The sequence below is a fragment of the Rhizobium sp. LC145 genome, assembly GCF_001005825.1.
Classification (GTDB): Bacteria; Pseudomonadota; Alphaproteobacteria; order Rhizobiales; family Rhizobiaceae; genus Neorhizobium.
This window is the reverse complement of sequence record NZ_LBHV01000005.1, coordinates 333320-445118: the sequence shown is the minus strand read 5'-3', so window position 1 is coordinate 445118 and position 111799 is coordinate 333320. Positions and strand designations below refer to the sequence as shown.

The window sequence follows — 111799 nt, the reverse complement described above, 5'->3', positions numbered from 1 at the left end:
GGTGATGCCGGGCACCATGCGCTGGAGCTCGGAGAGGCGCTTGGGTCCGGAAAAGGCGTGATAGAGGATGACCGGTTTCCAGCGGCCGGAAATCACCTTCAATGCCCGCTCGATGGGCAGTTTCGGCAGGTTCTTCAAAAGGGCTGCCATGGTCACCTCCTGGTGGGTAGGGCGCAAAAGAGTGTGTATCCCGGCGGCCCCGCGCGCTGCTAAGCCGCCCTCGTCTTTCCATAGATGAGGTTTCCGATGAAGGTCGTCCAGTTCTCCCGTTTCGGTTCTCCCGAAGTTCTCGAAGTCATCGAAGTGCCGAAGCCCGCGCCCGCACGCGGCGAAGTGCTGATCCGGGTGATGGCGGCGGGCGTGAATTTCTTCGAGGTGCTGATGCGGGCCGACCGCTATGCGGTGACGCCCTCGCTGCCCATGGTGTCAGGTGTCGAGGTCGCCGGTGTCGTCGAGGCAGCGGGCGAGGGAGCCGAACCTCTCATCGGCGCGCGCGTCGCGGTGCCGCTCTTTGCGATTGGGCGGGGCTCGGGCGGCTATGCGGAATATATCATCGCCGATGCCGGCTCGCTTGCGCGACTGCCGGAAGGGCTCTCCTTCGAGACGGCAGTTGCATTGATGGTGCAGGGACTAACGGCGCTGCATCTCGTGCGGCAGAATCCGCCCGCTGGAAAGACCGTGCTCGTCACGGCGGCGGGTGGAGGCGTCGGCTCGCTGCTTGTCCAGCTCCTGAAGCAGGCCGGAGCGGCCAAGGTCATCGCGGCAGCCGGAAGCCAGCAAAAGCGAGCGCTCGCGCTTTCGCTCGGCGTGGATCGGGCCATCGGGTATGAGATGAGCGGTATCGAAGCCGATATCGTCTTCGATCTGGCCGGTGGTGAGCTGACGCGGGACCTTATCGATGCCCTGAAGCCCGGCGGTCGGTTGGTGCTGGCTGCGATGGGGCGTTTCGGCCTGGAGCCGGCGGATATCAGCCGGATGCTGGAAGCGAACCAGTCCCTGCAAGGATTTTCCCTGCTGCCGCTGATCGGCGAGACATTATGGAGCGATCTGGCCGAGCTTTTCGATCGGGCGCATTGCGGCGAACTCAAGGTGATCTCAGGCGCGCGATTTTCTCTCGCCGAGGCGGCGCAAGCCCATGGTGCGCTCGAAAGCCGCGCCACCGTGGGAAAGATCGTTCTGGCACCATGGGGTTAGATCAGCCCCGCAGCCTTGGCGGCGATCTCGTCCAGCGAAGGATTGGAGGACGGGCCGACGATGGCGTAGGTCGCGAGCGGTGTCGACCAGGATACCACACCGATATCGTCGCGGATGCTCTCGGTGGCAGGATTGACGGTCGGCCGGGACTTGGTGAAGACGATGGCGATCACCTCGCCCTCCGCGCTTTTGTAGAACAATTGTCCGGCCGGAATTCCGGCTGCGGAGAACAGCCGCGCTCCCTGGAAGGCGAGCCCGCTTTCCCCGAGATCGGGAATGCGGAAGGCGACGCCGGTATTGGTCGTCAGCCAATCCAGGATATCGGCGGGTTTCCCGGCGGGAAGCTCGGCCAGATGGGGGCCCTGTCTGGAATAGAGCCGGTAATGGGCGGCGACATCCTCCAGCCAGTCGCGGTTTTCCGAAACGGATGCCAGCGCGTCGGGCGAGGGGGCGGCAAGCGGCGGCGCACCGAGCATGTAGCCAAAGGCGCCGCCGACCACGAAGAGGAGGAGGCCGCAGGCAAGCGCCTGTCTGCCGGTCGGCTTCATCGAAAAATTGGGGCGCGACGCCTGCGGCAGCCGCACCGCCCGGCGCGGCTGGGGAGCCGTCTTGATCGCACGCACCAGATCGAGCGGCACGGGCTCCTTCAGCATTTCATCGAAGGCGTGGCGCCCGAAATCGCGGCCTCGCTTCAACGCGTCCTGGCTGGCTCGCGCCTGCGGATCGTTGACGAGCAGCGCCTCGACCTCATGCCGCTCTTCCTCGCCGATCTCCCCGTCGATGAAGGTGGAGAGGCGGATGTCGATTTCCTTGGAAGTCTCGGTCATCAGGCTCTCCGCTCGGTGGCTTCGACGCCGATGGCTGCCAGCCGCAATCGGGCGGCACAGAGGCGGGAGGTCAGGACACGCACCGGAATGCCGAGAATATCGGCGGCTTCGGCATAGGTGAAGCCTTCCACATCCACGAGAAGGAAGCTGGCGGCGAGTCCTTCCGGCATGCCGACAAGCATGGCTGCGGGCTTGCCGAAGGCATCGTCGCCGGGTTCAGCCGCCGCGTCCCTCATACCCTTGCGCTTCTTCGCCTCATCGGTCCAAAGGCTGCGAACCATGCTGTAGAGCCAGCTCTCGAGCCGGCCTTCGCCCTTCCAGTGATGGCTTTTCTGGATGGCGCGGGCGCAGGCCTCGCGCACCAGATCATCCGCCTCTGCCGCCGCACCGGCGAGCGCCAGCGCAAACCGGCGCATCTTCGGCAGGAGGGCGACGAGATCGCGTCTGATATCATTCGGGGCGGACGGTTGATTCATAAAGTGTCCGGCGTGCTTTCGGAAGGTTGATTGTAGGCGTTGCGGATAGTCCTGTAAGCAGCCAGATATGAATCCAATGTGGCGATTCCGCAAGTTTCAACAAATATTCTTGGGTGGCTAAAGTATTTTTTCCGCTTCCACGGTGGAAAGGGGCGAGAGATTCTCGCCGTAGAACACGTGGCTGTTCTCCAGGGCGACGCCATCGCCCTGCGGCGTGAGGCCGTAACGCTCGCAGACCAGGTTCCATGCGCCGGGCCGGCCCGACAGCGAAAACAGGTTGTAGGCGGCCGGCGGCTTGTGTCCCCCAGGTCCCTGCGAGGCGGAGGCGATGCCCACGACCGGCACCGGGCCATGATGGCTGCGCAGCCAATAGACCGTATTGAGGTGGGTGTGCCCGTGCAGCACGAGCTCGGCGCCACCGGTGGAGATGGCGGCGGCGAAGCGGCGGATGCCGAGCATGCGCTTGTGGGCGGATGTCGCGCCGCGGATCGGCGGATGGTGGATCAGGACGACGCGGAACAAGCCTTCCTCGCCGGCCTTTCTCAGCAGGTTCACTGTTTCGCGCGCCTGCCTCTGCCCGAAATAGCCGGAGGCGGAAAACGGCGGGGTGGCATTGGAGGTGGAGCAGCCGATGATGGCGAGCGGCCCACGCCGGCGGAGCGTCGGGAAGACATGCTCGTCCTTCGGCCACGCGGCCGGGTCGTCGTCGCTCGCGATGAAGGGATACCAGGCCTTGACGGATTTGTCGTGGGCGCCGGGAACATAGGCGTCATGATTGCCGGGAACGACGGTGGTGTGGAGGGGATCGCCGATCGTGTTCAGCCATTCGGCCGAAAGGCGGATCTCGATATCGGTCGCGAGATTGACCAGATCGCCGGTGACGACCAGATGGTCGGGCTCGCGGGTCTTGAGGTCGCTGAGCAGCAGGTCCAGCGTGTTGACGAAAAGGTGCTTGCGCCGCTTTCGGTGCCAGTTCACAAAGCCGGTAATGCGCTTGGAACACAGCTCGCGAAGCGAGAGGCGCGGAAGAGGCCCGAGATGGATATCGGAAATATGGGCGAACTTGAACATGGCGCAGACATAACGCATCGGCGGAGAAATCGTTATCGATTTTGTGGCCTTCTCGCGGAGTTATGAATGAAGGGTGAGGGTGTCCCGGAAATCCGCGGCCTCGGCACGCGCATCGTCGTGTGGCTGCTGCATCGTTTTTTCATTCTCTCGCGCGGCATGACGCTCGGGGTCAGGGCAGCCTGCTTCGACCGCGAGGGGCGCGTCTTTCTCGTGCGCCATTCCTATGTGCCCGGCTGGTACATGCCGGGCGGCGGCGTCGAGCGCAACGAGACGGCGCTTGGCGCGCTTGCCAAGGAATTGCGCGAGGAGGGCAATCTCACGATGATCGGCGAGCCGCAGCTTTTCCACATCTATCACAATCGCAATGCAAGCAGGCGCGACCATGTGCTGTTCTACCGGGTGGAGGTGGAGCAGACCGCGCCGAAGCAGCCCGACAGGGAGATCGTGGCCAGCGGCTTCTTCGTGCTCGACGACCTGCCGGCGGATGTAACGGCAGCGACGCTGCGGCGGCTGAAGGAGTTGAGCGGGGAGGTGGACCGCTCGGATTATTGGTGAGTGGTCGATCCATCACTACGTGGACCTTCCCAATCCTTCCCGCCCATGCGGCGCATCGAGATCGAACGCCGGTCCGGCCGGTACGATGCCGGTCGGATTGATGTTCCGGTGGCTCTGGTAATAATGGTTCCTGATGTGATGCAGGTTGCAGGTCTCGGCCACGCCCGGATGCTGGTAAAGATCCCGCAGGTAACCTGACAGATTAGGATAATCCGCGATGCGGCGGATATTGCACTTGAAATGGCCGACATAGACCGGATCGAAGCGCAGCAGAGTGGTGAAGAGCCGCCAGTCCGCCTCCGTCTGCCGGTCGCCGAACAGGTAGCGGGTTTTCGAAAGGCGGCTTTCCAGCATGTCCAGGGTTTCGAAGAGGCGCGTGACGGCCTCGTCATAGGCCTCCTGCGTGGTCGCGAAGCCCGCCTTGTAGACGCCATTGTTGACCGTGTCGTAGACGACGGCATTGAGTTCGTCGATCTCGGCGCGCAGGTCGGCCGGATAGTAATCGGCGGTCGAGCCGGTCAGGCCGTCGAAGGCGCTGTTGAACATGCGGATGATCTCGGCGCTCTCGTTCGAGACGATGGTTTCCTGCCGCTTGTCCCAGAGCACCGGCACGGTAACACGGCCGGTATAGTCCGGATCGGCCTTCAGGTAGATCCGGTAGAGGAAGTCCGAGCCGTAGAGCTGGTCGCCGGTAGCACCCTCGCGCTGCCGGAATTCCCAGCCGTTCTCCAGCATGAGGTAATCCACCACGGAAAAGGAGACGAGGTCTTCGAGCTTCTTCAGCTTGCGGAAGATCAGCGTGCGGTGAGCCCAGGGGCAGGCATAGGAAACGTAGAGATGATAGCGCCCGGCTTCGGCCTTGAAGCCGCTGTTGCCCGATGGGCCAGGCGAGCCGTCCGCCGTCAGCCAGTTGCGGAACTGCGATTCGGAGCGCTTGAAATGACCCCTGGTTTCCTTGGTGTCGTACCAGACGTCCTGCCATTTTCCATTCACGAGCCTGCCCATGGCGATCTCCGTTTGCTGTAGTTCGAGATACATACGGCAACGGTGCAGGATTGGGAGCCGCGATTTGATGAACGCTGCGTTTTTGCATTGGACGCGGGCGGAATTTCCTGCTAGGTGCCTTTTCGCAAATTTGGGAACATCTCCTCCATGACCGAAGTACGGGCACTGCGACGACGCTGATCTTGCGAACACGACGCTCACGGAAGCGTCGCCGAGATCATTCGTCATGCCCGTCACTTTTCAAGGCTTCGGTCCCTCCATGCAGATGCTCAAGCACGATCTTGTCTACCTCACCGAGGACGCGTCCCATGATGCCGTCATCGAACTCATCAACGCGGAAGCTTTCGGTCCCGGCCGGTTCGCCAAGGCGGCGGCCCGCATCCGCGAGCAGGGGCCGCATGATCGTTCGCTTTCCTTCGTCTGCGCCGACGATGGCGAGACCATCGCCTCGGTGCGGATGACGCCGGTTCATGCCGGCGAGGTGAAGGGGCATCTGCTGGGGCCGCTCGCGGTCCGGCCGTCGCACAAGAACCGAGGCATCGGGCGCGAGCTGGTGCGGATCGCGGTGGAGGCAGCCAGGCGCCATGGGTCGGAAGCGGTGATCCTGGTCGGCGATCCGCCGTATTACATGCCGCTCGGCTTCGAAAAGGTCGCCTACGACGCACTGAAGTTCCCCGGACCGGTTGATCCGGGCAGGGTTCTGGTCGTGCCGATGGCGGAAGGCGTCCACCCGCGACTCAAGGGAACAATCGGCTGGCGCGGATAGGGCAATTCCACTAAGCATCCCATACATGCTACCGCGGGAGCTGAGCGCCTGCGGGCTCAGGGGAGTGGGTGGAATGACGGCAATCACGATGGACGAGGCGCTCGACCGCGCCGGAACGGGTCCCTATCAGCGGCGTCTGATGGGCATATTCGGCCTGGTTTGGGCCGCGGATGCGATGCAGGTGCTGGCGGTCGGCTTTACGGCGGCCTCGATCGCGGCGACCTTCGGGCTTACGGTGCCGCAGGCACTACAGACCGGCACGCTCTTCTTCCTCGGCATGCTCATCGGCGCGATGGGCTTCGGAAAGCTCGCCGATAAGGTGGGACGCCGCCGCGTGCTGATCGTGACGGTTGCCTGCGATGCCGTTTTCGGCCTGCTCTCGGTGTTTGCCCCGGATTTCACCAGCCTTCTCATACTGCGTTTCCTCACCGGGGCTGCCGTCGGCGGCACGCTGCCGGTCGATTATGCGATGATGGCGGAGTTCCTGCCCGCGAAGAACCGCGGCCGCTGGTTGGTGATCCTCGAAGGGTTCTGGGCGGTCGGCACGCTGATCGTGGCGCTCGCCGCCTGGGCTGCCAGCGTCTACGGGGTTGCGGACGCGTGGCGCTATATTTTCGCGGTCACCGCCGTGCCGGCGCTGATCGGGATCGGCTTGCGCTTCCTGGTGCCTGAATCGCCGCTTTACCTGATGCGATCGGGGCGGGAGCCGGAGGCCAAGGCAATCCTCGGCAGGATGCTGGCGATCAACGGCAGGGAGCCGCTTTCCGCCGAGACGAGGCTGGCCACCCAGCCGCAGCCGCGCGACACGGCCATCTTTTCCGGCGAGCTTCGCCGCCGCAGCCTGATGATCCTGGCGATCTGGTTCCTCGTTTCGGTTTCCTATTACGGCGTCTTCACCTGGATGCCGCCGCAGCTTGCGAGCGGCGGGGTCGGTTTCGTGCGCGGCCATGGCTTCCTGGTGCTCGTGGCGCTCGCGCAGCTTCCGGGCTATGCGCTGGCGGCCTATGGTGTGGAGGCGTGGGGCAGGCGGCCGACGCTGATCGGTTTCTGCCTGCTTTCGGCGCTGGGCTGCCTGCTCTTCGTCGTGGCCGGCAATGGCTTCATGGTCGGCGCGGCGCTGCTGATCATGAGCTTCGCGCTGCTCGGCACCTGGGGTGCGCTCTATGCCTATACGCCGGAACTCTACCCGACAGCCTCGCGCGCGACGGGCATGGGTGCGGCAGGCGCGATGGCGCGCCTCGGCGGCCTGCTCGCGCCCTCGCTGGTGGGGCTGGTCGTCGCGCAAGGGATCGGTATCGCGATCGGCCTTTTCGCAGGTCTGCTCGTGGTCGCGGCCATCGCGGCGACGATGATCGATGCGGAGACGAAACAGGCTTCGCTCGCCTGACACGGCCGGGCGGAATTGTCAGGCACCGTCGTGAATGACGGCGCCTGAGCGCCTCTCAGAAGGTCGCGGTATAAAGCACCGGCACCCACTGATAATTGGTTTCATCTCTGCGGACATGTCCGATGCCGGGGAAAGCGTGGTGCGCGCCGGCGACGAGATATTTCTGATCCGCGGCCTCGGCAAAGGCCATGGCGCGCGTCGCGGCCGCCTGCTTCTGATCGACATCGAACTCTATGGTGACCTCCGGCCGATCGAACTGCAGGACATCGCCATGGGCGATATCCCCCCAGAACATGATTTTCTCGCCCTTGCTTCCGACCACGATGGCGCTGTGCCCCGGAGTATGGCCCGCCCGCAGGACGGAGCCGAAGCCCGGAATGGGTGCTGCATTGTCCTCGAAGGTTTCGAACAGGCCGGCCTCGACATAGGGACCGACGCATTGCTCGGCCTGGGCGATCTGCGGCCCCAGCACGGGATCGGCCTTGGCGGCGGCATCGGCCTTCAGCCAGAACTCGGCTTCCCGTCGGTTCACGCGCACCACCGCGTTTTCGAACACGCGCTTTCCGTTCACGGTAAGCCCGCCGGAATGATCGGCATGGATATGGGTCAGGATGACGTCATCGATCTGGGCCGCCTTGTAGCCGGATGCCTCGATGCTGGCGACGAGCTTGCCGAGAACCGGACCCATCAGGGTTCCGGTGCCGGCATCGATGAGGACCAGCCTGTCGCCGGTATTGATCAGATAGGCATTCACCGAGGTTTGCGCCGGGTTTGGCTGGAAATAACCGGCAAGAATGGCTTCGGCCTCGCTCTCCTCGATGTTTTCGTAGAGCTTGGGCAAGGGCAGCGGCACCGTGCCGTCCGAAAGCGCGGTGACTTCGTAGTCGCCGAGCCTCAGCCGATAGTAGCCGGCGGCCTGCCGGCCGACGATCGGCGCCTTGGCGAGTGCGGCGGCGGGCAGGCTGGCGATGGCGCCCGCGGCGAATGCCATGCCGGCGGTATTCTTCAGAAGGGAGCGTCGGGTTTGCATGAAGGACTCCAGGTGCTGGTTGCGGTCTTGGAAACGACCTGGAGCGCACGTATGTATCGGTGTATCAGCAAACAAATCGATGCGGCTCATGACAACTATCGATCATTTCAATCTGCGTTCGTTCGATCTCAATCTTCTCGTCGCATTCGATGCGCTGATGAGCGAGGGAAGCGTTACCAAGGCGGCGCGGCGCCTCAAGATCCAGCAGCCGGCGATGAGCCATTCGCTCTCGACGCTGAGGGTTCTCCTGCAGGACGAATTGTTCATCCGCGTCGGCCAGATCATGCAGCCGACGGCGCGAGCCCACAGCCTTGCGGTTCCTGTGCGCCAGGCGCTGAGGCAGGCGCAACTGGCGCTGACGGGTGGAGAGGCCTTCGATCCCGCAACGGAGGAGCGGACGTTCCGTATCGCGATGTCGCCGGAAGTCGAACTCCTGCTGGTGCCGGACCTGACCGCCCGGCTGCAGCGGCTCGCGCCTGGCATCAAGATACTGGCGCGGGTCTTCCCCGATGACGCGGTGGAACCGTCGCTGGAGGATGGCGGCGCGGACCTGGCCGTGGGGTGTACCTATTCGAGGACGAGCAGGCGTTCATTCGAGACGCTCTACGAGGTCGAGCTTGCGTGCTGCTACAATCCGGCTCTGCTGGCATTGCAAAATCCGCTGGATATGGAAACTTTCCTATCTGTCGAGCATGCGGTGATTTCTCAGAACGAGGCCCTGCAGGGCTGCATCAAGGAGGCCTTGGAAATAGCCGGTCTCGAACTGAATGTGGTTGCCGCAGCACCAGGCTTCATGTCCGTTCTTGCCGCCGCCAAGGCCAGCCCGGTCGTCGCGACCGTCTCCAGACGCATTGCTGACCGTTACGGCCCGCTGCTCGGGCTTGAGGTCAGTCCGGTGCCGGTTTCGCTGACCTTCCCGCCGGTGAGGATGGTCTGGGCGAGCCACACGGACAACGACCCCGCGAATGTGTGGCTGCGTCAGCAGATACGCGACAGTTTTGTCGGCAGCGCTGCGGGTGAAAGTGGGGCCTCCACGCCGCAGGCAGCGGCAGTCGCGATGGCTTAGGCGAACTACCGGAAGCGTTTCGACAGCCATGTCACATGATTGCCCGCCGTGAGGGGGCCGACGTGGCCGGCGATCTCGTAGCCGTATTTCTGATAGGCTTTCACAGCATCGGGGTTCATGCTGTCGATATAAGCGCCGATGCAACCGCGAGCCTGTGCTTCATCCTCGGCCATCCTTAAGAGCCGGCCTGCAATACCCTGACCGCGCATGTTTTCCGGAATGAACAGCATCTGAACATAGAGCCAGCCACGCCCGGTATAGCCAACCAGGCCCCCGATGACTTCGTTGCTGTCATCGTATATCGGGATCGCCAGGTCTCTTCGGTCCCTCTCTCCAAAATTCGCGACATTGTATGCCCTCAGCAGATCAAGGATCGCCTGTTCGTCTTCAGGTGGCAGGCCTTCGAGAAGTCTTAGTTCTTGCGACATGCAATATCCGCTGTGTGGGTCAGGCAACGGATACCAGACTGAACACGCGGCAAAAAGAGGCGGATTTACCGTCCTTCGCGCCACCACATGGCAGCGACGGCGAAGAGCAGCGCCGAGAGACCGGCAAAGCCCGCGAACAACGGCAGGGTATTGATACCCTTGAGCACGGTCTCGTCGGTGAGGCGGATCACCATGCGGTCGGAATCGCTGATGCGAACCTCGCCGCGCACCGGCAAGATATCCGGCAGCGTCACGCCGTCTCCATCTGCCACGCGCGCGACGAGGCCGCGGGTTTTCTGGGCATAGGGCGCAAGCGTTTCGGTGGTGGAAATCATCGCCTTGAATTCGGGCGCGTTGACCGTGCCGACATGAACGAGCGTGGAGAGGTCTCCATTGGTGATTTCGAAGAGGCCGGTTTCCTCCATGCGCCGCTCCAGCCGATACTGGCCGGGAGTGGCTTCCGTCATCGGCACGGTTTCGGTGCGGCCGGAGGGATAACGGATGGTCGCGGGACCGGGATCGTCGCCGATCGTCTGGCGCGTCGCTTCCAGCGTACGGCCGACGGCGCGGGCGGTCAGCGCTTCTTCCTCGAGTTCCGGCTCCTTCATCAGCCAGTGGGCGATGCGGCGATAGAGCGAGACATGCGGTCCGCCGCCCTCGAAGCCGCGCGCCCAGAGCCAGCCCTGATCGGAAAGCAGCATGGCCACGCGGCCTTCACCCTCGCGGTTCAGTACGAGGAGCGGCCGGTCGCCATCGCCCTGCATGACTATCTGCCCCTGCGGGGTACCGACATCGATGGTGCGGAACCAGCGCCCCCATGCGGGCGGGTTCTGGTTCGAGCCGTCGAGACCGCGGGTGACAGGATGCTTCTGCCCCTCCGGTGAAAGATGCGGATAGAAGCCAGCGTTATGAATCTCGCCGGTCGGAGAGGCAGGCAGGACCTGTTCCAGCGGTGTGCTGGCGATCGAATCCTCGCCCGCATGTTCGGGCCCCGCGGCGATCAGCAGCGCGCCGCCGTTCTGCACATACTGGGCGATGTAATCGTAATAGAGGATCGGCAGCACGCCGCGATGCTTGTAGCGATCGAAGATGATGAGGTCGAAATCCTGGATCTTCTCGACGAAGAGCTCGCGGGTCGGGAAGGCGATCAGCGACAGCTCGTTGATCGGCGTGCCATCCTGTTTTTCCGGCGGACGCAGGATGGTGAAATGGACGAGGTCGACGGAGGCGTCGGACTTCAACAGGTTGCGCCAGGCGCGTTCGCCGGCATGCGGCTCGCCAGACACGAGGAGGACGCGCAGGTTCTGGCGGATGCCATCGATGACATGAATGGCGCGGTTGTTGGCGGCCGTCACTTCGCCCGGCAGTTCGGCGACGGAGAATTCCATCACATTGTTGCCGCCGCGCGGCACGGTGAAGGAAAAGGGCGTTTCCGCACCGGGCGCGGCCTGAAGCGTAGCGATCTGCTGGCCGTTCATCCGGATGTTGACTTCGGCCGTGCCGCCGCCGCCACGCCCATCATCGAAGACGCGGAAGGTCAGTTCCTGCTCTTCGCCAACAATGCCGAAACGCGGCGCGCGCACTACTTCGATGCGGCGGTCGAACTCTTCCTCATGGCCGGTGATGAGGCCATGGACAGGCGCGTTGAAGCCGAGGTTCTGATTGATGCCCGGCAGGTCGTGGATCTGGCCGTCCGTCAGGAAGACCGCGCCGCCGATGCGGGCCGGGGGCACGTCGGAAACCGCGGAGGAGAGGGCGGAGAAAAGCCGCGTCGATGGCGTATCGGAATCCGCGTCGTCGGCCACTTCGACGATGCGCGTCTCGATACGCGGGAAGCGGGAGAAGCGCTCCTGCAGGCTGGCGAGTGCCGCGTCGGTCTGGGGCCGCCGCTCCGCCGTCTCCTGGCTCTGGGAGCGGTCGACGATGATCGGCACGATGGTCGAGAGCTGCTCGCGGTCCTCCTGCGCCAGGAAGGGATTGGCGAGTGCGAGCAGCAGGAAGGCGAGCGCCAGCGCGCGCAGCGTCGCGCCGCGCACGCCACGCCAGAAGGCCAGCGCAGCGAGGATCGCGGCAAGCACGGCGAGGCCGGCGAGGATCGACCAGGAGAAGAAGGGGGCGAATTCGAGGGTCATGTCCGCTTCTCCCTCACTGGCCCAGCCGTTCAAGCAGCGCCGGCACGTGCACCTGGTCTGCCTTGTAGTTGCCGGTCAGCATGTACATCATGATGTTGACGCCGGCGCGGTAGGCGTATTCGCGCTGCATTTCGTCCGGCGGCACGGTCGGCAGCACGGCTATGCCTTGGCTATCAACGGCCCAGGCGCCGGCAAGGTCGTTGCCGGTAATGAGGAGCGGCGTCACCCCGTCCCCGGAGGAGGAAAGCTGCGAGCCGGTATTGCGGGCTTCCTGCCGGGCCTCGACCCATAGCGGGCTGCCGGTATAGCGGCCGGGGAAATTGGTGAGCAGATAGAAGGACCGCGTCAGGACATGGTCTTCCGGGGTCGGCTCCAGGGGCGGGATGTCGATATTGGCAAGGATCGCCTGCAGCCGCTCGCCGTTCGGGGTGGTTCCGCCGCCGTCGAGCGCCGAATACTGGTCCCTTGTATCGAAGAGCACGGTTCCGCCGTTGCGCATATAGGCGTCGATGCGCGAGATCGCGGCCTGCGAAGGCATGGGGGCGGAGGCCGAGATCGGCCAGTAGATGATGGGGTAAAAGGAAAGCTCGTCCTGGGCGATATCGAGGCCCACTGGAGCGCCGGGTTCCAGGGTCGTGCGATAGGTGAGGAACTGGTTCAGACCCTCCAGCCCCTGTTCGGAAATGCGGTCCACGTCCGCCTCGCCGGTGACGACATAGGCAAGATGGGTGGTATCGAGACGTTCCAGGATCTGCTCGTCGCCTGGCTTGGCATCCTGCGCGCGGAGCTCGCCGGGCTGGAAGGCGAGGAGGGCGGCAGCAAACGCGACGATCGTCGCCGTCGTACGGCCGGCGCGCGGGACGCGAGGCAACCGCGAGAAGACGCCGTTCATGAAGAGCACGACGATGCTGTCGAGGATGAGCAGAGCGAAGGCCAGCGCGAAGAGGGCAGGGCGAAGCGACAGCGCTTCTCCGCCGATCAAACCTTCGCGAACGACTGGAACGCCGCCCGCCGCCGGATCGAACGGTGAAAGGACCGTGCCCGGAGCAAGCAGGTTGACCGCCGAGAAGCCGTCCTCCGTGCCGTAGAGGCCGGGCGGATGATCGAAGCTCGCGACCGGGGTCTGACCGGCGGAGATGGCGATCGGCCGTGCCGTGCCGGTTTCGGTGGTCAGGATGCCATCCGCATTGAGCAGGCGATAGGGCGGCAAGGTCGCGGCGGCATCCGCCGTTCCGCCGGAGGTCGAAGCGCCGCCGGCGCGCGAGATCTGGACGACCCGGCGCAGCATTTCGACGAAGTTGCCGGAGAGCGGCAGGTTCGACCAGGTCGCCTCGGCGCTGGTGTGGAAGAGCACGATGCGGCCGGCCTCCACATCACGGGTGGTGACGAGCGGGGTGCCGTCGGCAAGGCTTGCCCAGGTCCGTTCCGCAAGGTCTGGCGTCGGCTCGGCAAGGACCTGCCGGGTGACGGTGATATCGGCGGCGCGCGGCATGCCGGCGAAGGGGCCGAACGACGGGAAATCCGCGAGCGGCTGCGGTTCCGACCAGGACATGGCGCCGCCGAGCGCGCGCTCGCCCTGGCGCAGGATGACGGGGACGAGCGGATCGTCCGCCGGGGCTGCGGCCAGCCGCGGGCCGGCGAAACGGATCAGCGTGCCGCCGCGCGAAATCCATTGCTGCAACGGTTCGTAGGTCTCGGCAGGCAGACGGCCGACATCGGCCATGATGATGGCTGACGGATTGCCTTCCAGGATCTGCGGGATGGAGACGGACAGATCGGCGGTATTGGGCTGGATGACATCCGCATAGGGCGAAAGCGCCCGGCTGATATAGTAGAGCGGCTGCAGGAGCGGCTGAAAGTCGCTGCCGCTCTCGCCGGCGAGCAGTGCCACGCGGCGGCGCTTGAAGCCGTCGTCCAGAAGGTGAGCGGAGCCGGCGGTCGCCAGCCCCTCGATGCCGAGGCGGGCAAAATCGTTGCGCAGCTCGAAGGGGGCGTCGATTTCTGCCGTGGCGGGTGCCGGGCCGGCCGAGAATTCGAGCGTACCGGAAGCAAGCGCCCGGCGCTGGGTATCCAGCGCGTTCACGGTAAGGCTCCGCGAGGCTGCGGTGGAGAGCCGGGTTCCCGTGACCGTCATCGCGCCGGCGTTGTTGACGGCGCCGGTAAGGGCAACCGCGCCCTGTCCATCACCCTCTATGACGCGCATTTCCGTGGGCGTCATACCTGCCAGGGCCGACATGGCCTCTTCATCTCCCGCAACGGCGACGCCGTCGGAAAGCAGGACCAGCGTGCCGGGGCGGGTACCGTTCATCGCTCCGCTTATCGCCTCCGCGGTGCGCGCCCTGTCCGGCACGAGCGGCTGCGGCCTTGCCGCGCCGAGCTTGTCGCGGGCGGCGATGGCGCTGCCGGGGGTGGCGTCATGGCTGGTATCGGCGGTGAAGGTGATCGAGACGGGCAGATCGGCGCTTTCGGCGTCGTCGATCAGCGTGCTTGCGGTTTCGACGCGGCGTTCCCAGTCCGTGGCGCTCGCCCAGCCGTTGTCGATGACCAGCACGAGCGGGCCGGAGTCGTTGAGCGAGCCGGCGCGCGGGTTCAGGACCGGATCGGCGATGGCAAGGATGACGGCGGTGGCGAGCAGCATGCGCAGCAGCGTCAGCCACCAGGGGCTCTTGGACGGCGTCTCCTCGCGCTTCAACACGCTCGCCAGGATCTTCAGCGGCGGAAAAACCTCGGTCTTGGGGCGTGGCGGGGTGAGCCGCAGCAGCCACCAGATGAGCGGCAGGGACAGAAGGCCCAGCAGGATGGCCGGATAGGCAAAGGCGAGAGCGCCCATCATCGTCCTCCGATCGGCTTTTGCGCCGGCAAGCCGGAGAGATAGCTATGCACGGCAACCAGGGCTTCGGATGCAAGGTGATCCGTCCGATGGAACACGAAACTCCAACCAAGGTTGCGAAGCGACAGGCCCAAATTTTCACGCCGGGCGAGATAGGCACGCCGATATTCATCCCGGATCGTCTCGGCGCGGCCGGACACAAGCTTCTCGCCGGTCTCCGGGTCGGTGAATTCCGTGCGGCCGTTATACGGGAAAATCTCCTCCGCCGGATCGGCTATCTCGACCAGATGGCCGCGCAGCCCACGGCGGCCGAGCGGTGCGATCCGTTCCATCACCCGGTCTGCATCATCCAGGAAATCGCCGATCAGGACGATATCGCTGTGGCCGCGGATCATGCCGGTTTCGGGAAGCCCGGTCGTCAGCGGCGCGTGGATGATGGCGGTCGCCAGGCGTTCGGCGGCGTTGCGCGCCGAGATCGGCTCCATGATGCCGGGGCAGCCGATCCGCTCGCCGGAGCGGGCGAGGATTTCCGCGAGCGCCAGCATCAGCACCAGCGCCCGGCTTTCCTTGGAGACCGTGCCGAAGGTGGACTTGTACATCATGGAGGGCGACATGTCGGCCCAGAGCCAGATCGTGTGGGCGGCTTCCCATTCTCGGTCGCGGACATAGGTATGGTCGTCGCGGGCGGAGCGACGCCAGTCGATGCGCGACAGGCTCTCGCCCTCGGCATACGGCCGGAACTGCCAGAAATTCTCGCCGATGCCGCGTTTGCGGCGGCCGTGCCAGCCGGCGATCACCGTATTGGCGATGCGCTTGGCCTCCACCATGCAATCGGGCACGAGCACCGCCCGCGCCTGGGCACGGGAAAGGACTTCGCTGCTCGGTGTCTGCTCGACGATCTGGCCGATAGATGCCACGCGCTGTCCTTTCTAAGCCCGCATGAGGGACGTCAGCCCCGGGCTTCCCTGACCAGATTGGCGATGACGTCGCGCACCGACATGCCTTCGGCGCGCGCCGCGAAATTAAGCGCCATCCGGTGTTCGAGCACGGGTTCGGCAAGCGCATAGACATCGTCGAGCGAAGGGGCGAGCCGGCCTTCGTAGAGCGCGCGAGCGCGGGCCGTCAGCATCAGCGACTGGCCGGCGCGGGGGCCCGGGCCCCAGGCGACGTGCTTGTCCGTCGCGGCATTGCCGTGGCCGGGGCGGGCGGAGCGGACGAGATTGAGGATCGCATCGACCACCTTGTCGCTCACCGGCATCTGGCGGATCAGGGTCTGAATTTCCTGGAGCCGCGCCGCGTCGATGATGCCGCGAGGCTTGGTTTCCGAAAGTCCGGTGGTTTCCAAGAGGATCTGCCGTTCGGCGTCAAGTTCCGGATAGAGCACGTCCACCTGCAGCAGGAAGCGGTCGAGCTGGGCTTCCGGAAGCGGGTAGGTGCCTTCCTGCTCCAGCGGGTTCTGGGTGGCGAGCACATGGAAGGGGGCGGGCAGGTCATATCGCTGGCCGGCGACGGTGATGTGATATTCCTGCATGGACTGCAGGAGCGCGGACTGGGTGCGCGGCGAGGCGCGGTTGATCTCGTCGGCCATCAGAAGCTGGGCGAAGACCGGACCCTTGACGAAACGGAAGGAGCGCCGGCCGCTCTCGTCCTGATCCATGACTTCCGATCCCAGGATATCCGAGGGCATCAGGTCAGGCGTGAACTGGATGCGGTTGGCGTCGAGGCCGAGAACGGCACCGAGGGTGGTAACGAGCTTGGTCTTGGCCAGACCCGGAACGCCGACGAGAAGCGCATGGCCGCCGGAAAGCACGGCCAGCAAGGTGTTTTCCACCACGTTCTCCTGGCCGAAGATGACCTTGGCCACCTCGGCGCGGATCGCGGCGATATCCGAAAGGGCGTTTTCCGCAGCGGCGATAATGGCCTTCTCGTCGAGAACGGTTTCGGTGGAATTCATCATGCCCATGTCGTTCTCCTCAGGCCTTTCCCCGCTGCCTTATGCGCGGGTTCGACGAATCGCTGCGGTGCAGCACACGCTTCATCCAAACAAACTTATTACCCGAAATGTGGCTGACAAGCGCGTTTCGAATGACTATCTCGTGAGGAACAATTGCTTACGCGGGAACCGAGACTGAAAGATGGCGAGGGAAACGATCAGTTCCGCATCGGATGCCGCCGGCCTTGCGGCGATGATCTCGCGCGCCGCGGAGCAGGTTGGGGGGCAGGCCGGAAAGGAAAAGCGCGGGCTCCCTCCCGTCGAAAAGTGGAACCCGCCCTTCTGCGGCGATCTCGACATGGAAATCCGCGCGGACGGCACCTGGTTCTACATGGGCACGCCGATCGGGCGGGCTCCGCTGGTGCGGCTCTTCTCCACCGTGCTGCGCAGGGACGAGGACGGGAAGACGTATCTGGTGACGCCCGTCGAAAAGGTGGGCATCCGCGTCGTGGACGCGCCCTTCCTGGCAGTCGAGATGAACGTTACCGAACGTGAGGGCAGGCAGGTGCTCACCTTCCGCACCAATGTGGGCGACGTGGTGGAGGCGGGCGAGGAGCACCCGCTGCGTTTCGTCGTGCATGGCGAGAACCGGGAGCTAAAACCCTATCTTCTGGTGCGCGGGCGGCTGGAGGCGCTGGTTTCCAGGGCCGTGATGTACGACCTGGTCGAGCTCGGCGAGGCGGTCGAGATCGACGGTGTTCCCATGTTCGCCATACGCTCTGGAAACCAGGTCTTTCCGGTGATGCCGGAAGCCGAACTCGACGCCCTTTCCAGATGAGTGAATTCCCCCTTTATTCAGCCGATGAATTCCGCCATCGCGCCCTTCACCAGAACGGCGGCCCGATCGATCATGCATGGCGGGACCATGGCGATCATCTGCTCAATCCGGATATCGTGACGCAGGTGGAAGGCCTGAAACTGCGTGATGCGGCGGTGCTCGTGCCGGTGATAGACGATGGCGAGGAGGCGAAGGTCATCCTCACGCAACGGACGGCGAGCCTCAGAAAGCATTCGGGGCAGATCGCCTTCCCGGGAGGCGCGATCGATCCCACCGACATTTCACCCGAACAGGCGGCGCTGAGGGAAACGGAAGAGGAGATCGGTCTCGACCGCTCCTTCGTGGAACCGCTGGCGCGGCTGCCCACCTATTTCGCCGCGACGGGCTTCCGCATCACGCCCGTGCTTTCGGTCGTGCGGCGAGGCTTCGAGTTGAGGCCGAATCCGAAGGAAGTGGACGAAATATTTGAAGTTCCGCTATCTTTTCTGATGACTGAGGCGAACCATCAGCGCGGCAGCCGCGTATGGAACGGGGTCGAGCGGCATTTCTACCTGATGCCCTATGGCGAGCGGAAAATCTGGGGTATCACGGCCGGAATCCTGCGCACGCTCTATGAAAGGCTCTATGCATGACGAGCATTGCCGACGAAGACTGGTTCCGCGATCCGGCCTTGCAGAGGATTCTTTCCCTGCTCAATGCCGATGGCGGGGAAGCGCGCGTGGTCGGCGGCGCGGTGCGCAACACGCTGATGAGGCTGCCGGTCGGCGACATCGACATCGCGACCACGCTGCTCCCGGAAATTGTGGTTGAACGGGCCAGGGCGGAAGGCGTCAAGGCCGTGCCGACGGGAATCGACCACGGCACGGTGACGCTGGTTGCGGATGGCCATGGCTACGAGGTGACGACGTTGCGCCGCGATGTCGCAACCGATGGCCGCCATGCGCAGGTCGCTTTCGGCACCGACTGGCAGGCGGATGCGGAGCGCCGTGACCTGACGATCAACGCGCTTTATGCGGATGGCAAGGGTGAGGTGGTGGACCTTGTCGGCGGACTTGCGGATATCGAAAGCCGCACCGTCCGCTTCATCGGCGATGCGGCGACGCGGATTGCCGAGGATCATCTGCGCATCCTGCGCTTCTTCCGGTTCTTCGCCCATTACGGTTCGGGGCGGCCCGATGCCGATGGCCTGCGGGCCTGTGCGCGCGCCAAGGACAGGCTCTCGATGCTCTCGGCCGAACGGGTATGGGCCGAGACGAAGAAGCTGCTTTCGGCCCATGATCCCTCGCGTGCGCTTCTCTGGATGCGCCAGACGGGCGTGCTGACGGAAATTCTGCCGGAAACCGAGAAATGGGGCATAGACGGCATTCACGGACTTGTCGCTTGCGAGCAGGGTCTCGGCTGGGCGCCCGATCCGCTACTGCGGCTCGCCGCCATCGTACCGCCCGACGCGGAGCGTATCGAGGTTCTTTCGAAGCGGCTGAGAATGTCGAATGCGGAGGCTGCGAAACTTGCCGCCTGGGCGGCCGCGCCAAACCTGCCGGACGAGGTGACGGATATCGGCTTCGACCGTTTGCTCTACCGGCACGGCAAGGAAGGCATCCTCATGTGCCTCAAGCTGGCGCTTGCGGCCGCGCGTTACGGCGCGGAAGGCGATCCGGTGGCGATGCGGAAATCCGCACGGTTTTCCGTGCTGCTCGACAGGGCAGGGAATTATAGCAAGCCCGTCTTCCCGTTAAGCGGTGCGGACGTGCTGGCGGCAGGCGTGCCGGCGGGAAAAAGGGTGGGCGAGATCCTCGCCGCGCTGGAGAAATTCTGGATGGAGCGCAATTTCGTGCCCGACCGGGCGGCGCTTGCCGCCCGACTTGAGGAAATGCTGCGTGACCAGCCGTAATCGGCGGTTCAGGCCGCGTCCGGTTTAGCTTCGTCGCGTATGCGGGCCTTGATATTCTCGACCATGTTCTCGCGGATGATGTCCTCGCCGTGATCGGTGCGCAGATGCTCCACGGCCCGGCGCACGACTTCGGCATCTTGATCGGCTCGGGTGTGCCATTGGCAGCCGGGCACGAGCGTGCCGCATTCGAACAGTCTCATCCCTTTTCCTCCTGTTATCAAACGAATACCTGCCGCGGCGCGTCTCCTTCCGCGCCACGGTGTCCGGGATAACTCGTCAATTACGAACCCGTTCCAGGCCCGCCTTCATTCGGACAGTGCCCAGGCGCGGAAGACCGCGGCTGCCCTGTCTTCATCCGCGACCACCGGCGGCCTTGAATCATTGGCCGCCGTGGCGCCGGCCATCCTGAGGGAAAGCTGGCGTTTCACCTGTTCGACGCAGAAGGAATAGGGCAATTCGCTGCCGCTGCGGGCCCGCATTTCCGTCGCGAGACGATCGATCGTCTCGGGATTGGCGAGAGCGGGGATGCCGGTCCGGCTCTCGGAGAGATTAGGCACTGGCTTGTTCGCTGTCATGGCGATCCTCCTCCGGTGCTACCAGCGCGAAGGTTAACACCGACAGGCGGTTCTGGGTATCAAATTCGTTAACGAAAATGTGTCGATTTGCCTCCGCCGGCCCCATGGTGCTCGCTATGCGAAGCGCTCAAGGCCAGCGCACCACCGGAGGCAGCGAAGACAGGATGGATTCGACATTCCCGCCCGTCTTCAGACCGAAAATGGTGCCGCGGTCGTAGAGGAGATTGAACTCCACATAACGGCCGCGACGGATGAGTTGCTCGTCGCGGTCATCTTCCGTCCAGGGCTGGTTGAAGTTGGAGCGGACGATCTTGGGATAGACGAGGCTGAAGGCCCGACCTACATCCTGCACGAAGGCGAAATCGGCGTCCCAGCCGCCCTTTTCTTCTTCCGAATGCAGCCAGTCGAAAAAGATGCCGCCGATGCCGCGCGGCTCGTTGCGGTGCTTCAGGAAGAAATATTCGTCGCACCATTGCTTGTAGCGGCCGTAATCCGCGACGGTGGCGTGGCGGCCGCAGGTGATTTCCATGGCGCGATGGAAAAGCAGGCTGTCGGGATCGGTCTGCTCGCGGCGACGGTCCAGAACCGGCGTCAGGTCGGCGCCACCGCCGAACCATTGGCTGGTCGTCACCACCATGCGGGTGTTCATGTGAACGGCCGGCACATTGGGATTGATCGGATGGGCGATCAGCGAAATGCCGGAGGCCCAGAAACGCGGGTCTTCCTCGGCGCCGGGGATCTGGCTGCGGAAATCGGCAGAAAATTCACCGTAAACGGTGGAGGTGTGGACGCCGACCTTCTCGAAGACGCGGCCTTCCATCATCGACATCCTGCCGCCGCCGCCCGCGCCGTCGTCACGTAGCCAGTCCTTGGCTACGAAGCGGCCGGGCTGCTGGTCGGAGAGGGGGCCGGCCAGCTCGTCCTCCAGGGTTTCGAAGGATGCGCAGATGGTATCGCGCAAGCTCTCGAACCAGGCCTTGGCGGTGGCCTTCTTCTCCTCGATATCCGCGTGCAGCCCCTTCGGCAGTACCGGCCGTTCCATCGTCTCACCCCATGGTGCGATTCGTCTTTCTGAAAGCGTCATTAGCAGCAATGGCTTTCCCGAGCCATTCGCCAGACTGACGCGCCGTCATACGCCTGAAAAATCGGACTCGCAAAGAATCTGACGGCGCATTATCTTGCCTCCATAGAGGTGAAGTGCATGGCGAAACAGACACCGCCGCCACTTGACGGCCTGAAGCGCAGGATCGACCGGCATCGGCAGGAGAAGGCCGGCAAGCCGTCGGGCATGTTCGTTCGCGAAACCTTCCTGCTTTCACGCGAGGAAGCGCGCGAGAAGGCGCGCGAATGGTTCGACGCCTTTCCGAAAGCCGCATACTGGACCGAGGTGGAAAGCTGGCGCCAACTCGAGGGCGACCGGATCGAATTCACCATGCGGCGGCTGCCTTCGGCCGATTAGGCCGGGTTTCCATATCTCACGAACGCGGTTCGGCCTGTCTCAGACGGCTTTCAACGAGCACGCCGCTATCGTCCAGGATCGGATGGGCGACGGAGACAATATGCGCATTGATACGCTTCAGGTCGCGCAGCAGGTCGAGGTGCAGCGAGCTTGTCTGCAGGCTTTCCAGCTTGCCGTCGCGCAGGCGTTCCAGATGCCGCTCGGCTGACTGTTTCTCCATGTGGCGCACATTGACCTTGATCTCCATAAGCTGGCGGGCGAGATCGAAATCGCCGGTGACGAAGATGGTCTGGGCGACGCGCAGGTTATCGACCGTGAGATTGAACAGGTTTTCCAGCTCCCGATAGCCGTCGTCGGAGAATTTCAGGCCGTTGTCGATCTTCTTCCTGACCTCGCCGCAGAGGCCCTTCTCGACGATGTCGCCGATATGCTCCAGATTGATGACATAATCGATGATGGCGATCGAGCGCCTCGCATTCTCGTCATCCAATCCCCCGCGCCCAAGCTTCGAAAGATAAAGTTTCACCTCCTGCTGGATCAGGTCGACGCGCTTTTCGAGCGTTTCGATCTCCTGCAATGGAGCCAGATCATTGTGCTTGAAAGCGTTTTCGGTGCGGATCAGCATCCGCTCGATGAGATCGCCGACGCCGAGCACCTCCCGCGTGGCATTGGCAAGCGCCACGACCGGCGTTTCGAGCGCATCGGGATCGAGGAAGCGCGGACCGGTTTCCGCGCTTTCCTCCGTGGGGACGAGCCGGGTCATCAGGTCCGAGATCAAGCCGGAGAAGGGCCAGGCGAGTGCGGCAAGCAGGACGTTGAAGATCAGATGGGCGTCGACCGGCAGCTTCTGCGGCGAAAGCGGCAGCGTCTGCAGGAACTCGGCGCCGTAGCCGGCGAGCGGCAGCGCGATAAGGCAGCCGATGGCGCGAACGGTCAGATTGCCGAGCGTGATGCGGCGGGCGGCCGCGGGGCCGGAAAGGGTGGCGATGACGGGCGGCACGGCTCCGCCCAGATTGGCGCCGAGGATCAGCACGATGACCAGCCCGGCCGAAAGGATGCCGGTCGAGGCAAGCGACAGGATCAGCACCACCATCGCAAGGCTGGAAGAGGACACGAAGGCGAGACCGGCGGAGAGAAGCAGCGCCACGGGCCAGGCATTGTCGAGAAGGCCGATGAAGGCGGCAAGCGCCGGCGAACTCCGCATCGGTTCGGTTGCGGCCGACAGAAGATGCAGCGAAAGCAGCATCAGACCTACGCCGATCAGCGCGGCGCCGCCGCCCTGGCGGGCGCTCGATCCGCTGCGATGGAGGATGAGGCCGGCCAGGATGACGAGCGGCGAGAGCCATTCGATGCCGGTCGCCACGATCCAGGCCGTGACGGCCGTTCCCACATTGGCGCCGAGCAGCACGATCTGCGCCATGCGCGGCCGGATGAGATCGCGCTCCACGAAGGAGGCGACGGTGAGGGCGGTGGCGGTGGAGCTTTGCAGCGCGACCGTTGCCACGAAGCCGGAGAGGAAGGAACGCGGACCATTGCGGGTTCCGGTCGCGAGGCCGGTGCGGAGTTTCGGGCCGAAGGCGCGCGAGACCCCATCCTTCACCTGCGCGAGGCCGAACAGCAGAAGGGCGACGGCGCCCAGCAGGTTCACGATGACGATGGTGGATTCCATGCGGCTCCCCAGATGGCCGAACCGGAAATGCCGGAATCCGGTTTGCCGGCTAAGGATGATAACGCCGGCCGGCCAATCCTTACAATGCTTTCGGCGAGGGTTTCCGAAAAGAATTCGACAGACACGACGTCGGACATTTCCGGGTAGAATGCGCTAGCCGGCGGAAGGTTCTGTAAAATCCTCCAAGGGTAGAAGTCGTGGGCCTGCGCCTTGTTCCGAAAGAACGTCATCAGGATTGCGCAGCGGGCATTCGTGCATCGAGAGACAGCCGCAGCCGATGCAGTCGGTCAAATGGTTCCGGAGCGCGGTGAGGCTCTCGATGCGCGCGTCGAGCTGCCGTTTCCACGTTTCGGAAAGCCGCTGCCAGTCCTTGGCGGTCAATGGCCGATCGTGCGGCAGGACGGACAGCGCCTCGGCGATATCGGCGAGCGGGATGCCTGTTCGCTGCGCCACCTTGATGACGGCGACCCGACGTAACACGACGCGGGGGTAACGCCGCTGGTTGCCGCGGTTGCGCCAGCTTTTTATCAATCCCTTGGTTTCGTAAAAATGCAGCGTCGAGACCGCGACGCCGCTGCGCTCAGCCACTTCGCCCACGGTCAGTTCAAGGGGGATGCGCCGGTCCGGAGTTTTCTTCATCGCTGCTATTGACCTCAATATTACTTGAGGTTTTATAGCAGGTGCTCCCATGAACCGAAAGCCCGGGAGCAATCTCCGATGAAAACAAAAATCACCGTGGCGCTGATCTATGGCAGCGCGAGGCCTGGCCGTTTCTGCGATGTCGTCGCCGATTGGGTGCTGACGCACCTGCCCGAGATGATGGCGGCGGATATCGTGATCGTCGATCCCGCTGACCTGGCCGCCGAGACGCGCAATGCGAAGGCGGACATGCAGGCCAGGATTGCGCGCGATCTTGCCCGTGCCGATGCCTTCCTGGTCGTCACGCCGGAGTACAATCACGGCTATACGGCGGCGCTCAAGGAGCTCATCGACATGTTCTATGAGCCCTGGTGGGGCAAGCCTGTCGGCTTCGTCTCCTATGGCGGCGTATCGGGAGGCCTTCGCGCGGTGGAGCAGTTGCGCCAGGTCTTTGCCGAGCTCGGCACAGTGGCGATCCGCGAAAGCGTCAGCTTCGCCCATGCCCATGAGAAATTCGACGACGCCGGAAACCTGTATGAGCCGCAGCGGGCTGCCCGGCAGCTCGAAAAACTGGCGAGGCAGCTCACATGGTGGGCTTCGACGCTGAAGGCCGGCCGCGAGGCGCTCGTCGTCGAGGAGGCTGTCTGATGCTGAACAGACCCGCCACTTTGCAAACATCGCCTGTAAGGCTGGTGCCGGAAAGCTACCGCAATGCCACGCTGCTTTCGTTAAGCACGCTGACGATCATGTCCGGAGCGACCATCTCGGCCTCGCTTCCCGGCATCGAGACGCGGTTCGCGGACGTGCCGAACGTGGCGCTGTTGAGCCGTCTCGTGCTGACGCTGCCGGCGATCTTCATCGCTGCCTTCTCGCCTATCGCCGGCCTGGTGATCGACCGTTTCGGGCGCAAGCCGCTGCTGGTCGCAGCACTTTCGCTCTTTGCGATAGCCGGCTGCTCCGGTCTCTTCGCCCAGACGCTCACCGGATTGCTGATCGGCCGCGCCGTGCTCGGGCTTGCCGTCGGCGGCATCATGACCGTCAGCACCGCGCTGGTCGGTGATTTCTTCACCGGGCCGGCGCGCGACCGCTATATGGGCCTGCAGCAGGCTTTCGTCGGCGTCGGCGGAACGATCTTCCTGACGGGCGGCGGCTTCCTTGCGGAAATGCATTGGCGCGCGCCCTTCCTCATCTATGCGCTTGCCTTTTTGGTGCTGCCTGCCGTGCTGTTGTTCATATCCGAGCCGGTGCGGGTGGCGACCGCCACCGTGAAGGGACAGGCGGGCCGGCTCGGGGCAAGGGGCATCATCCTCCTGGCGATGCTGTTTGCCGCCGCAGTCTTCAACATGATCATCTTCTACATGATCCCCACACAGCTTCCCTTCTTCCTGAAGGATATCGGGGTTGCGGCACCCAGCCTTGCGGGCGTGGCGATCGGCGTCGGCCAGGCGATCGGAGTCGTCAGCGCCCTGGTCTTTGCCCGCTTCCGGCGCGTGCTTGGCATCATGGGGGTCTTCGCGCTCGCCTTCGGCTCGATCGGCTCGGCCTTCCTGATGTTCTCCATCTCGGAGCACTATGCGGGCGTTCTCGTCGGCATGGCGATCTCGGGGATCGGCATGGGAACGATCATGCCGAACTTCGCGGCAGCCGCCATGATGCTCGCGCCGCCGCAATCGCGCGGACGGATTTCCGGTTTGCTGGTATCGAGCATCTTCCTCGGCCAGTTCCTCTCGCCACTGGTCTCTCAGCCGGTGATCGCGGCAAGCGGCTATGCAGCTGCTTATGGACTGGCGGGATTGGCAGCGGTGACCGTCGCCTTCGGTGCGCTGGCGGCGCGGCTGACGGCCGGGACGATGACTACGGCGAGGGAAGGGGGAGGGTGATGCCTACTGCTGCCTCAGCCGAAACCCGTTTGCCGGAGCGCTTCTCCGGCAATCATCGCCGCCGACATCGCGACGTTGATGGAACGCTGACCCGCGACCATGGGGATGAGGACCCGCTCCTCCGCCTTCTCGTGCACATGGTCGGGGACGCCGGCGCTTTCCCGGCCGAAAAGCAGAATGTCGTCGGGGCGATAGGTGAGCTGGGTATAGGGCAAGGCCGCCTTGGTGGAGGCAAGCACGAGACGGCGGCCGCTTGCCGCCCGCCAATCCTCGAAGGCCTGCCAGTTCACATGCCGCGTCAGGGTAACGTTTGCGAGATAATCCATGCCGGCCCGCTTCAGGTTGCGATCGGAAAGATCGAATCCGGCGGGTTCGATCACGTCGACGCCAAGGCCGAGGCAGGCGGCAAGCCGCAGGATCGTGCCGGTATTGCCGGGAATATCGGGCTGGTAGAGAGCGATGCGCAACTGGGTCATGAAAGCCGCATAATGGAAATCACGGCCGCTGCTCAAGAGAATTCCGCTACACGGTCTAGCTGTGACGTCCACGCAACAGACAAGACTTTGTCACCTATAATTGCCGATTTGCTCTTCCCATTTGACGGTCGAACGGGTAAAAGCGCATCGTTCTCAACGCCAACTCAAGGAGGCCCACATGGATATGACCGTGCTCTCGCGCCTCCGTCCCCAGATCGTTGCGATCCTGGTTTTGGCGTAGGTCGTTCGCGGTTTCCCGCAAACCTTCTCTTCCCTAATTCGTTACGTGGCCGTTGTACGGCCTCGATATTCTGATTTCCGCCGTTCGTCCCGCGGCCGTGTTTTGCGGTCCAGCAACGGCGATTCGATTGATGGAGCAGTCAATGTTCTCCTGGTTTGAACGGCGTTTGAACCCTTATCCGGTCGATGCGCCGACCTTGCCGCCCAAAGGGCTCATGGCCTTCTGCTGGCATTATACGAAGCCGGCGGCGCCCTGGCTGGTGCTGATGTCCATCCTCACGACGCTGATTGCCGTGGGGGAAGTGGCGCTTTTCCAGTTCCTCGGCGATATCGTCGACTGGCTATCCCATGCCGATCGCGAGACATTCCTTCAAACGGAATGGCCGCGGCTGGCGTTGATGGCGTTTGTCGTGCTGATCGGCCTGCCGGTCGTCGCAGGGCTTAATGCGCTCATCATGCACCAGATCCTGATGGGCAATTTCCCGATGATCGCCCGCTGGCAGATGCACCGCTTCCTGCTCCGGCACTCGATGACCTTCTTCGCCAACGAGTTCGCCGGCCGGGTTTCGACGAAGGTGATGCAGACTTCGCTCGCGATCCGCGAGACGGTGATGAAGGTGCTCGACGTCTTCGTCTACGTCGCGGTCTATTTCATCTCGATGATCGCGGTCGTTGCGGCTGCGGATTGGCGGCTGGTCATTCCGCTGGTCGTCTGGATGATCCTCTATGCGGCGATCGTCACCTATTACGTGCCGCGGCTGAAGAAGATCTCGGCCGATCAGGCGGATGCGCGCTCGATGATGACCGGCCGCGTGGTCGACAGCTATACCAACATCGCCACGGTGAAGCTGTTCTCCCATGCCGGCCGTGAAGAGGCTTACGCCCAGGATGCGATGAACGCTTTCCTGGAAACCGTGCACCGGCAGATGCGCAAGGTGACCAATTTCCAGGTTCTGGTCTACCTCATCAACTGCGTGGTGCTCTTCGTCGTCGCCACCATGTCCATCTGGTTCTGGCTGGAAAGCGCGATCTCGATCGGCGCGATCGCCATCGCCATCGGTCTTGCCATGCGCATCAACGGCATGTCGCAGTGGATCATGTGGGAAGTCTCGGCGCTGTTCGAGAATATCGGCACGGTCTATGACGGCATGGAAATGATGACCAAGCCGCATGACGTGGTGGACAAGCCGGCTGCGACCGCGCTCGCCGCAAAGAAGGGGCATATCCGCTACGAGAATGTCCGCTTCCACTACGGCAAGTCGAAAGGCATCATCGAGGGCCTCAACCTGGACATCGAGGCTGGTGAGAAGGTGGGCCTGGTCGGACGTTCGGGCGCCGGCAAGACGACCCTGATGAACCTGCTCCTGAGGTTCTACGACCTCGAAGGCGGTCGCATCACCATCGACGGGCAGGATATCTCGACGGTCTCGCAGGATAGCCTACGGTCGCTGATCGGCGTCGTCACGCAGGACACCTCGCTCCTGCACCGGTCCATCCGCGACAACATCGCCTATGGCCGGCCGGACGCGACCGATGAGGAGATCATCCAGGCGGCCAAGCGCGCCAATGCCTGGGATTTCGTCGAAGGGCTTTCCGACATGCAGGGCCGAAAGGGTCTCGACGCGCATGTCGGCGAGCGCGGCGTGAAGCTCTCCGGCGGCCAGCGCCAGCGTATCGCGATCGCCCGTGTCTTCCTCAAGGACGCGCCGATCCTGGTGCTGGACGAGGCGACCTCGGCGCTCGACAGCGAAGTCGAGGCGGCGATCCAGGAAAACCTCTTTGCCCTCATGCAGGGCAAGACGGTGATCGCGATCGCCCACCGCCTCTCGACGCTGACCGAGATGGACCGGCTGATCGTGCTCGACAAGGGCCGTATGATCGAGACCGGCACCCATCAGGAACTGGTGGCTTCCGGCGGCATCTATGCCGACCTGTGGACCCGCCAGTCCGGCGGCTTCCTCGCCGACCACGAAGCCGAAGAGGTTGCGGCGGAATGAAAAAGGGTGCTCCCCGTTCGCGGGGAGCGCCTCCCGTTCGTTGAGCGGATTTCTTATTGATTACGATTTTCCCGGGTATGCCAGATACGCAGCAGGAAGATTATGTCCTGCTGGATCTCATATCGAAGCTCGTAATCCGCAATCAGAAGACGCCTGACCTCGCGGGGAGAGAACTCCTCCAGCTTTTCGCCGAGCCGCGGATGCCCGATCAGTCTTTTCGGAGCGGATACCAGTGCATTCAACACCCGCGCGGCCGCGGGCGGATTGACCGCCGCCAGAAACTCATGAAGGCGGTCGAGATCGGAAACCGCCTTCGCGGTCCATTGGATGCGCATTAGAGTGGGCGAGGCAGAGGTTTGTCGCCGTCGAGGCTAGCGATCCATTTCTCCACTTCGTCGTGATCGACGACATTGCCGGCATCGACATCGGCCATGGCATCCAACGTCAGCTGCTGACGCTCCTCTTCGAGCGCGATCCAATTCGTCAAAGCCTGTTTGACGATCCAGCCTCGGGACCGCTCCAATCGGCTCGCCATTTCATCGACCTTCTCGGCGAGATCATGCGGTACATGTGCCGTGAGAACGCGGTTATTCATTGGAGCGTTTCCCGTTAATCGTATTGATTAAGAACGATTGGCTTATACCAGATTTCAAAAGACCCGCCAACGGCCAGCCGAAAGCGTTCCGACAGCCGGCATTTAAGAAATGTAAGCCTGGCTTCGATGGCTTTTCCTTTGCCGCCCGCGGGAATCCGCCTATATCGGGCGGCATGGCCAATTTCTTGTTCCGCACTTTCGAAAACTGGATCAAACCTTTCGCAAGGCGGGACGACCTGAAGCCGCCGGAAGGACTGCTCGGCTTCGTCTGGTTCTATGTGCGGCAGGCGAAGTTTCCCTTCATCGCCATGCTGGTGCTTGGCGGACTTGCCGCCGGGGTCGAGGCGGCGATGTTCTGGTATGTCGGCAGGCTGGTCGATATCCTGGAGACCGCGCAACCTTCGGCGGGCTGGTCCGGCCTTCTTGCCGATCATGGCGCCGAACTCGTTACCATGGCGCTTGTCGTCGGGGTAGGGCGCTTCCTGATCGGCCTCTTCACGGCACTGGTCGACCAGCAGATCATCACGCCCGGCTTTTACAATCTGGTGCGCTGGCAATCCTATATCCATGTCTCGCGCCAGTCGCTGAGCTTCTTCCAGAACGATTTTTCCGGCCGCATCGTCACCAAGGTCTGGTCGGCCGGCCAGGCGACGGGCGACGTGCTGACGGCTTTCATGGAAAGCATCTGGTTCGTTGCGATCTATTCCGTCTCCACGGTGGCGCTGGTGGCGCAGCTCGACTGGCGGCTGGCAGCGGTGGTGCTCGCCTGGCTCGCCATCTTCGCGGTTCTTGCCCGATATTATGTTCCCCGCATTCGCGAGCATTCCAAGCAATCGGCCGAGGCAGGGTCGATGATCAGCGGCCGCATGGTGGATGCCTATTCGAACATCCAGACGCTGCGCCTGTTCGGCCGGGACGAGGCGAACGACAGCTATATGCGCCAGGGATTCGAGAGGTTCCAGGCCACCATTCTGGGCTTTACCCGCCTGCTCACCGGCGTCCGGGCATCGATGGCTTTTCTCTCGGGCGTCATGATCGTGACGATGGCGGCGCTCAGCGTGCATCTATGGCTCGGCGGAAGGATCAGCTCGGGCGCGGTCGCCTTCACGCTTGCGCTGATGCTGAGGCTCAATTTCCTGCTTGGAAGGCTGATGACGCAATTGAACGGCATCATGCGCAATATCGGCACGATCCAGAACTCCGCCGAGTTGATCTCCCAGCCGATCGGGCTGGTGGATGCGCCGGATGCAACCGAGCTCGTGGTCCGCAAGCCGGAAATCCGCTTCGAGAACGTGAGCTTCCGTTACGGCGGCGAGAAGGGGGTGATCAACGCGCTCTCGCTCACCGTCCAGGCGGGCGAAAGGATCGGCATCGTCGGAAGGTCTGGCGCGGGCAAGTCGACGCTGGTGAACCTGCTCCTGCGCTTCTACGATCTGGAAGGCGGCCGGATACTGATCGACGGGCAGGACATAGCCAGGGTAACCCAAGAATCGCTGCGGGCGCAGATCGGCATGGTCACGCAGGACACGTCGCTGCTGCATCGCTCGATCCGCGACAATGTTCTCTTCGGACGTCCGGACGCGACCGACGAACAGCTTCTGGCCTCGGCGCGGCGGGCGGAGGCCGACCGGTTCATCGCCACGCTCGAAGACCAGCGAGGCCGCAAGGGTTTCAACGCCCATGTGGGCGAGCGAGGCGTGAAACTATCGGGCGGTCAGCGCCAGCGTATCGCGATCGCCCGCGTAATGCTCAAGGATGCGCCGATCCTGGTCCTGGATGAGGCGACCTCTGCCCTGGATTCGGAAGTGGAGGCCGCAATCCAGTCGAACCTCGAACGGCTGATGCAGGGCAAGACCGTTCTGGCGATCGCTCATCGGCTTTCCACGATCGCGGCGCTCGACCGCCTGATCGTCATGGACAAGGGCCGGATCATCGAGGAGGGGACGCACTCACAGTTGATTGCCGGTGGTGGGCTCTATTCGGAACTCTGGGCACGTCAATCGGGCGGCTTTCTGGCCGCCGATGCCGCGCAATAATCAGTTGCCAATGATGGCGATCTCGGCGACCAGGCCGAAATGGTTCGATCCCAGAGGGTCCGGCAGTCGCGTGAGCGATCTGATCTTCAAGGGCGAGCGGACATAGACGTGATCGATCGGAAGCCCAAGCAAGCCGAGCCGCACCGGCCAGGTCGCGGGTTCGTATTCCGCCGTCGTCAATCCCGTCCAGCGCAGAAACATGCGCATGTCCGGGGCGATGCTCGCGGCATTGAAGTCTCCGGAGAGCACAAGCGGACCTTCCGTATCGGTGATGGCAAGCGCTGCCCGCACAAGCTCCATCGTGTGGAATTCGTCGAAATAGGGCTTGGTGGTGTGAATGGCGCCGACATGGACATTCCTGCCGGCAAGCGTGACTTCCGCCATCATGAAGCGTTCCGCGAACAGATCGCTGAGGCTGCGGATCACCGGTGAGCGCAAGGGTTGCCTGGAGAGTATCATCAGGTCGCAACCATCCGTTTCCGCGCCGCAGCCGAGCCGATACGGATAGACCTTCGAAAGTTCCGCGAGATGGCCGCGAAGCGGCTGGGCCTCCATGACGTTTACGATCTCGGCCCCGGAGTTCAGGATGAGCTGGGTGACCGCCTCGCCATTGGCATAATTCTCCCGAAGAATATTGAAGGACAGCAGCCGAAAGCCGGGCGCTTGCTTCTCCGCTTCGCTGGGGACGGCCGCGAACTGTCGGCTCATGACGACCGCATGGCCGCCGAGCAGCAGTGAGAGGCAAAGAAGGACCATAGCGGCAAGGCTGCGTTTCAGTAGAAGCGCGAAGAGGAGGGCGGCGGCACAGGCAATCGAGAGATGCAGCTGCAGGTTATGAAACGCCGCGAAAACCCAGATTTCGGTGACGTAGCGCGTGGCAATCGCAAAAAGGATGAGCGACACGATGACGCAGATGGCAACCGATAGTGTCTCTCTCATCTGGATTCGCCCGAGCGGCCGCCTTGGATGCGCCGGTTCGGGTAACATGGGAGTTCGAATGTTGCAATGCGAGAGCCCGAAAGGCGGTTAACGATGCCCTCGGCGGAAATTGAAGTTCAGCCTGTAGAACGCTGAATTGATTAGCAAAATCTAACCGTCTTTTGATGGCCGGAGCCCCCGGCCCAGCGGCCCGTAAAAGGGTTGGGGACGGGCGTGACATTATGGCGACATTCTGGCGGATCGGCACTTGCCAAGACTGGACATATTTTGCGATCAAGCATAGAACGCGCCAAATTGCCGGGGAATCTATGCACCAGTTGTGCCTGTTAGAGATTGTCCGGTATTGGGGGAAATGGGATTTTTCGCGAGAATTTGCGTGAGAAGGATGGTTGAGCCGTGAGCGAACACGAGACCCATAGCGGAACAGCGGGCGAGCCCACTCGCCGTGATTTCCTTTATCTGACCACCGGCATGGCCGGTGCCGTCGGCGCCGCCGCTGTGGCCTGGCCGTTTATCGACCAGATGCGGCCGGACGCCTCGACGCTCGCCCTTGCCTCGATCGAGGTGGATGTTTCGGCGCTCGAGCCGGGCATGTCGCTGACCGTGAAATGGCGCGGCAAGCCGGTCTTCATCCGCAACCGCACCCCGCAGGAGCTCGAAGAGGCCAATGCCGTTGCGCTCGGCGACCTCAAGGATCCGGTCGCCCGCAACGCCAACCTGCCGGCGGATGCGCAGGCAACGGATATCGACCGCTCGGCGGGCGAGGGCAAGGAGAACTGGATCGTCATGATCGGTTCGTGCACCCATCTCGGCTGCGTGCCGCTCGGCCAGGCCGGCGATTTCAATGGGTGGTTCTGTCCCTGCCATGGCTCGCACTACGATACGGCGGGCCGAATTCGCAAAGGTCCGGCGCCGCAGAACCTCGCCATTCCGACGTTCTCATTCGCAAGCGATACAGTGATCAGGATCGGGTAAGGGGCACATAATGAGCGGCCATTCCACATACCAGCCATCGACCGGCATCGAGAAATGGATCGATTCACGGCTTCCTCTGCCACGGATGATCTATGACAGCTTCGTCGCCTATCCCGTTCCCCGCAATCTGAATTACGCCTACACGTTCGGCGCCATGCTGGCGGTGATGCTGATCGTTCAGATCCTGACCGGCGTCGTGCTGGCCATGCATTACGCGGCTTCCACCGGCGTCGCCTTCGACTCGGTCGAGAAGATCATGCGCGACGTCAACCACGGCTGGCTCCTGCGCTACATGCATGCCAACGGTGCGTCCTTCTTCTTCATCGCGGTCTATCTGCACATCGCCCGCGGCCTCTATTACGGCTCCTACAAGGCGCCGCGCGAAATCCTCTGGATTCTCGGCGTGGTCATCTACCTCCTGATGATGGCGACCGGCTTCATGGGCTACGTGCTTCCCTGGGGTCAGATGTCCTTCTGGGGCGCGACCGTCATCACCGGCTTCTTTTCGGCTTTCCCGCTCGTCGGCGAGTGGATCCAGCAGTTCCTGCTCGGCGGCTTCGCCGTCGACCAGCCGACGCTGAACCGCTTCTTCTCGCTGCACTACCTGCTGCCGTTCATGATCGCGGGTGTTGTTATCCTGCACATCTGGGCGCTGCACGTGACCGGCCAGACGAACCCGACCGGTGTGGAAGTGAAGACCAAGACGGATACCGTCGCCTTCACCCCCTATGCGACGCTCAAGGACGCGCTCGGCGTATCGGTCTTCCTGATCGCCTATGCCTGGTTCGTCTTCTACATGCCGAACTATCTCGGCCATCCGGACAACTATATCCCGGCCGACCCGCTGAAGACCCCGGCGCACATCGTTCCCGAATGGTACTACCTGCCGTTCTACGCCATGCTGCGCGCGATCACCTTCAACATCGGCCCGATCGACTCCAAGCTGGGCGGCGTGCTCGTGATGTTCGGCTCGATCATCATCCTGTTCTTCCTGCCCTGGCTCGATACCTCGAAGGTCCGTTCGGCGGTCTACCGTCCGTGGTACAAGCTGTTCTTCTGGCTGTTCGTGGCCAACGCGATCATGCTCGGATGGCTCGGCGCCATGCCGGCGGAAGGCATCTACGTCATCCTGTCGCAGCTCGGCACGCTCTACTATTTCGGCTTCTTCCTGGTGATCATGCCGCTGCTCGGCCTGTTCGAAACGCCGCGGCGCATTCCGAACTCGATCACGGAAGCGGTTCTCGAAAAGAAGAACAAGTCCGACATGGAAAAGCTCAAGCCTGGCGAAGCCAGCGCCTGATCGCCTGCGACCGAGAGGGAATAAGACTATGAAAAAGCTTGTTGCAAGCATCCTGTCGCTGGCCTTCGTGGCAGGCATCGGCGTCGCTTCCGCGGTAGCGCAGGACGATCACGGTGCGGCCGCCGGCGGAGAGGCCCATGCGGAAGGCGGCACGCCGCACTATCCGATGCAGCATCCGAAGCATGTGGACTGGAGCTTTGCCGGTCCCTTCGGCCACTATGACAAGGGACAGCTCCAGCGCGGCCTGAAGGTCTACACGGAAGTCTGTTCGGCCTGTCACTCCATGCGGCTCGTCTCGTTCCGCACGCTGGAGGGCCTCGGCTATTCCGAAGCGCAGGTGAAGGCCTTTGCGGCGAACTACGAGGTGCAGGACGGCCCGAACGACGACGGCGAGATGTTCAACCGTGCCGCCGTTCCGTCGGATTACTTTCCGTCGCCCTATCCGAACACGCAGGCCGCCGCCGCATCCAATAACGGCGCGGCTCCGCCGGACATGTCGCTGCTTGCCAAGGCGCGCGGCGTCACCCGCGGCTTCCCGCAGTTCATCTTCGATATCTTCACCCAGTATCAGGAAGGCGGCCCGGACTACATCTACTCGCTGCTCACCGGTTATCAGGATGCGCCGGCCGGCGTCGAGGTTCCGACGGGCACGCATTACAACCCGTATTTCGTAGCAGCAGCATCGCTCGCCATGGCTCCGCCGATCAGCAACGATCAGGTGACCTACGACGACGGCGCGCCGCAGACGGTGGATCAGTATGCCAAGGACGTTTCTGCCTTCCTTATGTGGGCTGCAGAGCCGCATCTCGAAGACCGCAAGCGCACCGGCTTCATGGTCATGGTGTTCCTGGTGATCTTCACCGGCCTTCTCTACCTCACGAAGAAGTCGGTCTACGCCAGCAAGGAACACTGAGGCGAAATGCCCGAACAATAAAAAAGGCGGCCCGGTGCCGCCTTTTTTATTGGGAGGAAGGGTTCCGCCTTGGTAGAAGTTCCTGTCATCATTCTCTGACCAGCCCGGGAAATCATGTCCACGATCGATCTCGCTTCCACCGTCCGTTCCATTCAGGACTATCCGAAACCCGGCATCATCTTCCGCGACATCACCACGCTGCTCGGCGATGCGGTTGCTTTCCGCCAGGCTGTCGATGAGCTCGTGCGGCCTTATACGGGGCTTGGCGTCCATAAGATCGCGGGCATCGAGGCGCGGGGCTTCATTTTAGGCGGTGCGCTGGCGCACCAGCTTTCCGCCGGCTTCGTGCCGATCCGCAAGAAGGGCAAGCTGCCGCATGAGACGGTGCGCATCGCCTACAGCCTGGAATACGGCGTGGACGAGATGGAGATGCACAAGGACGCGGTAAAGCCGGGCGAGAAGGTCATCCTTACGGACGATCTGATCGCGACGGGAGGAACGGCGGAAGGCGCGGTGAAGCTGCTCAGGCAGCTCGGGGCCGAGATCGTGTCTGCCTGCTTCGTCATCGATCTGCCGGATATCGGCGGACGCCGGAAGCTTGAGGCGCTCGGCGTCGAAGTGCGGACGCTTATGGAGTTTTCCGGTCACTGAGCCGGGTAGAGCCTCACTCGAATTCGAGCACGGTGCCTTCGTACCGCATCACGGCCTCGCCGTGCTGATTGACGCCGTCATTGAGGGTGGTGTTGATCCAGGTGCCGGGGCGTGAGGCGAGCGGGCGGCTTTCGAGGAGCGTGGTGGAATAGGTGATGGTGTCGCCGACATAGACGGGCTTCAGCCATTGCAGCTTGCGGAACCCTGCGGAGGGGCCGAGCTTCGGCGGTTCCACACCCTCCTGTTTCAGCCGGGCATATTCCGTCATCCAATAGCTCATGAACACCTTCATCCAACCCGCGCAGGTATGCCAGCCGGAGGCGCAGAGATCGCCGAAGACATAGTTCCTGGCCGCTTCCGCATCGACGTGGAATGGCTGGGGATCGAACTTGCGGGCGAAGCGGATGATATCCTCGGACGTGAAGGTGAGTGTCCCGGTGATGACCTTCTTGCCGGGCGGCGAGAGTTCGATGAGCTTCATTCGGCAGCCTCCGGCGCGGCCCTCATCCGGATCATGATCGGGTTCTCCCCGCGCATGACGACGTCGCCGCGCTGATTTTCCACTTCATGCAGGAACTTGACGATGCCGATGCCTGGCCGGGAGCGAAGCGCCCTGGATTCCAGCACCGTCGATCGGCCGGAAAGCGTATCGCCGGCGAGCACCGGCTTCCTCCATTCCATGGCGTCGACGCCGGGTGAGCCTTCGGAAGAGGATTGCGACAGCCAGCCGTCGAACATCATCCGCATGAACATGCTTGCGGTATGCCAACCGGAGGCGGAAAGGCCCCCGAGAATGCTGGCCTTGCCCGCCGCCTCGTCAAGATGCATGGGCTGCGGATCAAACTCCTGCGCGAACTCTATGATCTCTTCCGCAGTCACCTGCTTGGGCGCCAGCGGGAAAACCCCTCCGGGCACGAAGTCCTCGAAGAAATATCTTGCTTCCATGCTGCGGCCTCCCGCCACAACGCGGCGCGATGCGCCACGCTTTCAAGTTCTCGCTTGCGCGCACTCGTGCGCGACCTCGATGGCTCAGGTGTTGAAGCGGAAGTGGATCACGTCGCCGTCCTGCACCACATATTCCTTGCCTTCGTCGCGCCCTTTGCCCGCTTCCTTGGCGCCGACTTCACCCTTGAAAGCGATGTAATCGTCATAAGCGATGGTGAAGGCGCGGATGAAGCCGCGTTCGAAATCGGTGTGGATAACGCCGGCCGCCTGCGGCGCCTTGGTTCCACGCACGATCGTCCAGGCGCGGGTTTCCTTAGGACCAACGGTGAAATAGGTAATCAGGTCGAGCAGGTGATAGCCCGCGCGGATCAGCCGGTCGAGGCCGGCTTCCTCCAAGCCCAGCGCCGCGAGGAATTCCTTGGCCTCGTCTTCCGGCAGCTGCGCGACTTCGGCTTCGATGGCGGCCGAAATGATCACGCATTCCGCGCCCTGCGCTTTCGCCATTTCGGCGACCGCCTTGGTATGCTCGTTGCCGTCGACGGCGTCGCCTTCGGCTACGTTGCACACATAGAGGACCGGATGCGAGGTCAGGAGGTTGAGGCCCTTGAGAATGGCAATCTCGTCGGCGCCGAGCGTCTGAAGCAGCAGACGCGCCGGCTTGCCGTCCTGCAGCAGCTTGATCACGGCTTCCATGACCGGAAGCTGCGCAAGCGACTCCTTGTCCTTGCCGGTAGCACGCTTGCGCGTCTGGTCGACGCGCCGTTCCAGGCTTTCGAGGTCGGCGAGCATCAGCTCGGTCTCGATCGTCTCGGCGTCGCCGACCGGATTGATGCGGCCTTCGACATGAGTGATGTCGTCATCTTCGAAGCAGCGCAGCACGTGCACGACGGCGTCGACTTCGCGGATGTTTGCGAGGAACTTGTTGCCGAGGCCTTCACCCTTCGATGCGCCGCGCACGAGACCGGCGATGTCGACAAAGGAGATGCGCGTCGGAATGATTTCCTTTGAACCGGCGATAGTTGCCAGTTGCTGCATGCGCGGATCCGGCACCGCGACTTCGCCGGTATTCGGCTCGATCGTGCAGAACGGATAATTCGCCGCCTGCGCCGCAGCGGTCTTGGTGAGCGCGTTGAAGAGAGTGGACTTGCCGACATTCGGCAGTCCGACGATACCGCATTTGAAGCCCATCGGTGAAGGAACCCGTATCTAAAAAAACTGTTGCTGAGGCTATGGGGGAAAGCGCCGCAAGGGTCAAGACTTGCGAGTTGCTGGCGTGGATGAGACTTGAAGGTGGGAGGCCATCGCTTGAATTATCCTCCGTTGCGCTGCAATATATCAGGAAGCCCAGTGTCGAACCCCGTCTCGGGAGGCGGGACGCCATGAGCCAAGATACAATCCTCAAGCCGAAAAACACGACCAAGCCGAAGCTCGATCGGCCGAAGCTCTACAAGGTCATTCTCGTCAACGACGACTACACGCCGCGCGAGTTCGTCGTCATGGTGCTGAAGGCGGTCTTCCGCATGAGCGAGGAAGCCGGCTATCGGGTGATGCTGACCGCGCACCGGATGGGGACATCCGTCGTGGTCGTCTGCGCCAAGGACATTGCAGAGACCAAGGCCAAGGAGGCGACCGATCTTGCCAAGGGGGCAGGTTTCCCGCTGATGTTCACGACCGAGCCGGAAGAATAGCGGCCAGGCAGAGTACTGGACACGCCGAGGCGGCGGCCGGACTGCACGACAGACCGTTCAGTCTCCCTTGCCGCCGAACATCTTCTTCAGCATATCCGCCATGGGGCCGGTTGCCGGGAGATTTGGCTTGCCGCTTCGAGCCTGGTGGATGTGCGACTGGCCGGTCGCCTTGGCCGGCGGTTTTTGCTGCTTCGGTTTTTCCTCGTCCGGCTTTCCGCCGACGGCAAGCGCCAGCTTGTTCAGGAATTGCGAATCCTCGTTGCGCGCCAGCATCTCGGCATTGTCCGCGACGGCATCGAGCAGCGGATCGAGCCATGCGTGGTCCGCCTTGGCGAAATCTCCGAGCACATGGTTGTGCACGAGCTCCTTGGCGCCGGGATGGCCGATGCCGAGGCGCAGCCGCCGATACTCCTTGCCGCAATGGGCATCCAGCGATTTCACGCCATTGTGGCCGCCATGTCCGCCACCGGTCTTGATGCGCGCCTTGCTGGGCGACAGATCAAGCTCGTCGTAGATCGCGAGGATGTTCTGGGGCGCCAGCTTGAAGAAGCGCATGGCCTCGCCGACCGCTTCGCCGGAAAGGTTCATGAAAGTCTGCGGCTTCATCAGCAGGACCTTTTCGCCGGCGAGCTCGCCTTCGGAAACTTCGGCCCTGAATTTCTTCGACCAGGGCGAGAAACCAGGGCGGCGCTGGATCGCATCCACGGCCATGAAGCCGATATTGTGGCGGTTGCTGGCATATTTGGAGCCGGGATTGCCGAGCCCCGCGATGATGAGCATGACTGTCTTCCGTCGTTGCGCTGTCATTGTTTCACCAACGCGAAACGCCGACAAAGTCAACCGGTTTCAGGATAAACCGGTCTCACGCTAGCTTGCCATCTCCTCGCGCACCGCATGCGTCCCGCCGAGGCTGGCCAGAAGATCGTTGATCTCTCGAGGCTTCGAGAAGAGGTATCCCTGGGCATAATCGACGCCCATGCCCCGGAGCGCCAAGCGCTGCGCCTCGGTCTCGACGCCTTCTGCGATGACCCTGCAGTTCATCTTGTGGGATATGGCGCTGATGCCTTCCACCAGCATCTTGTTCTTGCGGCCGATATCGTCCGCCGGCTCGGTGATCGAACGGATGAACGACTGGTCTATCTTCACGATATCGACCGGGAAGCGGCTCATATAGCTCAGCGACGAATAGCCGGTGCCGAAATCGTCAAGCGCGATCAGGCATCCGAAACCATGGATTTCGTCGAGTATCGTGCGGATTTCGGGATCGTCGTGCATCAGAACTGCTTCGGTGATTTCCACCACGAGACGGTTCGGCTGGAGATTGTAGCGACCAAGCAGGGTGGCGAGGCGGGCAGGGAGGCCCGGCTCGAACTGCAGCGGCGAGAAGTTGACGGCGACATAGCTGTCGGCCATGCCGGGCAGACGGGAGATGCGGGCGAGATTGCTGACGGCGTCTTCCAGGATGAAATTGCCGATCTGGCTGATCGATCCGTTCTCCTCGGCGATGTCAATGATGCCCGACGGCGGAATCAGGCCTTTGCGGGGATGGCGCATGCGCATCAGCGCCTCGAAGCCGGCGATCGCGCCGGAATCGATCCTGACGATCGGCTGAAAATGCGCCTCGAACCAGTTTGCGGCAATACCGATTTCCATATCGCGTTCGAGTTCGGCGCGTTCGCGGGTCTGATCGAGGATGGCGGGATCATAGACCTGTGCGCCATTCTTGCCGTCGCGCTTGCGGGCGTACATGGCCATATCAGACTTCTGGAGCAATTCGGCCGCATTCGCCGCATGGTTCGGATAAAGAGCGAAACCTATGCTGGCGCTGAGGCGAACGCCGGTATTCGCCACAGGGAAGGGCGCATCGAACATCTCGACGATCTTCCGGCACAATTCCGAGGCGCGCTGCTCGGCATCGTCGCCGCCGACGATGATCGCGAATTCGTCTCCTCCCAGGCGAGAGGCGGTATCGCTCTCGCGCAGCAGCGGCAGCAGGCGCTCGACGAACTGGCAGAGCACGGCATCGCCGGCCGCATGTCCGAGATTGTCGTTGATCGACTTGAAACGGTCGAGATCCACGAAGAGGCAAGCCACGGGTGTCCGGGCGTGGTCGGCTTCGCCGATCTTGCGATCGAGGATGGCTTCGAAGCCCTGGCGATTTAGCAGCCCCGTCAAATGGTCCGATATCGCCTGCTTGTGGTTGCGCAGTTCCGATTGCTTCAGCTCGGTGACGTCCGTCATCACGCTGAGCGAGCCCTGCTGATCGATTGCCGCGGCGTTGAGTTCAGTCTCGGCGATCAGGACATCCATCACGCGGCCGTCGCGGCAAAGGAACCGGACGGTGACCTCGGTTGCCAGGCCCGCCGTTTTGACCCGCGTCTTGCGCTGCGAATAGAGCTCCCTGTCCGAGGGGGCAATGAGATCGGCGAAGGGCCTGCCGATCACGTCTTCGCGGCGATAGCCGGTCGCAAGCAGCCAATAGTCGCTGACGGCGGCGATGAGATCGTCCGGGGTCAGCGAGAAGAGCATTGCGGGTGTCAGATTGTAGATCTCGGTCGTCTGCCGGTGCGCGCGCTTCAACTCGCGCTCCTCGCGTTCCAGCAGGCTCTGCATCTCGTTGAAAGAGCGTGCCAGCCCGCCCATCTCATCGTTGGAACGCCAGTCGACATGGTGGCGGGAGCCGAGGCGGCGCGTCGCCTCGATTGCCGCCGCAAGGCGCATCAGCGGTTTGATGACCATGAGGCGATTGCCGAGGATCGCCGCGCCGAAAACCGTCAGGATGGCGACGATGAAGATCGAGATCAGCGCCAGTTCCATCTGGTTGATCGCCGAGAGCCAGCCCATTCTCGGGACGTAGACCGTAACCGAGCCGACCCCAACGGCCCCGCTGGGCGATCGATGGTAGATCTGCCGGGAAAAGGATTCGAGGCCGCGAAAATCCGCGGGATTTTCGGCATCGACCTTGGAAATGCTGAGTTTGCCGATGCTATCGGAAATCTGGACGGCCTGGATGGACGTATCGGCTACCAGCGTCGCCGCGATCTGGTGAAGGGTATCGTGGTCGAGCTCCCGGAGCGGCTTGCCGAGCGCCTGGGAATTCGTGGTCAGCAGCATGTCGACATATTCGCTCAGCCCCCTGGCGACCTGCTGCGAAGAAAGAGCAAGAAAGAGGGTGAAGAGCGGCACGACGACGACCAGAAGCGCGCCAGAAATGATGGCGATGAAGCGACTTTCGACGGAATGTCTCATCGCCTTTTTCCATGGCTCTTCATGACGCCGGCCCCCAGCCGAATGCGATGCATGCTTAAGTAGCGCGCATAATTCCCTGCAATTCATTAAACTTCATTGAAGCCAATATGCAAGCTTCGGGCATTGCGAAGAATAAGGGTAACAACGGCGTGTGGAAAGCAGGATAAAGTGAGGGACCGGCAACAAAAAACCCGCCTCACGGGAGGCGGGTTCATGAGGCAAGTTATTGCCTTTGCTTATTATTCTTCCGAAGCAGGTGCTTCTTCATCTTCCTGGACGCCGCCAGCCGGAGCGACGATCGTGGCGATGGTGAAGTCGCGATCGGCGATGACGGGCTTTACGCCAGCGGGAAGCTTCACGGCCGAAATGTGAATGCTGTCACCGATCTTGGCACCGCTGAGGTCAACGGTGATGAATTCCGGGATGGCATCGGCCGGGCAGTTGAACTCGACCGTATGACGGACGATGTTCAGAACGCCGCCGATCTTGATGCCGGACTTCTCTTCGTTGATGAAGTGAACCGGTACTTCGACGGTGACCTGCGTATTGCCGGAGACACGCAGAAAATCCACGTGCATCGTGAAGTCACGGACCGGATCCAGCTGGTAATCCTTCGGGAGAACCTGGATCTTCTTGCCGTCGACGTCGATGGTGGCGATCGTGGTCATGAAACCGCCGGCATGAATGCGCTTCGTCACTTCGTTGGTCGAGAGTGCGATAGCGATTGGGGCCTGCTTGTCACCGTAGATGACAGCGGGAATGAAACCGTTGCGGCGAAGTTCACGGGCGGACCCCTTACCTACCCGTTCGCGCGCCTCGGCCTTGAGCTCGTAAGTATCCTGGCTCATGGCATGTCCTTTCGAGGTTGTTTGGAGAGTTCTTCAAAGCGCAGATCGCTTCGTCGAACCGGAGGGCATCATCCGATACGCTCCATCCGCGTTGCCTCCAAGGGTGTCTGCGCGGACCCGCGCGCTATAATATAATGACGTCGGGATAGCAAGCTCTTCGGCCCCAATGCAGGAAAGGCCTTCATCCGCAGGCCGTTGGGGCCGTTTACCATGCTTGAGAACACTTCCCAAATTCTTTCAGCCTAAACGTGAGCGTTATTATCAGTTTTACTTGCCGAACGCCCATGTACCGTATTCTTTCTTGCATCGCCTTCGAACACGATCTCCGATATGTCGGCTGTGCCGTCATGATCTGCGCGCTGGGCTCGATCCTCGGTGTGCGTCTTTTTTCCAGGGCGCGCAGAGCCGAGGGGCTCGAAAAGGCCATATGGCTCTTCATGGGCGGGTTCATCGGCGGTTCGGCGATCTGGACCACGCATTTCCTTGCCATGCTCGGCTACCTGCCCGGCGAGCCGGCCGGATACGAGCCTTCGCTGACGATGCTGTCCTTCGTGATCGCGATCGCGACGACGACGATCGGCCTGACGATCGCCGCCTATGCCGGCAGGAGCCTTCTCGTCGAAGCGGGCGGCATCATACTCGGGCTCGGCATCGCCGCCATGCACTACACGGGCATGGCGGCCTACGAGATACAGGGCAAGGTGATCTGGGATCAGAACTATGTCGTCGCCTCGCTCCTCCTTGCCGGCTTGTTCGGCGCGCTGGTGACGAACAGGACGGCTCGTCCGTTTTCACGCTATTGCGTGCACAGCGGCATCGTGGCGCTCATCCTGGGGATCGCATCAACGCATTTCACCGCCATGGCCGCGGTTACGGCGGTCCTCAATCCGGGCGAGGTCATGCCGCTTGAGCTGTTCTCGCCGGCGATCATGGGCTTCGGAGTGCTCGGCGTGATGCTCGTGCTCCTGACGCTCGCAGCGGCGACCTATCTGCTCGACGAACGGAACACGCAGGCGGCCGTGGAGCGTTACAGACATCTCTCGCTTCACGATCCGCTGACGGGATTGCCGAACCGGGCGGCTTTCAACGAGGAGCTTGACGCGATCGCGAAGCGGCCGGAAATCGATGCTCGCGTGGCGATCCTCTCCTTCGATCTCGACCGCTTCAAGGAGATCAACGACGTGCATGGGCACGCGGCCGGCGATGCGGTGCTGCGCGCTATCGGATCGAGGCTGGGAACGGTCATAGGGGAAGGAGAGTTCGCTGCCCGCGTCGGCGGCGACGAGTTCATCGCGCTGACCCGTAACTATTACAAGCGGGCCGATGCCTCGGCCCTTGCTGCGCGCATGCTCGAGGAAATCTGCAAACCCATCGAATGGAACGGCAATACCCTCTCGGTCGGAGCGAGTATCGGCGTTTCCATCTATCCCGGCGATGCCCGGACGGTGGATGACCTCGTGGCGCAGGCGGATGTCGCGATGTACCGTTCAAAGCTTTCCGGTACGAACATGGTCTGCTTCTACGACTCCTCGATGGATCAGGCGGCGCGTGAACGCAATGCTTTGGCAATGGATATGCGGGTCGGCCTGCAGCGGCGGGAGTTCCAGCTTTTTTATCAGAGACAGAACGATACGCTCACCGGCGAGGTGATCGGGTTCGAGGTTCTGCTGCGCTGGAACCACCCGGTGCGGGGACTTGTACCCCCATCGGAGTTCATCCCGATCGCCGAGCGCACCGGCTTCATCATGGAGCTTGGCGAATGGGTGCTGCGCAAGGCTTGCGAGGAGGCCGCAACCTGGAGGAACCCACTCGGCATCGCCGTCAACATTGCGGCCCAGCAGCTCGCCGATCCGATGCTGCCGCGGCGGGTCCTGGACATCCTCCAGGAAACGGGCCTTGCCGCCGAGCGGCTGGAGCTGGAAATCACCGAGACCGGTATCATCACGGACCAGCAGCATGCCTTGCAGATCATCGGGCAACTGAAGGGTTTGGGCGTGAAGATAGCCATGGATGACTACGGAACCGGCTATTCCTCGCTTTCGACGTTGCTGTCCTTTCCTTTCGACAAGATCAAGATCGACCGGGCCTTCATCGAGGGCGTTGCGACCAACCCGCAATCGGCGGCCATCGTGCGCTCCACGCTTATTCTCGCCGGCAGCCTGAACATTCCGGTACTGGCGGAAGGCGTCGAAACCGACGAGCACATGCGCTTCCTGCGAGGCGAGGGATGCGGCCAGGTGCAGGGTTATCTGTTCGGCAGGCCCGGACCTCGGGAGGGTATAGAGGCCATCGTCAACGGCAGGGTGGAGACGAAGATCGAGACCGAGAGCGCTGCGGAGCCATTGGTGGCCTAGAGAAAAAACCTCACGTTCAAAAAAGCAAGGCGCCGGAGAGATGATCTCCGGCGCCTTGCTTCTTTCGTGTCTTCTGTCCGCGATGCCGAAGCCCGTCAGGCGGCGTAACGCCGGCCGGACTGGGCAGGAGCTTCCGCGGTTTCGCTGACCGAGAAGTGACTGATCTGCTGGCTCAGAAGCTCGGCTTCGCGGGACAGCGAATGGGCAGAAGCGGAAGTTTCCTCCACCATGGCGGCATTCTGCTGCGTGACCTGATCGAGCCCGCTGACCGCGGAATTGATCTCGGCCAGGCGGGAGGACTGTTCCCGCGAGGAGGCGACGATCGCGCCGATATGCTCGTTGATGGACTGGATATTGCCCTGGATGAGCTCCAGGCTTTCGCCGGTCTTCAAGACGAGGGTCACGCCGTTTTCGACGTCGCTGGCCGAGGCGTTGATGAGCTGGCCGATATCGCGGGCGGCGACCGCCGACTTCTGGGCGAGCTCGCGGACCTCCTGGGCGACGACCGCAAAGCCTTTGCCGGCTTCGCCCGCGCGGGCCGCTTCGACGCCCGCATTGAGCGCCAGAAGGTTCGTCTGGAAGGCGATCTGATCGATAACGTCGATGATCTGGCGGATCTTCGACGAGGAACTTTCGATGCGTTCCATGGCCTGAATGGCGCTGCGAACGACATCCGTGGAGGTGTGTGCGCCCTTCAGCGTCTTGGCGGCGACATCCACCGCGGTTTCGCAGCGGTTGAGCGCGCCGTTGACCGCGCCGGTCATTTCGTTCAGCGCGGCGGCGGCTTCCTCAAGGGTCGCTGCCTGCCTTTCGGTGCGGCGTGATAGATCGTCCGAGGCGCTGCGCAGTTCGCCGGAACCGGAGCTGATCGTGCTGACGCTGCCGCCGATCGCCGCGATCGTGCTTTCGAGACCGGCCACCGAGTTGTTGAAATCATGGCGCAGGTGATCGAGCGCCGGGGCAAAGGTCTTGGTGATGCGCTGATCGAGATGGCCGCGGGCGAGGGCGGCGAGAGCCGTGCCGAGGGCAGAAACGGCTTCCTCGATTTCGCGGGCACTTGCGGCCTTCTCCATTTCCCGGCTCTGGCGTTCCTCTTCGAGTTCGTCGCTGCGGCGAGCCGCTTCCTCCTCGATGCGCTCCTTTTCGAGAGCGCCCTGGCGGAAGGATTCGAGCGCGCGGGCCATGGTGCCGACCTCGTCGCCGCGTGCAACGGCGTCGATGACGATCGCCTTGTCGCCTTCGTTCAGGCGGTTCATCAGTTGTGCGAGGTGAGTGAGCGGTTTGGTCAGGCGCGCAGCGATGAAAATGCCGGCAGCACCCATGACGGCCAGGACCGCGAGCGTGGCGAGGATCGCATAGTAAGCGAGCTGGTTGGCGGAGGCCACGACCTTGGATTCGGCCTGGCCGACGGCCAACATATGCTTCTGCCCGAAGAGGGTGACCGGCATATGGGCGAAGAAGAGGCGCTCGTCGCCGGATTTCGCAAATGTGGAGCCGGCGGCATCGCTTGCCGCGGCACTTGCGATCTCGGCCGGAACAGTCTGCGCGACGCCGGAGGCAAAGGCTCCGGTTCGCAGCGCCCCCTTCGCGTCCACCAGCATGGTCTCGTCCACGGACTTGCCGAGATCATCCGGCGTGACCGCGCTCGCCAGAGCATCGGCCGAAACGCGGACCACGACGGCACCCTTGTTGACGACCTTGCCCCAGGAGGCGACGGCGAGTTGCCGGCCGATCATCGCGGAAGCCTTGCCGCCATCTACGTCATAGGGCGCAAAGTCGGAAACCTGGACTTCGGTCTCGTTGCCGGCGGCGATGCGGGCGGCGATCTCCTTGAGCTGCGGATTGTCCGCGACATTGGTCAGGAATTCGGCTCCTTTGGTCACGGTGTAGACGACCACGCCGTCGGTGTTGACGATATAGATTTCGCTCACCTTGGCGTTCTTCCAGGCGTTGGAAATGATCCCGTGGATGCCGGCATGATGAATCGCGTAGAGCAGCTTGAGGTTCGCGCCATCGAAGGCGACGCGATCGGCTGAACTCATCTCGGGCTTCTGGTATTCCGCCTTGATGGTGGCCATTTCGGAGGGGATGATATTGGTCATCGTCTCGACCGCCTGGCCGATCGCGGTGTTCTGGGCGAGATCGGCAAGCGATTGGTCAATCCGCTGCTGATAGTTGTCCAGCTCCTTCGACTGATTGCCGGCGATTGCCTCGAGCCGCAGCTTGCTGGCCTCGATCAGGCCGCTCTTGCCGACCTGGTAGCTCAGCAGCCCCACCGAAAGGCATGAAACGAGCGTTGCGCCGACGACGAGGCCGGCGAACTTGGCCTTGATGGACAAGGATTTCGGTCCGCTCGCGGACACGGATTTGGCCATGACAGTATTTCCCCCAGAAAAGTGACAGCTTCTCGGAATCCTTGTCAGGAATAGATTGCAGCACGGTTAATGTAGGCGAAATGGCGGCACGCGGAGCGTGAACAAAAAAGCCTCCCCGTTGGGTAACGGGAAGGCGGTCGATGAAAGCGCTGATGAAGCGGCTGGTTACCTGCGGCACTCGCCGGGGGCGACAATGCGGAAGCCGCTGTTCCGTGCCTCGCAGGCGTTCGGGAAGGTCTGCTGCTGACGGCCGCGCTCTGCGCATACCGGGTTATATTCGCGCGTGCAGATGCCGCCCGGACGCTCCGGCCTATCAGGTCTGTCCGGCCTGTCGGGTCTATCCGGCCTTCCCGGTCCACCAGGCCAATCGGGGCGATCAGGCCTGCCTGGGCGATCCGGACGGCCGGGGATCGAGGAGCGGCATTCGCCGCGGCCGATAATGTCGAAGCCGTTGGCTCGTGCCTGGCAGGCATTGCTGAAGGTCTGAAGACGTCCGCCGCGTTCGCCGCAGACCGGCGCATATTCCATCGTGCACATCTGCGGTGGGCGAGGCCGCGGTCTATCGGGTGGCGGGAATCCTGGACCAGGGCCTGGACCGTAACCGCCGTCGACCGTGCAGGCCGAAAGCAGAGGAAGAAGTATCAAGGCGAGCCTTTTCGGCTGCAACAAACCGGTGAGCATCAGATTTCCCTCTCGATGCGATCGATGTTCCCGGCAACCTAGCCGAGTCGTCGCAAAGCGAGAAGTTATGATAGTCCCGGAAAACTTCCAGTTTAGTTCCAGAACAATCCTAATCGAAGAGGCTGGAGACGGACTCTTCGAGCGCGGTGCGGTTGATCGCTTCTCCGAGGAGGTTGGCGGTCGTTACCACGCGAATATTCGGGGCCGACTGCACGGCGGTGGTGGGCTGGATAGAGTCCGAGATCACCAGTTCGCGAAGCTTGGACGCACTGATACGGGCGACCGCGCCGCCGGAAAGCACGCCATGGGTGATGTAGGCGGTGACGCTGGTCGCGCCATGCTTGAGAAGCGCCTCGGCCGCGTTGCACAAGGTGCCGCCGGAATCGACGATATCGTCGATCAAGAGACAGTCCTTGCCGTGAACCTCGCCGATGACGTTCATCACCTCGGATTCACCGGCACGTTCGCGCCGCTTGTCGACGATTGCGAGCTGGCAATCCAGGCGCTTGGCGAGCGAGCGGGCGCGCACCACGCCGCCAACGTCCGGCGACACGACCATGACGTTCTTCAGGTCGTAGTGCTCCTTCACGTCGCGCGCGAGGATCGGCACGGCGAAGAGATTGTCGGTCGGAATGTCGAAAAAGCCCTGGATCTGTCCGGCATGCAGGTCGAGCGTCAGCACGCGATCGGCGCCGGCCTCGGTGATGAGGTTGGCCACGAGCTTTGCCGAGATCGGGGTGCGGGGTCCAGCCTTGCGATCCTGGCGGGCATAGCCGAAATAGGGCAGGACCGCCGTGATGCGCCGCGCGGAGGATCGACGGAAGGCGTCGATCATGATGAGCAATTCCATCAGGTGGTCATTGGCCGGAAACGAGGTGGACTGGATGACGAAGACGTCCTCGCCACGCACGTTTTCCTGAATCTCTACGAAAATTTCCTGGTCCGCAAAGCGTTTGACGCTGGCTTTTCCGAGTGGGACGTTGAGATAGTTGCAGATCGCGTCGGCGAGATGCCGGTTCGAATTGCCTGCGAAAACCTTCATTGCGGTCCGCCTGTTTTGTAGCTGGATGGGCGCCTTTTACCGCTGCCGCCTTCGAATGCAAGAGCGTTTGGAACGCGGTCGCTCATTTTTATGAAGAATCTGTGATCAACGCCACTGTGTTCGTCAAGCCGAGGTACGGCGCCAGTTCAGATATTCGCTGATCGTCTTGGCGGCGATGCCCTCCATGGTGGCGGCCGGTACCGCGGCCCAAGGGTCCTGACCGGAGGAGGGAACGCTTTCCTGTCCCTGCAGGCGATGCAGCCGCGTGCCGGCGCTGTCGAGAACGTCCCAGACATAGATGACGGTTACCTTGCCGCTATCGCTGAACGCGGAAAAATAGCCCTTCAGGATGTGATCCGTGCTGTTATCGCCCGAGGCGCGGATCGTCAGACCGCTGGCTCTGGCCTGCGCGCCGAGTTGCCGGGAGAGCGGCGTCACCGCCTGAACAGGGGCGCCGATGATGGGCAGGAAGCGGATGCTGCCAACCGTGGAAGAGGGCGGCGGCAGGGAGGCGCTCTGTTGCGGGGCAGCCTGCTGCGGGCCCTGTCCTCCAGGCGGCGGGCCGGAGGAGGCGGGCGAAACCGTGCTGCCGTCCTGCAGCGCCTGAGCCTGGGCTTCCAGCGTATTCTGCGGCGTGGCGCGGCTGCCGCCGCCCTGCGGGTAGGTTCTTCTGCTGTAGGTTTCCGGCTGAGAGGAGAGCGCCATGCGATCGGTGTCCGCCTGGGTGACGGGCGTTGAGGTGCCCCCGCCGACATCCACCTGCGGCGTCAAAGCGTCGCTGGTGTTGCAGGAAGTCAGCGCCAGCACCAGCAGCAAGGCGGAAATCGCCATCCCGAACCGCCGCATGCCCCGCCTCCTCTCGTCACCCGTCAAGAACCGCAAAGTCGCGCAAACTTACGGGCGGCATTCCCGGTGTGTCAATCCGGGATGCCGGGAAGGCCGATCGGACCTTAGCGGACAATCAGATCGAGCCCATGGCGGGATAAGGGTTTCGGGTCGCCGTCGGTCGTCAGATAGGTGTGGCCAAGGGTCATGGCGACGCCGGCATCGGAATCCATGATGATCATGTGTACGAAGAGCGTCATGTCCGGCAGGATTTCCTGCGGATTGCCGACATGGAACATCTGGTGCTCCATCCAGGAGGGGGAGAAGCGCGCGCCGAGCGAATAGCCGCAGGCGTTGAGGCGATGGCGTGTGAGACCGCGATCGTCGAGGATGCGGGCGTGAGTATCGAAGACGTCTCCGAAGGAATTGCCGGGACGGAGCACCTGCTCGATCGCGGTGATCGTCTCGCGGCAGGCGTTGTAGAGTTCGCGCTGGCGAAGGCTCGGCTCGCCGATGATGACGGTCCGCATCATCGCGGCATGGTAATGCGCGCTGGCGCCGGCCCATTCGAGCGTAAGCTGGTCGCTGGCGTCCAGCTTGCGGCGACCGGCCTTGTAGCGGCACAGAAGCGCATCGACGCCCGAGCCGATGATGAATTCGTTGGCCGGATAATCCCCGCCGCCGGAAAAGATCGCTCCCTGCATGGCGGCCAGGATATCGGCCTCGTCGCCGCCCGCCTTGATGAGCGGCAGCGCGGCATCGAGCGCGTCGTCCGCGAGTTCGGCTGCGCGCACGGCATAGGCGATCTCGGCCGGGCTTTTGACGAGGCGCAGCGTGCTGACCAGATAGGAGGCGTCGACGACCTGGCCGAAGCTCCCAAGCTGGTTGTCGAGAAGGCGGGCGACGCGGCCGGTCATGCCGTGGGTATCGTATTCGATACCGATCCGCATGCCGAGCAGATCCATATCGCTCAGAAGGTTCTTCAGATCGAGCGTCGGGTCGGCATTCACCCGATCGACCCAGACGACGATGTTCTCGATGACCGAGGTATGACGCGCCTGGCGCAGGTCCGCGGAACGGGTGAGGAGCGTCATGGTGCCGTCGGCCTTGACGACCAGCGTCTGGAAGAAGCAGTAGCCGAAAGTGTCGTAGCCGGTGAGCCAATACATGCTCTCCTGCGCGAAAAGCAGCAGGGCGTCGAGCTTTTCGGCGCGCATTCTTTCCGTCAGGCGTGCGAGCCTGTCGGCATATTCGCTCCTCTCGAAATGCAGGGCCATATCACTTCTCCACGATTGCGATGGCTGAAATCTGCCGTCCATAGTCCGGTTCTCCGGCATGGGTGGTGCGGCGGTAGGAAAAAAATCTCTCGGTGTCAGGGTAGGTGTCGAGCTTCAGGTTTTCCGCCTTCACGCCCGCTGCCGTGAGTCGCTTGATGGTGAGCGCCGGCAGGTCGAACATGGCGTGGCCGTCCTTCTGTGACGGCGAAAAAAAGACTTCGTAAGAAGGATCGAAGGCCAGGAAGCGCTCCACGAATTCCGGGCCCACCTCGTAGCTTGCCGGACCGATCGAAGGACCGAGGCAGGCGGTGATCTTCTCGCGTTCGGCGCCGAGGGAGACCATGGCCTCGATCGTGTTTTCGAGCACCCCACCAAGCGCACCCTTCCAGCCCGCATGGGCCGCGCCGACGACGCCGTTCTCATGATCGGCGAAGAGAACCGGGCCGCAATCGGCCGCGAGCACACCGAGGATGACGCCTGGCACGGAGGTGACCATCGCATCGGCCTTGGGCCGTTCGCCCGCATAGGTCTCGTCCATCACAATCACGTCAGGTGAGTGGACCTGATGCACCGTCGCAAGTTTTTCCACCGGCAGATCGAACCAGCGGGCGACGCGGGCGCGATTTTCGGCCACATGCTCGCGTTCATCCTGCGATCCCAGCCCGACGTTCAATCCCGCATAGATGCCTTGCGAAACGCCGCCCCGGCGGGTGAAGAAACCATGGCGGATGCGGCCGTTGCCTTTGGCCGCCAGAAGCGGACTTTCGATCGGCGTCGGCAAGGGGCTTTCCTGCATCGCGTTGAGTACCTTATTGATTTTATGAGGTTTTGTGCTTCGCCCAAATGGGCATCCGCTGCTTCGGTTCGCAGCGAGAGTGGCCCAGGCGAAGGGCGGATGTCAATCGGTGCGGCGTCCGTTTCAGCCGACCGGCCGGAACGGCATCAGATCGAGGGCGGGACTGGAGACGGCGATCAGCTTGAAAAGCTCGCCCATCTTGCCGGCTCCTTCGCCGGCCAGCCGGTCGACGGCCGCGGCGATGAGGTTCTGCTCGGAAGCCTCCTTGCCGCGGGAGAGCGCGGCCGCGCGTTCGGCAAGTCCCAACCGGTAGAGGAATTCGCCCTGCCGCAGGCCGCCGTTCAGGTGGACCCCGGAAGAGAGGGCAACCCTTGCGAGGCTCTCGAAATCCACATGGCTGGTCAGGTCCACCTCGCCGGGATGGGCAAGCGGCGGATCATAGTCATGGCGGCGCACCGCCTGCAGGGTATCGCCGAAGCCGGTGACCAGATGGCCGTAGTCGATGACGAGCGCGGTCCCGCCCGAGGCCTTTAGCCTTTCGCAAATCGTCTGCATCACCGCTTCGCGGGCCGGGGCGATCTCGAACACCGTTCCTTCCGGAATGGAGGCGGCCGGGCTTGGAAGCAGTTGCGGATCGAGCGTGGCGATGCCTGCCGCGAAGGCGAGTTCGCCCGTGGCGTCGAGCCCCACTACGCGTTCGCGAAGGCCGGCTGCCGTCTTGACGAATTGGCGGATCGGGATGGCGTCGAAGAGCTCGTTGGCGGCGATCAGCGTGAAGCCTTCCGGCACGTTTTCGAAGCTGTCGTGCCAGGAGAGAAGCGTGGAATAGGCCTCGAGCGTGATGCGCTGCACGCCGCGAAGCCGCTCGCTGGTCTCCACAAGGTGAACGCTGAGGCCCTCGAAGAGGGGCGGCGCGATGCGTTTGATGACCCGCAGCATGTCGGCCATCATCGTGCCGCGGCCGGGGCCGATCTCGACGAGGCGGACGGTAGACGGCGCGCCATGGCGCTGCCAGGCATGCACCATGAAGACGCCTACCATCTCGCCGAAAAGCTGGCTGATCTCTGGAGCGGTGATGAAATCCCCATCGCGGCCGAAGGGTTCGCGGGTGCGATAGTAGCCGTATTCCGGATCGGCGAGGCAGATCGCGAAATAATCGGTGACGCTGATCGGGCCGTTCGCCCGGATAAGATCCTTGATCTTGCCGGCGAGGGGAGTGCTCATGATTTAAGCCTCGGCCGCCGCCCTGCGGGCGCGGAAGATCGCCCAGAGGCCGACGAGGAACATGGGCAGGGAGAGTACCATTCCCATGGTGAGCCAGCCAGTGCCGAGCAGATATCCGAGCTGGGCATCGGGCTCGCGGAAGAATTCCACGAAGATGCGGGCCAAAGCATAGCCGCAGACGAAGGTGCCTGCGATCACGCCGGGCGTCTTCAAGGCTTTCAGCCCATGCGTCAGCAGGCGCAGGACGAGAAAGAGCACGATTCCTTCCAGTGCCGCCTCATAAAGCTGGCTCGGGTGGCGGGCGAATGGTCCGCCGGTCGGAAAGACGACCGCCCAGGGAACGTCCGCCAGCCGGCCCCACAATTCGCCGTTGATGAAATTGGCAATCCGTCCGAAGAAGAGGCCGAAAGGTACGACGGCGGCGACGATATCGAACATGCTCCAGACGGGAATGCCGTTGCGGCGGGCAAACAGGATCATCGCCAGCGTCGCGCCGATGAAGCCGCCGTGAAAGGACATGCCGCCGTTCCAGATCTCCAATGCGCGGAGCGGATTGGCCGCGACCATCGGGAAATCGTAGAAAAGTATGTAGCCGATGCGCCCGCCGAGCACGATGCCGGCGGCGACCCAGACCAGGAAGTCATCGAGATGGGTGGCGGTTATCGGGGATTTGTCATCCTTCCAGAGCGAGGCGTTCGCCGCCAGCCGGCGGGCATAGAGCCAGCCGAGCAGGATGCCGGCCACATAGGCAAGGCCATACCAGTGAACCGAAAGAGGGCCGATGGAGAATGCCACCGGATCGATATCCGGGAACGGCATGAGTGCGAAAAGATGAAGTGCTTCGTACAAGTTACAAGGTTCCACTGGCGCCCGACGACATTGCGCGGAACATGGCGTTGCCGCTTTCGGCGGTCAAGGCGAATTTCTTCACGGCGGATTGGATGCTTGCAAGCTTGGCCGGCAGGCCCTACTTCATCCACAGAGAGTTATGTCGCCGGTTCCGGCGCAATGATGGAGTTTGAGACCATGTCAACCGGTACCAACCGCATCCTCGACGACTTCGCCCGGCTGATGACCGACGCGGCCGGCGCGGCGCAGGGCGTGCGCAAGGAGGTCGAGACCGCCTTCCAAGCCCAGGCGGAGCGTTTCCTCAACAGCATGGACGTGGTGAAGCGCGAGGAATTCGAGGCCGTTCGGGAAATGGCCGCCCGCGCCCGCGACGAGAACGAGGCGCTGAAGGCGAGAATTGACGCGCTCGAAGCCAAGCTCGCCAGCCGGAAGGGCTGATCTGAAATTCGAATCCGCCGCCGCGGCTCCGTGCCGCGGCGTGCCTGCTGCGGTCTCATCCCACTGGCTTGTGCGCCACCCTCCGGTTTTGCGTTTTCCGACAAAAATTCGCCGCTTGTGGACACTTCCAAAAAAGCGAGTTCCCAGAGTCGCTTAGGACTCCATTCTGATCTCCGGTGAGAACAGCTTTCAACAGCCCCGTTGTTAAAAACACGGCAAAGGGGCTGGCAGTCGGACTCCGTCACTATACACTGATTTTAAATGATGATTCGAAACGAAACTGGTAAGCTCCAGACAGGGTGACTGCGTTATTCTGGCGGCGTCGGGCGATCATCTGAAGTGTTTGTTCCCGGTCTGTGTCTCGCGTTTTGGTGTTTTCGCACAAAATCGCATTCATTCCGGTCAAGAAGGTGCCGCATGAGCCTTATGGAAATGGATATTGAACGTCAGTCGAATCCGGTCGACATGATCGAATTCGTCGCCGCCTCGAACGACTGGACGTTCGAACGGTCCGGCGAGGATGAGATCGCCATGACCGTGGAAGGGCGCTGGGCGGATTACCACGTTTCCTTCTCCTGGATGGAGGAGTTCGAAGCCCTGCATCTTGCCTGCGCTTTCGACATCAAGGTTCCCGATATCCGGGTGAACGAAGTCATCCGGCTGCTTTCGCATGTCAACGGACAGGTGCTCATGGGGCATTTCGACCTGTGGCGGCAGGAGGATGTTGTGATCTTCCGCCAGTCGCTGCTGCTCGCGGGCGGCGCGGAGCCGACCAACCAGCAGGTGGAAGTGCTGCTCTCCAATGCGCTCGAGACCTGCGAAGCTTATTTCCAGGCTTTCCAGTTCGTCGTCTGGTCGGGCATGGAAGCCAAGGCCGCTATGGACGCGGTATTGTTCGAGACAGTAGGGGAGGCCTGATGGCGGGAGCATCCACTCCCTCGATCGTGCTTGTCGGCGCCGGCAATATGGGCGGTGCCATGCTTTCCGGCTGGCTTCGCAACGGCATTCCGGGTTCTTCCGTCACGGTGGTGGACCCGTCGCCTTCCGAAGCGATGCGGAAGATCATCGCCGAGGCGGGTGCACAGCATTTGACGGCGGCGCCTGAAGGCCGAGCTGTCGATATCCTCTTCCTGGCGGTGAAGCCGCAGGTCATGGAGGCGGTTCTGCCGCCCCTGAAATCTGCGGTCGGAGCAAACACCGTCATCGTCTCGGTTGCAGCGGGCAAGACGCTTGCCTTCCTGGAAGGGCATCTCGGTGAGGCTGCGATGGTGCGCGCCATGCCGAACACGCCAGCCATGGTGGGACGCGGCGTAACCGGCGCCTACGCCAATCCGAAAGTTTCCGATAGCCAGCGGGAGCAGGTCGAGGCGCTGTTGAGGGTCAGCGGACCGGTGGAGTGGGTGGTGAGCGAAAGCGATATCGATGCCGTTACCGCGGTTTCGGGTAGCGGTCCTGCCTATGTCTTCTATCTCGTGGAGTGCATGGCGGAAGCGGGCCGAAAGCTGGGCCTGCCGGCGGACCTCGCCATGCGGCTCGCGCGGGAAACCGTCTCGGGGGCTGGTGAATTGCTGCACCAGTCCCCCGAGGACGCTTCGAAGCTGCGCCAGAACGTGACCTCGCCCGGAGGCACGACGGCCGCTGCCCTGGCGGTTCTGATGGCGGAGGACGGCATGCAGCCGCTCTTCGACGAGGCGATTGCCGCTGCTCGCAAGCGGGCGGAAGAACTGGGAAGCTGAGGCAGGTTATATAATGAGCAACGAGATCACCTATGGCGATTTCGAGAAGGTGGACATTCGCGTCGGCACCATCGTCGAGGCGGAGCCTTTTCCGGAGGCGCGCAAGCCGGCCTTCAAACTGAAGATCGACTTCGGCCCGGAGATCGGCATCAAGAAATCCTCCGCACAGATTACCGTCCACTACACACCGGAAACGCTCGTCGGGCGGCAGGTGCTGGGCGTCGTGAACTTCCCGCCGCGACAGATCGGTCCGGTGCGATCCGAGGTGCTGACCCTCGGCTTCGAGGACGAAAACGGTGCGATCGTGCTTGCCGCGGTCGAGCAGGCTGTGCCGAACGGCAGGAAGCTCATGTAACTCGCGTCAGTGGATCTCACGCGTTACGGGATCAGTCAGGCTGAACGACTTGAACTCCACTTCGAAACCCTCGCGCTGCGGAGAGCAGAAGGCTATGCCGGCCTGGATTTCGGATGGGATAGGCGGGAAATAGGCGAGCCGCGCCATGCGCCACTCCTGAAAAGCATCCGTGCGGTACTGGATAAAGAGCGCGTCGCCGAGGCGCGTTACACGGACGAACATCTCCTCGAAATTGTCGGCCAGGCGGAAGGCGGACCAATCGGAATGGCCGTTCGTCATTACGACGCTGAAATGCCGCGCTCCGTCGGTGAATTCGATGCCGCATTTCATCCAGTGGGCCTCGTCCTGGCGGATCATCAGTCCCGCCTGGTCGTAGAGCGACTCGTAACGCCCGACGAAAGAGGCCTCGGCGGTGAACTCGCCGCTCCACGACCGATGAAGGAAATGGCCGTTGTCGCGATGAAAACCGTAATAAGTGCCTTGCCAGAAATCGGTCTCGCGGCCGGAACGCAGGAACAGGCCTCCCTCGGTCTCGCGGACCTCGGGAGGTTGGTTGAGCCAGGTCATGGCGCGGGTATCGATCGGCATCGGTTTCCTCAAATTTCTCTCGAAGGATCAGGCGGGTATCCGCACGGTTGCGCGCAGACCGCCCCTCGGGCTGTCCGCCAACGTGACGTTACCGCCGTGGGAGCGGGCGATATCGCGGGCGATGGCAAGCCCCAGACCGGTTCCGGAGGCATCCAGGTTGCGGGCCTCGTCCAGCCGGAAGAACGGCTTGAAGACATCCTCGCGCGCCTCGGCGGGGACGCCCGGACCGTCATCATCGAATGTCAGCGTCAGCCATTTGGCGCTGTGCCTGGCATCGACGTGCAGGGTATCGGCATAGCGTTCGGCATTGCTCGCAAGGTTGTTGACGAGCCGGCTGAAGGCCTTGGGCCGGACCTCGACCTCATCGTCGCCTTCGACCTCGTAGGTCATGGTCTTGCCGTGCAGCGCGAAATCGGCGCGCAGCCGTTCCAGAAGCTCGCTGAGCTTTACCGCGCCGACATCCTCCTCCTCCGCATCGCTCTTGGCGAAGGCCAGATAGCCCTCGAGCATCGACTGCATGTCCTCGACATCCTGGCTCATGCCGTGAAGTTCCGGCTTTTCGCCGGCAAGCGCCAGTTGCAGCCTGAAGCGCGTGAGGATGGTTCTCAAATCGTGGCTCACACCGTTCAGCATGGCGGTGCGCTGTTCCATCTGCCGCTCAATGCGCTCGCGCATTTGAATGAAGGCGAAGCCCGCGCGGCGTATCTCTTCCGCGCCACGGGGCGCGAAATCCGAGATTTTGTGTCCCTTGCCGAAGCTTTCCGCAGCATCCGCAAGCGCGAGGATCGGCCGGATCTGGCCGCGCAGGAAGAGGACCGAGATGCCTATGAGCGCCAGAGCCGTGCCGACCATCCAGACGATGAAGATATGGGTATTGGAGGCATAGGTCTGATTGCGGCGGGCAAAGACCCTCAGTACGCGGTCGTCCATCTTGATGCGGATCTCGACCAACCGGCTCTCGCCGACCGTATCGATCCAGAATGGCAGGCGGATGCGGTCGCTGATCTGTTCGACAAGGATGCTGTCGAGGAGGGAGAAGAACGGCTTCGGGCGCGGCGGCGGCAGCTCCCCATTCGCCTCGATTGAGACGTTGAGCGCGAGGGTTTCTTCCGCGATCCGCACGATATCGTCGTAGTTCCCATCCTGTGGATAGGTCTGGATGACCTGGATGATCGCCGCGATATCCCGCGCCACGCCTTCCGAAAGCCGCTCCGTCACCATGCGCCAGTGCCGCTCCATGAAGACGGCGGCGACGACGCATTGCAGAAGAAGCATCGGGATGATGACGATGAGGACGGAGCGGGTATAGAGGCCGGTCGGCAGCCGGCGCTTCATCCAGCGGGTGGAGGCGCGCCAGCCGGGAGGATTGAAACGGGCGATATCGCGTCTCAGGGTATCGAATAATGCCATAAGGACCAATCGACAATCAGGTTTCGGGCGCGGCGCGAGCCGGATTTCGTGGATGGCAAGGAGAAGGAACCGACGTGGAGCAGATCTCCACAAGGGGCCTTCGACGCAGCAAGGCGCGAAATCCGCCGCGTCCCGAAGGGATATGGTGAAAATCGCCCATTTCCGCGTCGCGAAACCTCGATGGGATTAGGCCCCACCGTCGGTTTGGCTCCTAGAACTGAACGATTTTCCCTCATACCGCGCTCCAAACCCTGAATGTCGATTGGTCCTATGCCTTCCCGTTTCCGGCCGCCGCCGGTCAGTCGATGCTCAGCCGGTACCCGATCCCGCGCACCGTCTGGAGGTAGACCGGATTGGCCGGGTCGTCCTCGATCTTACGCCTCAACCGGTTGATCTGCACGTCGATCGTGCGCTCGCCGACATCCGCGTCGTTGCCGATCAACTCGTGGCGGGGAATGGTGTCGCCGGCGCGCAGCGCGAAGAGCAGCATGATTTCCTGCTCGCGATCGGTTAGTCGGATGGTCTCGGCGGCGCGCCGCAACTCCTTGCGGAGGATGGAGAAGGTGAAGGGGCCGAACATGACCTGCTCGATCTTCGGGGTATCGGGCGAAGCGTTGCGCCTGAGGATATTGTTGATCCTCAGCACGAGTTCGCGCGGATCGAACGGCTTTGGAAGATAGTCGTCGGCGCCGGCCTCCAGACCCGCAATACGCGATTCGGCCTCAGCGCGGGCCGTCAGCAGGATCACCGGAATGGTCTTGTTGCGATAGAGATCTTCCGTCAGCGAAAGGCCGGATTCGCCGGGCATCATCACGTCGAGAATGATGAGGTCGAAGCTCAGGCCGTCGAGCTTGCGGCGGGCTTCGGCCGCATCGGCCGCGACGGGGACCCGAAAACCCTGCTCCATCAGATAGCGGTGCAGGAGATCGCGGATGCGTGTATCGTCATCCACGACCAGAAGATGGGGCGCGTCATCGGAAAGAGGGGTCTTGTTCATCTATTCCAACTCGCTTTCGATAATCTCCAGATCTGGGTTGCGGCCGCGCATGTGCCGCAGGAAATCCTTGATTGCCTCGCGCGTCTCGGGCCTCATGCCTTCCATGGCCTGCGCGATACGGCGCGATTGCGGCTCGGCAAGGGCGAGCGCCAGCTCCCGGCCGGCAAGCGCGGGGAGAGGCGGCGCTGCCCGCGGTCCCTTGCGCCCGCCATCTGCCGAATGTAGCCGGATTCGATCAATTGTTTGAGCACCCGCGCAAGGCTCTGCTTCGTGATCTGCAGGGTATCCAGGAGATCGGTCACCATCATGCCCGGCTGGCGGCAGACGAAATAGACGACGCGGTGATGGGCGCGTCCCATGCCGATCTTCGCCAGGATCGCGTCCGGATCGGAGATGAAATCGCGATAGGCGAAGAACAGCAGCTCGATCATTTCGAAGTCGATCTGGGCCTCATCGACCGCCGGCATGGGCGGATGGACCTTCCTGACGGCTCTTTCCGTCGCTGCGCGTGCCACTCTCGCTTTCCTTTCCCTCGGCGCCTGACCCTTCGGCCCAGGCTGGCGCTCTTCATGTTCGCGAGCCGATTGTAGCGTACCGCCCCCGATAAAGCGCGAACCGGCTGAACAATCAACAGTATTGTTGGGAAAGGCGCATGTGCGGGAGCGATACGTCCCGAGGCGGAAAGGGAAGGGCGCGCGCTCTGAGCGAGCGCCCTTCCGAGAGGCTAGTCATAGATGTGGACGATACGGCGGGTGTCGGGGTCGATGAGGACGGGCCGATCGTTAACCACGACGTAAGAGTAATCGTAATCCGGCACTTCCTGGATGGTGACTCCCGGCGGGATGGTTGCGCCCACCGCCAGTTCATTGCGCACGTAGATCGGTTCGGCTGGATGCTGCTCGATATAGGTGATGACGGTTTCCGGCGGTTCGATTACCTCGACCTCCTCGACCGGACCAAGAAGCAGGTCTCCGGGCGCAGGGGAAGCCGGCGCCACGCCCGAGGTCGTCTCGTAGGTGACGACGGGCACTTCATGCTGCGCCCGGTATTCCTCGACCAGGACCGGCGTGCCTTCGTGCTCGATGGTCAGATATTCGGCGAATACCCAACCCCGCATGCCGTTGACGTCGATACGGCACCAACTGCTGCCCTGCATGCAGCCGTCGAGCATGGCCGGGCTGCCGCGCGTGGCAACGCCGACTTCCGGATATTCCTCGCCGGGACCGGAGCGCACCGTGATGTCCGAGGCTGTGGTGGCGGTCATTTGAGCCCAGGCGGGAAACGCCGCCGTCGCGAGGGCCGAGGCCGCAAACAGAGATTTCAACCAGGTCTTCATGGATCTTCTCCCGATGTTGACTGGGAAGGACAACCCCCTCGGGCCGGAGCTGGTTCCGTCGATGTTCAGGAAAGATCAAGCCTGGCGCGGAGGCGCGGCGATCGCAACCGGCGGAACTTTCGGCCGCATCGTTCGTTGCCTTTTTCAAGCGGCAGGGGCGGCCGAAGTCGAAGAAACGGAGCATAGGGAGATAACGCATGACCCGCCCGACCTTTACCGCCATTCCCGCCATCAAGGCGGAGACCGCAACGCCCGCGCATCCCCTGCGCGTTGTATTGATCGCCGCCTTCACCCTGGCGACCGCCGTCTCGGTCCTGCTGCTCGGCATGGCGTCGCTCGCCCCTCCGATAGCCGAAAGCGCCAGCTATTCCGTCTCCGAGTGATTTTTCGGGCTGAAAAGAGGATCGGTTCCCGCTATACCCGGGGGTGTGCGCATCACCTACCGCAAGCCGAGGCATCATGGGCAAATTGCAGGCCGGCATCATCCCGGTCACACCATTCCAGCAGAACTGTACGCTTCTCTTCGATACCGATACCAGGGAAGGCGTCGTCATCGATCCCGGTGGCGACGTGTCCGCCGTTGTCCAGGTGGCGCAGGAGAACGGCATCAAGCTCAAGGAAATCTGGCTTACCCATGGCCATATCGATCACGCCGGTGGCGCCGACGAGCTGCGCGAACTGCTGGGCATCAAGGTGATCGGACCGCACAAGGACGACCTACCGCTCCTGGAACGGCTGGAAAAGCAGGCAGAGCGTTTCGGCGTATCCATGCCAGTGCGCAACGTCACGCCGGACCGCTGGCTGGAGGAGGGGGACACCGTTTCCTTCGGCGGGCACGTGTTCGAGGTTTTCCATACGCCCGGCCATGCGCCGGGGCATGTGATCTATTTCAATCGCGAGGAAGGTTTCGCCCATCTCGGAGATGTGCTCTTCAACGGCTCGATCGGCCGAACCGATCTGCCGGGTGGCGACCACGCAACGCTTCTCGCCTCCATCCGCGACAAGGTGCTGCCGCTCGGCGATGAAATCGGCTTCATCTGCGGCCATGGTCCCGGTGGCCGGATCGGCGAGGAGCGACGGACAAATCCATTCCTGCGCGGGCTTGCCGCCGACATAAAAAAACCCGGCATATCTGCCGGGCCTCAACTCGAATGAAAGCCGGTAAGGCTTAACCGGCAATCTGCAGGTTGACGGCCTTGGGGCCTTTGCCGCGACGATCCGGTTCCGTGTCGAAGCTTACTTTCTGGTTTTCCGAGAGACCGGACAGGCCGGAAGCCTGTACGGCAGAGATATGGACAAAGATATCGGCGCCGCCGTTATCCGGCTTGATGAAGCCGAATCCTTTTTCGGTATTGAAGAATTTTACAGTGCCAGTTTCGGCCATGCAGCAGGTCCTTTTCTTTCTGTCCGTGTTCAGCGGCGGACAGCATCACGATGTTGCCCCATAGGGCGGTGGCAGGCAGCTTAAGAAAGGGGCCCTGTCTTTACCGCGGTGACTGGCAGGAATAGCTTCGCAATCCGCCCCCAGATCCCCCGCCCGGAGTCTTAGCGTCTCCGGAACGCATCATTATAGGTCTTCCCATGCTCGTAAATTGCCCGAACTTGCACAGAGTGCTGTGTTTATCCGAAATTGGCAAGAAAAAGTTTTTCGAGCGGGCCGTGCAATTGAAAAAGCGTGAACGCGAAAACGCCTGCAAATGCGGCCTTTGGGGGCACGAGATGCGGTTGACGTGCCCGAATCCATCGCCGGCAATCAAAATTCAGGGTTGTTCTGCCTCATTTTGATACGCGTGTCGCGAATTGAAAAAAATTTGTCGTCTGTCGCTTCAGGCGTTCGAAAGACGGCTCCGGCGGCGGGTCAGTTCCGGAACGAGTTCGACCAGCAGCATTGCCGCAAAGAGAACAGCGCAGCCCACATAGCCGAGGGGCGGCAGTTTTTCTCCGAGCACGAGGGCGCCCAGCAGCGCGCCGAAAAGGGCTTCAGAGGAGAGGAGGATCGCGGCCTGGGGTGCGGTAGTGTAGCGCTGGCCGATGACCTGCAGGACAAAGGCGAGGCCGGAGGAAATCAGGCCGACATAGAGAATTTCTCTGGAAGCGGCGGAAATCGCAGCGAGGTCGATCGGCTCGACGAACAGGCCGATCACAAGGCAGAGAATGGCACAGACGGCAAACTGGCAGGCCGAAAGCGCCAATGGTCTTCCCGTCGACGAGACGAAGAGGTCGGCGAGAATGATCTGGATGCCCCAGAAGAAGGCGCAGACGATGGTGAGCGCATCACCCCTGGTAAGGGATGCAAGCTCGCCGCCGCTGAGCAGAAAGATGCCGAAGAGCGCCATGACTGCTGCGGGCCAGATGATCCAGTGCGGATAGCGGCGAAGAGCGATCACCGAGATGACCGGAACGAAGACGACGTAAAGTCCGGTAAGGAAGCTGGAATTGGTGACCGTGGTGCTGATGAGGCCGATCTGCTGGGTGATGGCGCCACCGAAGAGAGCTAGGCCGACCGCGACGAATGACAGGAGACCGTTTCGCGAGAGCGGAGCTTTCGACTTGCGGGCCTCCATCAAGGCGAAGGGCAGGACGGCGAGCGTAGCGATCGCGAAACGCAGGCCCACGAACCAGAAGGGACCGATCTTGTCCATCGCCGTCGACTGGGCGACAAAGCCGCCGCCCCAGATCGCTGCGGCAAGCAGAAGGACGAGGTTCGCCTGGATGCGGGTCATGTTCAAGCCTGAGCGGAGAGGGCGGCCAGCTGGCCTTGCGACGAGGACCGCTTAGCAGTTTCACCAAAACCCGACAAGATGACCTGCTGCTTCCCGCGCCACTCAGATACGGGCGACCAGCCCCACCATCATCGCCACGCAGGCGGCCAGCCCGATGGATGTCATGAGGGGCAGAGAAAACCTCAGCCTCTTGCGCCTGCGGTCCAGCTTATCGTCGTCCAGGAACATCTGCCGATCCTTGTCCATTTGATCGTCAGAGTGAAGGCTCCGAAAGGGTCGCGATGAGGACCGGTTCATGGCGATCCGAGGTATTTGCGCGGCATTATCAGGGCAACGATCGCAGGCGTTTCTCAATCGATCGCGATACGTCCCTGCCGAAGGTGCGGGCCGGCTTGGCGAGCGCGGAAGCGATCGGAGCATGCGTCGGGGTCGGTGCGGAACCGAGGGCGTTTCGGGTGGCCGCTATCCGCTCCGCGGCCGAGGGTTCTTCCGGGAAGAGGGAGTTGAAGGTGGTGGGAGCAAGCTGCGGCCGCGCGAGCGCATATCCCTGCATCAGCGGCACGCCGAGTTCCGCGCAGCGTTCCACCTGCCAGGACAGTTCGAGCCCCTCGAAGACAGGCTCGATGCGATCCTCCTGCATCTGGCGGACGATGACGCGCAGCAATGCCATGCCCGCCGAGTTTTCGAGGAAATCACGAGCCCAGGCGGGTTCGAACTTGACGTAGTCCGGGCCGATCCGCTTCAGCCGCTCCAGATCGGAATCGCCCGCGCCGTAATCGTCGATCGCTATGCGGAAGCCGATCGCGCGCATGTGCTCCGCGAAGGCGGCGATGAGCGGCGCATCCTCGCCGAATTTTTCGGAGATTTCGCAGACGATCCTGTCGGGCGAGAGGCCGGCCTCATGTCCCGCGAGCTTGATGCGCTCGACCTCCTGGCGCATCGCGTTCGGCGTCCTGAAGAGGCCTGGATGAAATTTGATGAAAATCCGGGCGCTGGAGCGGTCGAGCCGCCCGGTGTTGAGAATATGGATGGTGCGCAGGATGCTGTCGATCGTTTCGATATCGGCAGGCTCGACAAGGCTGAAGAACTCGGCCGGAGAAATGGGCTCGCCGCTTCGGAAGGTGCGGACGAGGCCTTCGAACGCCTCGATTTCCAGCGTTTCATCCGGACGCCGCCTGAAGATCGGCTGCAGGGCCGAGTGCAGTACGAAAGGACCGTAGGCAGTCGAAACGGACCCGTCCTCGCCACGCACCAGATTGGCGAAAATGCTCTTGGCGTTCATGACCGCGACCCGCTGTTGCCTGCACTGGTTGTATCAGGGAAGGGTTACGCGGCTGTAAACTGAACCCGGATGGTTTTAATCAGCTTCTTTCATCGATGATATTCATGGTTTGCGCTTGAAACCCCGTCATTCATTCGACATACAGCGTGTCGGCGGGCCGGCGCGGCTCGCCTTGTTCCAACAGCCCTCAGGACCAAGATCATGGCCTTTCTTGCCGACGCTCTTTCCCGTGTAAAGCCTTCCGCCACCATCGCCGTTTCCCAGAAAGCCCGCGAACTGAAAGCTCAGGGCCGGGATGTGATCGGGCTCGGCGCAGGCGAGCCGGATTTCGATACGCCGGACAATATCAAGGAAGCCGCCGTCGACGCCATCAACCGGGGCGAAACCAAGTACACGCCGATCTCGGGCATTCCGGAACTGCGCAAGGCGATCGCCGCGAAGTTCAAGCGCGAGAACGGCCTCGACTACAAGCCCGAGCAGACGATCGTCGGCACCGGCGGAAAGCAGATTCTTTTCAACGCCTTCATGGCGACGCTCAATCCGGGAGATGAAGTCGTCGTCCCGGCGCCCTATTGGGTTTCGTATCCGGAAATGGTGGCGCTTTGCGGCGGCACTCCGGTGTTCGTCGGCACCACGATCGAAGACAATTTCAAGCTGAAACCGGAGGCGCTCGAAAAGGCGATCACCCCGAAGACGAAGTGGCTCATCTTCAACTCGCCCTCCAACCCCTCGGGCGCGGCCTACAGCCATGACGAGCTGAAGGCGCTGACGGATGTCCTTCTGAAGCACGAGCATGTCTGGGTGCTGACGGACGACATGTACGAGCACCTGACCTATGGCGACTTCAAGTTCGTCACGCCGGTGGAAGTGGAGCCGAAGCTTTACGACCGTACGCTGACCATGAACGGCGTTTCCAAGGCCTATGCCATGACCGGCTGGCGCATCGGCTATGCTGCCGGTCCGCTGCAGCTCATCAAGGCGATGGACATGATCCAGGGCCAGCAGACCTCGGGCGCCACCTCTATCGCCCAGTGGGCGGCGGTCGAGGCGCTCAACGGGCCGCAGGACTTCGTCGTGAAGAACAAGAAGGTCTTCGAAGGCCGCCGCGATCTCGTGGTCTCCATGCTCAACCAGGCCAAGGGCATCACCTGCCCGTCGCCGGAAGGCGCCTTCTACGTCTATCCGTCCTGCGCGGGACTGATCGGCAAGACGGCACCCTCCGGCAAGGTTATCGAGACGGACGAGGACTTCGTGACCGAGCTTCTGGAGACGGAAGGCGTGGCGGTTGTCCATGGCTCGGCCTTCGGCCTCGGCCCGAACTTCCGCATTTCCTATGCGACTTCGGAAGAGCTGCTCGAAGAAGCCTGCAAGCGTATTCAGCGCTTCTGCGCCGCCTGCAGGTGATCAATATCTGATTGCGAACGAAAAGCCCGCGGGAGTACCGCGGGCTTTTTGCTGTCTGGCGTCGGATTCGGAGTATCAGCTCGCCTTCGTCAGGCGAACGATGGTCGATCCGCCGCCACCACGTTGTTCCGTAACTGCATAGACGGCGCCGTCGGGGTCGACCTTCACATCGCGAATGCGGGCTTCGAGCGGTACGCGTTCTTCGTGTGAAACCTTGTCGCCATCCATATGCACGACGACAATGCCCTGCGAGACGAGGCCACCGACGAGGAAGGCGCCCTTCCATTCAGGGATGGCGTCGGCACCGTAATAGGCCATGCCGGATGGGGCGATCACCGGGTCCCAATAATAGACGGGCTGCTCCGTCTCGGCATTCTCCGTGACGCCGTCTCCGACCGGGCTGCCGCTATATTCGACGCCGTAGGTGACCTCCGGCCAGCCGTAGTTCTTGCCGGCTTCCGGCCTGTTCAGTTCGTCACCGCCGCGGGGACCATGCTCGACCGTCCAGAGGCGTCCCTGGCCGTCCAGCGTGGCGGATTGATGATTGCGATGGCCGAGGCTCCAGATTTCCGGCTGGGCGCCTTCACGGCCCGCGAAGGGATTGTCCGGCAATGCCTTGCCGTTCATGTCGATGCGGAAGACCTTGCCGAGGCCGCTTGAAAGATCCTGAGCCTGGACGCGCGGTTCACGATCCGAGCGCTCGCCGACCGTCACGTAGAGCTCGTCGTTCGGCCCGAAGACGAGGCGGGAGCCGAAATGCTTGTTGCCGTCATAGCTCGGCATCTGGCGGAAGATGACGCTGACATCCTCGAGCCGGCCGCCGCCCTGGTCATCGGGCACCAGTCGTGCGGAGGCGACGGACGTGCCGTTGCCATCCTCTCGGTCTTCCGAGAAGGAGAAGAAGATGCGGCCAGAGCTTTGGTAGTCGGGAGCCAGAGCGACGTCGAGAAGCCCGCCCTGGCCGTCGGAGAGGACTTCGGGCACGCCTTCGATCTCAGCGCCGGCTTCGCCTTCCTCCGAGATGATGTGCATGGCGCCTTCTTTCGCGGTCACCAGCATGCGGCCATCGGGCAGGAATTCCATGGCCCAGAGGTGCGGCAGGTCGTCTGCGACGACTTCGGTGGCGATCCGGGGCATTTGCGCCGGCTGCGGCGCGCGGGTCTGCCCGGAAAAGGCCGGCCGCTGGTCCGGCGCATTGGGAGGCCTGGTTTCGGCCGGTTGGCCGGCCGGCACGTCTTCCGCGCCGGTCGCGGGCTGGTTGCCGGTCTGTGCGCAGGCGGGCGCGGCAATCAGGACGGCCGAAAAAACGGTGCCGGCGAGCAGAGAAGAGAACTGGTTCATCCTGGACCTCCCTTGGGTGTGGTTCATTCCTGTTTAAGGGAAGAACCGCGAAAATGCCGTACACGTGCCATCAAGATTTATTGAGCGCGCAAATGAAAAGCCCGCCAATATGGCGGGCTTCGAAGGATTTTCGTGATGCTTAGTCGGTAAGCTCAGCCGGCACCACGCCGCCGTTCTCCGCGAGCTTCTTCATCAAGGCCTTGTGCAGCCAGACGTTCATGGCGGCGGAATCGCCCTTGTCGCCGGTATAGCCGAGCTCGTCGGCGAGTTCCTTGCGTGCCGCGAGGCTGGAATCCAGATTGAGCGCCTTCATGAGGTCGACGATCGAATTCTTCCAATTGAGCTTCTGGCCGCTTTTCTTAACGGCTGCATCGAGGATCGGCCCGATGTCGACGGCACCGGACGGGGAGGGCGCGGTAGCGGCCGGAGCGGCTGCCGTAGTTACAGGTGCCGGCGAACCAGCCGGGGCCGCGACGCCAGCAGAAGCCGATGCGCCGGACATGGAGGCCGAGACCGGACTCGTGGGCGTTACCGTTTTCGGTGCATCGGCAGGCGCCGGTGTAGCAGGCTTCGCCTGACCGAATATCGCACTCTTGATTTTGTCAAAAATACCCATGCTGCGCTCTCCTGGTTGTGATCTTCGGCAGAAGATTGGGCGGTTGCCCTGATTCTCAAGATATAATTCAGGGTTTATTTGAGTCCATATCAGAAGTAGCAGTCCGTACATCCGGTGGTGGAGGAAGCCTGCCGATCCCTGCACGCCGACCATTCCTGGTTCGGAAAGCGATTCAAGTCGCTGCCATCTTGAGTCGGGATTTTTGTGCAATCAATTGAATTAAAACGCTTTTCAAAGCCCGAGCATGGTGAGCATGAGGAAGGTCGCGAAGAGCACGAAATGCGTCATTCCCTCGATTGCATTGGTCTGGCCGTCATTCAGGTTGATGGCCGCCACGATCAGCGTGATGCCGACCATCACCGTTTGCACCGGCGTCATCGCCATGTTGAACGGCTGGCCGGTATAGAGCGCGATGCTTTCCATGACCGGCACGGTGAGGATGACGGTGGAAAGGGAGGCACCCATGGCGATGTTGACGACCGATTGCATGCGGTTGCGCAGGGCCGCGCGAAGGGCGGTCAAGATTTCCGGCGCGGCCGAGATCGTGGCGACGACCACAGCCATCAGTGCCGGAGGCGCGCCCGTTCCTTCGAGGCCGGTACCGAGGAAGGCGGACATGAACTCCGCCAGGAAGCCGATGACGAGCACGCCGAGAAGGATGATGGCGATCGAGAGGGCGGCGGGCTCCTCCTCGGCTTCTTCCTGCGGGGTCGCCGGGTTCGATGCGGTCTTCGCCCGTGGATAGCTGTAGCTGAAGAAATAGCTGTGCGTTCCCACCTGCATGCGCAGGAAAAGCGCGTAAAGCGCGATCATCGCTCCGATGGTGAAGGCGGAATAGAGGTGCCATCTGGCTTCGGGAATGAATTCCGGAACCACCATGGAAATGCCCATCGCGGTCAGGATCATGACGCTGTAGGTGCGGCTGGAATCGTCATTGTAGGCCTGTTCGCCGTGGCGCAAGCCGCCGAGCAGGGCCGCAAGGCCGAGTATGCCGTTGATATCCAGCATCACGGCCGAGTAGATCGTATCGCGGACCAGGGTGGGTGAGGCGGCATTACCCATCATAATTGCCAGGATCAGCACCTCCACCGCCACCGCCGAAAGCGTCAGGATCATGGTGCCGTAAGGATCGCCGACCTTGTGAGCCAGCACCTCCGCGTGGTGGGCGACGCGGGTGGAGGCGAGAATGATCGTGACGATGAAGGCGGCGGCAGCAAGCAGCGAGACCGTCTGGCCGGCCTCGAGGATAGCATGTTCCGCCAGATAGCCGGCGATCACCGCGCCGATGGCGAACAAGAGAAATTTTTCCTGGCTGAGCAGACGGGACGCTTTCACGGTTGCTCCTTGTGACTTCCTGCAATCTATGGCGAGGAAAGCCCGCATCAAGGAGTGGCGCAGGAGGCCGGATTTGCGACAACCGGCATTTGATGACATAATTTCGCAAGTGGCCCTGGAACCTTGCGGCGCCCTTTCTGCTTTTTTCACCTCGACGCCGCGACTGAGCAAACCGGCAGGATCGTATCGGCCATGAGAAAGAAAGGAGGGAGAAGAACCTATGACCAAGGTTGTCTACAAAATCGTGCAGCACGACGGCGGTTGGGCCTATCGCCTCGGTGATGTCTATTCGGAAACCTTTCCCACGCATTCCGACGCGTTGGAGGCAGCGCGCATCGTCGCGGCCGAACAGCAGGTCGGTGGCGATGCGGAAGAAATAAGCTGGCAGGACGACAAAGGTATCTGGCATACCGAATACAGCGACGGCGGAGACCGTCCGGAAGCCGAGGTCGTGGATACGGAAGATGGCGCCGATGCCCGTTGAAGTGCGTGGCGGACCTTCCGGGCTCGTCTCCTGCACTTCAAGCATTTGCTTTGCATATGTCGTTGCCCACGAGACCACCTTATCCTTTGACGCGACATGTGATGGGTGTGGCGTTACGTTTGCTCAACCAAATGACGAATACGGCATTGGTGTTTCCGGCGGTTGAAATTACATTGGTCCCGCTCGGCCCCTGCGCCCGGCTGCATTGCGAGGACTTCTCATGGCAATACCGCTTGCCTGGATTCCCGACGTACCGATGAAGCGCATCATCTGCCATTGGACGGCAGGCTCATATCATGCTGGTCCGGAAGACCTTGCCGCCTACCATTTCCTGATTGAAGGCAATGGCCGGCTCGTCAAGGGCAATTCGTCGATCGCGCTTAATTCCAGGCGCGTGAAGGCGGGTTATGCAGCGCACACGCTCAACTGCAACAGCGGATCGATCGGCATTTCGCTATGCTGCATGGGAGGCGCACAGGAACAGCCGTTTCACACCGGCAACTACCCGATGACGGCCGCGCAGTGGAACGCGCTCGTCGCGACGGTGGCGGAACTCTGCACGCGCTACCGCATCCCTATCGGTCCGCGTACGGTCCTTTCCCATGCCGAGGTCGAGATCAATCTCGGCATCAAACAGCGCGGCAAATGGGACATTTCCCGCCTTCCGTTCGATCCCGGTTGCGTGGGCGCCGGGGCGTGCGGCGATCGGCTGCGCCGTGATGTGGCGGCAGCGATGGGAACGGTGCCGCAGGTGGTCCCCGTGAGCCGAGGATTGCCGATCAAGCAGGTGGTCGAGAAGTTGACGGAAATCCTGATCAAGGGACTTGCCGCCGGGCTCAACACCTTGATCCGCGAGATCATCAAGCGGCTGACCTAAAAACCGCGGCGAAAGATGGCGCGATGCCGTCGAGCGACGTCAAGCCGCACGGACATAATCCAGAAGCCCCTTTACCAGGGCATCGAAGGTAACGCGCCAGCGAGGAGCGTTCTTCAGGTTTTCGTGCATGGCGACCCATGTGTCGAGGGAGAGTTCGAAAACGCCCGGCAGGACGCGAACGAGCTCCGGGTCCCGCCTGGCAATGCCTGTCTGGCAGATGCCGATGCCGGCGCCGGAGCGGATCGCGGCAAGCTGGGCAAGATTGCTGTCGGTGCGGAAGGCCCAGCGAATGTTCTCCAGATCGGGAAAGGCCGGGAGGTCGGCGCGGATGCGGGCAGCGGTGGCGCGGATGAAAGCCGTCTTGCGGTCGAAGCCGATGAGGCGGTGATGCGCCAGTTCCTCCGCTTCCTGCGGCTCTCCATATCGTTCCAGATAGCGGCGATGCGCATGGAAACCGAGCGGTATTTGGCCGATATGACGCGCTATCAGCGCATCCTGTGCGGGATTGGTCATACGGACCGCGATATCGGCCTCGCGCCGCAAAAGGTCCTCCACCGCATCGGACAATGAAAGCTCGATCGCAAGCCCCGGATGTTCGTCCTGCAGGGCAGCAAGGATCGGCGGGAGCACTTCGCAGCCGATCACGTCGCTGGCGCTGATGCGCACCGTGCCCTTCACCTTTCCGTATTCTCCGGCCGCCACCCTTTGCATGGCGGCGGTCGTCGCGGCGAGTGTTTCCGCATAGGGCTGAAGGGCCAAGGCAGGTTCGGTGGGCAGCAGGCCCTGTTGCGAGCGCGTGAAGAGCTGGTAGCCGACCGCCTGTTCGAGCGTGTCGATATGTCGGCCAACCGTCGGCTGGGTGAGGCCGAGATCGCGGGCAGCCGCCGAAAGGGAGCCGGTGCGCAGAACGGTGAGGAAGGTGCGATAGAAGTCCCAGTTCAGATCATTCATTTTTGTATGGATGATAAAGGAAAACTGCGAATTACGTATATTCCCGTTCGGCGCGATAATCCAGCCATTCAGCAAGGAGTATCGTTATGACCGCTCGATCGAATGCAAGACCTATCGCTCTCGTGCTTGGCGCTACCGGCGGCGTCGGAGGCCATGTTGCCCGCGGGCTCGTCGTCCGTGGGTGGATCGTTCGTGCCCTGAGCCGCAATGCCGCGGGTGCGGCAAACCGCGAAATGCGTTTCCATTGGATTCAGGGGGATGCTTTGAACGGGCGGGACGTTCGGCGCGCCGCCCAGGACGCAAGCCTCATCGTTCATGCCGTCAACCCGCCTGGTTATCGTGATTGGGAAAAGCTCGTGCTGCCCATGCTCGACAATACGATCGCGGCGGCGCGTGCAGTCGGGGCGCGCATATTGCTGCCGGGGACCGTCTATAACTACGGGCCGGACGCCTTTCCGGTGATCACGGAAGAAAGCCCGCAGAACCCTGTCACCCGCAAGGGCGCGATCCGCGTGGAAATGGAGCGAAGGCTGAAGACGGCGTCGGAGGAGGGCGTGCCGGTGCTGATCGTCCGGGCCGGGGACTATTTCGGGCCCGGAGCGGGAAACAACTGGTTCGCGCAAGGGCTGTTGAAGCCCGGCAAGCCGGTAACCGCGATCAGCTATCCAGGCAAGCCGGGGACCGGCCATCAATGGGCCTACCTGCCGGACGTGGCGGAAACCATGCTGAGGCTGATCGATCGGGAGGCGGACCTGCCGCGCTTTGCGCTCTTCCAGATGCGCGGCTTCTGGGATCAGGACGGAAGCGGAATGATCGATGCAATCGGCCGCGTCGTCGGTCGTCGCCCAAAGGTTCGCGGCTTCCCATGGTGGCTGATGAGGCTCGCCGGTCCCTTCGTGCCGCTGTTTCGCGAACTTAAGGAAATGCGTTACCTCTGGCGGCAGCCGGTGCGGATGGATAATGGCAAGCTCATCGCTTTCCTTGGCGAGGAACCCGTAACGTCGATCGAAGAGGCCCTGCGGGCGACGCTCACCGATCTTGGCTGCCTGGACCGGGAGACACGCCCGGCATTGCCGGGCGTGGTTTCCGGAAAAGATCAGGCGACGGCTTCGAGCGCCGGATAATCCGTATAGCCCTTGGCGCCACCACCATAGAAGGTGGCGCGATCCGGCTCGTTGAGGGGCGCATTATCCTTGATACGCTGCACCAGATCCGGGTTGGCGAGGAAGAGCTTGCCGAATGCGACGGCATCGGCATAGCCGCTCTCGACGGCCTCGATCGCGCTTTCGCGGTCGTAACCGTTGTTGACCAGCCAGCCGCCCTTGCCGCCGGCCTTGCGGTAGGCGGATTTCAGCTCCTGGTAATCGAAGGGCTTGTCGCCCTGTGAGAAATTGCGGTCGCCGCCGGTGGCTCCCTCGATCACGTGGATGAAGGAGAGACCGCGGGGACCAAGCTGCTCGACCACGTAGTTGAAGAGCGGCTGCGGATCGGTTTCGGCAATGTCGTTTGCAGGCGTTACCGGCGAGAGGCGGATGCCGGTGCGGCCGCTGCCGATTTCCTTTGCAATCGCATCGACGACTTCGAGCAGGAAGCGGCTGCGGTTTTCAATGGAGCCGCCGTAGTCGTCGGTCCGCTGGTTCGTGCCGTTCTTGAGGAACTGATCGAGCAGATAGCCGTTTGCAGCGTGCACTTCGACGCCATCGAAGCCGGCATCGACAGCCGCGCGGGCAGCCTTGCGATAGTCCTCAATGATGCCGGCGATCTCCGAACGCTCCAGCGCGCGGGGAGCGGAGGTTTCCGCGAACGCGCCACTGCCATCCGGATTGATGATAAAGGTCTTGCTGTTCGCCGGAATGGCGGAGGGCGCCACGGGTGCTGCACCGTTCGGCTGCAGCGAGACGTGCGAGATGCGGCCCACATGCCAGAGCTGGGTGACGATCTTGCCGCCCTTTTCATGAACGGCCTTGGTCACCCTCTTCCAGCCTTCGACCGCCTGCGGAAGGTAGAGGCCGGGTACATCGGCATATCCCTGGCCCTGCTGGCTGATGGGTGTCCCTTCGGTGACGATGAGGCCGGCGCTGGCACGCTGCTCGTAATAGATGGCGTTGAGATCGTTCGGGACGGCTTTCGGGGACCGGTTGCGGGTGAGCGGTGCCATCACGAGGCGGTTGGAAAGCGAGATGTCACCGAAATTGATCGGATCGAAGAGATTGGCCATGCGAATTTCCTTTTTCACGGAGCGGGGGCGGGGAATTTCAGAGGGTGGAGCGAAGCTCCTCGAGAAAGGTCGCGATTGTCTCCTCGTTGCGGCGATAGAATGCCCATTGGCCGACGCGGTGGATCGTCAGCAGGTTGGCCTTCTCGAGGGTCGACAGATGCGCCGAGACGGTCGATTGCGACAGGCCGCAGCGCTTCTCGAACTGATTGGCGCAGATGCCCATTTCGAGAGGATGGAGTTGACTGGAAAAATGGCGTTCGGGTTCACGCATCCATTCCAGGAATTCCACTCGAGCCGGATGGGCGAGCGCTTTCAAGATTTCCGTTTTGTCCATCGTGACCTTAAATCGTGTTTCTCCGATATATAGATCGGAAATCGTCGATTTAAAGGAACCGATTTGCGGAGAAATGCCGGAGCGTAAAAAAATAGGCCCTCGGATCGCTCCGGGGCCCTAGGTGTGAAGGTCAAAACCTCCAGAGGGGAACAGCCGGCGCGGGACAACGGGGAGTCGTCAAAGAAGGGGCGCCAGCTACAACCAATATGGGTAATCGGAGGCGAATGGACAAGGGGTGCGGATGGAATATTGAACAGGAAGTTTTCTGAGCGAAATTTTTGCAGAGCAAAAAAAGAGGGCCGCCGGATCGCTCCAGGGCCCTATAGGTGTGAAGGTCAAAAACCTCCAGAGGGGAACAGCTGCTGCGGTGGAACTGGGAGGAAAGCCACCATGTGCATCAGCTGTGTGCGATATGGTGGTTTTTTGTGCAGCGAACAATACGTTTTTGTGCACAACAGCTATGCGGGAAGCGCAAGCCTTCGGCCAAAAAACCGCCATGAAGGCATAGTCATCTTTTTATATTCCCGTAACCTATTGTTTTTTATGGATGCCTTGATTCGCCATAGGCTGAAGCGGGCTCAGAAATTCCAATTGCGCGCCTTGGCGACGATGAAATCGCGAAAGACCTTCAATTTCGCGGCGTTCTTAATTTCATCCGGATAGCAGAAATACGTGTCGAAGGACGGGATGTCGGCATTGATGGGAAGCTGGATCAGCCCCGGATCGCGGCCGACGATGTAATCCGGCAATACGGCTATCCCGATGCCGAGCAGGCAGGCGCGCTTGATCGAAGTCTGGCTGTTGATCTGCAGATGCGGCGTACGCGGATTGTCCGAGGAGCGCCCGGCATATTCCAGCCAATTGACGTCGAGAAGATAATTGGGCGCCGGTTCCCCGAAGGTGAGAATGCGGTGATCGTCCAGATCTTCGACCGTTTGCGGCTCTCCGAAACGATTGATGTAGGAGGGCGCCGCATAGACGTGCATATGCACGGTGAAGAGCTTGCGCTGGATGAGATCGGACTGCTGCGGCTGGCGAAGCCGGATGGCGCAGTCCGCATGGCGCATGTTCACATCCAGCTCTTCGTTGTCGAGGATGAGCTGGATCGCCATTTCCGGGTAGAGCTGCAGGAATTCCTGGACCTTGTCGGTCAGCCAGCCCTGGCCGAGGCCGACGGTGGTCGTAACTCGGAGCTTGCCGGAGGGTTTTTCCGTCGTCTCGGTGAGTTGCGCCTTCACCGTTTCGAGCTTCAGCAGCACGTCATGCGCCGTGCGGTAAAGCAGCTCTCCCTGCTCGGTGAGAATCAGGCCGCGGGCGTGCCGGTGGAAAAGCTTCACGCCCACGTCCTGCTCGAGCGCGCTCACCTGCCGGCTGATGGCCGATTGTGAGAGGTGCAGCTTGTCGGCAGCGTGGGTGAACGACCCGGCCTCCGCCGCCGCGTGGAAAATGCGCAATTTGTCCCAGTCCAGCGGCACACCCATGCGAGGCCCTTACTCTGCCGCAACGGCGATTGGCTGGATACCGGCGAGATAGCGCTCGGCTTCCAGCGCGGCCATGCAGCCCATGCCTGCGGCGGTGACCGCCTGGCGGAAGGTGTCGTCGGTCACATCGCCGGCGGCGAATACGCCGGGAACGTCCGTCGCGGTCGAATCGGGAGCGGTCCAGAGATAGCCGTTGGGTTTGGTCTTCAGCTTGCCCTTGAAGAGTTCCGTGGCAGGCGCGTGGCCGATCGCCACGAAGACGCCGTCGACGGGCCGTTCGGTAATCGCGCCGGTCACGGTGTCACGAAGGCGGATGCCTTCGACGGACGGCGGCATCGGCGGCTTGGCGGGCTTGCCGGTGATCTCGGCGACTTCCGTATTCCACAGCACGCCGACATTCGGCCGCTGGAAGAGGCGTTCCTGAAGGATCTTCTCCGCGCGGAAGCTGTCGCGGCGGTGCACGACGGTGACCGACTTCGCGATATTGGAAAGATAGAGCGCTTCCTCGACGGCGGAGTTGCCGCCGCCCACGACGATCACGTCCTTGTTGCGGTAGAAGAAGCCATCGCAGGTGGCGCAGGCCGAAACGCCGAATCCCTGAAAATGCTGCTCGCTTTCAATACCGAGCCACTTGGCCTTGGCGCCGGTGGCGATGATGATCGTCTCGGCCGTCCAGGTCGTGCCGGAATCGGTGCGCACGGTAAACGGGCGGCGGGAAAGCTCGACCTCGGTCACCAGATCGTTGACGATCTCGGCGCCGACATGGCTTGCCTGCTTCAACATCTGTTCCATGAGCCAGGGGCCCTGGATGGGATCGGTAAAGCCTGGATAGTTCTCCACGTCGGTGGTGATCATCAACTGGCCGCCCTGTTCCATTCCGGCGATCAGAACCGGTTTCAGCATGGCGCGCGCCGCATAAATGGCGGCAGTATAGCCGGCCGGGCCGGAGCCGATAATCAGAACCTCGGTATGACGGGCAGACATGAAATTTCCTTTCGAAGACCGGATCAAAGCGTAGGCATGGCTCCTCCCTACATTCCTCATATAAGGAGTCGATCGCGATCTGCCGCTTTTGACGCAGCATTTAAGTGCGATCCATGCATTAGTTCAAGGGCAGCCTTGCGTTAACAACAGAACAGTTGGCATGGAAACGTCAGCGGTGGACGCGACATATTCTTGCTTAAAATCCGTCTTGCGCTAAAAGCCTGAAAAAAAACGAAGGGAAAAATCGTGCTTCGCGCTGATCTCGACGCTATCGACATCAAGATTCTAAGGGAATTGCAGCGCGACGGGCGCATCACCAATGTGGAGCTCGCAGAGCGGGTCGGCATATCGGCGCCGCCTTGCCTGCGCCGTGTGCGCAAGCTGGAAGAAGCCGGCATCATCGAAGGCTACCATGCGCTGCTGAACGCTCCCAAGCTCGGCTACGATCTGGTGGCTTTCTGCATGGTGGGGTTGAAGCGGCAGTCCGATGCCGATCTCAAGGGCTTCGGCTCGAAGGTGCAGCAATGGCCCATCGTGCGGGAAGCCTGGATGGTCAATGGCGACAGCGATTTCCTTCTGCGCTGCGCAGCGGAGAACCTGACGATCTTCCAGGATTTCGTGATCGAGGTGCTGACGGCGGACGAACATGTCGACACCGTTCGCACCATGCTGACGATCCGTCAGGTCAAGCAGCTCGGCCTGGTGGAAATTTGACCCTAGGCCAGCAGGGCTGGCGGGATTGATACTATGCTTACACCCGAGAATACGCTTCTGGCGATCTTCTCCTACAATATGGGAAATACGCTTGAGAGGTGCATTACCTCGACGCTGAAGATGTGTCCGGGCTTCGATCTCGCCATCATCGACGACCAGAGCGAGGATGCGGCCACCAGGGACGTGATCCGCAGGCATGCCGGCTCCTTCAAGTTCTCATTCGTTTCCGAGAGCGACAAGGAGGGGAAAAAGCACGGCAATCTCTACGACAATGTCCAGTTCATGTGCGATCTGGCCACTGAAAAGGGATATGAATATCTCTTCCTCATCCAGGACGACATGCAGTTCGTGCGCCCCATGGATGACTATATCTGCCGGCAGTATTCAACCTTGTTCGAGGCGGATGAAAAGGTTCTGCAGGTCGATCCGCGTTTCCTGCGGAAGGGCTACAACTACGAGATCGTGGAGGCGTGGAATGCCTACCGGTTCCCGGAAGGGGATGTCCGTCGCTCCTATGCCGATGTCGGCATCCTGCGGCTTTCGCTTCTCAAAGCGATGAACTGGAAGTTCCGGGATAGCGAATCGGAAAACAAGAGAGTTCTGACAGAACTCGGCTATCAGCGGCTTTTTCCGCTTTCCCCGATCCTGATGCATGTCCCGTTTCCGGTTTCATACCGGAATGGCAAGGTCAGGCGGTCTTGGCTTCCGCGAAACCGGGGCACCTACGCGTTTCACGAGCTGTCGCAGCAGGAGCGCGACGCGATGGACCGGCGCCCCCTTTCGAATATTCCCTACTTCCGGCAGTATCTACGGCCGAAGAACATGCTCTTCACCCGGCTTGTCTATGCGCTTGTGACGGACGCATCGGCATTGCGCTAGGAAACTGGAGGCCCACGGCGAGGCGTTCATTGATGACCAGCATGAACGGGGAAGGGTTCATTCCGTTCCTCAGGAAGAAAGCAAAGAAGAAGACCGCCAAGGTGATCGGCTGGTTTCGCCGGCAATTCGGTATGTGCTATCGGTCCGCGCTGTCCGAGGCGGATCTCTTCAAGATACTTCGTGGAAAATCGGTCGCGCTCGTCGGCAATGCGCTAAGCCTTGGGGAACGGGATTGCGGGGCTGCGATCGATGCCTGCGACATCATCATCCGTTGCAACCGAGCACCGATACCCGACATCCGCTCGCACGGCGCGAGGACGACGTTCATCGCGACCAGCATCGAGTTGCCGGGAGAAATCATGGCCGAGCGCGGCGCAAGCCACATTCTATGGATGTCGCCGCCACGCAATGCGCTTCCGGGCTGGATCGTCAAATGGCCGAACTTCTTCCTTTATCCCAAGAAGCGCCACGAGGCGCTTAACGCCAAGATGCCCGGCCGACCGACCACGGGGCTGATGGTCATAGATATTCTGACACGTTCGCGCTGTCGCTCGGTGGCGCTCTACGGCTTCGATTTCTTCAAGAGTCAATCATTGTCGGGCGATCGTGACAGGACGCAGGGGCCTCACGATTTCGATGCCGAAGAACGGTTCGTGAGGACGCTTGTCGCCAAGGACCGAAGATTTTCGCTGAACTGACCTGCGCGGACTACTGGCGCTGGTGGAGGCTTCCGATCCGTTCAATCTCATCGAAAAGCAGCCCGGCATCGGTCCGGCACTTTTCCAACCCGATCTCGATCTTCTGCCGCTCCTCGTCGGTATAGCTTTCCCTCTCGGGATGCGAGAGGCGGTCGGCAAGCGATGACATCGTCGTCAGTCTTCGAGCCCCGAGGCCGAAATCGTTCAGGAGCGCGCCGATCTTCCAGGAGTTCGAATCCACCGCCAGAAAAGGCGTTCCGGTAAAAAGGCAGAAACATGCGGCATGAAACCGGCCCGTGACGTGCAGGTAGGCGTGCTGGAGCGCATCTATGAAGCCGGCTTCATCCTTGCTGAAAAGGATATCTGGGTGACGCATGCCCGAGGCTGCGGCATGCAGATGAATATAGGCTTCTCGCAGCAGGCGAAGGGGAGGCGGATAATGCGGCTTGCTCGGTTTCAGCGTCTTCAGGATCGGCAGAAACCTGGCATCGCTTCGCGAGAAGGCGATCCTGGCAAGCGTTCGGCTCACCTCGCGTGAAACCGAGTCGCCTACCAGGAGCAGGTTGCGGTTCGTGGTCGCAGGAGCGGGAACGGCACCTTCCGCCAGCGAAAGATCGGGCACGAAACCGATCTGCCGGCCGGCTTGCGCCGAAGCGGCTTCGGCGCTCCAGGAATCGCGCGTCGAGATCAGTGCAATCCGCTCCAGATAGCGGCGCCAATCGGCGGGATTTTCCTGATAAAGCGCGTTGATGAGCGCCACCGGCTTGTCGCCGCGCGCCGGATGATCGACGACCCGCAGCAGCCGTTCACCTTGCGGTGCCCCGTGATGGAGAGTGCCCTCGCCATTGATGACGATAATGTTACTATCCGACATGGCGGCGAGGAACCGCCGGTCGTTCTCCCAGTCATTGCGAACAAGGCTGCGGGCCACTATCTGAATGTTCCGCCGCGCCAGGTTTTCCTCGATGATGCGCATGACGCGGAGACAGCCGAAATGATTGTCGCCGCGCGTGTCGTTCAGGATAACTGCCTTGAGGGTCAAAGAATGCCTTTCCGGGCCTGGTGCCGCCGGATACTTGGAGTGCCTGCATTTATGTCTGCCACAGCTCTGCTATCAAGCAATTTTGCGAACTGCGCTGAACAATGCGAAGGCCGATCCTTCAATATCCTCTTGTCTCAGGCCTCGTGATTTGGTCTGAGGAAGAGCAAGCCACTACATCAGGAGCGAGCGCGTGGTGCGGATATCGGAACGGCCCTTGCACCGTTCGGCCATAAAGTTTCTTGCCACGGTTCTCCTTGGCAGAGCGAACGCGCATGCGCAGAACTGGTGGCCGGGACTTGCTCTGGATGCGCCAGCTGATCCGGCCCAAGAGGGGCATGTCGTCTACCGCGAAGAAGAGGTTGCGCAGCTCCTGCATCCGTCGGCACTGAAGGCGCAAGCCGGTCGGGATGTATTCATCATCGGTTCCGGTCCTTCGGTGAAGGAAAATGACATATCCGCGATCGGTTCCTGCACCGCCATTCTCCTGAACGGGTCGGTCAGTCTGATCGGCTGCCCGATAGAAAGGCCGCTTGCAATTGCTATCGAGGATGAACGTTTCATCTGGCGCCATTTCGATCTCGTGCGCGCAAAGGTCGAGAAGGGAATGTTCTGCCTCTTCTCCGTCGGCGTGCTCAGGGCGATATGCGAGATCGACCACAAATGGCTTGGCGACAAAAGGATCGTCCTCATCGACGATATCCGCAAGCCGTATCGGGAGGCTCGAAGAAGCAGCACCACACTGGTCGAATTCGATTTCGCGCATCTGAGCGCGGATCGAGGGGCGGGCTTTTCCGACGATCCGTCCCGTGGCGTCTTCCAGGGCGGTTCCGTCGCCGTTAGCGCCCTTCAATTCGCGGTCTATTGCGCGCCGGAGCGGATCGGCTTCTTCGGGATCGACATCGCCAATGCGGATAGCACTCCGCGTTTTTACGAGCGGACCGGCTGGACGGCCAAATCCGGAATCGCCCGCGCCCGCGCCCGCATCCTGGCCCATATCGAGCTTGCCAAGCAGGTTTGCGACGAAAAGAGGATCGAGCTTCTCAATTTCTCCAGGATGTCAGCCCTGCAGGATTGCGGTCTTGCCTATGACGCCCGATATGCAAGAGCAGCCATCGAGGCTTAAGGAAGGCTAGGTGGGGCAGGGAACCCGCCGCTTTCCGGCTACGCAAGCAGGTGCTTATAAACCGTCTCCAGCGCCTCGGCCTCCCGCGTCAGCGCGAAGTTCTCCCGCACGTGCTTCAATCCGGCCTTGCCCTGCTCCAGCGTCTCTTCGGGATTAGCCAGATAGTTGCGGATCGCTTCGCGAAGCGCCCGATAATCTCCCGCAGGGACGACGGCTCCGGTCTGATCCTGAACGATCATCTCGGCATAGGCGCCGGCGTCGCTCGCGACGACCGCAACGCCGGAGGCCATGGCTTCCAGTGGCGTCAGGCCGAAACCCTCGTTGCGGGAAGGCGCTACATAAAGCGTGAGCTTACGATACCAGGGCTTGATATCGTCCACCTCGCCGAGAAAGCGTATCCGCTCGGAGAGGCCCGCATCGGCCACGGCCTTTCTCAGCTCATCGGCAAAGGCCTGATGTTCGGCCGTTACGCGGCCGTTCACCACCGCCGTCCATTCCGGGTGGTCCGGAAGAAGGTCGATCATCGATCTCACGAAAAGATCGGTGCCCTTTTGATGGCGGACGCGTCCGAAGCAGCCGATCAGATATTTTCCCGGCAAGCCAGTTGCCGCGATGCTGTCCTCTTCGCCCGATGCGGGATGGAAGAGGTCGAGATCGACGCCATGCCGGATGACGGTGTGAGGAACCTCGAGGAAGGAGCCGGAGCGGCCGCTCGTTGCCACCACGGCGTCCATGCGCCGGATCAGCCAGCGGGTATAGCCGGTGTGGCGGCGCTGCGCCGCCGAGGTGAAGAGAAGCTTCAGCGGCATGCGGAAGACATGGCGCAGGATAATGCCCGGAAGCATCTCCGTGTTGCGGCGCGCATGCCAGACGCGCCATCTTGCCCCCTCCGGAGGAGACCAGAGCGCCAAAAGCTGCCGCCACTTCATCTTCGGCAAGCCGTCAGGCAGGCCGGGGCCAAGCGTGACGATACCGCGGCCGAGCCGGATCTGTTCCGGCACGAGCTGGACGACGGTAGACGTCACGCCCGATAGGCGCCGCTTGAAATGAGGCGCGATGACGGTGATATGGCGGAGCGAGTGCAAGATGGCAGCCGGAAATCAGCCCCAGCTCACGGAGAGGATTTCATAGCTCTTGGAGCCGCCGGGAGCCACGACCTCGATGGAATCGCCCACTTCCTTGCCGATCATCGCGCGGGAGATAGGAGATGAAATCGAAATGCGGCCGGCCTTCACATCGGCTTCCTGATCGCCGACGATCTGATAGATCTTTTCCTCGTCGGTGTCTTCGTCGACGAGCTTGACGGTTGCGCCGAACTTGATCTTCGAGCCCGACATCTTCGTGAGGTCGATCACCTCTGCGCGGGCGATCAGGTCCTCGAGTTCGCCGACGCGGCCTTCGTTGTGGCTCTGCGCTTCCTTGGCGGCATGATACTCGGCATTTTCCGAAAGGTCGCCATGAGCGCGCGCCTCAGCGATGGCCTCGATGATGCGCGGACGCTCCTCCTGCTGACGCCACCGCAGTTCTTCCTGCAGCTTTGTAAAACCATTCGGCGTCATCGGTACCTTATCAACCATTTCTTCGTCCTTTACCTCATGCCCGCGGTTGCCGCGGACACAAAAAGAAACAGGTTCCGGAGCGAAACTTCGGAACCATCCACAAATCAGAGTTTTCCGGACTATAGCAGATCATGAACTGCAATTGCCAGAGATTTCGAGATGGCATCTCCCGCAGAGATTTCAAGTCCGTCGGGAACCATGCTGCTCCTGCTGTGTTCGAAACTGGCACATTACGGGTGAGGGAGAGACTATCTGTCGCGCACGCCCCGACGGGGCCGCACCCTTGGAAGCGAGGATATCCGAGTCCATTCAGCCGCTTATCCGCTCGAGCTCGCATCTCGATTCGAGCCGCTTCAAGCGGCGGATGAGGGCCGGATCGTTCCTAAACGGAGCGGCCGGACCGTTCCGGAAAGCAAGCTTCTACAGGCGCTTTTGTCCTTCTTGTCCCGTGAGGAGCCGAAAGTGTCCCGAAATGAGACATGTGGGAGGCGGGAGAGTTGGCTGTTAAGAAAGTGTCAACCTTGACCGATGACTAAGAAAGACACCGTGCAATCGCCTTTCTAAATTCCGCGCGCATGGTTTCTGGAGGTTCCGCCAATGACGAGGCGGCTGAGATATCTGATCGTGTCGGTGTTGACATCGCTGATGATGTGGGCCGGTGTTTTTATCGCCGCGCTTGTGATGTGGCGGCTGATCCGCGACTATCTATGACTTAGCTATCCGCGAAATCCTGAACGACGCAAATGAAAAGGCCTCTCCCCAAGGGAAGAGGCCTTCGCATTGTGATGCGGGCAGGGTTTGGCTCAGCCGAAATAGCTTTGCAGCGGGCGCACTTCGAGATTGCCGGCCTTCAGTGCCTTGATCGCAAGTGCTGCGGCTTCGGCGCCGGCCATGGTGGTGTAATAGGGGACCTTCTGCATCAGCGTGGCGCGGCGCAGCGACTTGGAGTCCGAGATCGCCTTGTTACCATCGGTCGTGTTGATGACCAGCTGAACCTGGCGGTTACGGATGGCATCCTCGATATGGGGGCGGCCTTCCAGCACCTTGTTGATCTTGGTCGCCTCAATGCCGTTTTCAGCGAGGAAGCGCTGGGTGCCGCCGGTCGCCAACACCTTGAAGCCGATCTCGCTCAGGATGCGGATCGCCGGCAGAACGCGGGCCTTGTCCTCATCGCGAACGGAAACGAATACCGTCCCGTCACGCGGCAGTTCGACGCCCGCGCCAAGCTGCGACTTTGCGAAGGCCAGAGCGAAATCCGTGTCGAGGCCGATGACCTCGCCGGTCGAGCGCATTTCGGGTCCAAGCAGCGTGTCGACGCCGGGGAAGCGGGCGAAGGGGAAGACAGCTTCCTTGACCGCGATGTGCTTCAGGTTGCGCGGGTCCGGCTTCTGGCCGTAGGCGGCGATTGCCGCATCCAGCTTCTCGCCCGCCATGACCCGGGCAGCGATCTTGGCGATCGGCGCGCCGATGGTCTTCGCCACGAAGGGAACGGTGCGGGAGGCGCGCGGGTTCACTTCCAGCACGTAGATCGTGCCGTCCTTGATGGCGTACTGGACGTTCATCAGGCCGCCGACGTTGAGCGCCTTGGCGAGCGCGGTCGTCTGGCGCTCCAGCTCGTCCACCGTTTCCTTCGAGAGCGAGCGCACCGGCAGCGAGCAGGCGCTATCGCCCGAGTGAATGCCGGCCTCTTCGATATGCTCCATGATACCGGAGACGAAGACATTCTCGCCGTCGCAAAGGGCATCCACATCCACCTCGACGGCATTGGTGAGGTAGCTGTCGAAGAGCAGCGGGTTCTTGCCGAGCAGGGTGTTGATCTGGCCGGTCTTGTCGTTCGGATAACGCTGCTTGATGTCTTCCGGCACGAGGCCCGGAACCGTGTCGAGCAGATAGGTCTGCAGCATGGATTCCGAGTGGATGATCTGCATGGCGCGGCCGCCGAGCACGTAGGACGGGCGCACGACCAGCGGGAAGCCGATCTCTGCCGCCACGAGGCGGGCCTGTTCCACCGAATAGGCTATGCCGTTGTTCGGCTGGTTGAGGTCGAGCTTCATCAGGAGCTTCTGGAAGCGGTCACGGTCTTCGGCGAGATCGATCATGTCGGGCGCGGTGCCGAGGATCGGGATGCCGTTCTTTTCGAGCGCTTCTGCGAGCTTCAGCGGGGTCTGACCGCCGAACTGGACGATGACGCCGACCACTTCGCCCTTTTCCTGCTCGGCGCGCAGGATTTCGATCACATCCTCGGCCGTCAGCGGCTCGAAATAGAGGCGATCGGAAGTGTCGTAGTCGGTCGAGACCGTTTCCGGGTTGCAGTTGATCATGATCGCTTCGTAGCCGGCATCCTTCAGCGCGAAGGCGGCATGGCAGCAGCAATAGTCGAACTCGATGCCCTGGCCGATACGGTTCGGGCCGCCGCCGAGGATGACGACCTTCTTGCGATCGGAAACCTGCGCTTCGGAGCGGAGCGAGCCGACGAAGGGCGTTTCATAGGTGGAATACATGTAGGCGGTGGGCGAGGCGAACTCGGCCGCGCAGGTATCGATGCGCTTGAAGACGGGCCTAACGTTCAGGCTGTTGCGAAGCTCGGCGACTTCTTTCGGCCGCTTGGCCGTCAGGCTTGCAAGGCGGGCGTCGGAAAAGCCCATGGCCTTCAGCATGCGGAGGTTTTCGGCATCGGTCGGCAGGCCGTGCTCGCGGATGCGCGCTTCCATATCGACGATCGCCTTGAACTGGGCGATGAACCACGGATCGATCTTGCAGGCCTCGTGGACTTCGGCCTCGCTGAGCCCCAGGCGCAGCGCCTGGGCGACCATGCGCAGCCGGTCCGGCGTCGGCGTGCCGATCGCGGCGCGGATGGCGTTCTTGGAGTTTTCCTCGTCCTGAAGGCCAGGGATTTCGATCTCGTCAAGGCCGGTAAGGCCGGTTTCGAGACCGCGCAACGCCTTCTGCAGCGATTCCGCGAAGGTGCGGCCGATCGCCATGACTTCGCCGACCGATTTCATGGCCGTCGTCAGCGTGGGTTCGGCGCCGGGGAACTTCTCGAATGCGAAGCGCGGGATCTTCGTCACGACATAGTCGATCGAGGGTTCGAACGAGGCCGGGGTCGCGCCGCCGGTGATGTCGTTTTCGAGTTCGTCGAGCGTGTAGCCGATCGCAAGCTTCGCCGCGACCTTGGCGATCGGGAAGCCGGTCGCCTTGGAGGCAAGTGCGGAGGAGCGCGAGACGCGCGGGTTCATCTCGATGACGACGAGGCGGCCGTCTGCCGGGTTGACGGCGAACTGCACGTTCGAGCCGCCGGTTTCCACCCCGATCTCGCGCAGCACCGCGATCGAGGCGTTGCGCATGATCTGGTATTCCTTGTCGGTCAGCGTCAGCGCCGGCGCGACGGTGATCGAGTCGCCCGTGTGGACGCCCATCGGATCAATGTTCTCGATCGAGCAGATGATGATGCAGTTGTCCGCCTTGTCGCGGATCACCTCCATCTCGTATTCCTTCCAGCCGAGCACCGACTCTTCGATCAGCACTTCGGTGGTGGGGGAGGCGTCGAGGCCGCTCGAAACGATCTCGAAGAACTCAGAGCGGTTGTAGGCGATACCGCCGCCGGTGCCGCCGAGCGTGAAGGAGGGGCGGATGATGGCCGGCAGGCCGACATGGTCGAGCGCCTGGGCGGCAATCGCCTGCGCGTGGCTCATATAGCGCTGCTTGCGGTCGCTTTCGCCGAGATTCCACTGGTTTTCGAGTGCGTCGAGCGCCTTGTCGAGCTCGGCGCCGGAAAGGCTTTCGCGCAGCTTGGCGCGCTCGGCCTCATGCGCTTTGCGGTCCTGGTCCTTGATATCCGTCGCGTTGGCAAGCATCGATTTCGGGGTTTCAAGACCGATCTTGGCCATCGCCTCGCGGAAGAGCGCGCGGTCCTCGGCCTTGTCGATCGCGGCGGGCTTGGCGCCGATCATCTCGACATTATAGCGGTCGAGCACGCCCATGCGCTTCAGGGAGAGGGCGGTGTTGAGCGCCGTCTGGCCGCCCATGGTCGGAAGCAGCGCGTCCGGCCGCTCCTTGGCGATGATCTTGGCGACGACTTCCGGGGTAATGGGCTCCACATAGGTCGCGTCGGCAAGGCCCGGATCGGTCATGATGGTGGCCGGATTGGAGTTGACCAGGATAACCCGGTAACCTTCCTCCTTCAGCGCCTTACAGGCCTGGGTGCCGGAATAATCGAACTCGCATGCCTGGCCGATGACGATCGGCCCCGCGCCGATGATGAGGATCGATTTGATATCTTGGCGCTTCGGCATGATCGTCTTTCCGCTTTTTTCTGCGCGAAAAGCCGGCCGGGTGTGGGAGATCACCGGTCGGGTCGCGCAACTCAAGGTCTTTTCAGGCTAGACGGGGCTTATAGGCAAATGTGTCCGCAAACGGAACCCCATAAATCACCAAATCGACAGGATTTGCATTCGTATTCCGGTTATCGGCGACACCGACCTCCGGCGACCGCCCTTCCAATGGGAATATCCCCGCCAGGTGTCACGTTTCTGTGCCTTGGGAGGGCTAAGGAACGCGCTCGGAAATGGGGAGTATCCAGCGTGGCCGATACGATCGTTACATCTGTTACATCCGAATTGCTGAACTTCGCGAAGAGCCGGAGGCCCGAGCCGCCGTTTCATCTGGGAACGCGTTACGACAGGAGCGGGCGGTTCCTTCCCGAACCGGGAAATACGGTCGTTTGTCACCTCGTTCCGGGTTCCGAGACCGAACGTGCGCTGATAGCCGCGCGCGAGCGCTATCTTGCAATGCCGGAAGCGCCGCAGCTCGCGTTCACGCCGATAAGCAGCCTTCACATGACGCTGTTCCAGGGGATTATCGAACGCCGCCGGCGCTTGCCCTATTGGCCAGGGGATATCGCGCTCGACACCCCCGTGAACGAAATGACCGCGATCTATCGCGAGCGCTTTCGCGATTTCACGGGAGGGCCGGCATTCCGCATGCAGGTGGTGCGGGCCTTGCCGACCGGGCTCGTTCTGGAGGGCTTGACGAGCGAGGACAGGCAGGCGCTCAAGGACTGGCGGAACAGCCTGGCGGATGTCTTCGGTTACAGGCATCCCGATCACGATAGCTACGAATTCCACATCACTTTCAGCTATGTGATCGAGTGGTTCGAGGACGCGGCGTTGCCGGCGTGGGAGGTGATGCTTTCGGATGCCGCAAAGGACATCCGCGAAAGCCTCGAGTTCCTGGAATTACGGCCACCGGCATTCTGCGAGTTCGCCGACATGAATCATTTCGAAGAACTCCAGATCTTCGATGTCCAGCCTTAAGTATGGTGAGGTAGGTCAGCGTCCCGCATAGTGTTCGCGAGTGGCGGATTGGAATGTCCGGCTGACGGGGATTTCCGCGCCGTCTTTCATGACCACGAAAAGCTTGCCGTTGTCTCGCTTCAGGTTCTTCACCTGCGCATCCGCCACCCAATGGGAACGGTGCACCTGCAGGCCGGCTGTCGCTCCTGTCTCTCTGATCGCATCGGCGAACCGCAGCAGCACCAGTTCCTTGCCCCGCGTGGTGACGACCTCGGTGTAATGATCTTGAACCGAAAGCCTTATGAGCTCGCCACGGTTCTGCGGTTTCAGCCGGTCGAGAATCGGAGCGCCGGCGGAAGCGTGTGCCGGAGGTGAGGCTTCGAGATGAACGATCTTCTCCCGCATGGCGAGGAAGGTCAGAAGGCAGAAGAGCGCACAGAGTGGCACGGCGAAGATGGCCCGCCGCAGAATGTCTGTGAAGGAGAATGCCGTTCCGAGAAAGCCGAGATCGAGCAGCGTTAGAGCGAGGCCAATCGGCAGGGCCGCTATTATCGAACCGGTCATCATGCGCCAGAACATGCTCATGATCGGTCGCCGCAGCAGGATTTCCGCAAGAACCGAGAAGGTGATGGCGATCGTCCAGGTGACGGCGTGGAGGCTCAGCCAATATCCGAAGCGTTCGGCCGGCCCCATGGTCTGTGAGGTGCCATAAGGGCCGGTGATGGCAAAGATCAGGACGATCGCGCCGAAGGTCAGCCAGAAGCGCGGCGATGCGGTGAAGAGCCGCATTTCACGAAGCGTGGATTGCAAAAGGGGTCGATCCACGAAGTTTATCCGTCTGTTGCGCCATTTTCGGTTGAGGGTGGGGCATTCATGGCCGAAAGAGCCGTGGAGTTCAATTCGGATCGTATTCTCATGACGCTTCAGCCGCTCCTGGAGGCATCGCCGGTCATCCAGTTTCATGTCGCAACGGTTGTGCCCGCGGCCATTCTCGGCGCCTATATCCTTTCTGCCCGCAAAGGCACGCCGACGCATCGTCTGCTCGGCAAGGTCTGGATGGTGCTGATGGTGGTAACCTCGATCTCGACGTTCTTCATCCATGAACTGAACCTGTTCTATGGTTTCAGCCCCATCCACCTGCTTTCCATCCTGGTCCTTTTCGGAGCCTTCGGGGCGATCGCGGCGGCAAGGCGCCATGACATCCGCCGTCACAGATCGATCGTGCTCGGCATGTATCTCGGCGGCATCGTCGGCGCGGGCCTCTTCACGCTGCTGCCTGGCCGGATCATGTATGACGTGATCTTTTCCGGTAATCTCGTTTGGGCCGTCATCCTCGCCCTTGCCGTCGTCGCCGGGGCTTTCTTCGTGCACCGGGGTTTTCGCCGCACGAAAGCCGAGCTCGGCGACAGGGCCTAACCGAAGAGCATGAACGATAGAGTTTTACCTATTAAGTAACTTCGGATAATCGCGACGACAAAATCGAAGCAAATGAATAAATCACGGCAGCGGGTAAGGTTCAGAGGGTGCTGTCGTGGTCGTTTCGCCAGGTTCCGTCGGTCGGCGCAAGTTGCTTTCCATCCAGATACTGCGCGGCCTTGCGGCCGGTTCGGTTGTGATAGCGCATACCATCGAGCATCCGCAGACTATGCCAAACGATGATATCCTGACGCTCGGACTGTTCGGCGTGATCGTCTTCTTCGCCATCAGCGGCTTCATCATCTCGCATATCAACAGCAGCGAGCATTCTGCCGATAGCCGGTTCGACCCGGCGGATTTCCTTGTGCGCCGCTTCTTCCGCCTGGTACCGCTCTATTGGGCCTGCACCCTGCTGACCTTCTTCTGCGCTCTCTTCCTTCCGTCGCTGTTCAAGAACACGACCCCGGACATAGGTTACTTCGTCAATTCGATGCTATTCATTCCGGCCGCGATACCGGGGGACCCGACGGATTGGCGCCCCTTGCTGAAGCTCGGCTGGTCGCTGAACTACGAGGTCTTCTTCTATATCCTGTTCGCGGCCTTCTTCTGGGTGGCGACGACGGTCAGGAGAACGATCCTTCTGACCGGATTGTTAGGTTCGATGGCGATGGCCGCCTTCTTCATCGAACCGGCATCGGGCATTCTCTCCTTCTATCTCAATTTCTCGCTGCTGGCCTTCATCGGCGGGCTGTGGCTTGCCGAAGCGGAGAAGCGCCGAATGTTCGACCGCATATCGCCACTCGGCATTTTCGCCATGACGATGGCGAGCCTCGGCTCTCTCTGGATGCTGTTCAGCCTGCATTTTTTGGATTTTGCGGGGTTCCACGGCTATATCTGGCTTGTCATCGCCGCTCTGGCGCTGGTCGCGCTCGCATTAGCTTGCGAAAGCTTCGTTCGCGATGCGGGCATCATCCACCTGCTGGTGCGCCTAGGTGATATTTCCTACTCGCTCTATCTCACGCACATGTTCGTCGTCGGCTTCGGCTGGTTCGTCATCAAGCGCCTATCGCTTGGCGAAGCCGCGACCGCCATCGGCATGGCGCTGATCGTCGCCGCCTGCATTCTCGGCGCCTCGATTTCCTATGTCGTGATCGAGCAACCCTTCAACCGGGCCGCGCGCCTGTTCACACGAAAGGGCAGGTCCGGGGTCGCGGCTGCGACTACTCCCTCGGCTTCCTGATCCAGTCTCGAAAAAGGCGGAGCGTACCGCTAGGCGGCTTCCTGTCATAGACAAGCTACCGCCGGCGGGATTAAGAGCTGCACGTAACAAACGTGCGGCAACTGCCTCCTCATAGACGGCGGTTGCGCTGAGGAGACACCATGGCCGATGCAACGATGAAACCCGTAGCGGCTGTTCCCGCGGAAGTGACGGTGTTGCCGATCATTCTTGCGGTCAGCTTCTGCCACATGCTCAACGACGTCATGCAGTCGATGATCTCGGCGATCTATCCAATGCTGAAGGCTGATTTCGGCTTGGATTTCTGGCAGATCGGTATCCTGACGCTCGCCTTCCAATGCACGGCCTCGCTGCTGCAGCCGGTCATCGGGATCGTTACCGACAAGAAGCCGTTTCCCTATTCTCTTCCGGTCGGCATGGGCTCCACGTTTATCGGGCTGCTGATTCTCGCCAATGCCCATACCTATGGCATGCTAGTCTTCGCAGCCTCGCTGGTCGGCATCGGCTCGGCGATTTTTCACCCGGAATCCTCGCGCGTGGCACGGCTGGCGGCCGGCGGGCGTTATGGCTTTGCCCAATCGGTCTTCCAGGTGGGCGGCAATTTCGGCCAGGCGATCGGACCTTTGCTTGCCGCCTTCATCGTCGTGCCGCGGGGGCAGGGCAGCGTCGCATGGTTCTCCGTCGCCGCCATGCTCGGTATGTTTATTCTCAGCCGGGTGGCGCGCTGGTACAAGGCGCACATGCTTGCCAATGCCGGCCGCAAGAAGGCTGTCCGGCCGCACAACCTGTCACGCCGCACCGTGGTGATCGCGCTTACCGTGCTGACGCTGCTCACCTTCTCGAAGAATGCCTACATGGCGAGCATCAGCAGCTACTACACCTTCTTCGTCATCGAGCGCTTCGGCGTGACGGTTCAGCAATCACAGACCATGCTCTTTATCTTCCTGGGCGCGGTTGCGCTCGGGACCGTCGTCGGCGGACCAATCGGCGACCGGTTCGGCTCGAAGGTGGTGATCTGGGTCTCGATCCTCGGCGTGCTGCCGTTCACGCTGGCAATGCCCTTCGCCAATCTGCCGATGACGATCGTGCTTTCGGCTATCATCGGCTTGATCATGGCTTCGTCCTTTCCGGCCATCGTCGTCATGGCGCAGGAGCTCGTGCCGGGACGGGTGGGGATGATTGCCGGCATCTTCTTCGGTCTCGCCTTCGGCATGGCCGGAATCTCGGCTGCGCTCTTCGGTGTGATTGCCGATAGCCACGGCATCTCCTTCGTCTATTTCCTCTGCGCCTTCCTGCCGGGGCTCGGGCTGCTGACCGTGTTTCTGCCGGGCAAGAGCGCGCTTCGGGTCGCTTGAACGGAAATCTCTTCACCACCCGTGCGGGCAAGGATCGCCTTGCCCGCGGTTGCGTTATATGATGCTGTCTAGAGAGCAGGCGAACAGGAGAGCGCGATAATGGAATGGAGAGGCCGTCGCCAGTCGGGCAATGTCGAGGACAGACGCGGCGTCTCGCCGGGAGGCGGTCCTTTCGGTCGCGGCGGAGGCTTTCGCTTTCCCTCCGGCGGTGGCGGGATGCGCCGCGGGGGAGGCGGTCTTGGTATCGGCGGCATTGTGCTCGTTCTGATCGTCTGCTGGATCGCGGGAATCAATCCGCTGACGATGCTTACCGGCGAACTTTCCACGAATGGCGGCTCCACCCAGCAGCAGACGACCGGCACGCCGGCGGATGACGAGAGCACGGCCTTCGTGAGCACCGTGCTTGCCGAGACGGAAGATACCTGGAACGGCATCTTCCAGGCACACGGACAGCAATATCAGGAGCCGATGCTGGTGCTGTTTTCAGGCCAGGTGAACTCGGCCTGCGGCTTTGCGTCCGCGGCCTCCGGTCCTTTCTATTGCCCCGGCGACCGCAAGGTCTATCTCGACACGAGCTTCTTCCGCGAGCTTTCGCAGCGTTTCGACGCGGCAGGCGATTTCGCGGAAGCCTATGTGATCGCCCATGAGGTCGGTCACCACGTCCAGAACCTGCTCGGCATCCTGCCGCGCTTCAATCAGGCCCGTCAGCGCATGAGCGAGACGGAAGCCAACCGCATGTCCGTGCGCGTGGAACTGCAGGCGGATTGCTTCGCCGGCGTATGGGCCAAGTTCACCGAGCAGAGGGGCATTCTCGAGCGCGGCGATCTCGAAGAGGCGCTGAACGCCGCCCAGCAGATCGGCGACGATACGCTGCAGAAGCGCACGCAGGGCTATGTCGTGCCCGAAAGCTTCAATCACGGGACATCGGCGCAGCGCATGGAATGGTTCCGCCGCGGTTTCGATACCGGCGACATCAATGCCTGCGATACTTTCGCGGCCCAGATGTGAGAGTGGCGGCGGGCCTTGCCCGCCACCGTTTATTTGTACATACCTTCGCGAAGGTTGATGCCGTATTCCACATAGGCTTTCAATGCGCAGAGCATCTGCGACCATCCCTGGCAGTTGCCATAGGATGCAGCCAGGCCGCCTTGTGTTTCCCGCCAGCCTTCCTCGGCAATTGTCACCAGCGTGCGGTTTCCGTCCACAGGTTCGAACGTCATGGTTATCGTCGTCTTGTAGTTGGCGAGCACGACGTTTTCCGGTCCCTGTTCGGCGGCATTGCCGTCTGTCGCATCCCAGCGCAGTACAATCTTCCTGTTCTTTTCCACCTCGACGACCTCAACCGGGAACGCGCCAGGAAAGTCAGCGAAATCCCAAGTGACGGTGGTGCCGGTCTCCAGCCGCGCGCTGGCGCCGCCGGTCGTGAAATAGCCGGATAGTTTTTTTTGATCGACAACTGCCTCGAAGACTTCTTCGACCGGTTTCGAAATCCGGCCCGATACCTTGAATTTCAGTTCCATGGTCCTTCTCCCTTGTTCTCAGCTCCATAATGTTATAAAAACATAACATGTCAAGTGAAGATGAAAGCGACAGAATTTTCAAGGCGTTGGCCGCGCGTGTTCGCAGGGAGATTCTGGACGAGTTGAAAGACAGGCCGCAAACGACGGGCGAACTCTGCGCCCGGTTCTCGCAGATAGACCGCTGTACGGTGATGCAGCACCTGAAGGTGCTGGAGGAGTCGGATTTGGTGATCGCGAAGCGCCAAGGGCGGGAAAGATGGAATCACCTCAATCCGCTGCCGATCAAGGCGATCCACGACAGATGGATCGGCCCTTATGCGGCACAGGCGGTGGATATGCTCGGCCGGCTGAAAGCCGATCTCGAGGGCGGCTGATCAGCGGATCAGCAGTGCGCTGCCATAAAGTCCGGCGGCGAAGATCGTGTGTGCCACGAGGTTCAGGGCACGCACCTTGGTGGGGTTCGGTGTTCTGGATGCCGCCCAGCCGAGCCCGAGGCCGGGCTGCATGAGAAACCAGCCGGCGCCTACCGTGACGATACCGAGTATCCATGCAGGCAGAAAAGTCGGGGCGGCGAACCAGGCGGAGCCGACGATGAAGGCGAGGATCAGGCCGTATAGAATTCCAACGGCATAGTGGCCGATCCAGCCGAGCGCCAATTCGTTGGCATAAGGTTCGGCATCGGCGATGTTCTCGTGAAACACCTTGCCACGGCCAAGATGCCAGAACCACCGCCCCGCGGGCGCCCAGTTTGCCTTTGGCTGGCCGAAGACACGGTAAAGGACGATCGCCCAGATATCCATCAGTACGGTCGCGCCGATGCCGATCACCGCGCCGCGCCAGAAAAGTTCGAACATGGAAATGCCGCCATAGGAGGGAATTCTTCCCTTTCTACAGCGGGATGGAGACGATTGTCGAGAACCCGCAGGCTTCTTGCAGCCTTGGCTTTGGCTGCGGGGTAGCGAGTATCGGTGGATGATGAAGGCGGGCTGGCCGCTCATGCTGGCGTCCATTCATCAAAAACTTTGAGATGTTCACGTATTGTTTCCGTCCGGCGCATCGGGTATTTAGGCCAGCCGGCGACGCGATCGTCCTTACAGAATCTCAATTCCACAGAGACCTCCCGATGCTCGATCCCAAATTCGTTCGCCGCGGCCTGTTCCTCGTTTTCATGATTCTGTTCCTGGACGTGATCGGGATCGCGATCATCATGCCGGTGCTGCCGGCTTTCCTGCAGGAGCTGACAGGCGACGACGTGAGCGCGGCTGCGGTCGACGGCGGCTGGCTGCTGCTCATCTATTCGGCCATGCAGTTCCTGTTCGCGCCACTGCTCGGAAACTTAAGCGACCGTTTCGGCCGGCGGCCGATCCTGCTTGCGTCCGTCTTCACCTTCGCGCTCGACAACCTGATCTGCGCGGCTGCCACCAGTTTCTGGATGCTCTTCGTGGGCCGCTTTCTGGCCGGTATATCCGGCGGCAGCTTCGCCACTTGCTCGGCCTATATCGCCGATATCAGCAATGACGAGAATCGCGCGAAGAATTTCGGCCTGATCGGCATCGCCTTCGGCGTTGGCTTCACGATCGGCCCGGTCATCGGCGGCCTGCTCGGCGAACTCGGACCGCGCGTGCCTTTCCTCGGCGCCGGGCTTTTGTCGCTCGCCAATTTCATCGCCGCCTGGTTCCTGCTGCCGGAGACTTTGGAACGGGGCAATCGCCGCAAATTCGAGTGGAAGCGGGCCAACCCGCTCGGCGCGCTTCGGCAGATGCGCCATTATCCAGGTATCGGCTGGGTCATGCTGGTGATGTTCCTTTATTGGCTCGCCCATGCCGTCTACCCATCGGTCTGGTCTTTCGTCTCGTCCTATCGCTATGGCTGGAGCGAGGGGCAGATCGGCTTTTCGCTGGGCCTCTTCGGCATTTGCGCCGCCTTCGTCATGGGTTTCGTTCTGCCGAAAGTCGTGCCGGTGCTCGGCGAATGGAGGACGGCGGTGCTTGGGCTTTCCTTCTCCTGCATCGGACTGACCGGTTATGGGCTCGCCTGGGAAGGCTGGGTCGTCTATGCGGTGATTCTCGGCACCACTATAGAGAACATCGCGGACCCGGCGCTGCGCAGCATCGCCGCCGCCAAGGTTCCGCCTTCGGCGCAAGGCGAACTGCAGGGCGCGATGACCAGCCTCACGAGCCTGACGACGATCATTGGCCCTCTGATCTTCACTCAAGCCTTCAGCAATTTCACCGGAGCGCGTGCCTTGGTGGAGTTCGCCGGCGCGCCCTATATCGTGGCTGCCTTCTTCATGCTGGTGGCAATCATCGTCTTTGCGAGCAAAATTTCGTCAAAAGAGGCGGTAGCTGCAGCTTGATTAATCAGTTTTGTTGAACTGGTGCCCAAAAAATTTGCTTGATGGGTATCGAGGCTTGCTCCCGGTCGAGGGCTTTCCTATAGGTTTTGGTACCCGCCGCTCGCCAACACCTGGAAGCGGCTTTTTTCGTCTTGGAATGGAAGTCCGATGTCTACTCTGGCTCCGAGCCTTTCTGCGTCTGCCGACAATTCCTGGGGTTCGCACATGCGGGCCACCTTCGCGCTCGGCATTCCCTTCGTGGGGGCGCAATTGGCGCAGATGGCGATCCACACGACGGATATCATCTTCGTCGGCTGGCTAGGCACGACCGAACTTGCCTCCGTCGTGCTCGCAAGCCAGATGTTCTTCCTCGTATTCATCTTCGGAACGGGGTTTTCCAGCGCGGTGGTGCCCATGGTTGCCCAGGCGCTCGGCCGTGGCGATTCCGTCTCGGTCAGGCGTTGCGTGCGCATGGGCATATGGGTCGTGTTCTTCTACGGGCTGCTTACTGCGCCGATCCTCTGGTTTTCCGGCAGCGTTCTCGTAAGGCTCGGGCAGGACCCGGAGGTGGCGGCGATCGCGCAAAGGTATCTGCGCGTCATGCAGTGGGGCATGTTCCCGGCGCTTTTCGTCATGTCGGTGCGCAGCTTCCTCGGCGGGCTGGAGCGCGGGCGCATCATTCTCTACGTGACCATCGCCATGTTCGTGGTGAACGGCGTGGTCGCCTATACCCTGATCTTCGGCCATTTCGGACTGCCGGAGCTCGGGATGCTGGGCGCGGCGCTTGCCTCGCTCAGCGCGAACATTGTCGGCAGTCTGATCATGTTCTTCTATGTCCAGACCCAGCCGGGCACGCGCGCCTATACGATATTCGTGCGCTTCTGGCGCGCCGATTGGGCGGCGTTTCGTGAAGTCGTCAGCCTCGGACTGCCGATCAGCTTCACGATCCTTGCAGAGACCAGCCTGTTTTCCGCAGCCTCCCTTCTCATGGGGCTTTTCGGCAAGCTGGAACTGGCGGCTCACGGGATTGCGCTGCAGCTTGCCTCGATCGCCTTCATGGTTCCGCTGGGGCTCGCCCAGGTCGCGACGGTGCGTGTGGGACTTGCCTACGGCCGTGAAGACATGCTCGGCGTCAAGCGCGCGGCGGTGGCGGTGCTCGCTGTCAGCGTCTGCTTCACCGCGGCCGGCAGCCTTCTCTTCACCATCGCTCCCCGGCTCTTGGGAGCCCTGTTTCTCGATGTCAGCCGGGGTGATGCGGCACAGGTTCTGGTCATGGCGGTGCCGCTGATCGTCATTGCCGGCGTCTTCCAACTGGTGGACGGATTGCAGGCGGTTGGCGCGGGCCTGCTGCGCGGGCTGAAGGACACGCGCATTCCGATGATCCTGGCGCTTATCGCCTATTGGCCGATCGGCTTCAGCTGCGCCTGGCTGTTCGGCTTCCCGCTCGGCTTCCGGGGGGAGGGCGTCTGGTTCGGCTTCGTGACGGGCCTTGCCGCGGCTGCGGTATTCCTGTGCGGACGCTTCTACATTCTGGTGCAGAAGGAAAGCAAAGCGGCCCACTGATATCAGCAGGCCCCATAATTCCGGCTGGATCAGGCCGCGAGAAGATCGGCCACGGCGACGGGCGTATAGAAACCGATACTGGATTCGACACCGAGGCGTCTGCTCAAAGCCTGCCTATCGATGCCTGCTTCCGCATCCGACCTTGCGACTGCCGCGATGACCGGCTGAAGAACTTGCTCGTTCTCGAACTGGAGAATGGTGATGAGGTTGAACGGGCCGGGACCGGAATTCCGTTCCAGAATGAGGTCGTCGACGAAGCCCGGCTGCTGGCGTATGACCTCATGTGTCCTTTCGACAAGCCTCATGAATTCGTCGCGTGCATCATTCGGTACCGAGAAACTGTTGACCCGAACGACACGTGCCATTTGTGCATTGCTCATATGAAAAACCCCTGCTCGATTGAACAGGGGTATTTGTGCGACCTCAAGTAAGGTTAAGGTCAATAGGCTCTACGGAAAAAAAATCCGCGTCAGCGGGATCAGCGCTCGGCCAGTGCCGGCTCGCCCTTCTTTTCGCGCACCATGTTGATGAAACGGCGGAAGAGATAATGGCTGTCCTGCGGGCCGGGAGAAGCTTCCGGATGATGCTGGACGGAGAAAACCGACTTGCCGGCGACGCGCAGGCCGCAATTCGTACCGTCGAAGAGCGAAATGTGAGTCTCTTCAACGCCTTCCGGCAGGGACTTGGAGTCGACTGCGAACCCATGGTTCATCGAGACGATCTCCACCTTGCCGGTGGTGTGATCCTTGACGGGATGGTTGGCGCCATGATGGCCCTGATGCATCTTCTCGGTTTTCGCGCCAAGCGCGAGGCCGAGCATCTGGTGGCCGAGGCAGATGCCGAAGGTCGGGATATCGGTTCTGACGATTTCGCGGATGACGGGAACCGCGTATTCGCCGGTGGCCGCCGGATCTCCGGGACCGTTCGAGAGGAAGATGCCGTCCGGCTTCAGCGCCAGGATGTCCTCGGCGGACGTCTGGGCCGGCACCACCGTCACCTTGCAGTCGAGGCCGGTGAAGAGGCGCAGGATATTCCGCTTCACGCCGTAGTCGACGCAGACGATGTGGTATTTGGCGTCTTCCGGCTTGAGTTCCTCATAGCCTTCGTTCCAGACCCAGGGCTTCTGCGTCCATTGCGAAGACTGGCCGGAGGTGGCTTCCTTGGCGAGGTCGAGGCCTTCGAGGCCGCTCCAGGCCCTGGCTTCCGCCTTCAGCGCCTCGATATCGAACACGCCGTTCGGGTCGTGGGCAATCACCGCGTTCGGCGCGCCCTTTTCGCGGATCCAGGCGGTGAGCGCCCGGGTATCGATGCCGGAAAGGCCGATGATGCCGCGTGACTTCAGCCAGCCGTCGAGGTGCTTGCCGGCGCGATAGTTGGACGGATCGGTGATGTCGGCCTTGAAGATTACCCCGACCGCGCCGCGCCGGGCGGCGGGCGTCAGGTCTTCGATGTCCTCGTCATTGGTGCCGATATTGCCGATATGCGGGAAAGTGAAGGTGACGATCTGGCCCAGATAGGAGGGGTCGGTCAGGATTTCCTGATATCCGGTGAGCGCTGTGTTGAAGACGACCTCCGCCGGCACCTTGCCAGTTGCGCCGATCCCGGTTCCTTCAATGACAGTGCCGTCGGCAAGGACGAGCACGGCGGTGGGCTTGTTGGTGGTCCAGGGGGAAGTGCCCAAGGGGGCAGAGGGGGCGGTCGCGGTCATGTCTATCCTTCTGCCCGATCGGCCCGCCACTTGAAGAAGCGGGCTTACGGGGCCATTTATGGTCGCAGGAAAGGGCGCGCGGAAAACTCCGGCGCAAGCCCTGAAATCTAAATCTCGTGCAGGTGCCGGAAAATAGACAAAGCAGGCGAGGCGGTCAATCTCGCGGCCGGAAGAATCCGATGGGATATTGGTCCATCGGAATCAAGGGCTTGGCGAAAGTGAATTGATCGGTTCCGATCCCTGATCTATGACAACGGCGTGAATGACAAGGAAAAGCCACAATTCACGGACCTGCGGATGGCTTTCCCAAGGAGCTGAAAGACAATGATGCGCGACAAATTCTCCGATGCGCTCAAGGATTCGATGAAGGCAAAGGACACCCGCCGGCTTTCGACCGTGCGGTTGATCCAGACGGCCATCAAGGATCGCGATATCGCCAATCGAGGCCTCGGCAAGGACCCGGTCAGTGACGAGGATATCCTGCAGATCCTCCAGAAGATGGTGAAGCAGCGCGAAGAATCGGCCAAGATCTACGAGGATGCCGGCCGCGCCGAGCTTGCCGCTCAGGAGCGCGAGGAAACCGAGATCATCAAGAGCTTCATGCCCGAGCAGCTTTCGGAGGACAAGGTGCGCCAGTTGTGCCAGTCCGTCATTTCCGAGACCGGCGCCCATGGCCTTCGCGACATGGGCAAGTGCATGAATGCGCTCAAGGAAAAATATCCGGGCCAGATGGATTTCGCCAAGGCTTCGGGTGTCGTAAAGGACATGCTGAAATAGTCTTCGCAAACTGAGACGGAACGAATGAAGGCAGGAATCCCTCACGGGCTCCTGCCTTCTGCTCTTCAGGATCGCCGGCTGACACCGGACTTACCGCCGGCTGCAGTTGGGCTGGCGGATGCGGACGCCCACCCTCTTGAAGAGCAAGGCCGTAAGCTTGAGCGGCGGGCAGCTCGGCGCTTTCTCTTCGCGAGCAAGCTAAGCTTGGGAAAAGCGGACTTTCAAATTACAAAAAGATAATGTTCGTAACGGCTTTCCCGCCGTAAATTTGCCGAAAGGCCGCGCCGGAACAAAGCGCCGAAGTGAGCCAGGCCTGTGAATAGCGGGAACTGCCCGCCTTGAAGATTGGCATTCCTCTCCCGTGCCGCGTATATGAGAATTCGGCCCCAGAGGTGAATATGCGCTTTTCCAACAGCTTTCTCGACGAGATACGCGACCGCGTGCCGATTTCGGCGGTGGTCGGCCGCCGCGTCACGTGGGATCGCAAGAAGACCAATGTGTCTCGCGGGGATTATTGGGCCTGCTGCCCGTTCCATGGAGAAAAGAGCCCGAGCTTCCATTGCGAAGACCGCAAGGGGCGTTATCACTGCTTCGGTTGCGGCGTTTCTGGCGATCACTTCCGCTTCCTCACCGAACTCGAAGGCCTGAACTTTCCGGAAGCCGTGCAGCAGATCGCCGATATGGCGGGTATCGCCATGCCGCAGCCGGACCCGCAGGCCGAGAAGCGCGAAAAAGAGCGCATGTCTCTGCTCGACGTCATGGAGATGGCGACCCGTTTTTTCCAGGATCAGTTGCAAAGCGCTATCGGCGCCAGAGCGCGCGCCTATCTGCGTGACCGCGGCCTGACGGCACGGACGATCGAGACCTTCCGGCTGGGCTATGCCCCGGAAAGCCGTAACGCGCTGAAGGAATTCCTGGCGGGCAAGGGGATCTCGAAGGAGCAGATGGAGGCTTGCGGGCTCGTGGTGCACGAGAACGTGCCGGTTTCCTATGACCGGTTCCGTGATCGCATCATGTTCCCGATCCTTTCGGCACGGGAAAAGGTGATCGCCTTCGGCGGCCGCGCCATGTCGCCGGATGCTCCCGCCAAATATCTGAATTCCAACGAGACGGAACTCTTCCACAAGGGTCAGGTGCTTTACAATTTCACCCGCGCCCGGCGCGCTGCCCAGGGCGGTCCCGGGCAAGGGGGAGCAAAGGGCGAGGGCGGCACGATCATCGCCGTCGAAGGCTATATGGACGTGATCGCGCTGCATCAGGCGGGCATCGAGAACGCAGTCGCGCCGCTCGGCACGGCGCTTACCGAGAACCAGCTCGAACTCCTATGGCGGATGACGCCGCAGCCGGTTCTCTGCTTCGACGGAGACGGCGCGGGTCTTCGGGCTGCGAACCGCGCCGCCGACCTCGCCCTACCTTTCCTGAAACCCGGCCGTTCGGTGCGCTTTGCCCTTCTGCCGGACGGCAAGGACCCGGACGATCTCGTTCGCCACGAAGGCCGCTCCCCCTTCGACAAGGTCATGGCCGAGGCGCGGCCGCTTGCCGACATGATCTGGCGAAGGGAGGCGGCGGGAAGCAGTTTCGACACGCCGGAAAAGCGCGCCGAGCTGGAGGCGCGGCTGAAGCAGGTGGTTTCGGTGATCGCTGACGAGAACGTGCGCCGTCATTACCAGCAGGATATCCGCGAACGGTTGAACGCCTTCTTCGCGCCGGCGCCGCGCGGCAATGACCGAGGCCGGAACTTTCAGCGCGGCGGCGGGCAGGGCAGAGACGGTTTTGGCGCCCGGGGCGCGCAAGCGTCGGGGCGTGCGGTCGGTATTTCCGATCGGCTCGCCCGCTCGGGTCTGGTGCGCGGCTACCGCGATCTTCCGGCGCTCAGGGAAAGCGTACTGGCGCTCACCATCGTCAATCATCCGCAGCTTCTGCTGGAGGATTACGACGAGATCGCCGCGATCGATTTCGAAAACCGCGACTTGCAGCGCTTCTGGTCGGCGGTGCTGCCGGCCGCCGCCCTGGCGGGAGGCAGCATTTCCCGCGACCATCTGGTGGAGCGGCTTTCTGGCGAAGGGTTCGGCGAGCTTTTGAAGATGTTGGAGCAACAGGTGCGCAATGCACGGCTCTGGACAGCGACGCAGGAGGCCGCGCCCGAGGACGCCCGAGAAGGATACCGCCAGGCGCTTTCGCTTCACAAGCGGACGAAGGCCTTGCGCTTCCAGAAGATCGAACTCGAACGTGAAATAGCGGAAGCGACCGAGGCCGGCGATGCGGAGGAGATCGAGCCGCTTCTGAGAGCGCTTTCGGAAGTGCAGCTCGAAATCCTGCGGATGGAAAACCAGGAGGCCATCATCGATGGTTTCGGCGTGCTTTCCGGCCGAGTGAAGGGCGCGGCGGTCAGCCACGGCTGAGCTGCTTTCTTTTTCCTTGCGCCCTTGTCTCATGGCTCGCGCACAATAGAATGCCGCGGAAACAAGGGAGGAACCAGATGCGTGTTTCCGGTAGCTGCCATTGCGGCAACATCGCCTTCGAGGCGGAAGGCGAGTTCGACAAGGCGATGGAGTGCAACTGTTCCATCTGCAGAAGAAAGGGGTCGCTGCTGGCTTTCGTGCCGCGCAACCAATTCGAACTCACGACGCCGCGCGAAAATCTTTCGAGCTATCGGTTCAACAAGCACGTCATCGCGCATTATTTCTGTGCCAATTGCGGAATTGCTCCCTTCAGCGAGGCGAGCATGCCTGACGGCACGGAAATGTCGGCCATCAATCTGCGTTGCGTGCCGGAGATCGATCTGGCGGGATTGGCGGTCACTCAGTACGACGGCGCGAGCCGCTGATGCCCGCCGAAATGCGGTGCGGCAGTCATTGTGCGGGTGCGAACCCTTGTCTTTCGGGCGCCTGCGCCTACATATCCGGCAGTTGATGAGTGTACCCCAAAAGCCGGCGTAGGTAGCTTTTTCCACTTTTCGTGGGCAAAGCCCGTGGAAAAGCTTGACGGAACGTTAATTTGTGGGAATCACCATTTCAGGCAGAAAAGGCGGAGTGGGTCAAGCACACCAACGTGTCCGATTGTCACGGACGGACGGTCCTGCGATAGAGCGACCGCCTGCGTGGTAATTGGTAGTTAAAGGTCATTCCGTTACGTGTTGAGCAGTGATTCGCGGTGAAGGCGAGAGTGTCGCCTTGAGCCGGCGACCACGGACCGCGGCGAAGTGGGTTCAGGGAAAGTGGCGAAATACATGGCAACAAAAGTCAAAGAAAACGAAGAAGCAGAAACCGAGCGCGAAGGCACGCAGGATGGTCCGCTTCTCGATCTTTCTGACGACGCAGTCAAGAAGATGATCAAGGCCGCCAAGAAGCGCGGCTATGTGACAATGGACGAGCTGAATTCGGTCCTGCCTTCGGAAGAAGTCACTTCCGAACAGATCGAGGACACGATGTCGATGCTTTCGGATATGGGCATCAACGTCGTCGAGGACGAGGAAGCGGAAGACGCGACCGGCGGCGACGAGGAAGACAGCGACGACGGCGACAGCGAGAGCGAGGGCGGCGAGCTTGCCCCGACCGCCGGCACCGCGCTGGCAACCGCCAAGAAGAAGGAACCGACCGACCGGACCGACGATCCGGTGCGCATGTATCTGCGCGAGATGGGTTCGGTGGAGCTTCTCTCCCGCGAGGGTGAAATCGCGATCGCCAAGCGCATCGAGGCCGGCCGCGAAACCATGATCGCAGGCCTCTGCGAGAGCCCGCTGACCTTTCAGGCGCTGATCATCTGGCGTGACGAGCTCAATGAGGGCACGACGCTGCTGCGCGAGATCATCGACCTCGAGACCACCTATTCCGGTCCGGAGGCCAAGGCTGCGCCGCAGTTCCAGAGCCCGGAAAAGATCGAGGCCGACCGCAAGGCTGCGGAAGAGAAGGAAAAGGCCCGCAAGGCACGCATGGCGGCTGCCAATGACGACGACATCACGGCCGTCGGTGGCGATGCCATGCCCATCGAAGAGGAAGAGGAGGACGATGACGAATCGAACCTTTCTCTTGCCGCGATGGAGGCGGAACTGCGTCCGCAGGTCATGCAGACGCTCGATTTCATCGCCGATACCTACAAGAAGCTGCGCAAGCTGCAGGACCAGCAGGTGGAGGCACGCCTCTCCTGCACCGGCACGCTCTCTTCGGGCCAGGAGCGCCGCTACAAGGAGCTGAAGGATCAGCTCATCACGGCGGTGAAGTCACTGTCGCTCAACCAGAACCGCATCGACTCGCTCGTCGAGCAGCTCTACGACATCTCCAAGCGCCTGATGCAGAATGAAGGGCGGCTGCTGCGGCTTGCCGAATCTTATGGCGTCAGCCGCGATAGCTTCCTGGAGCAGTATCAGGGCGCGGAGCTCGATCCGAACTGGATGAAGTCGATCGCCAACCTTTCCGCCCGCGGGTGGAAGGAGTTCGCGCGCGCCGAGAACAATACGATCCGGGAAATCCGCCAGGAGATACAGAATCTCGCAACGGAAACCGGCATATCGATCGCCGAGTTCCGCCGCATCGTCTCTATGGTGCAGAAGGGCGAGCGCGAGGCGCGTATCGCCAAGAAGGAAATGGTCGAGGCAAATCTTCGTCTCGTCATCTCCATCGCGAAGAAGTACACGAACCGCGGCCTTCAGTTCCTGGACCTCATCCAGGAAGGCAATATCGGCCTCATGAAGGCGGTCGACAAGTTCGAATACCGCCGCGGTTACAAGTTCTCGACCTACGCGACCTGGTGGATCAGGCAGGCGATCACCCGCTCGATCGCCGACCAAGCCCGCACCATCCGCATTCCGGTGCACATGATCGAGACGATCAACAAGATCGTCCGCACCTCGCGCCAGATGCTGCACGAGATCGGCCGCGAGCCGACGCCGGAAGAACTGGCCGAAAAGCTCGCCATGCCGCTTGAGAAGGTGCGCAAGGTGCTGAAGATCGCCAAGGAGCCGATCTCGCTCGAAACCCCGGTGGGCGACGAGGAAGATTCGCACCTCGGCGATTTCATCGAGGACAAGAACGCGCTTCTGCCGATCGATGCGGCCATCCAGGCGAACCTGCGCGAGACGACGACCCGCGTTCTGGCTTCGCTCACGCCGCGCGAAGAGCGCGTGCTGCGCATGCGCTTCGGGATCGGCATGAACACCGACCACACGCTGGAAGAAGTGGGCCAGCAGTTCTCGGTTACCCGCGAGCGTATCCGTCAGATCGAGGCGAAGGCGCTGCGCAAGCTGAAGCATCCGAGCCGCAGCCGCAAGCTGCGCAGCTTCTTGGATAGCTGAGCCAGCGGACATTCAAAAGAAAAAGCCCGGCCTGCGAAATCAGGCCGGGCTTTTTCGTTGTCTTCTGCCTTTTGTTTTAGGCGGGCTGCACCAGTGCCCGCACGATCCGACGCGTGACCGGCAAGGCGGCAAGCAGGGTCGGGAAGGCAATGATCCAGGAGAGCGCCCAGGCGGACATCCAGTTGAGAACGAACTGGTCCTCGATGCCGAGATTCTGCACCGTGGCAACGCCTGAAACGACGAAGGTCATGAGGATCGAGAGAACCAGCGGCATCAGGACGGCCGCATAGCGTGCGGGAAATCGCGTAAGCTTCATATTCAAGTCTTTCCTGAAGGGATCATCGGTCACGGGGCAAGTGTTCGCATCCATGCGACCGCCGTTTCCGACGATCCGAAGGTTGGAATGCGTTGCCTCACGTCAGACGCTTACGGCCGGCGAAAACCGGCGGTGCTTCCATACTCGAAAGCAGTCGGAAATGGCAAGCCCCGAGATCTAATGCGAGACGCTGTTGGAAAAGAGGTTCACCACCAGAACGCCGGCGATGATGAGCCCGAGGCCGATGATGGCCGCGAGATCCAGCGTCTGACGAAACAGGACGAGGCCAATTACCGAGATCAGCACGATGCCGAGCCCGCTCCATATGGCATAGGCGATGCCGACCGGCATGGTGCGGAGCGCGATCGACAGGAAATAGAAGGCTGCGAGATAGCAAATGCTCATCAGCGCCGTCGGCAGCGCACGGGTGAACTGCTGGCTCTGCTGCAGGAAGGTCGTGCCGATCACTTCGAGCACGATGGCGACCCCAAGCGCGCCATAGGTCATGATTGCTGGATTCATGGTTATCACGCGTGTTTCGTCAGTGTTTCTAGATCATTGCGCAGCCCGGCAAGTTCGTTTGCCGACATGCCGTCCAGTTTCATCAGGTTGGCGAGCCAGATACCATCCGCCGCATAGCGGGCGATCTGCAGGGAAGGGTGGCTATCGGTTGTCGCATGGCGCTCGAGCCGCCCGCAAATCCATTGCGACCAGAGTTCGCGCATTCGCGCGTCGGTCATGCTGGATATCGACAATGCGGCCCAGGGGCTTTTGCTGCCGTCCTGCGTCACCTGGAAGAAGGCGTCGATATAGGCGCGGGTGAAGCGTCCGTGCTCGAGGGGATCCCTTTCCATCAGGCGGTCGATCTCTTCATCCAGCATGGTGAGCAGGTCCTCGAAAACGGCTTCGATGAGCGCCTGCTTGCTTGGAAAATGATGCAGCAGCCCTCCCTTGGTGACGCCCGCGGCATCTGCCACGGCTTGCAAAGTCAGGCTGCCGAGCCCCTGTTCAACGGCGCATTGGGCCGCATGATCCAGCAGGGATCGCCGTACCTGTTCCGGTTGTTTTTCCCGTCTGTGAGCTTCCGACATGAGAAAAACATACCATTCGGTAGGTTTGTTTGCAAGAGGAGATGGAGCCGATTTGATTTTGCGGAGAAGGGGCGGGGCGTGTAGTGATCTTCTGATGAAGCAAGAGACGGAGAAGCCGCGTAGCAATATCGGATGGGGCATTCCGGTCTCCATCCTGCTGCATGCCGTCTTCGCCGGCGTGCTGTTCTTCCATCTGCCGCTCGATTTTTCCGAGCCTCGCGAGGAGGAGGCCGTGCAGGTGGAACTCGTTTCGCCGCCAGAGGAGGAGAAGCAGGAGGAGAAACAGGAAGAGCAGGCAGCTCAGGAGCCTCCGCCGGAACAGAAGCCGGAGGAGCCGAAGCCGGAAGAGGCCGCACCGCCTCCTCCGCCACCTCCGAGTCCCCAGGCGGAGACACCGCCAGCGGAGCCTCCGCCACCCCAGGCACAGGAGCAGCCCGAGGAGCAGGCAGCGATGCCGCAGCTCGATCCCGTCTTCCAATATGGAGAGAAGGATACCGGGCCTAAACTATCCAATGGCAATGCTTCCGAAGAGGCGGAGACACCCGCGACGCCTTACGCCGAGCAGGAGGCCGAGGCGGAAGAGCCTGCACCGGCTGCTTCGACTGCCGAGGAGGCGCCGGATGCGGCCGAGCAGGAAGCGCCTCCCTTGCCGGATGATATCAATCTGCCGGAGGTGGACGTTGCCGAGACCAGCCCTGAACGGGATGGAACCGTGGCGCCTGGCGAGACGAGCCTGGAGGCCGTGCCGGTGCCGGCCGAACGGCCGAAGCCGCAGGCGGAGGAGAAGCCTGCGGAGAAACCGCTGGAGCTGACGGAGGCCAAGAGGCTGTTTTCGCAAAACGAAACGGGGAGTCAGATTGCTACCAGAGCCATGGGCGATATGCCGAGGGGTTTGCGCGCAGGTCAGCTCTGCTCCAACGAACTGGCGGCGCAGTTACGAAATGCCTCATATAATGTAATGGCCGTGCCGCGACCCCGATTGCCGGAGGGGACGGTTCTTAATGAACAGAATGTTGGCTTCTTCGCTAACGATCAATGGTACGACTTGAGCTTTCGCTGCGTGATCGACGAAGCTGCCACTAAGGTTGTGTCCTTTGCATTCAAGGTGGGCGCTCCGGTGCCGCGGCGCGAATGGCGTGCACGCGGCTTCCAGTGACCACATGCTGATCTGACTGTTGACTTAGGGAGCGTCCCACCATGAAAGCCATGTTCTACGACGCCTTCGAAAAGGCGCCCGAGATCCGCACGCTGCCCGATCCCGAACCGGGCTTCGACGGAGTGGTGATAAAGGTCGGAGCGACGGGGCTTTGCCGCAGCGACTGGCATGGCTGGATGGGGCATGATCCCGATATCCGCCTGCCGCATGTGCCCGGTCATGAATTCGCCGGCAGGATCGTCGCCACAGGCAAGGGCGTGATGCGCTTCAAGGTGGGGGACCGGGTGACGGTGCCCTTCGTCTCCGGCTGCGGCCATTGTTCCGAATGCCATTCCGGCAACCAACAGGTCTGTCCCAACCAGTTCCAGCCGGGCTTTACCCATTGGGGTTCGTTCGCCGAGTATGTGGCGATCGACTATGCTGATACCAATCTCGTGCATCTGCCCGAAGAGATCGACGACGCGACGGCGGCGAGCCTCGGCTGCCGGTTCGCCACATCCTTCCGTGCGGTTGCGGATCAGGCGCGCACCGGCCGTGGCGAATGGATCGCTATTCATGGCTGCGGCGGGGTGGGGCTCTCGGCGATCATGATCGCCACAGCACTCGGGGCGAATGCGATCGGCATCGACATTTCCGAAGAGAAGCTGGCGCTTGCCCGCCAGTGCGGCGCGGTGGCCACCATCAATGCCGGCACGGTCGCGGACGTGGTGGAGGCGGTGCGTGAGATCACCAAGGGCGGAGCCCATGTCTCGATCGATGCGCTCGGCCATCCCGCCACCTGCTTCAATTCCATCAAGAATCTGCGGCGACGCGGCCGTCATGTGCAGGTCGGATTGATGCTCGGCGAGCATGCCACACCGCAGATCCCGATGGCGCAGGTGATCGGCCACGAACTGGAGATCTACGGAAGCCACGGGATGCAGGCCTGGCGCTACGATGCGATGCTCGCGATGATTTCCGCGGGCAAGATGGCGCCGCAAATGCTGATCGCCAAGAGGATCGGGCTGGAGGATGCGATCCCCGCGCTGATGACGATGGATAAATCCGAGACCGCGGGCATGAGCGTCATAACGGCGTTCTAACGGTCGGCCGAATCTTTTCCGGGGACCTGCGGTGGCTCCGGCGAGCTTGCCCCCTATATCCCCTCCTTTCGAAACCCGAAGGAGGGTGATGCCATGGCAGAGAAAGAGCGAAGATATCCGGGACCCGATCATCCCATTACGGTGGAGAGCAATTCGGCGCGCGTGGTGGTGAAGCTCGGCGGCAGGGTGATCGCCGACAGCACAAGCACGCTGACGCTTCGCGAGGCCTCCTATCCGCCGGTGCATTACATTCCGCGCAAGGATGCGGACTTGTCGATGCTCGAGCCCACCGATCATCACACCTACTGCCCCTATAAGGGCGAGGCTTCCTATTTCAGCATCCCGGCAGGCGGCGAGAGAGCCAAGAACGCTGTCTGGTCCTACGAAGAACCCTATGAAGCGGTCAGCCCGATCAAGGACCATCTGGCTTTCTATCCTGACCGGGTGGATTCGATCGAGGAGGCTTCTGGCTGATCCTGACAGAAAAAGTTTCAGCAGCGGTGTCGGGATCGGGGTTTGCCGGGCGTCCTTGTTACGCCGAAACCAAAAGGAGGAATTGAAATGCCCTATGTCGATGGGTTTGTGCTTGCCGTGCCGAAGAGCAATATCGAGCGCTACAAGGAGATGGCCCGCACGGCGGGCGAGGTTTGGAAGGAGCTCGGCGCGCTATCCTATGTGGAATGCTTCGCCGACGACGTGCCCTATGGCGAGCTCACCTCCTTTCCCCGTGCCGTGCAGGCAAAGGAGGACGAGATTGTCGTCTTTTCCTGGATCACCTATGAAAGCCGCAGCCGGCGTGACGAAATCAACGCGAAGGTGATGGCCGATCCGAGGCTTGCCGGCGACGGATGGAAAGACGTTTTCGACGGCAAGCGGATGATCTATGGCGGCTTCGAAAGCTTCTTGACGTTGTGAGTCCTCAACCTAGGGTGCCGGTGAACCGGCACCCATGAACTAGAGAAGAAACCGTGCCGCAAACCGTGATTTCCATTTCCACCCGAGGGCAGGGCCTTTACGAATTCACGGAAGCGGCGGCGAACTTCGTCCGCTCGAGCGGGATCGGCGAAGGATTGCTCACCGTCTTCGTGCGCCACACTTCCTGCTCCCTCATCATCCAGGAAAATGCCGATCCGGACGTGCGCCGGGATCTCAAGACCTTCTTCTCCCGCCTCGTGCCGCCGACGAATGATGCCTCCATGGGATGGGTGACCCATACCACCGAGGGGCCGGACGACATGCCAGCGCATATCAAGGCAGCACTGACCCAGGTTTCACTCGGCATTCCGGTTCGTGATGGAAGGCTCCTCACCGGCACCTGGCAGGGCATCTATCTCTTCGAGCACCGCGACCGGCCGCATCGCCGGGAGATCGTCCTGCACCTCTCCGCATGACCCATAGATGAACGGCGGGTGAATGACGAATTAGGCACTCGTTCAGGCTGAAAGTTCTAAGCATCTTGTCAATCGCTGGGTTAGGCGAGAGATCATAGCAGTCGGCCTCAAGCGTTCTGGCCGTCGTTTCGGAGAAACACCCATGACCAACCTGATCGCTAAACTCGGGATTGCAGCGCTCGTCGCACTGACCGGCTTCTCTGCCGTCCCAAACATTGCCGCTGCTTCCAGCCCGGAATTCGGCATCCAGCAAGTGCAGTATCGCGAAGGTGAGCGGCACTATCGTCCCGGCCGCCCTGACCGTCCCGGCCGTCCGGGTCGCCCCGATCGCCGTCCCGGCTGCTCGCCGTGGCTGGCTGTCGAGAAGGCAAGGCATATGGGCCTTCGCCGTGCGCGCGTCGTCGGTGCGGACCGCCGCGTGGTGGTCGTCTCCGGTTTCGACCGCCGGGGCCGGGACCGCGTGATCTTCGCCAACCGCCGCGGCTGCCCGATCATCCGTCGCTAAGGAAAAGAGTTTCCGTCTCCATCGCCCGATGACGGAAAGAGCGCGCCCTCGCCAGATCTTCGGATCGGGCGAGGGCGCTTTCTTTTGCCTGAACCGCTCTAAAGAAAACCTCCGCCGGTGGCGGAGGTTTCGGCTTGTTTCGGTCGTAACTCTCCAATGGTGGAGAATTACTGCTCCAGCGCGAAGGTGACGTTGACCGTGACGGTGTAGGTGTTCTCGCCGCTTGCCACCGGTACCGCGTCGGCCGACATTTCCTTGGCCATAGCCATGCGGCCCATCGGCTGCGGCATGGGACGGAAGGATGTCTCGTTGATCTCGATCACCCGGCCAAGCTTCACGCCGGCCGCTTCCGTCAGCGTCTTGGCCTTGGCCAGCGCATCGGCGACGGCAGCCTCGCGGGCTTCGGTTGTGGTGGCATCGGGATCGTCGTTGGTGAACACGATCTGGCCGCCCTGGTTGACGCCGAGCTTGACGGAGCTGTCGATCAGACCGCCGAGCTTCTGAAGGTCGCGAATCCGCAGCGTCAGCGTGTTGGACACTTCGTAGCCGACGATCTCCGGCGGCTGCGAAACGCCGTCCTTGGGCTCCGGGTGGCGATATTGCGGATAGATGGAGAAGTTGCTGGTCTGGATATCGCGATCGGCGATGCCTTCGGCCTTCAGCGCGGAAAGGACCTCGTTCATCGCGGAATTGTTGGCCGAAAGCGCTGCCTCGGCGGTTTCGCCGTTGCGGACGACCGAGAGCGTCAGGATCGCCATGTCGGGCGCGACCGATGCCTCGCCTTCGCCGGTGACGCTGATGACGGCTTCACGCGGGCGGCTCTCCTGCGCGGAAGCCGCGCCGGCGCCCACAGTCAGCAAAAGACCGGAGAGCGAGGCGGCAAGAAGGGAGCGGGAGGTGGACGTAGCGTTCATGAACGATTCCTTTCTTTGGAA

114 protein-coding genes and 1 pseudogene (1 of these 115 only partly in view) are annotated in these 111799 nt (G+C 61.8%); 51 read left to right on the top strand and 64 right to left on the bottom strand.

Features of this window, described 5'->3' with window-relative positions; translation table 11 throughout:
* A protein-coding gene (locus YH62_RS17640; protein WP_046795519.1) for a helix-turn-helix domain-containing protein crosses the window boundary here: on the bottom strand, positions 1-150 show its 5' end (the start). It extends 240 nt beyond the left edge of the window; the window shows 150 of its 390 coding nt (coding positions 1-150); its start codon is at positions 148-150; the stop codon falls past the left edge of the window.
* 96 nt (positions 151-246) lie between these two features.
* On the opposite strand from YH62_RS17640, the gene YH62_RS17635 reads away from it, so the two are divergent.
* Positions 247-1194, top strand: a complete 948-nt coding sequence (locus YH62_RS17635) for a zinc-binding dehydrogenase (RefSeq protein ID WP_046795518.1) — start codon at positions 247-249, stop codon at positions 1192-1194.
* Here YH62_RS17635 and YH62_RS17630 read toward each other — a convergent pair.
* The 3 genes from YH62_RS17630 to YH62_RS17620 form a co-directional block, all read right to left on the bottom strand.
* Complete coding sequence (locus YH62_RS17630; RefSeq protein WP_046795517.1) at positions 1191-2021, bottom strand: anti-sigma factor; 831 nt, start codon at positions 2019-2021, stop codon at positions 1191-1193. The two genes, YH62_RS17635 and YH62_RS17630, sit on opposite strands and share 4 nt — an antisense overlap.
* Positions 2021-2497, bottom strand: coding sequence for an RNA polymerase sigma factor (locus YH62_RS17625; protein ID WP_046795516.1), 477 nt, complete (start codon positions 2495-2497; stop codon positions 2021-2023). Before YH62_RS17625 ends, YH62_RS17630 begins: the two co-directional genes overlap by 1 nt.
* A gap of 117 nt (positions 2498-2614) precedes the next feature.
* Entirely contained in the window at positions 2615-3568 is a 954-nt protein-coding gene (locus YH62_RS17620; RefSeq protein WP_046795600.1) for a metallophosphoesterase, read from the bottom strand.
* Between the two features lie 66 nt (positions 3569-3634).
* On the opposite strand from YH62_RS17620, the gene YH62_RS17615 reads away from it, so the two are divergent.
* Positions 3635-4123 carry an NUDIX domain-containing protein gene (locus YH62_RS17615; protein WP_046795515.1) on the top strand — a complete coding sequence of 163 codons (489 nt, stop codon included), beginning with the start codon at positions 3635-3637 and terminating at the stop codon, positions 4121-4123.
* Between the two features lie 15 nt (positions 4124-4138).
* On the opposite strand, the gene YH62_RS17610 is transcribed toward YH62_RS17615, so the two are convergent.
* On the bottom strand, positions 4139-5128 hold the full coding sequence (locus YH62_RS17610; protein WP_046795514.1) for a glutathione S-transferase family protein: 990 nt from the start codon (positions 5126-5128) through the stop codon (positions 4139-4141).
* A gap of 265 nt (positions 5129-5393) precedes the next feature.
* Between YH62_RS17610 and YH62_RS17605 the strand changes: the two genes are divergently transcribed.
* Both YH62_RS17605 and YH62_RS17600 read left to right on the top strand, forming a co-directional pair.
* Positions 5394-5894, top strand: coding sequence for an N-acetyltransferase (locus tag YH62_RS17605; RefSeq protein ID WP_046795599.1), 501 nt, complete (start codon positions 5394-5396; stop codon positions 5892-5894).
* A gap of 73 nt (positions 5895-5967) precedes the next feature.
* A complete protein-coding gene (locus YH62_RS17600) occupies positions 5968-7281 on the top strand; it encodes an MFS transporter (RefSeq protein ID WP_046795513.1) in 1314 nt (437 codons plus the stop codon).
* 55 nt (positions 7282-7336) lie between these two features.
* On the opposite strand, the gene YH62_RS17595 is transcribed toward YH62_RS17600, so the two are convergent.
* Positions 7337-8311 (bottom strand): MBL fold metallo-hydrolase, encoded by a 975-nt coding sequence (locus YH62_RS17595; RefSeq protein WP_046795512.1) that lies wholly within the window; start codon positions 8309-8311, stop codon positions 7337-7339.
* Between the two features lie 88 nt (positions 8312-8399).
* Between YH62_RS17595 and YH62_RS17590 the strand changes: the two genes are divergently transcribed.
* Positions 8400-9377, top strand: a complete 978-nt coding sequence (locus YH62_RS17590; RefSeq protein ID WP_046795598.1) for a LysR family transcriptional regulator — start codon at positions 8400-8402, stop codon at positions 9375-9377.
* Between the two features lie 5 nt (positions 9378-9382).
* Here YH62_RS17590 and YH62_RS17585 read toward each other — a convergent pair whose 3' ends face one another.
* The 5 genes from YH62_RS17585 to YH62_RS17565 form a co-directional block, all read right to left on the bottom strand.
* Positions 9383-9805, bottom strand: a complete 423-nt coding sequence (locus YH62_RS17585) for a GNAT family N-acetyltransferase (RefSeq protein WP_046795511.1) — start codon at positions 9803-9805, stop codon at positions 9383-9385.
* Between the two features lie 65 nt (positions 9806-9870).
* Positions 9871-11937, bottom strand: coding sequence for a membrane protein (locus tag YH62_RS17580; protein ID WP_046795510.1), 2067 nt, complete (start codon positions 11935-11937; stop codon positions 9871-9873).
* Between the two features lie 13 nt (positions 11938-11950).
* Positions 11951-14767, bottom strand: a complete 2817-nt coding sequence (locus YH62_RS17575; protein ID WP_046795509.1) for a DUF4159 domain-containing protein — start codon at positions 14765-14767, stop codon at positions 11951-11953.
* Positions 14767-15684, bottom strand: a complete 918-nt coding sequence (locus tag YH62_RS17570) for a DUF58 domain-containing protein (protein ID WP_046795508.1) — start codon at positions 15682-15684, stop codon at positions 14767-14769. Before YH62_RS17570 ends, YH62_RS17575 begins: the two co-directional genes overlap by 1 nt.
* 32 nt (positions 15685-15716) lie before the next feature.
* Positions 15717-16730: a MoxR family ATPase gene (locus YH62_RS17565; RefSeq protein ID WP_046795507.1), complete on the bottom strand. Its 1014-nt coding sequence runs from the start codon at positions 16728-16730 to the stop codon at positions 15717-15719.
* Between the two features lie 172 nt (positions 16731-16902).
* Between YH62_RS17565 and YH62_RS17560 the strand changes: the two genes are divergently transcribed.
* Genes YH62_RS17560 through YH62_RS17550 form a run of 3 tightly spaced genes read left to right on the top strand, consistent with a single transcriptional unit; the run spans position 16903 to position 19429 of the window.
* Positions 16903-17538 carry a DUF1285 domain-containing protein gene (locus YH62_RS17560; RefSeq protein ID WP_046795506.1) on the top strand — a complete coding sequence of 212 codons (636 nt, stop codon included), beginning with the start codon at positions 16903-16905 and terminating at the stop codon, positions 17536-17538.
* Positions 17535-18170, top strand: a complete 636-nt coding sequence (locus YH62_RS17555; RefSeq protein ID WP_046795505.1) for a CoA pyrophosphatase — start codon at positions 17535-17537, stop codon at positions 18168-18170. Before YH62_RS17560 ends, YH62_RS17555 begins: the two co-directional genes overlap by 4 nt.
* Positions 18167-19429 (top strand): CCA tRNA nucleotidyltransferase, encoded by a 1263-nt coding sequence (locus YH62_RS17550; protein ID WP_046795504.1) that lies wholly within the window; start codon positions 18167-18169, stop codon positions 19427-19429. The genes YH62_RS17555 and YH62_RS17550 overlap by 4 nt, the downstream gene beginning before the upstream one ends.
* Positions 19430-19437: 8 nt before the next feature.
* On the opposite strand, the gene YH62_RS17545 is transcribed toward YH62_RS17550, so the two are convergent.
* The 3 genes from YH62_RS17545 to hemF all read right to left on the bottom strand — a co-directional run bounded on the left by YH62_RS17545 (position 19438) and on the right by hemF (position 21046).
* Complete coding sequence (locus YH62_RS17545; protein WP_046795503.1) at positions 19438-19629, bottom strand: DUF1059 domain-containing protein; 192 nt, start codon at positions 19627-19629, stop codon at positions 19438-19440.
* Between the two features lie 105 nt (positions 19630-19734).
* Positions 19735-20004 carry a hypothetical protein gene (locus tag YH62_RS17540; protein ID WP_046795502.1) on the bottom strand — a complete coding sequence of 90 codons (270 nt, stop codon included), beginning with the start codon at positions 20002-20004 and terminating at the stop codon, positions 19735-19737.
* 127 nt (positions 20005-20131) lie between these two features.
* The gene (gene hemF, locus YH62_RS17535; RefSeq protein WP_046795597.1) at positions 20132-21046 is read right to left on the bottom strand and encodes an oxygen-dependent coproporphyrinogen oxidase; all 915 of its coding nucleotides are present in this window, start codon (positions 21044-21046) and stop codon (positions 20132-20134) included.
* 159 nt (positions 21047-21205) lie between these two features.
* Here hemF and YH62_RS17530 point away from each other — a divergent pair, with 159 nt between their 5' ends.
* Positions 21206-21463, top strand: a complete 258-nt coding sequence (locus YH62_RS17530) for a hypothetical protein (RefSeq protein WP_046795501.1) — start codon at positions 21206-21208, stop codon at positions 21461-21463.
* A gap of 16 nt (positions 21464-21479) precedes the next feature.
* Here the strand turns inward: YH62_RS17530 and YH62_RS17525 are convergent, their stop codons facing one another.
* Positions 21480-23132 carry a Na/Pi cotransporter family protein gene (locus YH62_RS17525; RefSeq protein WP_046795500.1) on the bottom strand — a complete coding sequence of 551 codons (1653 nt, stop codon included), beginning with the start codon at positions 23130-23132 and terminating at the stop codon, positions 21480-21482.
* Positions 23133-23285: 153 nt separating this feature from the next.
* Positions 23286-23771 (bottom strand): redox-sensitive transcriptional activator SoxR, encoded by a 486-nt coding sequence (soxR, locus tag YH62_RS17520; RefSeq protein ID WP_046795499.1) that lies wholly within the window; start codon positions 23769-23771, stop codon positions 23286-23288.
* Positions 23772-23849: 78 nt separating this feature from the next.
* Between soxR and YH62_RS17515 the strand changes: the two genes are divergently transcribed.
* On the top strand, positions 23850-24419 hold the full coding sequence (locus YH62_RS17515; protein WP_046795498.1) for an NAD(P)H-dependent oxidoreductase: 570 nt from the start codon (positions 23850-23852) through the stop codon (positions 24417-24419).
* On the top strand, positions 24419-25651 hold the full coding sequence (locus tag YH62_RS17510) for an MFS transporter (protein WP_052760445.1): 1233 nt from the start codon (positions 24419-24421) through the stop codon (positions 25649-25651). Before YH62_RS17515 ends, YH62_RS17510 begins: the two co-directional genes overlap by 1 nt.
* Positions 25652-25665: 14 nt before the next feature.
* Here the strand turns inward: YH62_RS17510 and YH62_RS17505 are convergent, their stop codons facing one another.
* Positions 25666-26127, bottom strand: coding sequence for a tRNA (cytidine(34)-2'-O)-methyltransferase (locus YH62_RS17505; protein WP_046795595.1), 462 nt, complete (start codon positions 26125-26127; stop codon positions 25666-25668).
* A 383-nt stretch (positions 26128-26510) separates the two neighbouring features.
* Between YH62_RS17505 and YH62_RS17500 the strand changes: the two genes are divergently transcribed.
* Positions 26511-28364 carry an ABC transporter ATP-binding protein gene (locus tag YH62_RS17500; protein WP_046795497.1) on the top strand — a complete coding sequence of 618 codons (1854 nt, stop codon included), beginning with the start codon at positions 26511-26513 and terminating at the stop codon, positions 28362-28364.
* A 53-nt stretch (positions 28365-28417) separates the two neighbouring features.
* Here YH62_RS17500 and YH62_RS17495 read toward each other — a convergent pair whose 3' ends face one another.
* On the bottom strand, positions 28418-28699 hold the full coding sequence (locus YH62_RS17495) for a type II toxin-antitoxin system RelE/ParE family toxin (RefSeq protein ID WP_046795496.1): 282 nt from the start codon (positions 28697-28699) through the stop codon (positions 28418-28420).
* On the bottom strand, positions 28699-28959 hold the full coding sequence (locus YH62_RS17490) for a ribbon-helix-helix domain-containing protein (RefSeq protein WP_046795495.1): 261 nt from the start codon (positions 28957-28959) through the stop codon (positions 28699-28701). Before YH62_RS17490 ends, YH62_RS17495 begins: the two co-directional genes overlap by 1 nt.
* A 173-nt stretch (positions 28960-29132) precedes the next feature.
* On the opposite strand from YH62_RS17490, the gene YH62_RS17485 reads away from it, so the two are divergent.
* On the top strand, positions 29133-30995 hold the full coding sequence (locus YH62_RS17485) for an ABC transporter ATP-binding protein (RefSeq protein WP_046795494.1): 1863 nt from the start codon (positions 29133-29135) through the stop codon (positions 30993-30995).
* On the opposite strand, the gene YH62_RS17480 is transcribed toward YH62_RS17485, so the two are convergent.
* Complete coding sequence (locus tag YH62_RS17480) at positions 30996-31934, bottom strand: endonuclease/exonuclease/phosphatase family protein (RefSeq protein ID WP_046795493.1); 939 nt, start codon at positions 31932-31934, stop codon at positions 30996-30998.
* A gap of 396 nt (positions 31935-32330) precedes the next feature.
* On the opposite strand from YH62_RS17480, the gene petA reads away from it, so the two are divergent.
* The 4 genes from petA to YH62_RS17460 all read left to right on the top strand — a co-directional run bounded on the left by petA (position 32331) and on the right by YH62_RS17460 (position 35773).
* Entirely contained in the window at positions 32331-32909 is a 579-nt protein-coding gene (petA, locus tag YH62_RS17475; RefSeq protein WP_046795492.1) for a ubiquinol-cytochrome c reductase iron-sulfur subunit, read from the top strand.
* Positions 32910-32916: 7 nt separating this feature from the next.
* Positions 32917-34209 (top strand): cytochrome b N-terminal domain-containing protein, encoded by a 1293-nt coding sequence (locus tag YH62_RS17470; RefSeq protein WP_137326584.1) that lies wholly within the window; start codon positions 32917-32919, stop codon positions 34207-34209.
* 28 nt (positions 34210-34237) lie between these two features.
* Complete coding sequence (locus tag YH62_RS17465; RefSeq protein WP_046795490.1) at positions 34238-35122, top strand: cytochrome c1; 885 nt, start codon at positions 34238-34240, stop codon at positions 35120-35122.
* A 114-nt stretch (positions 35123-35236) separates the two neighbouring features.
* Positions 35237-35773: an adenine phosphoribosyltransferase gene (locus tag YH62_RS17460; protein WP_046795489.1), complete on the top strand. Its 537-nt coding sequence runs from the start codon at positions 35237-35239 to the stop codon at positions 35771-35773.
* Positions 35774-35786: 13 nt separating this feature from the next.
* Here YH62_RS17460 and YH62_RS17455 read toward each other — a convergent pair whose 3' ends face one another.
* The 3 genes from YH62_RS17455 to ychF all read right to left on the bottom strand — a co-directional run bounded on the left by YH62_RS17455 (position 35787) and on the right by ychF (position 37906).
* On the bottom strand, positions 35787-36254 hold the full coding sequence (locus tag YH62_RS17455; protein WP_046795488.1) for a MaoC family dehydratase: 468 nt from the start codon (positions 36252-36254) through the stop codon (positions 35787-35789).
* Positions 36251-36718, bottom strand: a complete 468-nt coding sequence (locus YH62_RS17450) for a MaoC family dehydratase (protein ID WP_046795487.1) — start codon at positions 36716-36718, stop codon at positions 36251-36253. Before YH62_RS17450 ends, YH62_RS17455 begins: the two co-directional genes overlap by 4 nt.
* 84 nt (positions 36719-36802) lie before the next feature.
* Positions 36803-37906, bottom strand: coding sequence for a redox-regulated ATPase YchF (gene ychF, locus YH62_RS17445; RefSeq protein WP_046795486.1), 1104 nt, complete (start codon positions 37904-37906; stop codon positions 36803-36805).
* A gap of 191 nt (positions 37907-38097) precedes the next feature.
* On the opposite strand from ychF, the gene clpS reads away from it, so the two are divergent.
* The gene (gene clpS / locus YH62_RS17440) at positions 38098-38406 is read left to right on the top strand and encodes an ATP-dependent Clp protease adapter ClpS (protein ID WP_046795485.1); all 309 of its coding nucleotides are present in this window, start codon (positions 38098-38100) and stop codon (positions 38404-38406) included.
* A gap of 57 nt (positions 38407-38463) precedes the next feature.
* On the opposite strand, the gene pth is transcribed toward clpS, so the two are convergent.
* The 3 genes from pth to YH62_RS17425 form a co-directional block, all read right to left on the bottom strand.
* On the bottom strand, positions 38464-39186 hold the full coding sequence (gene pth / locus YH62_RS17435) for an aminoacyl-tRNA hydrolase (RefSeq protein ID WP_046795484.1): 723 nt from the start codon (positions 39184-39186) through the stop codon (positions 38464-38466).
* Positions 39187-39273: 87 nt separating this feature from the next.
* Positions 39274-41655, bottom strand: coding sequence for an EAL domain-containing protein (locus YH62_RS17430; RefSeq protein WP_046795483.1), 2382 nt, complete (start codon positions 41653-41655; stop codon positions 39274-39276).
* Positions 41656-41894: 239 nt separating this feature from the next.
* Positions 41895-42503 (bottom strand): 50S ribosomal protein L25/general stress protein Ctc, encoded by a 609-nt coding sequence (locus tag YH62_RS17425; RefSeq protein ID WP_046795482.1) that lies wholly within the window; start codon positions 42501-42503, stop codon positions 41895-41897.
* Between the two features lie 284 nt (positions 42504-42787).
* Here YH62_RS17425 and YH62_RS17420 point away from each other — a divergent pair, with 284 nt between their 5' ends.
* The gene (locus YH62_RS17420; protein WP_046795481.1) at positions 42788-44857 is read left to right on the top strand and encodes a bifunctional diguanylate cyclase/phosphodiesterase; all 2070 of its coding nucleotides are present in this window, start codon (positions 42788-42790) and stop codon (positions 44855-44857) included.
* A 95-nt stretch (positions 44858-44952) separates the two neighbouring features.
* Here the strand turns inward: YH62_RS17420 and YH62_RS17415 are convergent, their stop codons facing one another.
* The 8 genes from YH62_RS17415 to lgt all read right to left on the bottom strand — a co-directional run bounded on the left by YH62_RS17415 (position 44953) and on the right by lgt (position 53926).
* Positions 44953-47232 carry a methyl-accepting chemotaxis protein gene (locus YH62_RS17415; protein WP_046795480.1) on the bottom strand — a complete coding sequence of 760 codons (2280 nt, stop codon included), beginning with the start codon at positions 47230-47232 and terminating at the stop codon, positions 44953-44955.
* A gap of 165 nt (positions 47233-47397) precedes the next feature.
* Complete coding sequence (locus tag YH62_RS17410) at positions 47398-47760, bottom strand: Kazal-type serine protease inhibitor (protein ID WP_052760444.1); 363 nt, start codon at positions 47758-47760, stop codon at positions 47398-47400.
* Between the two features lie 262 nt (positions 47761-48022).
* The gene (locus YH62_RS17405) at positions 48023-48955 is read right to left on the bottom strand and encodes a ribose-phosphate pyrophosphokinase (RefSeq protein ID WP_046795478.1); all 933 of its coding nucleotides are present in this window, start codon (positions 48953-48955) and stop codon (positions 48023-48025) included.
* 123 nt (positions 48956-49078) lie between these two features.
* The gene (locus YH62_RS17400) at positions 49079-49801 is read right to left on the bottom strand and encodes a hypothetical protein (protein WP_046795477.1); all 723 of its coding nucleotides are present in this window, start codon (positions 49799-49801) and stop codon (positions 49079-49081) included.
* Between the two features lie 104 nt (positions 49802-49905).
* Complete coding sequence (locus YH62_RS17395) at positions 49906-51057, bottom strand: Xaa-Pro peptidase family protein (RefSeq protein WP_046795476.1); 1152 nt, start codon at positions 51055-51057, stop codon at positions 49906-49908.
* A gap of 1 nt (position 51058) precedes the next feature.
* Entirely contained in the window at positions 51059-51853 is a 795-nt protein-coding gene (gene pgeF, locus YH62_RS17390; protein ID WP_046795475.1) for a peptidoglycan editing factor PgeF, read from the bottom strand.
* A gap of 123 nt (positions 51854-51976) precedes the next feature.
* On the bottom strand, positions 51977-53077 hold the full coding sequence (locus YH62_RS17385; RefSeq protein WP_046795474.1) for a class I SAM-dependent methyltransferase: 1101 nt from the start codon (positions 53075-53077) through the stop codon (positions 51977-51979).
* A 3-nt stretch (positions 53078-53080) separates the two neighbouring features.
* A complete protein-coding gene (gene lgt / locus YH62_RS17380; protein WP_197082529.1) occupies positions 53081-53926 on the bottom strand; it encodes a prolipoprotein diacylglyceryl transferase in 846 nt (281 codons plus the stop codon).
* 177 nt (positions 53927-54103) lie between these two features.
* On the opposite strand from lgt, the gene YH62_RS17375 reads away from it, so the two are divergent.
* The 4 genes from YH62_RS17375 to YH62_RS17360 all read left to right on the top strand — a co-directional run bounded on the left by YH62_RS17375 (position 54104) and on the right by YH62_RS17360 (position 56455).
* The gene (locus tag YH62_RS17375) at positions 54104-54364 is read left to right on the top strand and encodes an accessory factor UbiK family protein (RefSeq protein ID WP_046795473.1); all 261 of its coding nucleotides are present in this window, start codon (positions 54104-54106) and stop codon (positions 54362-54364) included.
* 417 nt (positions 54365-54781) lie between these two features.
* A complete protein-coding gene (locus YH62_RS17370) occupies positions 54782-55282 on the top strand; it encodes a YbjN domain-containing protein (RefSeq protein ID WP_046795472.1) in 501 nt (166 codons plus the stop codon).
* Complete coding sequence (proC, locus tag YH62_RS17365) at positions 55282-56100, top strand: pyrroline-5-carboxylate reductase (RefSeq protein WP_046795471.1); 819 nt, start codon at positions 55282-55284, stop codon at positions 56098-56100. The genes YH62_RS17370 and proC overlap by 1 nt, the downstream gene beginning before the upstream one ends.
* Before the next feature lie 13 nt (positions 56101-56113).
* The gene (locus YH62_RS17360; RefSeq protein WP_046795470.1) at positions 56114-56455 is read left to right on the top strand and encodes a tRNA-binding protein; all 342 of its coding nucleotides are present in this window, start codon (positions 56114-56116) and stop codon (positions 56453-56455) included.
* 6 nt (positions 56456-56461) lie between these two features.
* Here YH62_RS17360 and YH62_RS17355 read toward each other — a convergent pair whose 3' ends face one another.
* The 5 genes and pseudogenes from YH62_RS17355 to YH62_RS17335 form a co-directional block, all read right to left on the bottom strand.
* The gene (locus YH62_RS17355) at positions 56462-57043 is read right to left on the bottom strand and encodes a DUF1349 domain-containing protein (protein WP_046795469.1); all 582 of its coding nucleotides are present in this window, start codon (positions 57041-57043) and stop codon (positions 56462-56464) included.
* Between the two features lie 27 nt (positions 57044-57070).
* On the bottom strand, positions 57071-58453 hold the full coding sequence (locus tag YH62_RS17350; protein ID WP_046795468.1) for an ATP-binding protein: 1383 nt from the start codon (positions 58451-58453) through the stop codon (positions 57071-57073).
* Between the two features lie 298 nt (positions 58454-58751).
* Positions 58752-59450 carry a response regulator gene (locus YH62_RS17345; RefSeq protein ID WP_046795467.1) on the bottom strand — a complete coding sequence of 233 codons (699 nt, stop codon included), beginning with the start codon at positions 59448-59450 and terminating at the stop codon, positions 58752-58754.
* Positions 59451-59917 (bottom strand): annotated as a pseudogene (locus tag YH62_RS17340) (MarR family transcriptional regulator).
* Positions 59918-60174: 257 nt separating this feature from the next.
* Positions 60175-60786, bottom strand: coding sequence for a DUF1236 domain-containing protein (locus tag YH62_RS17335; RefSeq protein ID WP_046795466.1), 612 nt, complete (start codon positions 60784-60786; stop codon positions 60175-60177).
* Positions 60787-60983: 197 nt separating this feature from the next.
* On the opposite strand from YH62_RS17335, the gene YH62_RS17330 reads away from it, so the two are divergent.
* Both YH62_RS17330 and YH62_RS17325 read left to right on the top strand, forming a co-directional pair.
* Entirely contained in the window at positions 60984-61169 is a 186-nt protein-coding gene (locus tag YH62_RS17330) for a hypothetical protein (protein WP_046795465.1), read from the top strand.
* Positions 61170-61245: 76 nt separating this feature from the next.
* Entirely contained in the window at positions 61246-61941 is a 696-nt protein-coding gene (locus YH62_RS17325; protein ID WP_046795464.1) for an MBL fold metallo-hydrolase, read from the top strand.
* Between the two features lie 13 nt (positions 61942-61954).
* On the opposite strand, the gene YH62_RS17320 is transcribed toward YH62_RS17325, so the two are convergent.
* The 4 genes from YH62_RS17320 to YH62_RS17310 all read right to left on the bottom strand — a co-directional run bounded on the left by YH62_RS17320 (position 61955) and on the right by YH62_RS17310 (position 64791).
* A complete protein-coding gene (locus YH62_RS17320) occupies positions 61955-62170 on the bottom strand; it encodes a cold-shock protein (protein WP_046795463.1) in 216 nt (71 codons plus the stop codon).
* Positions 62171-62612: 442 nt separating this feature from the next.
* Positions 62613-63509, bottom strand: a complete 897-nt coding sequence (locus tag YH62_RS17315; RefSeq protein ID WP_046795462.1) for a DMT family transporter — start codon at positions 63507-63509, stop codon at positions 62613-62615.
* A 102-nt stretch (positions 63510-63611) separates the two neighbouring features.
* On the bottom strand, positions 63612-63737 hold the full coding sequence (locus tag YH62_RS31025; RefSeq protein ID WP_280950064.1) for a hypothetical protein: 126 nt from the start codon (positions 63735-63737) through the stop codon (positions 63612-63614).
* Between the two features lie 97 nt (positions 63738-63834).
* Entirely contained in the window at positions 63835-64791 is a 957-nt protein-coding gene (locus YH62_RS17310) for an EAL domain-containing protein (protein WP_046795461.1), read from the bottom strand.
* A 201-nt stretch (positions 64792-64992) separates the two neighbouring features.
* On the opposite strand from YH62_RS17310, the gene YH62_RS17305 reads away from it, so the two are divergent.
* A complete protein-coding gene (locus YH62_RS17305) occupies positions 64993-66195 on the top strand; it encodes a pyridoxal phosphate-dependent aminotransferase (RefSeq protein WP_046795460.1) in 1203 nt (400 codons plus the stop codon).
* A 75-nt stretch (positions 66196-66270) separates the two neighbouring features.
* Here the strand turns inward: YH62_RS17305 and YH62_RS17300 are convergent, their stop codons facing one another.
* The 3 genes from YH62_RS17300 to YH62_RS17290 all read right to left on the bottom strand — a co-directional run bounded on the left by YH62_RS17300 (position 66271) and on the right by YH62_RS17290 (position 69487).
* The gene (locus tag YH62_RS17300; protein WP_046795459.1) at positions 66271-67536 is read right to left on the bottom strand and encodes a PQQ-dependent sugar dehydrogenase; all 1266 of its coding nucleotides are present in this window, start codon (positions 67534-67536) and stop codon (positions 66271-66273) included.
* A 139-nt stretch (positions 67537-67675) separates the two neighbouring features.
* Positions 67676-68152, bottom strand: a complete 477-nt coding sequence (locus YH62_RS17295; RefSeq protein WP_046795458.1) for a DUF3597 domain-containing protein — start codon at positions 68150-68152, stop codon at positions 67676-67678.
* A 231-nt stretch (positions 68153-68383) separates the two neighbouring features.
* On the bottom strand, positions 68384-69487 hold the full coding sequence (locus YH62_RS17290) for a calcium:proton antiporter (RefSeq protein WP_245282120.1): 1104 nt from the start codon (positions 69485-69487) through the stop codon (positions 68384-68386).
* A 220-nt stretch (positions 69488-69707) separates the two neighbouring features.
* Between YH62_RS17290 and YH62_RS17285 the strand changes: the two genes are divergently transcribed.
* Both YH62_RS17285 and YH62_RS17280 read left to right on the top strand, forming a co-directional pair.
* On the top strand, positions 69708-69971 hold the full coding sequence (locus YH62_RS17285) for a DUF2188 domain-containing protein (RefSeq protein ID WP_046795457.1): 264 nt from the start codon (positions 69708-69710) through the stop codon (positions 69969-69971).
* A gap of 220 nt (positions 69972-70191) precedes the next feature.
* The gene (locus tag YH62_RS17280; protein ID WP_046795456.1) at positions 70192-70848 is read left to right on the top strand and encodes an N-acetylmuramoyl-L-alanine amidase; all 657 of its coding nucleotides are present in this window, start codon (positions 70192-70194) and stop codon (positions 70846-70848) included.
* 39 nt (positions 70849-70887) lie between these two features.
* Here the strand turns inward: YH62_RS17280 and YH62_RS17275 are convergent, their stop codons facing one another.
* Complete coding sequence (locus tag YH62_RS17275) at positions 70888-71799, bottom strand: LysR family transcriptional regulator (RefSeq protein WP_046795592.1); 912 nt, start codon at positions 71797-71799, stop codon at positions 70888-70890.
* Positions 71800-71885: 86 nt separating this feature from the next.
* Between YH62_RS17275 and YH62_RS17270 the strand changes: the two genes are divergently transcribed.
* Complete coding sequence (locus YH62_RS17270) at positions 71886-72923, top strand: SDR family oxidoreductase (protein ID WP_046795455.1); 1038 nt, start codon at positions 71886-71888, stop codon at positions 72921-72923.
* On the opposite strand, the gene YH62_RS17265 is transcribed toward YH62_RS17270, so the two are convergent.
* The 4 genes from YH62_RS17265 to trxB all read right to left on the bottom strand — a co-directional run bounded on the left by YH62_RS17265 (position 72896) and on the right by trxB (position 76816).
* Entirely contained in the window at positions 72896-74017 is a 1122-nt protein-coding gene (locus tag YH62_RS17265; protein ID WP_046795454.1) for an alkene reductase, read from the bottom strand. The two genes, YH62_RS17270 and YH62_RS17265, sit on opposite strands and share 28 nt — an antisense overlap.
* 37 nt (positions 74018-74054) lie before the next feature.
* A complete protein-coding gene (locus YH62_RS17260; RefSeq protein WP_046795453.1) occupies positions 74055-74351 on the bottom strand; it encodes a metalloregulator ArsR/SmtB family transcription factor in 297 nt (98 codons plus the stop codon).
* Between the two features lie 578 nt (positions 74352-74929).
* Positions 74930-75826, bottom strand: coding sequence for a LysR family transcriptional regulator VtlR (locus YH62_RS17255; RefSeq protein WP_046795591.1), 897 nt, complete (start codon positions 75824-75826; stop codon positions 74930-74932).
* Positions 75827-75841: 15 nt separating this feature from the next.
* Positions 75842-76816: a thioredoxin-disulfide reductase gene (gene trxB, locus YH62_RS17250; protein ID WP_046795452.1), complete on the bottom strand. Its 975-nt coding sequence runs from the start codon at positions 76814-76816 to the stop codon at positions 75842-75844.
* A gap of 246 nt (positions 76817-77062) precedes the next feature.
* Between trxB and YH62_RS17245 the strand changes: the two genes are divergently transcribed.
* The 3 genes from YH62_RS17245 to YH62_RS17235 are packed head-to-tail and all read left to right on the top strand — an operon-like array spanning position 77063 to position 79107.
* Entirely contained in the window at positions 77063-77530 is a 468-nt protein-coding gene (locus YH62_RS17245; RefSeq protein ID WP_046795451.1) for an Lrp/AsnC family transcriptional regulator, read from the top strand.
* A gap of 33 nt (positions 77531-77563) precedes the next feature.
* Positions 77564-78409 carry a glycosyltransferase gene (locus YH62_RS17240; protein ID WP_046795450.1) on the top strand — a complete coding sequence of 282 codons (846 nt, stop codon included), beginning with the start codon at positions 77564-77566 and terminating at the stop codon, positions 78407-78409.
* A 32-nt stretch (positions 78410-78441) separates the two neighbouring features.
* Entirely contained in the window at positions 78442-79107 is a 666-nt protein-coding gene (locus YH62_RS17235) for a glycosyltransferase family 29 protein (RefSeq protein WP_052760443.1), read from the top strand.
* A 10-nt stretch (positions 79108-79117) separates the two neighbouring features.
* On the opposite strand, the gene YH62_RS17230 is transcribed toward YH62_RS17235, so the two are convergent.
* On the bottom strand, positions 79118-80149 hold the full coding sequence (locus YH62_RS17230; RefSeq protein WP_046795449.1) for a polysaccharide pyruvyl transferase family protein: 1032 nt from the start codon (positions 80147-80149) through the stop codon (positions 79118-79120).
* Positions 80150-80339: 190 nt separating this feature from the next.
* Between YH62_RS17230 and YH62_RS17225 the strand changes: the two genes are divergently transcribed.
* On the top strand, positions 80340-81272 hold the full coding sequence (locus tag YH62_RS17225; protein WP_348625765.1) for a glycosyl transferase: 933 nt from the start codon (positions 80340-80342) through the stop codon (positions 81270-81272).
* 38 nt (positions 81273-81310) lie between these two features.
* On the opposite strand, the gene YH62_RS17220 is transcribed toward YH62_RS17225, so the two are convergent.
* The 3 genes from YH62_RS17220 to carB form a co-directional block, all read right to left on the bottom strand.
* The gene (locus tag YH62_RS17220; RefSeq protein WP_046795448.1) at positions 81311-82357 is read right to left on the bottom strand and encodes a glycosyltransferase family 4 protein; all 1047 of its coding nucleotides are present in this window, start codon (positions 82355-82357) and stop codon (positions 81311-81313) included.
* Between the two features lie 15 nt (positions 82358-82372).
* On the bottom strand, positions 82373-82849 hold the full coding sequence (gene greA / locus YH62_RS17215) for a transcription elongation factor GreA (protein WP_046795447.1): 477 nt from the start codon (positions 82847-82849) through the stop codon (positions 82373-82375).
* Positions 82850-83634: 785 nt separating this feature from the next.
* Positions 83635-87123 (bottom strand): carbamoyl-phosphate synthase large subunit, encoded by a 3489-nt coding sequence (gene carB, locus YH62_RS17210; RefSeq protein WP_046795446.1) that lies wholly within the window; start codon positions 87121-87123, stop codon positions 83635-83637.
* Between the two features lie 288 nt (positions 87124-87411).
* Here carB and YH62_RS17205 point away from each other — a divergent pair, with 288 nt between their 5' ends.
* Positions 87412-88143 carry a DUF1868 domain-containing protein gene (locus tag YH62_RS17205; protein ID WP_245282119.1) on the top strand — a complete coding sequence of 244 codons (732 nt, stop codon included), beginning with the start codon at positions 87412-87414 and terminating at the stop codon, positions 88141-88143.
* Between the two features lie 15 nt (positions 88144-88158).
* On the opposite strand, the gene YH62_RS17200 is transcribed toward YH62_RS17205, so the two are convergent.
* Complete coding sequence (locus YH62_RS17200) at positions 88159-88947, bottom strand: LytTR family DNA-binding domain-containing protein (RefSeq protein WP_137326589.1); 789 nt, start codon at positions 88945-88947, stop codon at positions 88159-88161.
* 48 nt (positions 88948-88995) lie between these two features.
* Between YH62_RS17200 and YH62_RS17195 the strand changes: the two genes are divergently transcribed.
* The 4 genes from YH62_RS17195 to YH62_RS17180 all read left to right on the top strand — a co-directional run bounded on the left by YH62_RS17195 (position 88996) and on the right by YH62_RS17180 (position 93138).
* Entirely contained in the window at positions 88996-89538 is a 543-nt protein-coding gene (locus YH62_RS17195) for a DUF2306 domain-containing protein (protein ID WP_046795445.1), read from the top strand.
* Between the two features lie 115 nt (positions 89539-89653).
* Entirely contained in the window at positions 89654-90778 is a 1125-nt protein-coding gene (locus YH62_RS17190; RefSeq protein ID WP_046795444.1) for an acyltransferase, read from the top strand.
* A gap of 140 nt (positions 90779-90918) precedes the next feature.
* Positions 90919-92130, top strand: coding sequence for an MFS transporter (locus YH62_RS17185; RefSeq protein WP_082118398.1), 1212 nt, complete (start codon positions 90919-90921; stop codon positions 92128-92130).
* A 99-nt stretch (positions 92131-92229) separates the two neighbouring features.
* Complete coding sequence (locus YH62_RS17180; RefSeq protein WP_046795443.1) at positions 92230-93138, top strand: neutral zinc metallopeptidase; 909 nt, start codon at positions 92230-92232, stop codon at positions 93136-93138.
* A 29-nt stretch (positions 93139-93167) separates the two neighbouring features.
* Here YH62_RS17180 and YH62_RS17175 read toward each other — a convergent pair whose 3' ends face one another.
* A complete protein-coding gene (locus tag YH62_RS17175; protein ID WP_046795442.1) occupies positions 93168-93650 on the bottom strand; it encodes an SRPBCC family protein in 483 nt (160 codons plus the stop codon).
* Positions 93651-93697: 47 nt separating this feature from the next.
* Between YH62_RS17175 and YH62_RS17170 the strand changes: the two genes are divergently transcribed.
* Positions 93698-94024, top strand: a complete 327-nt coding sequence (locus YH62_RS17170; RefSeq protein WP_046795441.1) for a helix-turn-helix domain-containing protein — start codon at positions 93698-93700, stop codon at positions 94022-94024.
* On the opposite strand, the gene YH62_RS17165 is transcribed toward YH62_RS17170, so the two are convergent.
* The gene (locus YH62_RS17165) at positions 94025-94504 is read right to left on the bottom strand and encodes a DUF2938 domain-containing protein (protein WP_046795440.1); all 480 of its coding nucleotides are present in this window, start codon (positions 94502-94504) and stop codon (positions 94025-94027) included. It lies immediately after the preceding gene.
* Positions 94505-94773: 269 nt separating this feature from the next.
* Here YH62_RS17165 and YH62_RS17160 point away from each other — a divergent pair, with 269 nt between their 5' ends.
* Both YH62_RS17160 and YH62_RS17155 read left to right on the top strand, forming a co-directional pair.
* A complete protein-coding gene (locus YH62_RS17160; RefSeq protein ID WP_046795439.1) occupies positions 94774-96006 on the top strand; it encodes a TCR/Tet family MFS transporter in 1233 nt (410 codons plus the stop codon).
* Positions 96007-96153: 147 nt separating this feature from the next.
* The gene (locus YH62_RS17155) at positions 96154-97548 is read left to right on the top strand and encodes an MATE family efflux transporter (RefSeq protein ID WP_046795438.1); all 1395 of its coding nucleotides are present in this window, start codon (positions 96154-96156) and stop codon (positions 97546-97548) included.
* 29 nt (positions 97549-97577) lie between these two features.
* Here the strand turns inward: YH62_RS17155 and YH62_RS17150 are convergent, their stop codons facing one another.
* Positions 97578-97928, bottom strand: coding sequence for an antibiotic biosynthesis monooxygenase (locus YH62_RS17150; RefSeq protein WP_046795437.1), 351 nt, complete (start codon positions 97926-97928; stop codon positions 97578-97580).
* Between the two features lie 98 nt (positions 97929-98026).
* The gene (gene carA / locus YH62_RS17145; protein ID WP_046795436.1) at positions 98027-99256 is read right to left on the bottom strand and encodes a glutamine-hydrolyzing carbamoyl-phosphate synthase small subunit; all 1230 of its coding nucleotides are present in this window, start codon (positions 99254-99256) and stop codon (positions 98027-98029) included.
* Positions 99257-99583: 327 nt separating this feature from the next.
* On the opposite strand from carA, the gene YH62_RS17140 reads away from it, so the two are divergent.
* From YH62_RS17140 to rpoD, 4 genes are all read left to right on the top strand, one after another.
* On the top strand, positions 99584-100033 hold the full coding sequence (locus tag YH62_RS17140) for a GatB/YqeY domain-containing protein (RefSeq protein WP_170986288.1): 450 nt from the start codon (positions 99584-99586) through the stop codon (positions 100031-100033).
* A gap of 398 nt (positions 100034-100431) precedes the next feature.
* The gene (dnaG, locus tag YH62_RS17135; protein WP_046795434.1) at positions 100432-102435 is read left to right on the top strand and encodes a DNA primase; all 2004 of its coding nucleotides are present in this window, start codon (positions 100432-100434) and stop codon (positions 102433-102435) included.
* Between the two features lie 77 nt (positions 102436-102512).
* Positions 102513-102860: a GFA family protein gene (locus YH62_RS17130; RefSeq protein WP_046795433.1), complete on the top strand. Its 348-nt coding sequence runs from the start codon at positions 102513-102515 to the stop codon at positions 102858-102860.
* A 402-nt stretch (positions 102861-103262) separates the two neighbouring features.
* Positions 103263-105323 carry an RNA polymerase sigma factor RpoD gene (gene rpoD / locus YH62_RS17125; RefSeq protein ID WP_046795432.1) on the top strand — a complete coding sequence of 687 codons (2061 nt, stop codon included), beginning with the start codon at positions 103263-103265 and terminating at the stop codon, positions 105321-105323.
* Positions 105324-105399: 76 nt separating this feature from the next.
* Here the strand turns inward: rpoD and YH62_RS17120 are convergent, their stop codons facing one another.
* The 3 genes from YH62_RS17120 to YH62_RS17110 all read right to left on the bottom strand — a co-directional run bounded on the left by YH62_RS17120 (position 105400) and on the right by YH62_RS17110 (position 106730).
* Entirely contained in the window at positions 105400-105639 is a 240-nt protein-coding gene (locus tag YH62_RS17120; RefSeq protein ID WP_046795585.1) for a DUF2798 domain-containing protein, read from the bottom strand.
* Positions 105640-105816: 177 nt separating this feature from the next.
* Entirely contained in the window at positions 105817-106161 is a 345-nt protein-coding gene (locus YH62_RS17115; RefSeq protein WP_046795431.1) for a multidrug efflux SMR transporter, read from the bottom strand.
* Positions 106162-106166: 5 nt separating this feature from the next.
* Entirely contained in the window at positions 106167-106730 is a 564-nt protein-coding gene (locus YH62_RS17110; protein ID WP_046795430.1) for a TetR/AcrR family transcriptional regulator, read from the bottom strand.
* 94 nt (positions 106731-106824) lie between these two features.
* On the opposite strand from YH62_RS17110, the gene YH62_RS17105 reads away from it, so the two are divergent.
* The 6 genes from YH62_RS17105 (at position 106825) to YH62_RS17080 (ending at position 110864) form a co-directional block, all read left to right on the top strand.
* Positions 106825-107886, top strand: a complete 1062-nt coding sequence (locus tag YH62_RS17105; protein ID WP_046795429.1) for a DUF930 domain-containing protein — start codon at positions 106825-106827, stop codon at positions 107884-107886.
* 41 nt (positions 107887-107927) lie between these two features.
* Positions 107928-108968 (top strand): zinc-dependent alcohol dehydrogenase family protein, encoded by a 1041-nt coding sequence (locus tag YH62_RS17100; RefSeq protein WP_046795428.1) that lies wholly within the window; start codon positions 107928-107930, stop codon positions 108966-108968.
* Between the two features lie 93 nt (positions 108969-109061).
* Complete coding sequence (locus tag YH62_RS17095) at positions 109062-109442, top strand: DUF427 domain-containing protein (RefSeq protein ID WP_046795427.1); 381 nt, start codon at positions 109062-109064, stop codon at positions 109440-109442.
* Between the two features lie 87 nt (positions 109443-109529).
* Positions 109530-109883, top strand: a complete 354-nt coding sequence (locus YH62_RS17090; protein WP_046795426.1) for a DUF1428 family protein — start codon at positions 109530-109532, stop codon at positions 109881-109883.
* Positions 109884-109936: 53 nt separating this feature from the next.
* The gene (locus tag YH62_RS17085; protein ID WP_046795425.1) at positions 109937-110359 is read left to right on the top strand and encodes a secondary thiamine-phosphate synthase enzyme YjbQ; all 423 of its coding nucleotides are present in this window, start codon (positions 109937-109939) and stop codon (positions 110357-110359) included.
* A 142-nt stretch (positions 110360-110501) separates the two neighbouring features.
* Positions 110502-110864, top strand: coding sequence for a hypothetical protein (locus YH62_RS17080; RefSeq protein ID WP_046795424.1), 363 nt, complete (start codon positions 110502-110504; stop codon positions 110862-110864).
* 167 nt (positions 110865-111031) lie between these two features.
* On the opposite strand, the gene YH62_RS17075 is transcribed toward YH62_RS17080, so the two are convergent.
* Positions 111032-111778 carry an SIMPL domain-containing protein gene (locus YH62_RS17075; protein WP_046795584.1) on the bottom strand — a complete coding sequence of 249 codons (747 nt, stop codon included), beginning with the start codon at positions 111776-111778 and terminating at the stop codon, positions 111032-111034.
* Positions 111779-111799 lie beyond the last annotated feature (21 nt).

Coding starts and splice junctions, on each gene's coding strand:
- rpoD (WP_046795432.1), top strand. CDS start 103,263: ATGGCAACAAAAGTCAAAGAAAACGAAGAAGCAGAAACCGAGCGCGAA.
- YH62_RS17600 (WP_046795513.1), top strand. CDS start 5,968: ATGACGGCAATCACGATGGACGAGGCGCTCGACCGCGCCGGAACGGGT.
- YH62_RS17315 (WP_046795462.1), bottom strand. CDS start 63,509: ATGACCCGCATCCAGGCGAACCTCGTCCTTCTGCTTGCCGCAGCGATC.
- YH62_RS17120 (WP_046795585.1), bottom strand. CDS start 105,639: ATGAAGCTTACGCGATTTCCCGCACGCTATGCGGCCGTCCTGATGCCG.
- YH62_RS17165 (WP_046795440.1), bottom strand. CDS start 94,504: ATGTTCGAACTTTTCTGGCGCGGCGCGGTGATCGGCATCGGCGCGACC.
- trxB (WP_046795452.1), bottom strand. CDS start 76,816: ATGTCTGCCCGTCATACCGAGGTTCTGATTATCGGCTCCGGCCCGGCC.
- YH62_RS17485 (WP_046795494.1), top strand. CDS start 29,133: ATGGCCAATTTCTTGTTCCGCACTTTCGAAAACTGGATCAAACCTTTC.
- YH62_RS17625 (WP_046795516.1), bottom strand. CDS start 2,497: ATGAATCAACCGTCCGCCCCGAATGATATCAGACGCGATCTCGTCGCC.
- YH62_RS17075 (WP_046795584.1), bottom strand. CDS start 111,778: ATGAACGCTACGTCCACCTCCCGCTCCCTTCTTGCCGCCTCGCTCTCC.
- YH62_RS17575 (WP_046795509.1), bottom strand. CDS start 14,767: ATGGGCGCTCTCGCCTTTGCCTATCCGGCCATCCTGCTGGGCCTTCTG.
- YH62_RS17560 (WP_046795506.1), top strand. CDS start 16,903: ATGGCGAGGGAAACGATCAGTTCCGCATCGGATGCCGCCGGCCTTGCG.
- YH62_RS17565 (WP_046795507.1), bottom strand. CDS start 16,730: ATGGGCATGATGAATTCCACCGAAACCGTTCTCGACGAGAAGGCCATT.
- YH62_RS17530 (WP_046795501.1), top strand. CDS start 21,206: ATGGCGAAACAGACACCGCCGCCACTTGACGGCCTGAAGCGCAGGATC.
- YH62_RS17415 (WP_046795480.1), bottom strand. CDS start 47,232: ATGGCCAAATCCGTGTCCGCGAGCGGACCGAAATCCTTGTCCATCAAG.
- YH62_RS17160 (WP_046795439.1), top strand. CDS start 94,774: ATGCTCGATCCCAAATTCGTTCGCCGCGGCCTGTTCCTCGTTTTCATG.
- YH62_RS17580 (WP_046795510.1), bottom strand. CDS start 11,937: ATGACCCTCGAATTCGCCCCCTTCTTCTCCTGGTCGATCCTCGCCGGC.
- YH62_RS17425 (WP_046795482.1), bottom strand. CDS start 42,503: ATGAGCCAGGATACTTACGAGCTCAAGGCCGAGGCGCGCGAACGGGTA.
- YH62_RS17505 (WP_046795595.1), bottom strand. CDS start 26,127: ATGACCCAGTTGCGCATCGCTCTCTACCAGCCCGATATTCCCGGCAAT.
- YH62_RS17405 (WP_046795478.1), bottom strand. CDS start 48,955: ATGAAGGTTTTCGCAGGCAATTCGAACCGGCATCTCGCCGACGCGATC.
- YH62_RS17185 (WP_082118398.1), top strand. CDS start 90,919: ATGGCCGATGCAACGATGAAACCCGTAGCGGCTGTTCCCGCGGAAGTG.
- YH62_RS17510 (WP_052760445.1), top strand. CDS start 24,419: ATGCTGAACAGACCCGCCACTTTGCAAACATCGCCTGTAAGGCTGGTG.
- YH62_RS17590 (WP_046795598.1), top strand. CDS start 8,400: ATGACAACTATCGATCATTTCAATCTGCGTTCGTTCGATCTCAATCTT.
- YH62_RS17525 (WP_046795500.1), bottom strand. CDS start 23,132: ATGGAATCCACCATCGTCATCGTGAACCTGCTGGGCGCCGTCGCCCTT.
- YH62_RS17265 (WP_046795454.1), bottom strand. CDS start 74,017: ATGGCCAATCTCTTCGATCCGATCAATTTCGGTGACATCTCGCTTTCC.
- YH62_RS17610 (WP_046795514.1), bottom strand. CDS start 5,128: ATGGGCAGGCTCGTGAATGGAAAATGGCAGGACGTCTGGTACGACACC.
- YH62_RS17605 (WP_046795599.1), top strand. CDS start 5,394: ATGCTCAAGCACGATCTTGTCTACCTCACCGAGGACGCGTCCCATGAT.
- YH62_RS17350 (WP_046795468.1), bottom strand. CDS start 58,453: ATGGCATTATTCGATACCCTGAGACGCGATATCGCCCGTTTCAATCCT.
- YH62_RS17150 (WP_046795437.1), bottom strand. CDS start 97,928: ATGAGCAATGCACAAATGGCACGTGTCGTTCGGGTCAACAGTTTCTCG.
- pth (WP_046795484.1), bottom strand. CDS start 39,186: ATGCTCATCATCGCGGGGCTCGGCAATCCCGGCTCCAAATATGCCAGC.
- dnaG (WP_046795434.1), top strand. CDS start 100,432: ATGCGCTTTTCCAACAGCTTTCTCGACGAGATACGCGACCGCGTGCCG.
- YH62_RS17270 (WP_046795455.1), top strand. CDS start 71,886: ATGACCGCTCGATCGAATGCAAGACCTATCGCTCTCGTGCTTGGCGCT.
- proC (WP_046795471.1), top strand. CDS start 55,282: ATGGCGGGAGCATCCACTCCCTCGATCGTGCTTGTCGGCGCCGGCAAT.
- YH62_RS17090 (WP_046795426.1), top strand. CDS start 109,530: ATGCCCTATGTCGATGGGTTTGTGCTTGCCGTGCCGAAGAGCAATATC.
- YH62_RS17615 (WP_046795515.1), top strand. CDS start 3,635: ATGAAGGGTGAGGGTGTCCCGGAAATCCGCGGCCTCGGCACGCGCATC.
- YH62_RS17295 (WP_046795458.1), bottom strand. CDS start 68,152: ATGGGTATTTTTGACAAAATCAAGAGTGCGATATTCGGTCAGGCGAAG.
- pgeF (WP_046795475.1), bottom strand. CDS start 51,853: ATGCAGGAAAGCCCCTTGCCGACGCCGATCGAAAGTCCGCTTCTGGCG.
- YH62_RS17545 (WP_046795503.1), bottom strand. CDS start 19,629: ATGAGACTGTTCGAATGCGGCACGCTCGTGCCCGGCTGCCAATGGCAC.
- YH62_RS17110 (WP_046795430.1), bottom strand. CDS start 106,730: ATGTCGGAAGCTCACAGACGGGAAAAACAACCGGAACAGGTACGGCGA.
- YH62_RS17280 (WP_046795456.1), top strand. CDS start 70,192: ATGGCAATACCGCTTGCCTGGATTCCCGACGTACCGATGAAGCGCATC.
- YH62_RS17115 (WP_046795431.1), bottom strand. CDS start 106,161: ATGAATCCAGCAATCATGACCTATGGCGCGCTTGGGGTCGCCATCGTG.
- YH62_RS17325 (WP_046795464.1), top strand. CDS start 61,246: ATGGGCAAATTGCAGGCCGGCATCATCCCGGTCACACCATTCCAGCAG.
- YH62_RS17595 (WP_046795512.1), bottom strand. CDS start 8,311: ATGCAAACCCGACGCTCCCTTCTGAAGAATACCGCCGGCATGGCATTC.
- YH62_RS17420 (WP_046795481.1), top strand. CDS start 42,788: ATGTACCGTATTCTTTCTTGCATCGCCTTCGAACACGATCTCCGATAT.
- YH62_RS17385 (WP_046795474.1), bottom strand. CDS start 53,077: ATGAGCACTCCCCTCGCCGGCAAGATCAAGGATCTTATCCGGGCGAAC.
- YH62_RS17455 (WP_046795488.1), bottom strand. CDS start 36,254: ATGAAGCTCATCGAACTCTCGCCGCCCGGCAAGAAGGTCATCACCGGG.
- YH62_RS17305 (WP_046795460.1), top strand. CDS start 64,993: ATGGCCTTTCTTGCCGACGCTCTTTCCCGTGTAAAGCCTTCCGCCACC.
- YH62_RS17585 (WP_046795511.1), bottom strand. CDS start 9,805: ATGTCGCAAGAACTAAGACTTCTCGAAGGCCTGCCACCTGAAGACGAA.
- YH62_RS17170 (WP_046795441.1), top strand. CDS start 93,698: ATGTCAAGTGAAGATGAAAGCGACAGAATTTTCAAGGCGTTGGCCGCG.
- YH62_RS17260 (WP_046795453.1), bottom strand. CDS start 74,351: ATGGACAAAACGGAAATCTTGAAAGCGCTCGCCCATCCGGCTCGAGTG.
- YH62_RS17335 (WP_046795466.1), bottom strand. CDS start 60,786: ATGAAGACCTGGTTGAAATCTCTGTTTGCGGCCTCGGCCCTCGCGACG.
- YH62_RS17310 (WP_046795461.1), bottom strand. CDS start 64,791: ATGAACGCCAAGAGCATTTTCGCCAATCTGGTGCGTGGCGAGGACGGG.
- clpS (WP_046795485.1), top strand. CDS start 38,098: ATGAGCCAAGATACAATCCTCAAGCCGAAAAACACGACCAAGCCGAAG.
- YH62_RS17395 (WP_046795476.1), bottom strand. CDS start 51,057: ATGGCCCTGCATTTCGAGAGGAGCGAATATGCCGACAGGCTCGCACGC.
- YH62_RS17430 (WP_046795483.1), bottom strand. CDS start 41,655: ATGAGACATTCCGTCGAAAGTCGCTTCATCGCCATCATTTCTGGCGCG.
- YH62_RS17495 (WP_046795496.1), bottom strand. CDS start 28,699: ATGCGCATCCAATGGACCGCGAAGGCGGTTTCCGATCTCGACCGCCTT.
- YH62_RS17080 (WP_046795424.1), top strand. CDS start 110,502: ATGACCAACCTGATCGCTAAACTCGGGATTGCAGCGCTCGTCGCACTG.
- YH62_RS17450 (WP_046795487.1), bottom strand. CDS start 36,718: ATGGAAGCAAGATATTTCTTCGAGGACTTCGTGCCCGGAGGGGTTTTC.
- carA (WP_046795436.1), bottom strand. CDS start 99,256: ATGACCGCGACCGCCCCCTCTGCCCCCTTGGGCACTTCCCCCTGGACC.
- soxR (WP_046795499.1), bottom strand. CDS start 23,771: ATGAAGAAAACTCCGGACCGGCGCATCCCCCTTGAACTGACCGTGGGC.
- YH62_RS17130 (WP_046795433.1), top strand. CDS start 102,513: ATGCGTGTTTCCGGTAGCTGCCATTGCGGCAACATCGCCTTCGAGGCG.
- YH62_RS17105 (WP_046795429.1), top strand. CDS start 106,825: ATGAAGCAAGAGACGGAGAAGCCGCGTAGCAATATCGGATGGGGCATT.
- YH62_RS17490 (WP_046795495.1), bottom strand. CDS start 28,959: ATGAATAACCGCGTTCTCACGGCACATGTACCGCATGATCTCGCCGAG.
- YH62_RS17240 (WP_046795450.1), top strand. CDS start 77,564: ATGCTTACACCCGAGAATACGCTTCTGGCGATCTTCTCCTACAATATG.
- YH62_RS17285 (WP_046795457.1), top strand. CDS start 69,708: ATGACCAAGGTTGTCTACAAAATCGTGCAGCACGACGGCGGTTGGGCC.
- YH62_RS17500 (WP_046795497.1), top strand. CDS start 26,511: ATGTTCTCCTGGTTTGAACGGCGTTTGAACCCTTATCCGGTCGATGCG.
- YH62_RS17175 (WP_046795442.1), bottom strand. CDS start 93,650: ATGGAACTGAAATTCAAGGTATCGGGCCGGATTTCGAAACCGGTCGAA.
- YH62_RS17555 (WP_046795505.1), top strand. CDS start 17,535: ATGAGTGAATTCCCCCTTTATTCAGCCGATGAATTCCGCCATCGCGCC.
- YH62_RS17550 (WP_046795504.1), top strand. CDS start 18,167: ATGACGAGCATTGCCGACGAAGACTGGTTCCGCGATCCGGCCTTGCAG.
- YH62_RS17375 (WP_046795473.1), top strand. CDS start 54,104: ATGTCAACCGGTACCAACCGCATCCTCGACGACTTCGCCCGGCTGATG.
- YH62_RS17095 (WP_046795427.1), top strand. CDS start 109,062: ATGGCAGAGAAAGAGCGAAGATATCCGGGACCCGATCATCCCATTACG.
- YH62_RS17345 (WP_046795467.1), bottom strand. CDS start 59,450: ATGAACAAGACCCCTCTTTCCGATGACGCGCCCCATCTTCTGGTCGTG.
- YH62_RS17630 (WP_046795517.1), bottom strand. CDS start 2,021: ATGACCGAGACTTCCAAGGAAATCGACATCCGCCTCTCCACCTTCATC.
- YH62_RS17330 (WP_046795465.1), top strand. CDS start 60,984: ATGACCCGCCCGACCTTTACCGCCATTCCCGCCATCAAGGCGGAGACC.
- YH62_RS17370 (WP_046795472.1), top strand. CDS start 54,782: ATGAGCCTTATGGAAATGGATATTGAACGTCAGTCGAATCCGGTCGAC.
- YH62_RS17460 (WP_046795489.1), top strand. CDS start 35,237: ATGTCCACGATCGATCTCGCTTCCACCGTCCGTTCCATTCAGGACTAT.
- hemF (WP_046795597.1), bottom strand. CDS start 21,046: ATGGAACGGCCGGTACTGCCGAAGGGGCTGCACGCGGATATCGAGGAG.
- YH62_RS17355 (WP_046795469.1), bottom strand. CDS start 57,043: ATGCCGATCGATACCCGCGCCATGACCTGGCTCAACCAACCTCCCGAG.
- YH62_RS31025 (WP_280950064.1), bottom strand. CDS start 63,737: ATGTTCCTGGACGACGATAAGCTGGACCGCAGGCGCAAGAGGCTGAGG.
- YH62_RS17155 (WP_046795438.1), top strand. CDS start 96,154: ATGTCTACTCTGGCTCCGAGCCTTTCTGCGTCTGCCGACAATTCCTGG.
- ychF (WP_046795486.1), bottom strand. CDS start 37,906: ATGGGCTTCAAATGCGGTATCGTCGGACTGCCGAATGTCGGCAAGTCC.
- YH62_RS17320 (WP_046795463.1), bottom strand. CDS start 62,170: ATGGCCGAAACTGGCACTGTAAAATTCTTCAATACCGAAAAAGGATTC.
- YH62_RS17275 (WP_046795592.1), bottom strand. CDS start 71,799: ATGAATGATCTGAACTGGGACTTCTATCGCACCTTCCTCACCGTTCTG.
- YH62_RS17410 (WP_052760444.1), bottom strand. CDS start 47,760: ATGGAATATGCGCCGGTCTGCGGCGAACGCGGCGGACGTCTTCAGACC.
- greA (WP_046795447.1), bottom strand. CDS start 82,849: ATGGTTGATAAGGTACCGATGACGCCGAATGGTTTTACAAAGCTGCAG.
- YH62_RS17465 (WP_046795490.1), top strand. CDS start 34,238: ATGAAAAAGCTTGTTGCAAGCATCCTGTCGCTGGCCTTCGTGGCAGGC.
- YH62_RS17360 (WP_046795470.1), top strand. CDS start 56,114: ATGAGCAACGAGATCACCTATGGCGATTTCGAGAAGGTGGACATTCGC.
- YH62_RS17300 (WP_046795459.1), bottom strand. CDS start 67,536: ATGAACCAGTTCTCTTCTCTGCTCGCCGGCACCGTTTTTTCGGCCGTC.
- carB (WP_046795446.1), bottom strand. CDS start 87,123: ATGCCGAAGCGCCAAGATATCAAATCGATCCTCATCATCGGCGCGGGG.
- YH62_RS17195 (WP_046795445.1), top strand. CDS start 88,996: ATGGCCGAAAGAGCCGTGGAGTTCAATTCGGATCGTATTCTCATGACG.
- YH62_RS17180 (WP_046795443.1), top strand. CDS start 92,230: ATGGAATGGAGAGGCCGTCGCCAGTCGGGCAATGTCGAGGACAGACGC.
- YH62_RS17100 (WP_046795428.1), top strand. CDS start 107,928: ATGAAAGCCATGTTCTACGACGCCTTCGAAAAGGCGCCCGAGATCCGC.
- YH62_RS17400 (WP_046795477.1), bottom strand. CDS start 49,801: ATGCGGCGGTTCGGGATGGCGATTTCCGCCTTGCTGCTGGTGCTGGCG.
- YH62_RS17515 (WP_046795498.1), top strand. CDS start 23,850: ATGAAAACAAAAATCACCGTGGCGCTGATCTATGGCAGCGCGAGGCCT.
- YH62_RS17540 (WP_046795502.1), bottom strand. CDS start 20,004: ATGACAGCGAACAAGCCAGTGCCTAATCTCTCCGAGAGCCGGACCGGC.
- YH62_RS17140 (WP_170986288.1), top strand. CDS start 99,584: ATGCGCGACAAATTCTCCGATGCGCTCAAGGATTCGATGAAGGCAAAG.
- YH62_RS17620 (WP_046795600.1), bottom strand. CDS start 3,568: ATGTTCAAGTTCGCCCATATTTCCGATATCCATCTCGGGCCTCTTCCG.
- YH62_RS17480 (WP_046795493.1), bottom strand. CDS start 31,934: ATGAGAGAGACACTATCGGTTGCCATCTGCGTCATCGTGTCGCTCATC.
- YH62_RS17635 (WP_046795518.1), top strand. CDS start 247: ATGAAGGTCGTCCAGTTCTCCCGTTTCGGTTCTCCCGAAGTTCTCGAA.
- YH62_RS17235 (WP_052760443.1), top strand. CDS start 78,442: ATGACCAGCATGAACGGGGAAGGGTTCATTCCGTTCCTCAGGAAGAAA.